This window comes from Pseudomonas japonica, assembly GCF_013522925.1.
Lineage (GTDB): Bacteria > Pseudomonadota > Gammaproteobacteria > Pseudomonadales > Pseudomonadaceae > Aquipseudomonas > Aquipseudomonas japonica_A.
The window spans coordinates 1-115,343 of the sequence record NZ_JAAMQU010000010.1; the positions used below are offsets into that span (position 1 = coordinate 1).

Consider the following 115,343-nt stretch of genomic DNA (forward strand, 5'->3'; position numbering starts at 1 on the left):
CCCGCCCACCCCGGGAAGCAGCCGCCGACATGCTGCGGGTACTGGAGGGTTTGGGCGCGAACGACAGCGGCGGGTTTTTCAGCTACAGCGGGGAACGGTTGCCGTGGTAGCTCACAGTTCTACCTGAGTAACTGGCCTCTGATGACATCGTCAGCGTAAGCCTGCATGAACCACTCGGGCATATCTTCCTGATGGAAGACCAAGTGTGTACCACTGGTAACTTCCGCCAGGAGTACCGCTTCCTCCCCACTGTTATCAAAGATATAGGCTCTATCCGATGCTTCAATTGCTGCGGGTAGAAGCGCCAGTGAGCGACTGTATCGGCTGATGACCTTTTCACGGGGCACCCCGTGCCCACCATCAACGACCCGGTTTGCCACGCGGCTGGTCTTCGCTTCGAGTAACTTGCGACGGATAAAGTCGGCAACGACGGATGCATGGTATGAATTGATATCCGCCCCGTGTATACGCAACCACTTGCCATTTACTGAAATTGACGCGATATCCGATTGCATATCACCTTTCTGTAAAAGTGGATGCTGTAGAAAGAACGCGGCGACTTCGCTGGTAGTAGCGGCCGTATCAAACAGAGAAAGGTCTAACATGCCGGACGTTTTCAGGGCCTGTTCGATTTCGTCAGCATTGACGTAAGTGCTGATAAGGCTGGCAGGCAGCACGTCCTTTACTGTGCTCTTGCCGGAGCCATTCGGCCCAGCGAACATCCGCAGCCTAGCGACCGGCATGCGGGCTATGCGTCTCGAATACCTGACCTACGGTTACCTTCCGGCGGGGCTTGGCTTGGGACAGGACCTGCCTGCTTCCGTCTGGCCCGGATGAAACGATGAAAGCACCTTCAAGCTTGACCAATGTGCGCCCCAAAGCGACGGCGCGATTGTATGCCGCGCGAGTAGCAGTGGCCGCAATAAGGGGGACCTGAGCCTCCAGCTTCTCTATGAGGTCATCGGATAGTGCATCAGTTTTCGTCGCCACAACGGTCTCCTCTCATCAAGCCATTCGAGCGTTAGGCTGATAGCAAACCCGGCAATCGTCAAGCACTGACAAACACCATGTTGTACGGTCTGCATGATTAAGGCTACAAGCGCTTTTCAGGCTCACGCCCACCCAAAATGCTAACCTGCCCCCGCCTCACTCACTTGACTGGATGGAGCCTTCCCGCATGCGTTTTACTTTCGCCCTTTCCCTGTTGGCCGCCGGCGTGTTGGCCGCAGCCCCTCTGGCACAGGCGTCTACGCTGATCTACTGCTCCGAAGCGAGCCCGGCGGGCTTCGATCCGGCGCAGTACACTTCCGGCACCGAATTCGATGCGGCGGCCGAAACCGTGTTCAACCGGCTGGTGCAATTCAAGCGCGGCGGCACGGAGCTGGAGCCGGGCCTGGCGACAGGTTGGGATGTGAGTGCCGACGGCAAGACCTACACCTTCCATCTGCGCCAGGGCGTGAAGTTCCACACCACCGCGTACTTCACCCCAACACGGGACTTCACTGCCGACGACGTGCTGTTCACCTTCCAGCGCATGCTCGACAAGGAGCAGCCATTCCGTAAGGCCTACCCCAGCGAGTTCCCCTACTTCACCGACATGGAGCTTGACCAGAACATCGCCGAGGTTAAAAAGGTCGATGACCATACGGTGGTGTTCGTGCTGAAGAACACCGACGCCGCGTTCGCCGCCGACCTGGCCATGAGTTTCGCTTCTATCCAGTCCGCCGAATACGCCGCCCAGTTGCTCAAGGCTGGCCACCCCGAGCAACTCAATCAGCAGCCGGTGGGCACCGGGCCGTTCGTGTTCAACCGCTACCAGAAAGACGCCGTTATCCGTTACAAGGGCAACACCGCCTACTGGAAGCCCGAAGACGTGAAACTGGACGAGCTGATCTTCGCCATCACCCCGGATGCCGCAACGCGACTGCAGAAACTCAAGGCTGGCGAGTGCCAGGTGAGTGGCTACGCTCGGCCCGCCGACCTGGCTGAAATCAAGAAAGACCCCAAGCTCAAGGTGCTGGAACAACCCGGCTTCAACGTGGGATTCCTGGCCTACAACACCCAGCACCCGCCGCTGGACAAGCCTGAAGTGCGCCAGGCGCTGGACATGGCAATCAACAAGCAGGCCATCGTCGATACCGTGTTCCAGGGCGCGGGCCAGGTGGCGCAGAACGTGATGCCGCCCACCCAATGGTCCTACGACTCAAGCATCAAGGGCGCCGCCTACAACCCTGACAAGGCCCGGGAACTGCTGGCCGCGGCCGGGGTGAAGCCCGGCACCCAGATCAACCTGTGGGCCATGACCGTGCAGCGGGCATCGAACCCCAACGCCCGGCAGTCGGCGCAGATGATCCAGCAGGACTGGGCCAAGGTGGGCATCAAGGCCAACATCGTGAGCTATGAATGGGGCGAGTACATCAAGCGCGCCAAGGCAGGCGAGCACGACGTGATGACCTACGGCTGGACCGGCGACAACGGGGACCCGGACAACTGGCTGGGCGTGCTGTACGGCTGCAGCGCCATTGGCGGCAGCAACTATGCCCGCTGGTGCAACAAGGACGTGGATGGGCTGTTGCAGAAAGCTCGCGCCCTCACCGACCGCAACGAGCGCAGCCAGCTGTACGTTCAGGCCCAGCAGATCATTCGTCGCGAGATGCCGGTTTCCCCCATGGCGCATTCGGTGGTGTCGCAGCCCATGAGCACGCGTGTGCAGGGCTTCAAGATCAACCCGTTCGGGGTCACCGGGTTCTACGGCGTCAGCCTGCAGTAACGGGCCTTACCCCGTGGCCATGCACACGCGGTTACGGCCGTTGTGCTTGGCCTCGTACAGCGCCGCATCAGCCTTGGCCAGCAGTACCTCGGCCGCCGTATCCGGCGCACCGCAGGCAGCGCCAAGGCTGGCATACACGTCAAGCACGCCGGCCTGGGTAGTGAACGGCTTGCCGGCGATGTTCGAGCGCACCCGTTCGGCAATGGTGTGCAACTGCTCTACCGCAGTTACCCGCGACACCACCGCGAACTCCTCGCCCCCCAGCCGCAGCAGCAGGTCATGAGGGCGCAGGCTGGCGGCGATACGCCGGGCAGCTTCGATAAGCACTTCGTCCCCGATGGCATGCCCATGCTGGTCGTTGACCTGCTTGAAATGGTCCAGGTCCACGTACAGCACGCCCAGCAGTTCGTTGCCATGGCGAGCGATGTCCTGCTCCCCGGGGTAGAAATGCGCCAGTGCCGAACGGTTCCAGATCTGGGTCAGCGGGTCGAGCAACGCCCGGCGTTTTTCACGGCTCACCGCAGCGCGCAGTTGGCGAGTGTGCTCGCTCAACCCCTTGAGCTGAAGATAACCCTCCACCAGTTGCGCCAGGTCCCGCAGCCGCGCCTCCTCGTCAGGGGCCAGTGTGCGGGACGATGAACTGAGCAGGCACAGGGTACCTACGGGCAGGCCGGATCGTGCGATCAAGGGATGGCCTGCATAAAAGCGAATATTAGGCGCCCCGGTGACCAACGGATTGTCGGCGAAGCGCTCGTCATCACGGGCATCGGGCACCACGAGCGTTTTGGCGGGCTCGAGAATGGCGTGGGCGCAGAAGGAGACGTCCCGCGACGTGCTGCAGGCTTCCAGCCCCACCCGGGCCTTGAACCACTGACGGTCCTTGTCCACCAGGCTGATCAGCACCTGCTCCACCTTGAACAGGTCCTGGGTAAGGCGCACCAGCGAGTCCATGTAGGGATCGGCGGGCGTATCGAGCACGTGGAGATCGTCCAGCGAATCCTGGCGTTCGGCTTCCCGAGGGTGCAACGGAGCGACGAGCATGTGAAATGTCCGGCTGGGCGCGCATCCTGTGCATGGAACAACGGAATACCGAAAGCACGGTGGGTAGGCACCGTTTCGCTCGGCCGGCAAAAGATAGCACATTGCTACGCACCCGTGCCTTGGTGAATGCGTGCTCGCAGCGCCTCGCTAGCCCTTCGTTTCCATCAGGCAATTGCCCCCATCCACTACCAGTACTTCCCCAATGATGTAGCTGGCCTCTGGCGAAGCAAGGAATGCCACCGCCGCCGCCACTTCGGCTGGCCGCCCTGCCCGGCCGATGGGCACATAGGTAGCGGCATGGGCTTCTTCCGGCGTGCTGGATGCCGTCGCGATCCATCCCGGGGCCACGCTGTTGACGGTGATGCCCTGCGCGGCCACTTCCAGGGCCAGTGCCATGTTCAGCCCGACCATCCCCGCCTTGGCCGCGCTGTAGGCCGCTTCCCCCGGGTTACTGCCACGCGTGCCAGTGGTGGAGCTTACGTGCACGATACGGCCGTACCGCCGCTGGAGCATGCCCGGGAGTACGGCCCGGGTGAGCAAAAAGGCGCTGGTGAGGTTGCGGTTCAGCGAGAGGTTCCAGCTGGCGAGGTCCATGGACGCCACTTCGGCATAAGGCTCGGGGCTGCCCTGCATGGTCATGCCAGCATTGTTCACCAGCACATCGACCTTCCCCCAGCATGCGTGGGCCCACACCGCGAACGCCTTGACCTGCGCCTCGTCGGTAAGGTCGGCCGGTTGGCCCTGGACGGTAAAGCCCTCCTCACGAAGTTCGGCGACGCGCTGGGCGATCCGCGCGCTGCTGGCGGTGATGATCAGCCTGGCGCCTTCCTTTCCTAATCGGCGGGCAATGGCCATCCCTATACCTTCGGCACTCCCGGCTCCGCTGATCAGGGCAACCTGCCCGTCCCATGTGCGCTCGCTCATTGCATTGCTCCTTGAATCGAATGTTCGCAGGCTTGCGCCTGCTCCTACTTCCCCGAAAGGTTCGCGACTAACGGCAGGTAGCGCACTGGAGGAGCGCTAAACCACGCCAGAAGCCTGCCGATATATAGGGCATTCGGCCCCTGCCTGCCTGTTTATTCAAGAGCCCTGTTTGATGCTGCTGTTTCCCAACCTTGCCCACTCTCACGTTCAGATTGCCCGCCGCGCCATGGTGGTGGTGTCGGCATTGATCGGTGCGCTGTTTTCGCTGGCGGTGATCACGCTGTTCGTGATTGCCGGCCAGGAAAATCGGCACCAGATGGAACACAGTGAATCCGATGCTCGCCGGGCGCTGGACGCCAACCTCGACCTGTTGGCCAGGGCTGTCAAGGATTACGCCTTCTGGAACGACGCTTACACTCACGTGGGCCACCCTCGTATCGACCTCGCCTGGGCCTATGACGGAGACAACATCGGGCCATCCCTGTACCTCAATTATTCCCTGGAAGGCGTATTCATCGTCGCGCCGGACACCGCCACGCGCTACGCCATCGTGGGCGGGCATTTGAGCGAAGTGCAAGCCCGCGATTTCCTGGGTGGCGAACTGGCCCCGCTGCTTGCCCTGGCGCGCCAGCAAAGCGCCAATGAACTGCCCGGCTACGGCTTTTACACCGTGAACGGGCAGCCAGCCATCGTTTACGCTGCGGTGATCAAGCCCACCGAGCTGCCGGGCAAGGTCAAGCCCGAGTCGCTGCCTTACCTGGTGTTTGTGGACGTACTGGACACGGTCAAGCTCAACCACTGGGAGCAGAACTACGGCTTGCAGAACCTGAAGGTCGATCTCTCCGGCGCCACGGACAGCCGGCCCAGCCTTGTGGTGCAGGGCGCCACGGGGGGCGCGTTGCGGTTGCGCTGGGCTGCCGAAAACCCTGGCGACAAGTTTCTCCATTCCGTGCTGCCGGTGCTGGCTGTCACCGCCCTTGCCTTCGCCATACTCATGGCCTGGATCTACCGCTCCGGGCTTGCGGCCGCTGGCATGATCGACGACAGCAAAGCCCGCCTGGCCTTGAGCGAGGAACGCTTTCGCGCCGTGGCGGAGGCCTGCTCGGACTGGATATGGGAAACCGACCGCGACGGTCGGCTGGTCTACCTCTCCGAACGCTTCGACGTGATCACCGGCTTTGCCCGGGAAGACTGGCTTGGGCGCACGCTGTGCGAGCTACTCACATTTGACTGGAAGGCGTTCAACCGCATGGCGCTGGAGCCCGGCGCCGCCGGCAGCCGCAAGCTGGAAAGCAGCCATCTGGACAGCCTGGGGCGGCAACGCTGGTGCAGCCTGTCGGCGCGCGTGGTGCGCAGTGGCGATCGCATCAGCGGTTACCGCGGCACGGTCTCGGACGTTACCGCCGAGACCGAAGCACGGGCACACATCAAGCACCTTTCCCAACACGACGCCCTGACCGGCCTGGCGAACCGAAGCTACCTGCATGGCTATTTGCAGAAACACCTGCAGGCGGGCTCGCGCTCTGACAACCCCTTGCTGCTGCTGAGCCTGGACCTGGACCGCTTCAAGCCGATCAACGACACCTTGGGCCACGCCGCAGGCGACCAGGTGCTGTGTGAAGTGGCGAGGCGCTTGCGCAGCGCGGTACGCGACAGCGACCTGGTGGCTCGGCTGGGCGGCGATGAATTCGTGATCGTGGGCACCGACCTGCCGCTCGGTTTCGACGTGGAGCGGTTCTGTTCCCGCCTGTGCGAAGCGGTGGCGCAGCCGTTGCTGGTCGAAGGCCACGAGGTATCGGTAGGTGTAAGCATCGGCGTGGTGCTGTCGCCCCATGACGGCGCCCAGGCCAGCGACCTGCTGCGCTATGCCGACATCGCATTGTATGAAGCCAAGGGCGCGGGGCGTAACAACTGGCAGTTCTATGCTGCCGAGATGAACCAGCGCGTGCTGGAGCGGCGCCGCGTGGAAACCGACCTGCGTCAGGCCCTGCGTGGCGATCAGCTGTTCCTGGAATATCAGCCTCGTTTCGATCTGCAAGGCAACCAGCTCGCGGCCGCCGAGGCGCTGGTGCGTTGGCGGCATCCGGAACGCGGCCTGTTGCCGCCCGGGCAGTTTATTGCAGTGGCAGAGGAGTCCGGGCTGATCGTCGCGGTCAGTGACTGGGTGCTCAACACGGCGTGTAGGGAAGCCATGAGCTGGCGGGAGCCGCTCATGGTGTCGGTCAACCTCTCATCCGTAGAATTTCAGCGCGGCGATCTGGTGGCGCGCGTAGAGGCCGCACTCCAGGCCTCTGGCTTGCCCCCGGGCAGGCTGGAGCTGGAGATCACCGAAAGCGTATTGCTCAACGATGCCAACCAGGCCTTGCTGACGATGCAGCGGCTCAAGGCAGTTGGCGTGCGGTTGGCCATGGACGATTTCGGCACTGGCTACTCCTCGCTCAGCTACCTGCGCGCCTATCCTTTCGACGCGTTGAAAATCGACCGCAGCTTCATTTCAGACCTCGGCGGCTCGGCATCCAGCCACGCAATCATCCAGGCCATCATCGACCTGGGCAAGGCGTTGACGCTTACCGTAACGGCCGAAGGGATCGAAACGGATGCGCAACGCGAGGCGCTCGTCATGATCGGCTGCGAGCAGGGGCAAGGGTATCTGCTGGGGCGGCCGATGCCTGCCGAGCGCTTCAGGGCGCTGTTCGAAGGCGCGGGCTGCATGGTTTGAAATCTCTGCTACGTTGTACGATGTCCGCCAAGTGGCGGCATCACCACAACGTTATAAGAACAAGGGAAGCAAGGGATGAAAGCATCGAAGGTATTGGTTGGCCTGGCGTGCCTGTACGCCGGCATGGTTGCAGCGGCCACTCCGGAGCAGGACGTGGAGCAAGCGGTGGATCAGCTCACTCAGGCGATGTGGCACAAGGATATTCCTGCGCTGAAGGCGCTCACTGCCGATAACCTCAGCTACGGGCACTCCAGCGGCAACGTTCAGGACAAGCAGGCCTTTATCGCCGACATCGAAACCGGCCGCAGCGGCTTCAACAGCCTGAAAATGCTTAACCAGAAAATCATTCTCAGCGGCGATACCGCGCTGGTGCGCAACCACTTTTCCGCCGAGGCGGTGAACAGCGGCAAGGTGGTGCCCACCGAGATCGAGAACTTCCAGGTGTGGCAGAAGCAGCACGGCAAGTGGCTTCTGATCGGCAGGCAAGCCTTCCGCTTCTAGGCGCTTGGCGCGCCGCTACGCTGAACTCCTAACACTGGGCAACGGTCATCATATCGACACGTGAAGCCTGCACTATCGCGACGAGGGCTTATCTGATCGGCCCTCCGAGCGATTGACAGGTTCAGGCCCAGACCGGAGAGGTACTTCATGCGCGCCAGCGAAGCGACCGACGCCAGCACAAAAGCTATCAAACGCCGGGCTACTGTGATCTACCGCCGTGATGAGCAAATCCTTTTCGTGCGCAAGCGAAACGCCAAATGGAACCTGCCCGGGGGCCGGGTGGAAGCGAACGAAACCCCTCTTCAAGCGGCCCTGCGGGAGATGAGCGAGGAAACCGGGCTGGAATTCGACGAGTTGGCCTTCGTGTCGGAATTTACCGAAGACAAGGTCATCCACTTTTTGTTCGAAGCACCACAGCCCCTCTCCAAGAAGCCACGGCCTTGCAACGAGATCGACGACTGCCGCTGGTTCAGTGCCAAGGACGTGACCAAGCGCAAGGTGCGCGGGCAGATTCGATCACTGCTCAAGCAACGCGAGGCACACAAGCCTGAGCTGTCATACAACTGACATATTTGTGAAGCAATATCGCAATCCTTCACGATGACGATCAGGACCGGGTTTGGCGACCCCCATGGAGGAAATTGATGGCCCTCTCACATGAGACCTTGCGCAGTCAGATCCAGAATGCGGCCCCTGTGCTGCAGCGCCTGGACGAAGAAATGGAACGTATCGAATTCGATCCCTTGCGCCCTGCCAGCGTGGCCTCGGCGCGTGTGAAGGTCGAACAGCTGATCGATACCCTGCTTGCAGACTTCAAGGGCAAGCCGATCCTGGGCCCCCTCGCCGTGGCCCTCAAGGCTCAATACCTGGACGCGATCCAGTCCCGCGTAGCAGACGCGCGGCACGCGGCCTGAGCGGTCGCGTGGCACGGCTTACCCTGAGTGGGAAGCAGAACCACAGCGCAAGCGAACGATTCACCCGCCTCGGCGCTCTGAGCAACAACGCGGCACCGCCGCCTGCTTGAGCGCCTGCCAATGACCACCGCTACTGCTTCTCCCGCGCACGCCCTGCGGCGTGTCATCACTACTCCCCTGCTGTTGCTGTTCATCCTGGGCGACGTGCTCGGCGCCGGGGTATATGCCTTGGCTGGCACCATCGCCGCCCGGGTGGGCGGGGCCATCTGGGTGCCGTTGCTGATCGCGCTGTTCTTTGCCCTGCTCACTGCAGCCTCTTACGCCGAGCTGGTGACCAAATACCCCCGCGCTGGCGGCGCGGCCGTGTTCGCCGAGCGGGCCTTCGGCAAGCCGCTGCTGTCCTTTCTGGTGGGCTTTTCCATGCTGGCCGCTGGGGTTACCAGCGCTGCGGGGTTGGCCAAAGCATTTGCCGGGGACTACCTGGCCGCCTTCGTGCACTGGCCTGCCGGCTGGGTCGCGGCGGGCTTTTTGGTCGCCGTGGGGCTGCTGAATGCCCGCGGTATCAAGGAATCCCTGAGCGCGAACCTGGTAATGACGCTGGTGGAGCTCAGCGGGCTGGTGTTGGTGGTCATCGCCGCCGCCTGGTACACAGCCAGCGGCAATGCGGAGCCGGCACGCCTGCTGGAGGTGGACGCCAACGCGCCGGCCACGGCGATACTGGGCGCCTCCTTGCTGGCGTTCTACTCCTTCGTCGGCTTCGAAACCTCGGCGAACCTGGCTGAAGAAGTTCGGGACGTGAGCCGTGTCTATCCCCGCGCACTGTTCAGCGCCCTGCTGATTGCCGGTGCCATGTACCTGCTGGTGGGTGCCGGGGCGGCGCTGGTGTTGCCGGTGGACGCGCTCAAGGCGTCCAGCGCCCCGTTAATGGAAGTGATTGCGGCCTCCGGGCTGGGCATACCGTCTCGCTGGTTCGCGGTGATCGCCTTGATTGCCGTGGCCAACGGTGCGCTGCTCACGATGATCATGGCCAGCCGGCTGGCGTACGGCATGGCGCGTGAAGGGCTGCTCCCGACTGTGCTAGGCCGGGTGCTGGCGCAACGGCGCACACCTGGCTGGGCCATTCTGGCCACAACCGTGCTGGCCATCGCGCTTACCTTCACCAGCACGCTGGAAACCCTGGCCGAAACGGTCGTGCTGCTGTTGCTGTTCGTGTTCCTCAGCACCAACGTGGCTGTGCTGGTCCTCAAGCGCGACAAGGTAGCCACGGAGCACTTCTCGGTGCACTGGATAGTCCCTGCGTTGGCAGTGTTGTCCTGCCTGCTGCTGCTTGCCCAACAAGGGCCGGCCACCTGGCTGCGCGCGGGGCTGATGCTGGTGTTGGGGTTGATGCTGTATGGCGCGACACGCTGGGGCCGTACCCGGGCCTCACACTAGCGGCGCTCAGTAGTCTACCTTCCCCCGCCCCGCCTTGATGGTGCCGCGCTTGCCCTTGGCATCGAGGCGGCGCACTTTCGAACCGCGGGTCGGTTTGGTAGGTCAGCGGGCTTTCTCTACATGGATCGCACCCAGAATCAACTCACGCAGCCGGGCCAGAGCGTCGGCCCGGTTCTGTTCCTGGGTGCGGTACTGCTGCGCCTTGATTACCACCACGCCCTCGCTGGTGATTCGGCTGTCACGCAGCGCCAGCAGGCGCTCCTTATGAAACGCCGGTAGGGAAGATGCCTTGATGTCAAAGCGCAGGTGTACTGCGCTGGACACCTTATTCACATTCTGCCCCCCGGCACCCTGAGCACGGATGGCGCTGAGCTCTATCTCGTGGGCCGGCAGGTGAACGGTATTGGAAATTTCAAGCATCTGGGGGTTCCGGTCTGCGAAGGCGCTACGTTGACCCACACCGCAGTTTTCAGCAAGCAGGGATCCCGACAGGCCCCTCAGGCTAAGAAGCCCGCCGCATAAACGGAACAGGTCGCGATAGGATCCGACAAACGGTTATACCGCTTATCGTCTAAATCTACGGATCTGTACTGCATCGCACCGCTGTGGAAATGCCGCGGATTCCTTGACAGCCAGTAGTTGCGGGTCGCTTGAACCGTAATAGCCTTATAGTTGACGCCATTATTTTGTCTTTTCAAACGTTAGCATGCAAAGCAACGAGGCGGCATTCTGCTATACAAGTTATGGATCCACCCCCGGAGCCGGTGGATTTTTACGCGACCTGTGGCCTTCCGTAAGCGAAGCCACAGGTCCCGCTTACGCACAGGATCAAGGCAGGGCTGTTCATGGACAACATCGTAGTCGCCGATAAAACCACCTCCGAAATTTCCAGCCGCGCCTGGGGGGACCTCCAGCTTGGCCAGCCAGGGGTGGTGCAGATCCCCGTCCCGCCTGAGCAAGTCGCTGCGGTGGCTCGAAATGGCCAGGACGCCATTGTCACCCTCAAGACTGGCGAAAGGGTCACGGTCGGCAACTTCTTCAACGCGACCGCCGAGGGCGTGCGCAGCGACATGGTGTTCCAGGGCCAGGACGGCGTGCTCTGGCAGGCGCAATACAGCGCCGAAGCGTTCAACGGCTTCACATTTACTGAGCTGCCCTCGATCGATACGTTGCTGGCCGGTGCCGGGGTGGTGGGCAGTGCTACACCGGAATGGGCAATCGCCGGGCTGGGTGCATTGGGCGCAGGCGGCGCCACGGCGGCGGCTACCGGTGGGTTGGCCAATAGCGGTGGTGGTGGAGGTGGCGGCGCAGCGCCGGCCGATACCACAGCGCCCGACGCGCCGGGGTCCCTGGGACTGAGCAGTGACGGCCTGACCTTGAGCGGGCTGGGCGAAGCCGGCGCCACGGTCACGGTCAACGATGCCTTCGGCAACCGGCTGGGCAGCGGTGTCGCAGGTGCGGACGGCCGTTTCGCGGTTGTACTCACCTCCCCCCAATTGAATGGCGAAACGGTCACGGTGGTACAGGTCGATGCGGCGGGGAATGCTTCCCCACCTGCCAACCTGGTGGCCAGCGACGTCACTGCGCCGAGCGTGCCGGTGAATCTGGTGCTGGACGCTACGTTGAGCGTGCTCACCGGAACTACTGAAGCCGGTGCGACGGTGACCGTGCGCGACGCCAACGGCACCGTGCTTGGGACGGGCGTGGCCGCGGCGGACGGCACTTTCAGCCTGGCCCTGGCGCCCGCACCGGGTGCCGGAGCGGCGCTAAGCGTCAACGCTACGGACCCGGCGGGCAATACCTCCGCCGATGCCAGCCTTAATGCGCCCGCCGCACCGCCACCGCCAGATACCACCGCGCCCCTCGCGGCGACCGATGTGGCCATCAGCGGGGACGGCACCCTGCTCAGCGGCCGAGGCGAGCCCGGCGCCGTGGTTACGGTATTCGACCCGGTCGGCAATGTGCTGGCCACTGGTACCGTGGCGGCCGACGGCACCTTCGACCTTCCGGTGGTGCCGGGCATCATCAGTGGCCAGGTGCTGCAGCTCACCCTCACCGACGCCGCGGGCAATGTCTCCCCCAATTTGCCGATCCAGGCGCCGGACCTGTCCCAGCCGGCACCGCCCAGCAACCTGGTGATCAGCGCCGACGGCCTCAGCCTGACCGGTACGGCCCGGCCGGGCGCGCGGGTGCTGGTGCGCAACACCAGCGGCCAGGTGGTGGGTTCCGGGCGCAGCGCCCTGGATGGCAGCTTCACCATCGCGCTCGATGCGGCATACACAAACGGCCAGGTATTCGACGTCACCGCCGCCGATGGCAACGGCAACAGTTCGGCGCAGGCCGTGGTCACGGCGCCCGATTCAACCGTGCCGGGCGCTGTGACCGACCTGGCGGTGAGCAGTGACGGGCTGGCGCTTTCCGGGCAGGGTGAGGCCGGGGCCACGGTCACCGTCACCAACGCCTCAGGTACTGTGCTTTCCACCGGAACCGTGGCCGCCAACGGTACTTTCGTATTGGCGCTGAGCCCCGCCGCTGCCGTGGCCGCCACGCTTACCGTGCGCCAGGCCGACCCCGCAGGCAACCTGTCGCCCGACGCCACAACCAGCGTGCCGGCAGCCGCCCCGGTGACTCCGGCCGCGCTGGTGGTGACTACCGATGGCCTGACCGTGGCCGGCACCGCCACCCCCGGCGCCACGGTGGAAGTGCGTGCCGCCGACGGGACGTTGCTGGGGAGTGCCGTGGTTGCCCCGGACGGCACCTTCAGCGTGACGCTGGGCAGTGCTCAGTTGGACGGCCAGTTGCTGGACGTCGCACTGCTCGATAGCAACGCCACCCCTTCAGTCACCGCGATCCTTGCGGCGCCGGACACCACGGCGCCAGCCGCCGCTACCGACCTTGCAATCAACCCCAACGGGGCCTTGCTCAGTGGCCGCGGCGAAGTCGGCGCCCTGGTGACCGTCCGTGATGCGAACGGCACCGTGGTAGGCACGGCTACGGTGAACACCGTGGGCAGCTTCGCCGTGGCGCTGAACCCCGTTCAGATCGACGGTCAGGCATTGCAGGTAACCCTCGACGACGCGGCGGGTAACGGCTCGGCGGCCAACGGCATCACCGCGCCGGACGTCAACGGCCCCCTGCTACCCGAAGCGCTGGCGCTCGACGTGACGGGAACGCTGTTGAGCGGGCAAGGCGAGGCCGGCTCGACGGTCAGCGTCCGCGACGCCAATGGCACAGTGCTGGGCAGCGCGGTGGCCGACGCCGATGGCCGCTTCGAAGTGACCCTGGCAAGCGCCCAGATCAACGGCCAGGCCTTGCAGGTAAGCGCCGTGAATGCTGCGGGGCTCGCCTCCGGGGCCGCACCGTTCACCGCGCCGGACATTGCCCCACCTGCGGCGGTCACAAACCTTCAGGTCAATGCCCAGGGCCTGGTACTCACCGGCAGCGGCGAAGCAGGCGCTACTGTGACGGTGCTGGATGCCAGCGGCAACCCGCTGGGCACCGCACTGGTGGCTCCCGACGGCAGCTTCAGCGTTACGCTGAGCAGCCCGCAAGTGGCGGCTGAAAACCTGACGGTATGGGCTACCGATGCCGCCGGCAACATCGGCAGCGGAGTGCCTTTGACCGCGCCGGACGCTACCCCGCCGGCCGCCCTCAGCAACCTGGCGATTTCGGCCAACGGCAGCCTGGTCAGCGGTAACGGCGAAGTTGGCGCAACGGTCACTGTGAGCGATACCGGCGGCAATGCCCTGGGCACCGCTGTGGTCGGCGCCAATGGCCGCTTCGAAGTGACGCTGGGCACAGCCCAGGTGAACGGCGAGACGCTCAATGTGAGCCAGGCCGATGCGGCCGGCAATGCCACTGCGCCAGCGCCCTTGACCGCGCCGGACATCGTGGCACCTGCAGCGCCGACTACGCTCACGTTCGCCAGCGACGGTAGTAGCCTCAGCGGCCAGGGCGAAGCGTTCGCAACCGTTCGGGTACGCAGCCTGGGCGGTACGTTGCTGGGCTTTACTACCGTCAACGCTGACGGCAGCTTCAGCGTCACGCTCACCCCCGCCCAACTCAATGGGCAGGCCGTGCAGGTGGAACAGCAAGACGTCGCCGGCAACCTTTCTACCCTCATCAGCACCACCGCGCCGGACACTTCTCCTCCCGACGACGTCGATAACCTGCTACTTAGCGGCAATGGCGCCACCCTGACGGGCACCGGCGAAGCAGGCGCCCGCGTAACCGTGAGCAATGCCACGGGCACAGCCCTGGGCACTGGCACCGTAGATGTGAATGGCAACTTCAGCGTTATCCTGACCCCGGCCCAGTTGAACGGCCAGGTGCTGACCGTGACCCAGGCCGATGCCATAGGCAATACGTCGGGGCCGGTCACGGTTACCGCGAGCGATATCACCGCGCCGGCCGCCCCGACCGGGCTGGGTGTGGATGCTACCGGGCTGGTGCTCAACGGCACGGCTGAACCCAACGCCGACATCGAAGTACGCGATGCCGACGGCGCCCTGTTGGGCAGCGGCAGCGCCGACAATAACGGCGCATTCTCGATCACGTTGAACACCGCCCAGCTGAACGCTGAGGCGCTGCAGGTGACCGCCGCCGATGCCGACGGCAACGTTTCACAATCGGCTGGCATCAGCGCGCCCGACACCACCGCGCCGATAGACGTGAGAAACCTGGCGATCAGCCCGGATGGCACTACCCTCTCCGGGGTTGGCGAAGCCGGTGCCATCGTACGCGTGACCAACGCCGCCAACGTGCTGTTGGGCACCACAACTGTGGGCCCTGACGGGGTATTCACCCTTACCCTCACCCCCGCAGCCACGGCCGCGGACGTACTCACCGTAAGTGAAGCCGACCTGACCGGGAACGCCTCCGGTGCCGTTACGCTGGCCGGCCCCAACGGCACGCAGGTCACCACCCCTGCCAACCTGGCGCTGTCCAGCGATGGCTACACCCTTACCGGCACGGGCCTGGCGGGCACCACGGTAAACGTGACCGATGCCAGCGGCAGCAGCTTGGGCACCGCGCTGGTGGGCAGCGCGGGCACCTTCCGCTTGCTGATGCGCAGCGCTCAACTTAACGGCCAGCTGCTCCACGTTACCGCCAGCGACGCCAATGGCACCACCTCGGTGGCCACCTCTCTTGTCGCCGCCGACGCGACTGCCCCGGATGCACCGTTGAGCCTGGCCAGCGCCAGCGGCGGCAGCGTAATTACCGGGCGCGGCGAAGCGGGCGCTACCGTTACCGTGAGCGATGCCAGCGCAACCGTGCTCGGCACCGGCGTGGTTGCCGGTAACGGCGCCTTTACCGTGGCGATCAACCCGGCGCAGCTCAACGGCCAGGTGCTGACCGTGGTGCAGACCGACGCCGCCGGCAATGTCTCGCAAACCAACACGCTCGTAACCGCAGACCTGCAAGGGCCGGCAGCCGCCACAGGTCTGGCGGTGAACACCTACGGCACCGTGGTCAGCGGGCTGGGCGAAGCCGGGTCCACCGCTACCGTGCGTGACGCCGCCGGCACGGTGCTGGCCACCGGCACGGTCAACCAGAGCGGTGTGTTTCAGGTCACCCTGCCGATTGCCCAGAACACCGGCGAGGCGCTCACGGTTCAGCTCACCGATGCCGCAGGCAACGTGTCCCCGGCGGCTACGGTTGGCACGCCCGACAACACCGCCCCCGGCACGGTCACGGGGCTGTTGATCAGTGCCGACGGCAGCAGCCTTTCCGGGGTGGGAGAGCCTGGCGCCACCGTTGCCGTACAAACCGCCAACGGTACCGTGCTGGGGACCGGGCCGGTGGACCCCAACGGGGTCTTCACGGTCACGCTCAACCCTGCCCCGCTCAATGGCGAAACCCTGGACATCACCCAGACCGACGCCAGTGGCAACCCCTCGGTTGCGGCCAACCTCCTCGCCCCGGACATCAGCCCGCCTGCCGCGCTCAGCGGTGTGACCATCAACGCGGACGGCGTAACGGTCACCGGCCATGGCGAGCCCGGCGCCACGGTGTACGTGCGTGCCGTGGATGGCACCGTGCTGGGCACAGGCCTTGTAGCCAGCAACGGCGCCTTCAACGTGACCTTGGGTACCGCGCAACTGAATGCCCAGGTGTTGACCGTGAACCAGGAAGACCCGCCCGGCAACGAAGGGCCGGCGGCGAACCTGACAGCCCCAGACACCACAGCGCCGGCCAGCCCCAGTGACCTGGCGCTCAATGGCAGCGGCTTGCAAGTGAGCGGCCGTGCGGAAGCCGGCTCGGTGGTCACCCTGCGCGATGCCCAAGGGAACGTACTGGGCAGCGCTGCTACTGCTGCCAATGGGCTGTTCGTCGCTACCCTGAATGCGCCGCAGCTCAATGGCCAGGCATTGACAGTGACGGCCAGCGATGCCGCCGGCAACCTGTCAGCACCGGCGCCATTGGTAGCCGCAGACATCACAGCCCCCGCAGCGGTAAGCGGCCTGGCCGTTTCCACCGATGGCGCCACGCTGACCGGGCTGGGCGAAGCCGGATCGACCGTCACGGCCACCGCCACCGACGGTACCGTGCTGGGCAGCACCACGGTGGGCAGCGATGGCCGCTTCACCCTGGGTATAACGCCCGCCGCCACGATCGGGGACACTGTGGCAGTCACCGCCTCGGATGCCGCCGGCAACGCTGCCATCAGCATCCCGGTGATCGCGCCTGGGCCGCTGGCCCCCAACGTGGCCAGCAACCTGACGCTGAGCAGCGACGGCCTCACCGTGCAAGGCAGTGCCGACCCTGGGAGCCTGGTGCGGGTATACAGCGCCAGCGGGCAATTGCTCGGCACCGGGCTTGCAGGCAGCGATGGCGCCTTCACCGCGCCGTTGACAGCCGGGCAGCTCAACGGCGAAGCCCTGACGGTAATTGCCACGTCCACGGACGGCATCAATGCCGCACCGGCCGACCTGCTGGCGGCCGATGTGACAGCACCTGCCGCTGTCACCACCTTCAACCTCGCCCAGGACGGCGCTTCGTTGACCGGTTTCGCCGAAGCCGGGGCCAGGTTGCGAGTACTGGCCCAGGGTGGGCTGATTCTTGGCACCACCACCGTGGGCGCCGACGGCACCTTCGCGGTTACGCTGGTGCCGGCGCAGCTGGCTGGGCAATTGCTCACCCTCAGCCAGCTGGACGTGGCCGGCAATGAATCGCTGACCACCACCTTCCTCGCCCCTGACCTGGTGGCGCCCACCGTAGCGACCGGTCTGGCGTTGAGCCCGGACGGCGCCCTGCTGACCGGTACGGGGGAAGCCGGCGCCACGGTCAACGTGCTGGATGCCAGCGGCACCGTTCTGGGCACGGGCACTGTGCGCCTGGACGGCACCTTCCAGCTGGCCCTGATACCGGCCCAGGCCAACGGCCAGGTATTGTCAGTAACCTTGACCGACGCAGCGGGCAACGCCTCCCTGCCCGCCACGCTTACCGCGGTCGACTCTACCGCTCCAGGGGCGGTATCAGCGTTGGCGATAGGCGCCGATGGCGCGAGCATCAGCGGGCGCGGCGAAGCGGGCTCCATCGTCACGGTCGCGGATGCCGACGGCAATGTGCTGGGCACCGCCACGGTGGGCAGCACGGGCGCCTTCAGCCTGGTGCTGGGCACGCCGCTGCTCAATGCTCAGGTACTGACCGTCACCCAGGCCGATGCGGCGGGCAATGTGTCCCCGATCGCCAACCTGACCACGGTGGACCTCACCGCCCCCGATGTACTGACCAACGTGGCGATCAACGCCGCGGGTGCGGTGGTGAGCGGCAGGGGCGAAGCCGGTGCGACTGTGACCGTTCGCGACGCCGCCGGCACGCTGCTGGGCAGCACGGTGGTGTTTGCCAACGGCAGCTTCGTAGTGGCGCTAACCCCGCCGCAGATCGACAACCAGGCGCTTACCGTGCAGCAGGCGGACCCGCCCGGGAACATCAGCCAGCCGGTACAGATCGCGGCACCGGACCTTACCCCGCCCAACCTGGCCACCAACCTTGCCCTCAACAGCACCGGCGACCAGCTCAGCGGCACTGGCGAGCCGTTAGCCAGCGTGCGCATCACCCTGGCCGATGGCAGCGTGGTAGGCACCGGCAACGTGGACGCCACCGGCAATTTTCTCATCACCCTCACCAACCCGGCGGTCAACGGCGAAGCCCTGCTGGTGCGGCTGGGCGACGCGGCGGGCAATCTTTCGCCCATTGCCACCCTGAGCGCGCCGGACATCACCCCACCGGCCGCCGTCGCCAACCTGCTGATCGACGCCGCGGGCGCCGTGCTTACCGGCACTGGCGAGCCCGGCGCTACCTTGGTGGTAAGCAACGCCAACGGCGATACCCTGGCATTGGGCACGGTTGCCGCCGACGGCACCTTTGCCGTGGCCTTGACCACGCCGCAGCTCAATGGCCAGCAGCTGAGCGTGGTCCAACAGGATGCCACCGGTAACCCGTCTACCTCAGCCGGGTTGAACGCGCCCGACCTCACCCCGCCGGCTGCGCCGACGGTCGCCACCCTGACGCCGGACGGCCTGACCCTCAGCGGTAACGGGGAAGCCCGCGCCGTGATTCAGGTGAGTGCCGCCGACGGCACCGCCCTGGGCACAACCACGGTCAACGCCGCCGGCACCTGGAGCCTTACCCTGGGCAGCGCCCAGCGCAATGGCGAGCTGCTGACGGTGACCCAGACCGACACTGCCAACAACACCTCGCCCGCCCTGCCCTATCAAGCCGCAGACAGCACAGCGGCGGGAGCGGTCAGCAACCTGGCGATCAACGCCGATGGCCTGCTGCTGACCGGCCTCGCCGAGGCCGGCGCGGTGGTGAGTGTGAGCAGTGCCAACGGTACCCTGCTGGGCACCGCCACCGCAGGGATCGATGGCCGTTTTGCCTTTACCCTGCCAGCCGCGCAGTTGAACGGCGAAACACTCAGCGTGGTGCAGACCGATGCCGCGCTCAACACCTCGACAGCGGCCAGCGTAACAGCGCCGGACATTACCGGTCCGGCAGCCCCGACCATCACCAGCCTTACCGGCAACGGCACCGTTTTGGCGGGTACCGCGGAAGCGCTGAGCACGGTCACGGTGCTGGCCGCCGATGGCAGCACGCTGGGCAGCACCACCGCAGATGCCAATGGCCTCTACAGCATTACTTTGAACCCAGCCCAGGCCAACGGCGAAACCATCAGCGTGGTCGCCACAGACGTGATCGGCAACGCATCCCTGCCGTTGCCGTATGTAGTGGCGGACATCACCGCCCCAGCGGCGGTCAGCGACCTGGCGGTCAGCAACGACTACACCACCCTGGCGGGCCGCGGCGAGCCGAACGCGGTAGTGACCGTGACCCTCGGTGGCGCCTCGCTGGGCACGGCCACCGTCGACGCCAACGGTGCCTTCGTGATCACCCTTACCGGCCCGATCGCCGCGGCGGATGTATTGAGCGTGGTGCAGCGGGACGTGGCCGGCAACCCGGCAACCGCCGCCACCCTCACCGTTGCAGCCGTGCCGCCACCCCCGGCCCCCACTGCGCTGGTACTGGCCGGCGATGGCGCCTCCCTGGCCGGTACTGCCACGGCGGGCAGCCTGGTGAAGGTCTATGGCGCCACCGGCACCTTGCTGGGCAGCGCCACCGCGGCAGGCGATGGCAGTTTCAACGTGTCGCTCTCCTCGCCACAAACCAACGGGCAGGTGCTTGGCGTCACCGCCAGCACCCAGGCCGGCGGCGAGTCCATACCGGCAGCGGTGACGGCAGCCGACACCACGGCCCCAGTCGCCCTCACTGATGTAGCCATCAATGGCACCGGCGCGGTGGTAACCGCCCGCGGCGAAGTGGGCGCTACCGTGACCGTACGCGCGGCGGACGGTACGGCGCTGGGCTCCGGCATCGTGGGGGCTACAGGCACCGTGACCGTGGCGCTCGTTCCATTCCAGGCCAACGGGCAGGCGCTCAGCGCCACCCAGACCGACCTGGCCGGGAACACCTCGACGGCGGTGGCAATCACCGCCCCGGACATTACCCCACCCAGCGTCCCTGCCTCGTTGGTGCTCACCCCCAATGGGCTGACGCTCACTGGCACAGGCGAGGCCGGCGCCATCGCCCGTGTGCGCGATGCCGGCGGTACCTTACTGGGCACCGCCACCGTGGCCGCCAATGGCACCTTCTCGGTCACCCTCGGTAGCGCCCAGCTCAACGGCCAGGCCTTGAGCGTGACCCTGACGGACGCTGCCGGCAATGTGTCGATTGCCGCGCCCTTGGTGGCCGCAGACATCACCGCGCCGGGCGCCTTCACAAACCTGCAGCTAAGTACCAATGGCTTGCAGTTGAGCGGAAATGGCGAAGCGGGCGCCACGGTAAGCGTGACCAACAGCGCCGGTACCGTGCTCGGCACCGCACTGGTGGGGTTGACCGGCAGCTTCACCGTGCAGCTCAGCGCCGCCCAGCTTAATGGCCAGGTACTGACCGTGCGCCAGGCAGACCTGGCGGGTAACGCCAGCACAGGTAGCGTAACCGCCAGCGACGTCACCGCCCCCACCGCACCTGCCAGCGTGGCGGTGGCCGCCGATGGCAGCGCGGTCACCGGCACTGGTGAAGCGGGTGCCACGGCGAGCGTGTACAGCGCAAATGGCACGTTGCTCAACAGCGCCACCGTGGGCAGCAACGGGCTGTTCTCGGTAACCCTGAGCCCCGCGCAGGCGGACGGCCAGGCCCTCACCGTGCGGCTCACCGACGCCGCTGGCAACGCCTCCTCCCAGGCGAGCGTGACCGCGCCGGACATTACCCCACCCGCAGCCCCCACCACGGCGGTTGTCGGGGCAGGCGGTACGGTGGTCACGGGTACTGGCCTTGCCGGCGCGCGTATCTTCGTGCGCAACGCGTTCGGTGTACTGCTGGGCAGCGCGACAGTTGCCGCCAACGGCACCTACTCGGTAGCCTTGAGCCCGGCGCAGATCAACAGCCAGGCCCTGAGCATCACCCAGGTGGATGCGGCAGGTAACGTGTCCACCGCCGTGAGCGCCACGGCACCGGACCTCACGCCGCCCACCGCAGCCACGGTACTGGTGGTGGCCGGGGACGGCAACAGCCTCAGCGGTAGCGGCGAGGCCGGCAGTACCGTCACGGTGCGCAGCGCTACCGGCGTGACCCTGGGTACAGCGACAGTAGCCGCCAATGGCACTTTCAGCGTGGCGTTGGGCAGTGCGCAAATCAACGGCGAGGTACTCACCGTTACCCTGCGCGACAGCCATGGCAACCTGTCCACTACCAGCAGCGTGACCGCCCCGGACGTAGACGTGAACCGCCCGGTGGTGGCCAGCGACAACCTCACCACGGCAACCGTGAACCTTGCGCCGGTAATGACCACTCGCAACTACGCGGACAGCTTCACCACGGTGCTCAACGGGTTCAACAAGGTGTTCAACTTCACGGTGGCCAGCGGCACCAGCGTTGATCCCACCCTTACGCTTTCCACCACGAGCGCCCTGGCGCTCTATAACGGCGCCACGTACACCCTTCAGGTGCAGGACGCCAGTGGCAACTGGGTTACCTTGGGTAATGCCTCTGGCGGGGCACTGCTGAACGTGTTGTTGCTCGCCGGCCAGGGCGTAGTGGTGGACATCGGCACGCTGCTGGGGGGCAACTATCGCCTGGTGGTGGCCAGCAATGGCATCGGCGTGCTCACAACGGTCACCAGCAACCTTCAGCTGGATATCACCGGCCTGAACCAGTTCAACGGCACGGCCGGGGCGGTGCTCAACGGTAACGTGGTGACGGACATCGGCACCGACGGCACCGCCGACGTGACCGGGCCGGATAACGGCGCAGTGGTGCAAGTGCTGCGCAACGGCAGTTTCGTCAGCACTGCCGGCGGTACGACGGTGCAAGGCCTGTACGGCACGCTCACTATCGATGCCCAAGGCAACTACACCTACACGGCCAACGGCAGCGTAAACAGTGTGGGCAAGGTAGACGTGTTCACCTATCAACTGGTGCACCCCAACGGCCTTACCGACACCGCCAACCTGTATGTACGTATCGACAGCCCACAGGCGGCCGAAGTGTGGAACAGCGGCAACCTGGCCGCGCCAGCCACGGTGGTGGATGCCACCTTCGACGTGGCCAGTACCTCACTGACCCTGGCCAACAAGGTGACGACCAGCACCAGCGCGCTTGGCAGCCTGGCGATCCTGCTGGGCGGCGGGTCTGGTAGCTACTCGTTCAGCGTGGCCGCCGACACCGTGAGCGACCTCACCATCACGCTGGCCTCGACCAGCCTGTTGTCCTTGCTGGGCTCTGTGGTGCTGGGCCTGTACAAGCTCAACCCTGCCACCGGGCAGTACGTGCTGGTGCAAGCCTGGGGTGGCGCCGGGCTTATCGGCCTGGGTGGCGGCCTGTATGGCGTGACTATGGACGACCAGACTGCTGGCACCTATCAGGTGCGCCTGTCCACAGGCGGTATTGGCCTGCTGGCCACGGTGAACGTGGGCCTGATCAACGTCGCCACCTACAACAACCAGTTCACGGTAGGCGGCTATACCCCTGTCACCGGCAACCTGCTCACCGATACCGCTGGCGGCGGCGCGGACGTGTTGGGCTCGGCCTATACCTTCCTCAGTGTGCTCGCGGCTGGCAGCTACGTAACGCCAGGCTACAACGGCACGGCCATTGCCGGCACCTACGGCACGCTGCTGGTGAAAGCCGATGGCAGCTACACCTACACCCTCAACGCCGGGCTGACCGGGGACGCGGTGGGGCATCAGGACGTGTTCACCTACGCCCTCACCCACCCCAACGGTACCGTGGACACCGCGACCCTTACCGTGAGCCTGAACCAGGCCGGCGCTGCCGTCGCCGCCAGCACTTTCAGCACACTCAACGTGGCAAGCGATGCAGGCGCCCACACCGCGGTAGTCGCCAGCAGCACGGGCGAGACCTTGCAGGGCACCAGTGGCAACGACACGCTGGATGGCTCCCACGGTGGCGCCCTCACGCTAGTCGGGGGCGCCGGCAACGACACGCTGATCATCGTCGACCAGCAGTTTGCGTCGGTGGACGGTGGCACCGGCACCGACACCCTGGTGTGGGGAGGCGGCGCAGCCAATATCAACCTGGCCAACCTGGCGGCACGGATACATAACATCGAGGTGATCGACCTCAATACCACGGCCCCGGTAAACCTCACCCTGAGCCTCTCGGACCTGGTCAGCGTGTTGTCCAGCGACAACGACACGCTGATGATCAAGGGCAACGCCCAGGACACGGTGCACATCACCGGGCAGTGGGACGCCGGTGGCCTGCATCAGGCAGGCGGCGTGGATTACGTGCAATACAGCCCTCAGGAGGACCCCAGCCATCACCTCTGGGTACAGAGCGGTATCCAGATGGTTTGATACGAAAAGGACGGCGCCGCCCCGGCCCGGCAACCCGCCGGGGCGGCCATCACAGTAAGGGACAGCGGTGATACCAGGCTTGAACACGGTTACGCGCACACGGGCGATGCTGGCCTTCGCCGTGCTCGCTTTGAACGCTCCGGCGCACGGCGCGCCGGAACACATTGACCCCGCGCTGCTGCGAGTGAGCCCTCACCCCAGCGGCGAGGACACCACCCAGCGGCGGCCCACCCCCGCCTTGCGTAGCGCCATATCCGCGAGCGGCTTCGGCCTGAACGAGGCCGTACGGCTGGCGGTGGAATGGCACCCCAGCATCGCCCAGGCGGTGAGCGTGCTCTATCAGCAGGGCGAAGGCATCAATACCGCCGAAGCCGGCTATTACCCGCAGCTGTCGGGGGGTATCAAGGGCGGGCTGGACAGCGGCTATGACGGCGAACGGGGCAGCCAGTCCCTGAGCCTCTCGCTCAAGCAGATGCTGTACGACTTCGGCAAAGTGGACAGCGCGGTCAATGCTGCCCGCGCCAAGGCGGCCCAGGCCCAGGCGCAGCTGTTGCTGACCATCGACCAGGTGGCCCGGGACACGGCCTATGCCTACATCGAGAGCCAGCGCTACCGGGAATTGCAGGCCACGGCCGAAGCCCAGCTGCAAGGGCTGCAGAAGATCGTGGAACTGGCGCGGCAACGCAGCGACATGGGCGCCAGCACCCGGTCGGACGTAGTGCAGGCCGAGTCTCGCGTGGACGGCGGGCGCGCTACGCTGCAGGAATACCGCGCGGCCTATGCCCGCTGGCAGGCCACCCTGGCCAACCTCCTGGGCCGCGCCACCACGCCGGATGGCGATGACACCCAGCCCCCCGGCCTTGCCCAGGCCTGCGAAGCGGCCGACCCGAACAACGGCACCGACGCCTTGCCGGCCGTGCTGGCGGCCTTTGCCCAACGCGACCAGGCCCAGGCCGAGCTTGCCCAGGCGCGCGCCCAGGCCTACCCCACGGTGTCGCTGGAGCCTTCGATCAACCATTACCTAGACAACAACTACAACAAGGACAACCCCTACCTGGACCGCACCCAGGCCGGGATCTACATCAATGTTGAGGTACCGATCTACCAGGGCGGCGCCACCAGCGCGCGCACCCGTGCCGCCGGTTACGCCCTGGGTGCCGCCGATGCTGCTGAGGACGCGGCGCGCTTGCAGGCCCGTCAAGGGCTGGCCGAAGCGCGGGTGCAAACCCTCAGCCTGAGCAATCGCCTGGAAGCGCTGCGCCGTCGGCAAGGCAATATCACCGAGGCCCGAGAGCTGTATGGCCGGCAATACTTGGAGCTGGGCACGCGGCCGCTGCTGGACCTGCTCAATGCCGAGCAGGAAATTCATCAGGCCCGCTTCGACCTCACCAACACCCAGGAAGACCTGCAACGGTTGCAGGTCGACTGCCTGTACAACAGCGGTGGCATGCGCCGCGTATTCGCCCTTGAAGGGCGCAACCTTCAAGGCGTGGAGGTATTGCCATGATCGAAGCCAGCCAAGTGCCTGCCACCACCGCACCGCCGCCGGACTTCCAGCCGTGGATGGACGCGATCCTGCTGGTAGCCCGGCATTACCGCCTGGACGTTTCCCCTGAAAGCGTTCGCCTGGCTTCGCTGCACCGCGACGAGCCTTTGGAGCAGGTGGTGCGCCAGATGGCGCGTCAGGCCGGGCTTACCGCCAAGTTCAGCGGCGCGGACGCCCGGGTATTGAGCCGCTGGCGTATGCCATTGGTGCTAGAGCTGAGCGATGGCCAGGTGGGCGTAGCCCAGGGCCTGGGCGCGGACGGCGAGCTGGGCGTGGTGTTCAGCGGCGATCAGGGCCTGCAAAGCCGCCTCACCCTGGCTGAGCTGAGCGGCCAACTGCGGCGGATTTTGGTGCTACGGCCCAGCCGGCCGTTGGCCGACGCCCGCACCGACGACTACGTGGCGCCTTATGACGAACACTGGTTCCGCCGTATCGTGCTCAAGGACCTGCGGCCTTACGGGCATGTGATGCTGGCATCGCTGGTGGCCAACCTGTTGGGCATGGCCGGTGTGCTGTTCTCCATGCAGGTGTACGACCGGGTGGTACCGGCCGAATCCCTTCCCACCCTTTACGTGTTGTTCGGCGGGGTGATGCTGGCGGTGACGTTCGATTTCGTGATGCGCCTGATGCGCCTGCGGATCACCGACCTGCTGGGCAAGCGCGCCGACCTGCGTGTGTCGGATGTTGTGTACGGCCACGCGCTGCGCCTGCGCAACTCGGTGCGTCCGCGCTCCACCGGGTCATTCATCGCGCAGCTGCGCGAGTTGGAGCAGATACGCGACCTGATCACCTCCAGCACCGCAACCGCCTTGGCGGACGTGCCGTTCTTTTTCCTGTTCGCCGTGGTGTTCTACCTGATTGGCGGCCCGCTGGTGGGCATCCCGTTGGTAGCGCTGCTGGCCATGCTTATCCCCGGTGTGCTCTGCCAGCGCCGCTTGGCCCGGCTGGCCAACGCCAACCTGCGCGAGTCCGCCTTGCGCAACGCCATGCTGGTGGAAAGCATCCAGGGGCTGGACGACCTCAAGGGCCTGCAGGCCGAGCAGCGCTTCCAGCAACAGTGGAACCGCTACAACGCCGCCTCCGCGCAGAGCAGCCTGGAGCTGCGTACCCTCACCAATACCTTGGTGACCTGGACCCAGAACGTGCAGAACGCGGTGTTCGCCGTGGTGATCGTGATCGGCGCACCCATGGTGATCGGCGGCGACCTCACCACCGGTAGCCTGGTGGCGCTGTCCATGCTGGCCTCACGCATGATGGCGCCCATGGCGCAGCTCACCAGCGTGCTCACCCGCTGGCAACAGGCGAAGGTGGCGCTGCAGGGGCTGGACCGGCTGATGCGCCTGCCCGTGGACCATCCCGAGGGCAGCAGCCGCGTGCACCTGCCGGCGATCCGCGGCGACTATGCGCTGGAACAGTCCAGCTTCCGCTATAACCCCGAAGCCCCCCCCGCTCTCACGGTGGCCAGCCTGCGCATCCGCCCCGGCGAGCGCATCGCTATCCTGGGCCGCAACGGCGCGGGCAAGTCCACCTTGCTGCAGGCACTGGCTGGCAGCATGGACCTGGCCACCGGGCAGGTGACCCTGGACGGCATTGCCATCAACCACATCGACCCAGCCGACCTGCGCCGGGACGTGGGCCTGCTGCTGCTGCAAGCGCGGTTGTTCCACGGCACCCTGCGGGAGAACCTCACGCTCGGCGCGGGGCTGGCCAGCGATCAGGAACTGGTTGCCGCATTGGCCGCCACCGGCGCGTTGGACTTCGTGCGGCAGTTACCCAAGGGCCTTGACCACTTGCTGCATGAGGGTGGACTGGGGCTGTCCGGGGGGCAGCGGCAAAGCTTGCTGCTGGCCCGGCTGCTGGTGCGCCAGCCCCAAGTGCTGCTGCTGGATGAGCCGACCGCCGCGCTGGATGACGTGACCGAACGCACCTTGCTTGAAGACCTGGGCAAATGGAGCCGCGGCCGTACCCTGATCGTGGCCACCCACCGGGTAAGCGTGCTGCAACTGGTGGAGCGGATCATTGTGGTAGATAACGGACGTATCGTGATCGACGACATGCGGGACGCCGCCCTTGCACGCTTGCGCCAACCCGGAGGGCCCCAGGCATGAAACAGTTGATACCGGTTACCCCCGCGGCAAAACCCGCCGATAGCCCCTCCTACCTGGACGGCAGCGACGACACCGCAGTGGTACGCGCCAGCCGGGTAGTGTGGGTCACCGCCCTGGCGCTAGGGGCGTTCCTGCTGTGGGCCGCCAATTTCGAAGTGGTGGAGGTTTCCAACGGCACCGGCAAGGTAGTCCCCAGCTCCCGGGAACAGGTGATTCAGTCCCTTGAAGGCGGGATCGTCGCGGCGCTGAACGTGAACGAAGGCGATGTGGTGCAGCGCGGTGACGTGCTGGCCCAGCTGGACCCCACCAAGAACGAATCCAACGTGGGTGAAAGCGAAGCCAGGTACCGCGCCGCCTTGGCCAGCGTGGCGCGGCTGCAGGCCGAGGCCAGCGACCGGCCGCTGAGTTTCCCGGCGTCGTTGCAGACCTCGCCCGATCTGGTCCAGAGCGAAACCCAGCTGTACAACAGCCGCAAGCGCGGCTTGGAGGCCACCCTCAAAGGGATCAACCAGTCCCTGGCGCTGGTGCGCAGCGAACTGGAAATCACCGAAAACCTGGCCAAGATAGGCGCTTCCAGCCGGGTAGAGGTGATCCGCCTTAACCGCCAGCGCTCGGAACTGGAGCTCAAGGCCAGCGAAGCGCGTTCCGAATACGTGGTGCGCGCCCGTGAGGAACTGGCGAAGGCCAGCGCCGAGGCTGACAGCCTGGCCCAGGTGGTTCGGGGCCGTGCCGACTCGCTGTCGCGGCTTACGTTGCGCTCGCCCGTGCGTGGTGTGGTGAAGGACATCGAGGTGACCACGCTAGGGGGCGTGGTACCGCCCAACGGGCAATTGATGCAGATCGTGCCCATGGACGACCGCCTGCTGATCGAAACCCGCATCGCCCCCCGGGACATCGCCTTTATCCACCCGGGGCAGTCGGCCAAGGTGAAGATCACCGCCTACGACTATTCCATCTACGGCAGCCTGGACGGCACAGTGGTGAACATCTCGCCTGATACCTTGCAGGATGAGGCCAAGCCGGAGGTCTTCTATTACCGGGCGTACATCCGCACCGCCGATGACGTACTGCGCAACAAGGCCGGCACTACCTTCCCGATCGTGCCGGGGATGATCGCCAGCGTGGACATCCGCACGGGCGCCAAGACGGTGCTGGCCTACTTGCTCAAGCCGCTGAACAAAGCCAAGGAGGCGTTGCGCGAGCGGTGATCAGTTACCGGCCAGCCGCGCACCGCGGCCTTCGATCAGTTCCTGGGTTTCGAAGCGTTTCCATTCCCGCGCGATTTCGTTGTAGGGCATGAAAATACTTACCCGGGGCTGGTCGGCCAGGTCTGGCCGGTGCAGTGCTTGCAGGTCGCCCTTGGTAAGGTAGGCCACGTTGATACCGACCGCCTCGCCGTCCGCGGCGAACACTGGCCCGCCGGACATGCCCTTGGCGGTGGGCCCGTTGTGGGTGCCATACATCACGTTATCAGTGGCGCTCAACCGCACCATGGCCGGCAAGGCCTTGCCCGCGCCGGTGATCGGTACATACAGCGAGTTGTAGCCCACCGCCGTCAGCGTTTCGCCCGGCACATATTGGCGCCACTGCGGCGCATGGTCGGCCTTGTGGCGGAAGAACTGCACGTCCCCTTTCCCTTGGTGAACCGAACCTGACAGATAAGGCACATGCTTGACGGTGACTGCGTAGTCGTCGTTCCACTGTACGGCGCTGCCCATCAACATCAGGGGCAGCGGCCCGCCGGAATGAACCACGAAGGCTTGGTCGTAAACAGGGTCCTTGAGATAAGCGGTTGGCACTCCGTTGCACCCGCTGAGCAGCACGCAGGCTGCCAGAAGTGACTTGAAGGGAAACATGGTGATGGCTACTGGCTAGGTTGTTGTTGAAGTAGCGCGAATATGTCAGTGAGCCATCACTGGTGCCAGCACCTCTTGTCTGGATCCATGTGAACAAAATGTTCGGATCCACGATATTTAGCGGGATGTATATTTAGTGCGCTTTACAACATCTTTAAACCACCGTAGTAGAGCGGCTCAAGCGGCAAAGCGAAACATTCTTAACGGATCCAAAATGGCTGGATCCCAGATTTGTCAAGCGGGATCCAGCCGAACGGTCATTGGTTTTTTCAGGTCTCGTACCTTCTTCAACAGAATCTCTCGCTAGCTGACAAACCTGACAGTTAGCCGTCATGCTGGCGTACCGTTGAACCCGCTATAAAGCGGGTGACCCCTTCCCTCTTTTTTATAAGCTGCCCCATGCAAAAGCCCCTTCGCCTGTCGATCGCCTGTGCTGCCGTGGTCCTTCTCGTGTGCGCCGCCTGGTGGCTGAGCCGCCCCGCCAGGGCACCAGCCGCACCGGCGAAGGCCGCCGCCGTACCGGTAAAGGTGATCCAGGTGGCGTCGGCGGATGTGCCGCAACTGGTGTCGGCCATCGGCACGGTTACGCCGCTGCAAAGCGTGACCGTGCGGGCCCAGGTGGATGGCATCCTCACCCGCTTGTGGGTGAAGGAAGGTCAATTCGTTGAAAAGGGCCAATTGCTGGCTAGCATCGACGACCGCGCACTGCGTGCCAGCCTGGATCAGGCCATGGCACAGGCGGCGCAAACGCGGGCGCAATTGAAAGTGGCTGAAGTGGACCTCAAGCGTTACACCGAACTGGCCCAGGACCGCAGCATCCCGCGCCAGCAGCTGGACCAGCAGCAAGCGCTGCACGACCAACTCCAGGCAACCCTGCAAGGCAACGAGGCCGCAGCGGCAGCGGCGCGGGTGCAGCTGTCCTATACGCAGATCCGCTCGCCGCTCGCCGGCCGGGTGGGTATTCGCGCAGTGGACGAAGGTAATTTGCTACGGGTGAGCGATGCCCAAGGCCTGTTCAGCGTGACCCAGCTCGACCCTATCTCGGTGCAGTTCGCCCTTCCCCAGGCTCAGCTGCCCACGCTTCAGGCCCTGCTCAGGGCACCGGAGCAAGCGGCCGTGACCGCCTACGCCGGTGGCGACATCAATGGCGGCGAGCCACTCGCCCAGGGGCGCCTCAGCCTCATTGACAATCAAGTGTCCAGCACCACGGGCACGGTAAAAGCCAAGGCGCAGTTCGCCAACGGCGGGCAAACCCTGTGGCCGGGCCAGCTGGTGAATGTACGGCTGCAAACCCTGCTGCGCCGTAACGCTCTGGTGGTGCCCAATGCCGTGGTGCAGCGCGGCGTGAACGGCACCTATGTGTACCGCCTGCAGGGTGAGAACGTGGAAAGCGTGCCGGTGAAGGTCGTCGACCAGGCCGGCGAACGCACAGTGATCGACGGCGTAGCAGCGGGCGATAAGCTGGTAAGCGACGGCCAGTCCCGGCTCAAGCCGGGCATGCGGGTAGATGTACTACGTGACCCGCCGCCCGCGAACGCCACGACCGCCGAGGCACAGCCATGAGCGGGGTGCGCTCGCCGTCGGCCTGGTGCATCGACCACCCGATAGCCACCCTGTTGTTGATGTTTGCCCTGGTGTTGCTGGGCGGCATCGCCTTCCCCCGGCTGCCGGTGGCACCGTTGCCCGAAGCCGAATTCCCGACCATTCAGGTAATGGCACAACTGCCCGGCGCCAGCCCGGAAACCATGGCCTCCTCGGTGGCCACGCCGCTGGAGGTGCAGTTCAGCGCCATCCCCGGCGTAAGCCAGATGACCTCTACCAGCGCGTTGGGCTCCACCACCCTCACGCTGATGTTCACCCTGGACAAGAACATCGACTCTGCCGCCCAGGAGGTGCAAGCGGCGATCAACACCGCGGCGGGGCGCTTGCCTCAGGATTTGCCCAACCTGCCCACGTGGAAAAAAGTGAACCCCGGCGACAGCCCTGTACTCATCCTCGGCATCAGCTCGGCCCAGCTCACCGGGCCTGACCTCAGCGACCAGGTGGAAACGTTGCTCGCCCGGCAGATCAGCCAGATCGACGGGGTGGGCCAGGTGAACATCACCGGCCAGCAACGCCCGGCCATTCGCGTGCAAGCCCAGGCGGACAAGCTTGCCGCCGTAGGCATCACCCTGGCTGACCTGCGCGCCGCCATCCAGGCCGGCAGCCTTAACCTGGCCAAAGGCGCGCTCTACGGTGACACGCGCATATCCACCCTCGCCGCCAACGACCAACTGTTCAAGCCGGCCGACTATGCCGATCTGATCGTGGCCTACCGTGACGGCGCCCCGGTGCGCATGCGGGACGTGGCCAAGGTGGTGGCGGGGGCTGAAAACGACTACGTACAGGCATGGTCGGAGAACCAGCCCGGGGTGAACCTGGTGATCTCCCGCCAGCCCGGCGCGAATATCGTCGACACTGTGGACCGCATCCAGGCCGCATTACCGGGGCTGCAGGCGATGCTCCCGGCTTCGGTGGACATCAACGTGCTCACCGACCGCACGCAAACCATCCGCGCCTCCCTGCACGAAGTCGAGCTCACGCTGCTGATCGCCATCCTGCTGGTAGTCGCAGTGATGGCGCTGTTCCTGCGCCAGCTGTCCGCTACGTTGATCGTGTGCGCGGTGCTGGGGGTATCGCTGGTGGCCAGCTTTGCCTGGATGTACGTGCTGGGCTTCAGCCTCAACAACCTTACGCTCGTGGCCATCGTGATCGCGGTGGGGTTTGTGGTGGACGACGCCATCGTGGTGGTGGAAAACATCCACCGCTACCTGGAGCAAGGGCTGAGCCGGCGCGAAGCGGCCATTCGCGGCAGCAGCGAGATCAGCTTCACCGTGGTGTCGATCAGCTTTTCGCTGATCGCGGCCTTTATTCCGCTGCTGTTCATGGGCGGCGTGGTGGGCCGGCTGTTCAAAGAGTTCGCCCTTACCGCCACCTCTACCATCCTGCTATCGGTGCTGGTGTCGCTTACCCTGGCGCCGACACTGGCGGCGCTGTACATGAACGCGCCCAAACACCGTGCCCATTCGCGGCAGACCTTCTCCGAACGCCTGCTAGCCGGTTACGAACGGCTGCTGGGCAAGGCCCTGGACCATCAGCGCTTGATGTTGGCCATATTCGCCGTGTCGCTGGGGCTGGCCGTGGCCGGCTATGTCTACATCCCGAAGGGGTTCTTCCCCGTCCAGGACACAGGCTTTGTGCTGGGCACCAGCGAAGCGGCGGCGGACACCTCCTACGGCGACATGGTGGCGCGCCACCTGGCGTTGGCGAAAATCGTGGCGGCAGACCCCGCCGTTCGTACGTTCTCGCACTCGGTGGGTGTAACCGGCAGCAACCAGACCGTGGCCAACGGGCGCTTCTGGATTTCCCTCAAGCCTCGCGAAGACCGCAACGTGAGCGCCAGCGAATTCATCGACCGCATTCGCCCGCAGCTCGCGTCGGTGCCGGGGATTGTGCTGTACCTGCGCGCCGGGCAGGACATCAACCTCAGTTCGGGCCCCAGCCGCAGCCAGTACCAGTACGTGCTCAAAAGCAACGATGGGGATGCCTTGAACCTGTGGGCACAACGGCTGACCGAAGCCCTGCGGGAAAATTCCGCCTTCCGCGACCTGTCCAACGACCTGCAGCTGGGCGGCAGCACCACGCCTATCGAGATCGACCGTGCCGCCGCCGCGCGGTTTGGCCTGAGCGCCAGCGACGTGGACCAGGCCCTGTACGATGCCTTCGGCCAGCGCCAGGTGAGCGAATTCCAGACCCAGACCAATCAATACAAAGTGGTGCTAGAGCTGGACACCGCGCAGCGAGGGCAGGCCGAAAGCTTGAATTACTTCTACCTACGCTCGCCGCTCACCGGCGAGATGATCCCATTGGCCGCGCTGGCGCATGTGGGCACGCCGCGCAGCGGGCCGCTGTCCATCGCCCACGACGGCATGTTCCCGGCGGCCAACCTCTCCTTCAACCTCGCGCCGGGGGTGGCCTTGGGCGATGCGGTCAGCCTGCTGGAAACCACCCAGCGCGAACTGGGCATGCCGGCGAGTATCAGCGGCACCTTCCAGGGCGCGGCCCAGGCGTTTCGCAGCTCACTGGCGAGCCAGCCGTGGCTGATCCTGGCGGCGCTGGTGGCGGTGTACATCATTCTGGGCGTGCTGTACGAGAGCCTGGTGCACCCGCTCACCATCATCTCTACCCTGCCCTCTGCCGGCCTGGGCGCGTTGGCGTTGTTGTGGGCAGCCGGCCAGAGCTTCTCGATCATGGCGCTGATCGGGCTGGTGCTGTTGATCGGCATCGTGAAAAAGAACGGCATTCTGCTCATCGACTTCGCCCTGAATGCCCAGCGCAACGATGGCCTGGCGCCGCGCGAAGCCATCCGCCAGGCCTGCCTCACGCGTTTGCGGCCTATCGTGATGACCACCCTGGCGGCACTGCTGGGCGCGGTACCACTGATGCTGGGCTACGGCGCCGGCGCGGAGCTGCGCCAGCCGCTGGGCATTGCCGTGGTCGGCGGGTTGCTGGTGAGCCAGGCGCTGACGCTGTTCACCACGCCGATCATATACTTGCAGCTCGAACGCCTGTTCCACCGCCGCGCCGCCGTCGCGCCCGGCCCAGCCCCGGAGGGCCACCATGCGCATCCTGATCATCGAGGATGAAGAAAAGACCGCGGACTACCTGCACCGTGGCCTCACGGAACAGGGCTACACCGTGGACGTGGCCCATGACGGCGTGAACGGCCTGCACCTGGCGCTGGAGCTGGATTACGCGGTGATCGTGCTGGACGTGATGCTGCCCGGCCTGGACGGCTTCGGCGTGTTGCGCGCCTTGCGCGGGCGCAAGCAAACGCCGGTGATCATGCTTACCGCGCGGGAGCGCGTGGAAGATCGCATCCATGGCCTGCGTGAAGGTGCCGATGACTACCTGGGCAAACCCTTCTCGTTTCTGGAGCTTGTCGCCCGGTTGCAAGCGCTTACCCGCCGCAGCGGCGGGCATGAACCGGTGCAGATCAGCGTGGGCGACCTGTGGATTGACCTGATCAGCCGCAAGGCCCTGCGCGCCGGCCAACGGCTGGACCTCACCGCCAAGGAGTTTTCCCTGCTCACGGTACTGGCGCGGCGCCAAGGGCAGATCCTCTCGAAAACCGCCATTGCCGAGATGGTGTGGGATGTGAACTTCGACAGTGACGCCAACGTGGTGGAAGTGGCGATCAAGCGGCTGCGGGCCAAGCTCGACAACCCCTTCGAGGAAAAGCTGCTGCACACCATTCGCGGCATGGGCTATGTGCTGGAGCGCCGGCATGCGCACTGACTCCATCGCCTTTCGCCTGGGTGGGTTGTTTGCCCTGGTTGCGCTCGGGGTGTTCGTGGTCATCGGTGGCGCGCTGTACCGCCAGGTAGACAAGAGCCTCGACATATTGCCCAACGCCGAACTGGAGGCCCGCTACAGCGTACTGGAGTCGGCGATCACCCGCTTCGGCGACCCGGAGCACTGGGCCCGCTTGCACAACAAGCTGAACCTGCTCAGCGAGGAAGACAAACGCCTGCACTTCTGGGTGGTGAGTGGCGACCCCGCGTATGAATATGGGCAGCCCGATGCCGCCACCCGAGGGCTGGCCAACGGGCCGCTGGGCATTCACGACTGGCAGCGCCCCGACGGCACACCGCTCAAGGTGCTGGTGAGTACCCTGCCCGGCCATGATCAGCGGCCAGCGTTACGCTTCCTCATCGGCATTGACGTGGACAACGTGCGGCAAACCCACCACGACCTGGCCATGGCTTTGATCGGCTGCGCCGCGCTCGGGGTGTTGCTGGCCAGCGCGCTCGGCTATTGGGTGGCGCGGATCGGCCTGCGCCCGCTGCGCCGGGTGTCGCGCCAGGCGCAGCAGCTGGCGCCGCCAAAGCTTTCGGGCCGGCTGCGCCCCAGCCACCTGCCGCCCGAGCTGGAGCAATTGGTGGACGCGTTCAATGCCGCGCTGGAGCGGGTGGAAGGTGCCTATCAGCGGCTGGAATCGTTCAATGCCGATGTGGCCCACGAGTTACGCTCGCCGCTGACCAACCTGATCGGGCAAACCCAGGTAGCACTCACTCGCGGCCGCAGCGCCGAGCATTACTTCGAAGTGCTGCAATCCAACCTCGAAGACCTCGAACGCCTGCGCAACATCATCAACGACATGCTATTCCTGGCCCGCGCCGATCAAGGCGACCGCGCCCGCAATCTTGTGCCTAGCAGCCTGGCCGAGGAAGTGGCCGCATCCCTGGACTACCTGGATTTCATTCTCGAAGACGCCGGCGTGACCGTACACGTAAGTGGCGACGCTCAGGTGCGGGTGGAACGCAGCCATTTGCGCCGGGCGCTGACCAACCTGATTCACAACGCCGCCCAGCACAGCCAGCCGGGCCAGGTGATCGACGTCACCGTATTGGCCGAAGGCGAATACGTAAGTGTCGCCGTGAGCAACCCCGGCCCGCCCATCGCCGACGAACAACTACCGTTGCTGTTCGAACGCTTCTACCGCGCCGACGCCGCCCGCTACAACGAAGGCGGCAACCACGGCCTGGGCCTGGCCATCGTCAAGGCCGTGGCCTCGCTGCACGGCGGCAGCGTGTTCGCGCGCAGTGGCGGTGGGGAGAATACTTTTGGCTTGAGTTTGCCGGTGACTGGCCATGTGGCTTGAAAACTGTGAAACCGCACCGCCCCTTGTGGGAGCTGGGGGGCCGGCCATCCGGCGCAGCGGCAGGCGTAGCTCGCGAATGAGGTTAGAAAACTATTCGCGAGCTTCCCACGGCCATGCGCCAATATAGATTAGGGGTAGAGCTCCTATCCGGTGGGAAGCGGGCGCAGCTCGCGAACGGTAGCCCTACAACCTCACCTGCCCATCGATGCAGGTGCTCACATGCCCACCCAGCCAGATGTCCTTGCCGCTGCGCTCCACGTATACCCGCCCGGCACGGCCGAGCACGGTGCCCTGGCTGACCACGAAACGATCCGGCGCCAGGCCTTCGCGGTACAGCCACTGAGCGATGCCCGCATTCAAGCTGCCGGTCACCGGGTCCTCTGGCATGCCGTCATCAGCGATAAACGCGCGCACTTCGAATTGCGCCTCGCCACCGTCCAGCGCTTCATTCCACGGCGCGAACACACCGACTGCCAAGCCCTTTAGCGCGGCGTAATCGGGCTCCAGGCCCAGCACGGTGTTGCGATTCCGCAGGCGCAGCGCCAGCCAGCCGGCGCCGTTGTCCACCCATTCGGCGGATACAACCTCGGCCGGGTCCAGCCGCAAGCCGCGGCAGGCCCGCTCCAGTTCCTTGCGGGTTGGGGAGCCCGAGCGCAACAATGGCGGGCACACGAACGCCAGCTGGCCCGCTTGCTGACGCACCCGTACAAGGCCTACGCCGCATTCCTGAATGATTTCCTAACCCTTTGGTTTGCCCCCGGCTTCAAGCCACGCATGGCAGGTACCCAGCGTAGGGTGGCCGGCAAACGGCAGCTCGCGAACGGCGGTAAAGATCTGCACCCGGTAATCCGCCCCTGCTGTTGTGGGGGGCAGCACGAAGGTGGTCTCGCTGAGGTTGGTCCAGCGGGCAAACGCCTGCATCTGCTCATCGCTCAGGCCCTCGGCGTCCAGCACCACGGCAAGGGGGTTGCCCAGCAACGGCGTGGCGGTGAAGACATCGACTTGCTTGAAGCTGCGGGGGCGGGTTGGCATTGATTCGGCCTGTGTGACATCGAAAGCCTGTGATGGTAGCGCACAGTTTGTGGCCTGTTGACCCAGGCCTGCGAAAAGAGCCTACCCTGGGCCGAGCCGAGCCAGCATGTCTTTCATTACGCCGTGAATGATCTGCCGCACCAGCCGGGCTTCGCCAGCCGATAGCTGCTGCATATACGTCGTGTACCAGTGTGCTGCCCCGGCTGGCACCGTTGCGCAAAGCTTGTCCAACTCCCGGGTTGCCAGGCTTGTTGGTACGCCCAGAGCAGCAGCCATTTCCAGCACACTGGCGCGGGTTACATCGGCGTGGCAGCGCATCCCGCCTAACTTCCAGACCAGATCCGAGCCAAGCCAATCGTTGGCCGACGAATAGACAGCAGTGCATAGAAGATCGTAGTGAGGGGCCAGCTCAACGCCGTCGGGTTTTACGAAGAACGATAGGTTTTTCAGATGTGCATCGTTGTTGCCTATCAACAGGTTGAACACGAGCCACCGGAAAAGCGCTATCCGTGTTGCAGCCTTGAAGCGGCAAAGGTCGAGGATCTGGGCGAGGGTTTCGAGCGTGGCTTTCTGGTACTTCCAGATGGCCCCGATCCCCAGGAGCTGACACGCGTCAAGCACGTACAACCGTTTTGCAGGTTCCTCACCGAACGTACGATCAAAGCGCTGAATCAGGTAAACCGGTTCAGGTACGCGGCGTATCTCCACTTCAGGCACGGCGAGCCCCGCGTGCCTGGCAACCGACATTGCGAACCACTCGTTCACTACGCTGTGCGGGTAGCCCTCCGTATCGGGATGGTCCGGTTTGAGAATGTAGGTAGATGGAAAGCTGCCAACAGGCTCGAAAAGCAGTCCTTCCCGGATAGAAACGGCAAGTTTGTGCTGCGCGCCGGCGAGTGACATCCGCTTCGGAGCATTCCCGGTTAGCGATATTCGCGGCAGGGCACGAATTCTCTCGCTCAGGTGGTGATCCGTCAGAGCCTGCAAGCCACCCGTTTCCAACTGGCCATCCGGTGGAAGCAGCGTGAGCGCGCCTGCGGATTCTGCTCCATAACACGCCAGCAACCCGAAGGCGTCCGCCTGTTCGACACCAGCGTCCCTGGCCAGCAGCAGCCGGGCGCCCTCCTCAGGTAGCAGGTTATCGAAGAACCATTGAACAGGCCTCACGCTGCCGCCATCAATGACGGTACCTGCCGCCCGCGCAATGGCGGGCGAGAGATCAAAAGCCGAGGAAGAAGCCCGCCAGCTGTCCGCATAGCTGAAACGCCACAGGCCTTCATGTTCCTGCAGCTCGCCTACTTCAGCCTCGTCCAGGAACACCTGAAGCAGCCTCATGAAGGCACGTCCAGATACACCCGCACGCCAAGTTCATCCAGCAGTTGCAGCACGGTGCCAATCGCCACGCTCGCTTTGCCTTTCTCGACATCCCGCAAGGTAACGTGGCTACGCCCCACAATGGCCGCCATATCGTCCTGGCGAATACCTATGCGTTTACGCAGCTGTTGAATGATTGCCCCCACTTCCTCGGGGCTTTGCACCTGCTTATAGGACATGAGCTTCTCCAGAATCGAAGCTATAGTTTCGTTTTCGTATCCGCGACCGCAGGAGTACTACATTTCGAAACTATACCTTCGTTTTTATGAAACCAAAGCGTTTTTGCTTAAAAACGAAACCAAACCTTAGAAATATCACTTCAGATCAATCGTCTAGACTGCCTTCATCCCCCTCCGATGGACGCAGCGCATGTGCCAACACCACCCACGCAACCCCATCCTCTGCCTTATTCCTCCTTACCTGCTTGACCAGATCGCCCGCCATGGCAACAAGGCGCAGCGTGATGCCGCGTTGAGCACCCGCGCCAAGGACAGCACGTTCCGCTCGCTGCGCATGGCGGCGCAGCCCACCCGTGCCAGGGCGCAGGCAGCTACGGCGTTCGTGGGCAAGCGGCGGTCAATTTATACGGCAGACGGAACCGAAACCCTGCCTGGCACCCTGGTGCGCGGCGAGGGGCAGCCGGCAAGTGGTGACCCGGCCGTGGACGAAGCCTATGACGGGCTGGGCGCAACCTTCGATTTCTTCGCCGAGGTGTTCGACCGCAACTCCATAGACGATGCGGGCCTGGCGCTGGATGCCACCGTGCATTTCGGCAAGGGCTACAACAACGCGTTCTGGAATTCGGCGCAGATGGTGTTCGGCGACGGCGACGGGCAGTTGTTCAATCGCTTCACCGTAGCGCTCGACGTCATCGGCCATGAGCTGGCTCATGGCGTGACGGAGGATGAAGCCAAGCTGATGTATTTCAACCAGTCCGGCGCGTTGAACGAGTCCATGTCGGATGTGTTCGGCTCGCTCATCAAGCAATACGCGCTCAAGCAGACCGCGGAGACCGCCGATTGGCTGATCGGCGAGGGCCTGTTCACCAAGAAGATCAACGGCGTGGCGCTGCGTTCGATGAAGGCGCCTGGTACAGCTTTCGATGACAAGCTGCTGGGCAAGGACCCGCAGCCCGGCCATATGGACGACTTCGTGCATACCTTCGACGACAACGGCGGCGTGCACATCAATTCCGGCATTCCCAATCATGCGTTCTACCAGGTAGCCACGCGCATCGGCGGGCCGGCGTGGGAGAAAGCCGGGCGGATCTGGTACGACACCCTGCGCGACCCACGGCTGCGGCCTAACACGGGCTTTTTGCGGTTCGCCCGCATCAGCTTCGACGTGGCCGGCCGCTTGTATGGCGTGGGCGAAGGCCCGCAGCAAGCGGTGAAGGAAGGCTGGGCGGCCGTCGGGATCGCGCTATGATGATCGCCTTGAGCTGAACCACCCGGGAGCCATGCACCATGCGTATTTCGTTCTGCGAAACCGGCGGGGTAGCGGTTTTCCCCGGCCTGAGCAAGCCCCGCACCCTGGAAGTGGACACCCTCCCCCCGCCCGATCAACAGGAGCTGCGCGGGCTGGTGGAGGCTTCGCGGTTTTTTGCCTTGCCACAGGGGGAACAACCCACGCGGGCCCCAAGGGGCGCCCAGCATTACACCCTTACCGTGAGCGAAGGTGAACGCGAGCACACGGTATGCGTGCTGGCCCCAGTGGAAGCCGGGCCGTTGCAGGGGCTGGTGCAGTGTGTGCGGCGGCATATCAATGATTGAGCGTGCCGCCGCCCGCTAAAACGGCAGGTTCACCCGCAACGTAGCCGCTTGGGCACTGTAGTCACTGCGAGTCTGCACATCGTAACTCAGCGACAGTTCCGCCCCACGTGGCAACGGCGTGGCGAAGCTCAGGCCGCCGCGCATCAGCCAGGGGCTGGCCTCGCTGCCGGCGGTGGTAAAACGCTGCCCCGGCGCACCGGCGAAACTGGCGGTAGCGCTATTGTCGGCGTTGATCAGGTCGTACCCTACTCCCACGTTCAGGCTCAGCCGCGCGCCGTTCGGGCTGAAGGCATGCTCCAGCCGGCTGTCTAACCCGGCGATCAGCTGGTCCGTCTGGCGCGCATCCACCTTGAGCAGCAAGGGCGCCAGCGCGCTCACGCCGCGCTCCTGATAGCTGTCATCGCGAATATGGCTGTAGTCCAGCCGCAAGGCCGGCACCAGGCGGGTGGCTTCACTCAACTGATAGGCATGGCCGAGGCTACTGCCTACGGTAGCGATCAGGCTGGTGTATTGAGCTTTGGCATCCCCGTTCAGCCCGGCGATATCCAGGTTGCGCTGGCCATTGATGGTGTTACGGCCAGCACCGGCGTACAGCATCAGCTCGGTGTCGGGCGCCAGGGTATAGGCGTTGTAGCCGCTGAATTGCCACAGGTCCAGGCGGCTGCTTTGGGGGGATTCGAGCCCGCCCCCCACGGCATCGCCCCTGGCATAGGCGAATGCCAGGCCCACACGCTGGCTGGGTGATACGCGCGTATCGATGCCGATCACGGTGCCAGTGTTACCGCTGCGGGCATCCCGGCCTTGGCCAGCGAGGGTATTGAACGATCTGGACCAGAATTGCGCCGGTTGCCCCGGGTTGAACCCCGCACTCGTCGAGGTGGGTAGCAGGCGGGTTTGCAGGGCGTCGCTCATCTCCATCAAGGCGGCCTGACTGGCACGCAAACCAGCGCTGCCGAGCGGCACCGTCTGGCCGAGGCTGCGCGCCACTTCTGCGGTGCTGCCGGCGCTTACAAAATAAGGCACGAGCGCACTCGCGCTACCTTGGCGGATCTGTGCATCCACCACTGCGGCCACGCTGGCCAGTTCACTCCGGCCAGCGGCGGCCACTGCGGCGCGTACACCGTTGTCGGCACGGGGTGCAAGCGTGAGGTCAACCGTGTTGCCATCCTTCACCGCGCCAAAATCGAACAGCGCCGAATTACTGGTTACGCTGTAGGTGCCGTCGGATTTCAGGGTGCCAGCGCTGAGCACATTCTGCAGTTGCGCCACCCGGAACGGCTGGCTGGCGCTGGCCACGTCCACGTCAATGCGCGCCGCGCTGGGCAAGGTTGCCGTGCCGGTGACCACCAGCTTGCCGTAGTGGGTGGCGTCGTTCACCTCGGTGCGTAATACCCCGCTGCTGCGCTGGGTGTAGTCCCCAGTAATGGTTGCCGGCGTGGCAGCGCGGCTGGCAGGCGCCTGCAACACCAGCGTGCCGCGGTTCACCAGGCTGCCCACGGTCCAGCGGTCTTCTGCCTCAAGGGTGTAGCGGGCTGTGCTGTACACCGTAGCCGTAGTGGCCGGCGCATACAGCTCCCCTTCGAAGCGCGCATGGTCACCGGCGAGGTAGAGCGCATCCAGCCGGCTGTCGCTGTCCACGTACAGAGAATATCCACCTTCCCGGGCAGCGATAGAGCCTGAGTTCACCAGCCCACCGTCCACCTGCGTGTTCAACAGACGCAACGCATTGCGCCCCGCCGCCAGGAAGCCAGTGTTCACCACTTGCCCTTCGATATGCGCGCCCACGAGCACGATCGCATCGTCGCGCCCCTGCACCGCGCCACGGTTGCGGAGGTTACCGCCGATACGGCCGTTGACCATCATCAGCCCATCGCCCACGGTTTGCCCAGTGGCCAAGCCGCCTAACAACCGCCCGGTATTAGTGAAGTTGCCGCCAATTTCGGTGTCGTTCAGGCGTATGCCCTGGTAGCCGATGGCATAGCCACTGTTGAGCACATCGCCGTCGATTTCGGTGCCGAGCGAGGTGATGAACCCGTATCCGCGCGGGCCACCATTGAGCGTGCCTGAGTTGACGAGGTTGCCGGTCACGGTGCCGGCAATCATTTCCAGCCCCGCGTGGCCGGTATTGGAGGTTAAAAGACTACCGCGATTGCTCAAGTTGCCCCGGATGAAGGTGTTGTCCAGCAACAGCGCGGTGATATAGCTGCGTATCGTGCCACTGTTTTCCAGGCCGCCCAGGGTGCTGTAGCGAATGGTGTTCTGGCTGTAGCCGATGATTTCACCGGCGTTGCTCAGCCCGCCCCGCAAGGTAGAGCCGTTGATAAACAGGCCTTGGGTGGTGCCGTTGATTTCGCCGGTGTTGCTCACCCTGCCCTGCACGGTGGTGGACAGGATGCTCACACCCTCCAGCCCGCCCATCACACCTGAATTGAGCACGTCCTTCTTGATCAGCGCGTTGGCCAGCGCCAGCCCGGTGTTGCCGGCGGCCATGTTGCCAGCGTTGCGTATCGAGCCATCCAGGGTAGTGCCGTTGAGGTACAACTCCATCGTCCCGGCTTTCGTGTTGCTGATGTCCCCGGTCACGCGGCTTTCGAACACCCCTATGCCGCCTTGCACTGTGCCGCTGTTGCTTAGCGAGCCCTTCAAGGTGCTTTGCAACACCTCTACACCGTAACCGTTTTGCGGTGCTGATATCTGCCCAGCGTTGGCGAAGTTGCCTGTAAAGGTGCTGCCGCTGATCCGCACTGCCGAACCCGTGAGGCTTTCCATCACACCAGTGGCCGTATTTTGCAGGGTTCCTGTGGCTGTGGTGCCGTTGAGTACAAGGGCCTGATCACCGCTGAGGGTGCCGCTGTTATAAAGGCTATTCCCCCCGGCGGTGGCGTGTTCAAGGGTAACTGCCGCGCCGCTGCCCACAATGATCGAACCCTGCTCGGTAACCATCAGGTTCTTGTTGCGGCCAAGTACGCACGGCTCGGCCACCTGCGTATTGATCGTGCCACTGGCACAGCTGGCGTAGGCAGGCTCGGCAGTGATCAGCGCGGCCACCAGGGCAATACCGAGGCCGGTAGCCATGAATGGAGGACGAGAAACAGGTGCGCAGGCCAACTGCCGAGGCTGACCAGGGTTGACGTTGTCCATGACACGACCCTGCCTGCTAGAGGTGAAACCAAGGTATAGGCAGGTGCCGGGGATGTGTCAAAAGCAATACAAAGCCTTCCGCTGGCCGGTGTGGCCGATGACAATTGTAAAAATCAGTTGATAAGCATTATCATTTGACACCTATTTGCGAACCGTGCCATTCATGACCCGCAGCGCAGCACTCGCGGGCGCCCCTCTGGCGGCGCTCTACCAAAACCACCACAGCTGGCTGCAGGCTTGGCTGCGCAAGCGCACTGGGTGCCATCATGATGCCGCCGACCTCGCCCAGGACACTTTTGTCCGCCTGCTCGCCAGGGAGCAGGAGCTGTCGTTGCTGCGCGAACCCAGGGCCTACCTGGCGACCGTGGCGCATTCGCTGCTGGTGAACCGGTGGCGGCGGCAAGCCATCGAGCGCGCCTACCTTGAAGCGCTGGCGCAACAGCCGATCGCCGTGGCGCCCTCGCCGGAAGCTCGCGAACTGGTCATCGCTACCTTGCTGGAGGTCGACGCTCTGCTCCGGGCTTTACCGGCCAAGGTGCGCACCGCCTTCCTGCTGTCGCAGCTCGACGGCCTGGGGTACCGGGAGATCGGCGAGCGGCTGGGAGTGTCCGAACGCATGGTGAAGAAGTACATGGCGCAAGCGATGCTGCACTGCCTCACCGCGGTACAGGACTGACCCATGGCCACCTCCCATGAACCATTGGCCCATGAGGTATTGCAGCAGGCGGCTCAGTGGTTTGCGACGCTCCAAGGTGAGCATGGCACGGGCGAACGCGCCGCTTGGCAGGCGTGGATGAATACACGCCCCGAGCACCGTCAGGCATGGAACCGCGTGGAGGCCATCAGCGGCCAGTTCGCGCGTATTCCACAGCCGGTAGCGGCGCACCAAGCCTTACGCACAGACGTGAGCCGGCGTCGGTTACTCAGCATCGGAGCGGTGCTCAGTGGCGGCTGCCTTCTGGCGATGGGCGAACGTTCCGGGGCCTGGCAGGCGATGCGGGCCGACCGCAGCACCGGGCTCGGTGAGATCCGCCAGGTGCCTATGCCCGGTGGCGCGCGCCTTTGGCTCAACACCCAAAGCGCGGCGGATCTGGGGCCTGACAGCATCACCCTTTACCGCGGCGAACTGCTGCTCGAAGGTGCCATGGGGATGCGCCTGGGCACTCCCGACGGCAACCTGCGCCTGGATGGCCAGCGGGCCGGCCTGCGTGAATACCCGGGGCATACCGAGGTCATCGCCTATCAGGGCACTGTTACAGCAGAGGCTGGAGGCACCCTCCTGACGGGCCAGCGCGGCCGGTTGCGCCGTGACGGGTTGAGCCCGCTGGGCGCGCTGAACCCGGGGGCGCAAGCCTGGACCCATGGTGTCCTCCAGGCCGATAACATGCCGCTTGGGGCGTTCATTCAGGAGCTCGGCCGCTACCGACACGGCTATCTGGGGTGCGACCCCCGGGTTGCCGAGCTGCGCTTGGTGGGCGCGTTCCCCCTGGCCGAGCCCGAACGGATCTTCGCCGCGCTGGAGCGAGCCTTGCCAGTGACCGTGCGGCGGCCGTTGCCGTGGTGGCTCATAGTGCAGCCGCGCCAGCCCCTGGCGTAAAAAAAGTCAGCCGGGCGGTTCCCTTTTCCGGCGCTCGCGTGGCTTACAGGCAAAGGGCCCTCTTGTAGGCCCGCAACGCTGATAAAGGATGTGACGCATGCCCCCTCTGCCCCTTCGCCGGTTGCCCGCGCGGTCGTTGCCCCTCGCGCTGCGCGCCGCCCTCCTTGCTACCCCTGTGTTGGCTATTCAACCCGTGCAGGCGCAAACGTTGCCGAGCGCCCAGCGTGCCGCCAGCCAGCCGTACGCCATTCCCGCTGGCCCGCTGTCGTCTGCCCTGAGCCGCTTCGCCAGTGAGGCTGGAATCCTGCTGGCGGCGGACGCTCAGCTGACCCAAGGCAAGCAAAGCCCGGGCGTGCAAGGCACGTTGACCGTGGACGACGGGCTGGCTCGCCTGCTGCAAGGCAGCGGTTTGCAAGCCGTGCGCGACAGCAGTGGCAACTACAGCCTGATGAACCTTCCTGACGGGGACGGCGTTACCCTCGGGACCACCACCGTGCAAGGCTTCGCGCTGGGCAATGCGTTGGGCAGCATGGAGGGCTATAACGCGACCCACAGCAGCGTGGCGACCAAGACCAGCCTGCCGCTGGCCGAAACCTCACAGACCGTTTCGGTGGTCACCCGCCAGCAGATGGACGATCAGGGCTCGCGCACGGTTGCCCAGGCGGTTCGCTACACCCCAGGCGTGATGAGCAGCCCCTACGGCGCCACCACCCGCTACGATTACGTGGCCATGCGCGGCATCAATGACGGCTCGGTGGACAATATCTTCCTCGACGGGCAAAAGTTGCTCGGCGACAGCGGCACCTACAGCAGCCTGCAGGTAGACCCGTTCTTCATCGAGCGGATCGACATCCTCAAAGGGCCGTCTTCGGTGCTGTACGGCCGTAGCCTGCCCGGCGGCCTCGTGGCGCTGACCAGCAAGAAGCCGGAATACCAAAGCCATCGCCATCTGGAGCTGTCCTACGGCAGCCAGGACGAACGCCAGGCCGCGCTGGACCTCACCGGCCCGCTGACGGACCAGGTGGCGTATCGCCTGGCCGGCGTGGCGCGCAACGCCGGAAACCAGGTCGATGGCGTGGACGAAGAGCGCTACGCGCTGATGCCCTCCCTGAGCATCGACCTGGCCGAAGAAACCCGCCTCACCCTGCTGGCCATGCTCCAGCATGATCCCTCCAGCGGCTACCACGGCGGCCTGCCTGCCAGCGGTACGGTGACCTCGTTCAACGGCCAGCGGATATCGCGCTCGTTCTTCGAAGGTGACGACAACCTGGAGCGGTTCAAGCGCGACCAGCAGATGCTCGGCTATCAACTGGAGCACCGCTTCAACGATGTGGTTTCGGCGCGGCAAAACCTGATGTACGTGGACTCGCGGGTGGATTCGCGGCAGGTGTATCAGTATGGATATACCACCAGCGCCGGGGACCTGTACCGGGCGTACACCGGGGCCAACGAGGTGTTGCACGCCTGGAGCCTGGATAACCAGTTGCAGTTCGAATTCAACACCGGCTGGCTGAGCCACACTCTGGTCACAGGCCTGGATTACCAACGCCGCTGGGCTAAAGTGGACTATGACAGCGCCGCCGGCGCGCTCACGTCGAGCAACCCCTATACCGACTACACCCCGCCCGCCGGCCTGACCACGGCGCACCAGTACGATGAAAGCCGCCAGCTGAAACAAACCGGCCTTTACGTGCAGGACCTCATCAGCCTGGACCGCTGGCGGTTCTCCTTGGGGGCACGCCAGGATTGGGTAGACGTGGCATTCCAGCACACCGAGGACGCCTATTACGGCGACCAGTCCGATCATGACAAGGACAGCCAGTTCACTGGCCGCGTAGGCGTGCTGTATGCCTTCGACAACGGCGTTTCGCCGTATGTGAGCTATTCCGAATCGTTCAACCCGAACACCACCAGCGCGTACAACCAGACCACCACGGGCTGGGACCTGGCCCTACTCAAGCCTACCAAAGGCAAACAATACGAAGCCGGGGTCAAATACCAGCCGCCTGGCACCGATAACCTGTTCACCGCGTCGGTGTTCGAACTCACCGAATCCAACCTGGCCAGCAAGGATTCCAACGAAAGCTTCTACCGCGCGGTCGGCGAGATCGAATCCCGCGGGGTGGAACTTGAAGCGCGGGCCAAGCCGGTGAAGGATCTGGACGTGATCGCCAGCTACACCTACCTGGACGTGGAATACACCAAGGACTTCGTCGGCACCGCCGGGGTCAACAACAAGGGCAACACTCCTACCGCCGTTGCGCGCAACATGGCCTCGCTATGGGCGAGCTACCACTTCAGCGAAGATGCACTGGCGGGCCTGCAACTCGGCGCCGGCGTGCGTTACTTCGGGCGAAGCTGGGCCGACCCCGAAAACACCCTGCGCATCCCCGCCTATACCCTCTACGACGCACTGGTGGGCTACGACCTGGGCCAGGTGGGCCTCAAGGGCGTGGGCGTGCGGGTGAACCTCAACAACCTCACCGATGAAAAATACGTGGCGGCGTGCAACAGCCTGTACCAGTGCTACTACGGCGAAGGCCGCAATGTGATGGCGACGGTGAGTTACGACTTCTGAGGCAACCCCCTGAATATGGCTGACCCTACTGAACCTCCTCCGGCTTGACCACCACCCAGTTCTTGTCAGCCGTCACCGGCAGGCCCTGGGCCTTTTGAGCCTCGGCGTTCTGCTTGATCATGCCGTTGAGCTGGTCCATGTATTTGGCCTTGCGGTTGATCCATAAATGGATGCCGCCTTTGCCCACGTCCACGCTGTGGAACAGCATGTAGCCGTCGCTGGTGGGGGTGTCGCCGGCGACCAGCACAGGTTTTTTCCATTGGTCGATGTAAGTGAGGATCGCCGCCTGCTTGCCGGCCATCCAGGTGGCGGGCGTCCAGAGGTAGGGGGTGAGTTCCAGGGCAAGGTTAGCCTCGGGCTTGTAAGTGCCGGCGCTGATCTGCTTGCGCGCCGTGGTGAGCTCGCCGGTGTCACGGTTCTTCAGCAGGGTGGTTACGCCGATCACGTTCTGGGGCTTCACGTTGTAGCCGTATTTCGGGTCTGCGGCGACCATCCGCACGAGTTCTTCCGAGGCTGCGGTCATCACATACACCTCGATGCCGTTTTCCATCAGCTTGTTGTAGAGCTCGGTCTGCCCGGTGAACACCTTGGGCGGCTGCACCTCCATCGCGGTCACTTTGTCGCCGTCGAAGTAGGTGGTGGGGATGGGCTTGCCATAGGCCATCAACTCGTCCACATACCCTTTCAGTTCGTTGAGCGTAAAGCCGGAAAACACCTGAGCCACCCAGGGGTAGCAGACCATGTCGTCCACTTCGCACAGGCGATAGTAGTAACTGAACAGGCTTTCCTTGTGGTCGGCGGTGTCCTTGAACGGCACCAGCTTGAGCGAAGGGTCCAGTTTTTCCCGTGTCAGCACGCCCTTCATTTCCAGAAATGGCAGCAGCGACTCTTCCAGGTCATAGCGGTAGCTGGTGTTGTCCATGTCGAACACCGCGTAATTGCCCTTGTTGGCGTTGGCGGCGATCATGGCGTCCAGCTGTTTTGCCGCCTCGGGCGGCCAGTGCTTGAGCTCGGTAGCGGCAAGGGCAGGCCCTGCGAGGGCCAGGCAAATCGCAGCGGCAATCAGCTTCATCGGTGTGCTCCCCGGGAGATTTCAGCACCCTAACAGAGCCTTGTTGCAGCTAATGGCTAGCTACGACAACCGCCGTTCCGTTTACGCCACCGGCTTCTACAACCCGTGATCAGCTGGCAGCCGCAGCCGGCCCGGCTTCCTCCTGCGCTGCGGTGTAATGCTGCAAATGCGGCAATGCCGCGCCGTCCTCGGTGAACAAGTGGCAGCGGCCGCCGGTCACGCCGATAGCCAACGCCTGGCCGGCCGTGACCGCCAGGTGGCCCTCCCCCTTCACCGTGAACTCCTGGCCGTCGACAGCGACCGCGTGGGTAAAGGTTTCCCCGCCCAGGTGCTCTACCACAATTGCCTGTGCGGCGATGCGGGCATCGCCCTGGCCGTTGGCATACAAGTGCTCCGGCCGCAGGCCCAGGGTAAGGCTAGCCCCGGGTTGAACGCCGCCGGCCTGCACCGGCACCAACAGCCGTTCCCCTCCCGGCAAGCTCACATGCACGCCCTCGGGCCCGACCGCCAGCACCGGCACCTGCAAAAACCGCATCTGGGGCGAACCGATGAACCCCGCCACGAACCGGTTGCGCGGGTGGTGATACAGCTCCAGCGGGGAGCCCACCTGCTCGATGCCACCCTTGTTCAGCACTACGATCTTGTCAGCCAGGGTCATGGCTTCGACCTGGTCGTGGGTCACGTAGATCATGGTGGCTTGCAGCTGGGCATGCAGCTTGGCGATTTCGATGCGCATCTGCACCCGCAGCGACGCGTCGAGGTTGGACAGCGGCTCGTCGAGCAGGAACACCTGCGGCTCATGCACGATCGCCCTGCCGATGGCCACCCTCTGCCGTTGCCCACCCGACAGCGCCTTGGGCTTGCGCTGCAGCAGCGGCTCAAGCTGGAGGATGCGAGCGGCGTTATGCACTTTTTCCTCGATACGAGCCTTGTCCACTTTCTGCATTTTCAGGCCGAAGGCGATGTTGTCGTACACGCTCATGTGCGGGTACAGCGCGTAAGACTGGAACACCATCGCCACCCCGCGGTCCGCGGGCTCCAGCGCGGTCACGTCGCGAGTGCCGATGTGAATGCTGCCCGCGGTGATGTTCTCAAGGCCCGCGATGCTGCGCAGCAAGGTGGACTTGCCACAGCCGGACGGCCCCACGAATACCACGAACTCGCGGCTGGCAATGCTCAGCTCGATGTCATGCAGCACCTTGATGTCGCCGTAGGCTTTTTCCACGCCATGCAGGCTGAGCTCGGTCACAGTCGTTACCCCTGTTTCTTGTTCTGGATGGGCAGTGCCCGCGTGTTGCTGCGGGTGTGTAACGAAGCCGCGATCGGCGGCTTGACAGGCAAGCAATTCACTCTACGATCATTTGTAATTCCAAAAATACAAATGTCAAGGAGCAGCCATGCGCGCAGCCTACATCCACGGGGTGCGAGACGTTCGAATCGCCGAACGGCCCCAGCCAGTCCCGGGCCCGGGCGAGATACTGCTCAAGGTGAGCGCGGTGGGCATTTGTGGCAGCGACCTGCACTACTACAAGGAAGCCGCCATCGGCCACGCCCGTATCACCCAGCCGTTCATCTGCGGCCACGAGTTCGCCGGCTATGTGGTAGGCGACCACCCACAGCATGATCTTGCCGACGGGCAACTTGTAGCCGTTGACCCTGCCAAGCCCTGCGGCCATTGCGAATGGTGCCACCGCGGGCATGTCAACCTGTGCCCGCACGTACAGTTTCTGGGCTCGCCGCCCAACCTGCACGGCGCCATGACTGAGTACATCGTAGTCTCGCCAAGCCAGATCTACCCGGTGCCGCCCAACTTCACCAGTGTGCAGGCGGCGATGCTCGAACCGCTGGGCGTGGCGATCCATGCCATAGACCTGGCCAAGACCAAACGCGTGCTGGAAACGGTCGCAATCATCGGCTGCGGGCCAATCGGCCTGTGCCTGTTGCAGCTGGCGCGCATGAGCTGCAAGGACGCGATCTACGCCATCGACCCCATCGACTATCGCACCGACAAGGCTGCGCAACTGGGGGCCACCAAGGTAGCGGCGCACCATAGCGCCATCGCCGAGTGGACCGACGGCCGCGGCGTTGACCTGGTGCTGGAGGCGACCAACTCGCCGGAAGGCTTCCAGATTGCCGCCGACACCGCGCGCATCGGCGGCCGGGTGGTGCTGGTGGGCATTCCCGACGGCGACCAATACACGCCGCTGAGTGCGTCGGTGTTGCGGCGCAAAGGGCTGGACGTACGCATGTCCCGGCGCATGGGGCATGTGTACGACCGCGCGATCAAGCTGGTGGCCGATGGCCGGGTTGATGTGGATTGCCTGGTCACCCACCGCTTCGAGCTGGGCCGCGCCGCAGATGCCTTCCAGTACCCGGCGGAGTTCATCGACGGAGCGTTGAAAACGGTCATTTTGCCTAACCCGGGTTAGTGCCACCCCCCTCACGTGACGTTCACCCACAACAATAAAAGAGAGGTTGCGTACATGAACAAGCCTGTTTGCCGGGCCCTGGCCCTCGGCCTTGCCCTGGGCAGCGTCGGCGCCCACGCCTGGACCCTCGAAGAAGCCGCCAAGCCGTACAAGGGCACTACCATCAAGGCGATTTTCCTCGACCGCCCCGGTTACGCCGCCGCCATCAAGCTGTTGCCACAGTTCGAAAAGGCCACCGGCATCAAGGTCAGCTACGAAACCGTGCCTTACGAAAACAGCCGCGAACGCGAGGTGCTCAGCTTCACCTCCGGCGACGAACTGGACGTGGTGCTCACGGACGTGGTGTGGATCGGTGAATTCGCCGGCAACGGCTGGCTGGAGCCGGTCAAGACCTTCACCGGCAACAAGGCGCTGGCCGACCCGGACCTGAAGCTGGACGGCTTTTTCCCGATCCTGCTCAAATCCTTCGGCGGCTGGGGCGATGAACTGTACGGCCTGCCTTTCGATAACTATTCCGGGCTGCTGTTCTACAACAAGTGCCTGCTCAAGGACGCCGGCTTCGACAAGCCACCGGCCACCTGGGATGAACTGCTGCACACCTACGCGCCCAAGCTCACCGACGCCGGCAAGGGGCAGTACGCCTACGCGCTGCAATCACGACGGGGCGAAACCCAGTCGGCAGACAGCTTCATGCGCATGCTCTGGCCGTTTGGCGGCTCGCTGCTTGACGCCAACTTCAAATCCAACCTCAATTCGAAGGAATCCCAGGCCGGGCTTCAGTTCCGCCAGGACCTGATGAAGTTCATGCCCCCGGGCATCGTCGATTATGACCACAACGAGGCGGTGAACGCGCTGGCCCAGGGCAAGGTGGCAATGATCACCGAGTGGTCGGCGTTCTACAGCACCTTGGCCGACCCGAACAAATCCAAGATCACCAGCTGCCTGGCCGTGGCCACCGAGCCCAAAGGCCCCGCCGGGCTGAAGCCCGCACTGGGCGGTTTCTCCCTGGGCGTGAACGCCAACAGTTCGGAAGAGAAAAAAGCCGCGGCCTGGCTGTTCATTCAGTGGGTAACCTCTGAAGCCATGGCCAAGCCCTACCTGGAAGCCGGTGGCGTGAGCGGGCGCACCAGCGTGTACAAAGACGCTGACGTGCAAAAACGCTACCCATTCGTGCAGCCCATGGTGACCTCATGGGAAGGCGGCGTGCCCGACTACCGGCCACGCTTCCCCGAGTGGCCGGAAGTGTCTGAAGTGATCGGCGAGCACGGCACTGCCATGATGTTGGGCAAGGCCAGCGTAAGCGACGGCGCCAAGACCATTGGCGCCCGCGTGGAAGACATCCTGGGCAAGGCCGGTTACTACAAAGGCGACAAGCCCCTGCGTAAATGACCGGAACCGGCGCCTTGGCTTCCCAGCCTTGGCGCCATGGGTGCACACACTTGCGGAGGAACGCCGGCATGCCGGGCAAACCTGTACGCGAACTGGGCCCAGCCCTGTGGAACAACACCCGCGCGGCGCTGGCGTTTCTGGCGCCAGCGACCGTGGCGCTGGCATTGATCGGGATATTCCCCACCGTGTTCGCGCTGGTGAACTCGTTCCGCCAATACAACCTGGCCCGGCCGAAAGACCCTACCCCATTCATTGGCGTGGACAATTACCTGAGCGTGCTGCAAGACCCATCCTTCTGGGCGGCGCTGGGCCGCACGTTCAGCTTCTTGCTTACCGTGTTGCCCGTTCAACTGGCACTGGGCTTGATCATCGCGCTGTTGCTGCACAAGCCTGGCTTGAGCGGCTTCAAGTTGCTGGCGCGGATGAGCCTGGTGGTGCCGCTGGCCACCGCGCCGGCCGTGGCGGGCTTGATCGGGCGGCTGATTTTCAACCGGGACTTCGGTGTGGCCAATGCCCTGCTGGGCATGGCCGGGACAGGCCCGGTGGAATGGCTGGGCGACCCGCTCAATGCCTTCTTCGCCGTGGCGCTGATGGACATCTGGCAGTGGACACCCTTCTGCGCGCTGGTGCTGCTGGCGGGCCTGACCATGGTACCCACCGAAGTGGAAGAAGCCGCGCGGCTGGAAACCCGCAGCCGCTGGCAGGTGCTGCGCTATGTACAACTGCCCTTTTTGCTGCCTAGCGTGACGGTGATCCTGATCCTGCGCACCGCCGACGTACTGAAGATGTTCGATACCGTGTTCACCATGACCCGGGGCGGGCCGGGTGCGGCCACGGAACTGGTGAGCGTGTACATCCAGCGCGTGGGCTTTCGTGTGTTCGATCAGGGCGTGGCCTCGGCTCAGGCGATTCTGCTGTTGATCGTCACCATCGTGTTGGCGCGGCTGTATATCCGATTCGTTTACCGGGAGGTTTGACATGAGCACCTTGGCTACGCCCGCCGGCGCGGCGCACAGCATTGCACGCCCCCGCATCCGGATTCATGCCTGGCACTTGGTCGGGCTGCTGGCCATCGTGCTGTTCGCGGTGTTCCCGTTCTACTGGATGGTCGCCACCAGCATGAAGACCCAGGCCGAAGCCCTGGCCTCGCCGCCGGTATGGCTGTTCACGCCGCGGCTGGATAACTACACCCAGGTGCTGTTCCAGCGCGACGTGCTGAGCAGCCTGGGCAACTCCCTGATTGTGGCGTTGAGCACCACGGCGCTGGCGGTGGGGCTGGGCACCCCGGCGGCGTATGCGCTGGCGCGCTTCGAATTCCGCGGCAAGCAGGATCTGTGGTTCTGGTTCATCACTAACCGCATGCTTAGCCCGATTGTGGTGGCGCTGCCGGTGTACCTGATGGCACGTACCCTCAATTTGATCGACACCCATCTGGTGCTGATCCTGGTGTACCTGACCTTCAACCTGCCGATCGTGGTATGGATCTGCACCGACCAGTTTCGCGGCGTGCCCAAGGACCTGGACGAAGCTGCACGGCTTTCGGGCGCGTCGCGCTGGGCGATCTTCTGGCGCATCGCGCTGCCCCTGGCCATGCCGGGCGTGGCGGTATCAGCGATCTTCTCGTTCATTTTCTCCTGGAACGAACTGTTGTATGCCCTGGTGCTTACCCGCAACAACGCCCGTACCGCGCCGGTGAGCGCTACCAGCTTCATGAGCGGCTACGACCTGCCGTGGGGCGAAATCACCGCGACCGGCACGCTGATCGTGTTCCCGGTGGTGATTTTCGCGTTGATGGTTTCGCGGCATCTGGTACAAGGGCTGACCATGGGCGCGGTGAAATAGCGCGCACGCATTACGGGCCAAGGGAACACACCGTGCACATTCGTCCACCTGATTTTGCAGACGCCGACACGGTCAATGCCGACGACCAGCTGAACATCCGCATCGCCTGGTATTACTACGTTACCGACATGACCCAGCAGCAGATTGCCGACCGCTTCGGCATTACCCGCGCGCGGGTCAACAAGGCCCTGGCCGCCAGCCGGGAAAACGGCGTAGTGCAGATCCGTATCAATTCCCCGCTGGCCAGTTGCGTGGCGCTGGAGCACCAACTTCAGGATCGCTATGGCCTGCAACGGGCTGTGGTGGTGCCCACGCCCGACGACCCGAGGATGATTTTCCGCGTACTGGGCGTAGGCGTAGCGCCGCGGGTTCAGGATCATGTAGGCGAAGGCAGCATCGTGGCCGTGGGCTGGGGGCGTACGCTGCGCGAAGCTGTTCGCGAGCTGCAAGGCCGCGCATTGCCAGGGGTTACCGTGCTGTCGTTGCTGGGCGGGCTTCACTACGGCTCGGCGAACAATACCGTAGAGATTGCCTCCAGCCTGGCCGGGCTGTTCGGCGGCGAGTACTACTACCTCGCGGCGCCGGTGTTCGCCCCTTCCGAGCATTACCGCGACATGATCCTGGCTGAGGCCTCGGTGCAGGCCGTGCTGGGCAAGGCGAAGCAGGCCGACCTCGCGCTGCTCACCGTGGGCGACCTGACCGAGCGCTCGTTGATGCTGGAGCTGGGGCTGGTGAATCCCGAAGACGGCGACAGCCTCAAAGCTGCCGGGGCCGTGGGCGACCTGCTTGGCCGCTGGCTGAACGCCGACGGCGAGGAAGTGGATCACCCCCTCAACCGCCGCGCCGTGTCCATCGAGCTGGAAGACCTGCGCCGGATCAAGCACGTGGTGCTGGTGTCCGGCGGGCCGTACAAGGCTGAGATCATCCGCGCCGTGCTCAAGCGCGGCTTCGTGCATGAACTGGTGATCGACGAAGCGGCGGCGCAGGAGTTGTTGTAGCCGCTGTCGCTACCTCCTGAGCCCCGCCAGCCGCGGATACAGCGGCCGCAGGGCGGGATAAAGGTCGCTGTACACCGCCAGCAGTTCAGCATGGAAGCCCCGCTCGGCCAAGGTGGGCATGAGGGTTTCGCCGCCCTGGGTCATGGCCGCCGCAGCGGAGGCGAAGTCCTCGTACCAGCCCGCACCCACGGCGGCGGCGATACCGGCGCCCAGGCTGGAGGCTTCCTGTGTGGTGGCCCGCACCACGGGCCGGTCGCAGATGTCAGCCACGATCTGACACCACACACGGCTGGCCGCGCCACCGCCAATGGCCACGAACTGTTCCACCGTACCGCCAGTGGCCTGAAGCACAGCCCGGGTGGCCACCGCCTGCTCCAGGGCGATGCCTTCAAGCAGTGCGCGGTAAATCTCGCCACGGCCATGTTCCGGCCCCAGGCCCAGCAGGCAGCCCCGCGCCTGGGCATCCCACCACGGGTTCATCACCCCATTCCAGTAGGGCAACAACAGCAACCCACCACTGCCTGGCGGGGCCTTCGCAGCTTCGGCTTCCAGCATCGGCAGGCAACTGGCTGGGTCCAGCCCGAAGAATTGCCGCACCAAGGTGTTTACCAACAACGTACCTGCACGCAGCGAAGTCTCCAGCACATAGCCCTGACGGTCGATCGCGCACATCGTTCGAAACGCTGGGTCGACCGCTGGCGTTTCGCAGTACAGCCCCGACACCACGGCGGTACCAAGGTTGAGATAAGCGACGCCGGGGCGCACCATGCCAACCCCCAGGCCACCCGCCTGGCCATCGCCACCGCCCGCCACCACCGGTGTACCGGCTGGCACGCCGGTGGTGGCCGCTGCAACCGTACTCACTTCACCCAGCACCTTGCCCGGCGCCATGGCTTGAGCAAACACCTGCGCGGCCACCTTGCCAGGGAGGGCATCGAGCACTTCCTGCGCCCAGCAGTGCCCGGCAATGTCGAAGGCCCCGAAGGGGTCGGCGCTAGCCCAGCTGGTGGCGAATTCACCAGTGAGCTGGCGCACCAGCCAGGCGTGAGGGTCATACACGTGAGCAACCTGAGCGAACAGCTCCGGCTCGGCGCTGGCCATCCACGCCAGGCTGTAGATCGCCGGCGACCAGTCATAGGGTTTGCCGGTGAGCGCATGCAAGCGCTCACGCCCTACCCGCTCGGCCACACCAGCCACTTGATGCTGGCGGCGCTCGTCCAGCCACAACAGCGCCGGGCGCAGCAGGCGGTCATGGGCGTCTGTCACTGCCAGGGTTTCACGCTGGTTGACCACCGCCAGTGCCGCCACAGTGTGCCCGTTCAGTTGCGCCATCACGGCTTGAAGCGCCGCCTGGGCCGCCGCCCACCATTCATGCGGGCTTTGCTCATAGGCGCCCGGCATGGGCTGCTGCAGCGTGAGCGGTGCCCGTGCCTGGGCAACCAGGTTGCCCGTAGCGTCCCAGGCGATGGCCTTGCAGGTGGTTGTACTCAGATCGATGCCGATAACGACGTTGGCCATGGGCCGCCCCTGCGCTGGTTGTTATTTTTTGATAGCAACAGCCTAGCGCAACGCCGGGTACACCACCGCGCCCGGCATCAGCTTTCGGCTGGCCACCGTTCGAGTACCTGCACGAACCGCTTGAGCCAGGCGTTGGCCTGGCTGCCATCCAGCACGCGATGGTCGATGGTGAGGGTGACATAGGCGCGCGGCCGCACTTGCAGGGTGTCGATACCGTCCACCTCCTTGACCACCACCCGCTTCTCCAGCGCGCCAATCCCCAAAATCGCCGATTGCGGCTGGTTGATGATGATGGGCGTGGCCAGCAGTGTGCCGGCCACCCCATGGTTGGACAGCGTGAAGGTGCCTCCCTGAAGATCAGCGGCCCGCAGGCGACCTGCGCGCGCGGCCTCGGTCTGCTCCTGCAACCGCCGGGCGATACCCAGCAGCGAAAGCTCCTGCACCCGATGAACCACCGGCACCACCAGGCCTTCATCACCCAGGGCAGTACCTACGCCGATGTTGATGTCTTCGAACAACTCCAGCTCATCGTCATGCCAACGACTGTTCACGGCCGGCGCGGCGGCCATGGCCTGGGCGGCAGCGGCGAGGAAATAGGCGGTGAAGGTGAGCGCACCGCGCTGCTCGGCGAACCGTGCCTTGTGCGCGTTGCGGTGGGCGATGATGGCGCTGAAATCGGCTTCCACCATGGCTGTCACATGCGGAGCGGTGCTCACCGAGCGCTGCATGTGCTCGGCGATGGCCCTGCGCATGGGGCTGTGGGGTATGCGTGCTGCCACGCGGGGGCCCGAGCCTTCCATGGGCACAGGCGCCGGTGTCGTGGCACGCTGTTCCAGTACCGCCACCACATCAGCCCGGGTCAGCCGCCCGCCGCGCCCGGTGCCTCGGCCCTTGAGCTGTTCGGCGCTCAGGCCGTTGTCCGCCAGCAAACGGCGCACGGAAGGTGACAGCCGGGTCTCGACCGGGTCGGCGAGCGGTTCCGGGGCAGGCTGGGGTAACGTTGCCTGCAGCGGCCCCACGCTCACCCTGCCTAGCACGGCGCCGGGTTCGGCTGCCCCGCCTTCCTCCAGCACCACCTGCAAATGCCCGGCGCATGGCGCGCACACTTCCACCACCACCTTGTCGGTTTCCAGCTCCGCAACCGGCTCGTCCTGGCTCACCTCGGCGCCAGCGCCCTTGAGCCAGGTGCGCAGCACAGCGCGGGTACCTTCCTGCTGCAGGGGGGCAAGGATGTTCTGATGGTCCAGTGTCATGTCGTTCATCTCAAAACCCCAGCAGTTCATCGAGCTTTGCCTGGATGCCCGCCACCGACGGCAGCACCGCTTCGAGTAGCGTGGGGTGATGAGGGCTAGGGATGTCGGGCATGGTCAACCGGGACACCGGCGCGTCGAGGTCCAGGAAGGCCTCGTCTGCCACCACCGCCGCCACTTCCGCGCCGAAGCCTGCGGTACCCAGGTCTTCATGCACGATGAGGCAGCGGTGGGTCTTGCGCACCGAGGCCAGTACCGCTTCCCGGTCCCAGGGCATCAGCGTGCGCAGGTCCAGCAGGTCCACGGGCCGGCCTTGCGCGGCCGCTTCGCAGCGTTCCACCATTGCGCCCCAAGCCACCACGGTAATGCCATCGCTGCTGAGCACCTGACGGGCCTTGCCGAACGGCAGCGTGAAGTTGTCGCCAGGGTAGCAGCGGCGCGCCGAAGCCGCATCGAGCATGGCGCGGTGCTCAAAAAAGATCACCGGGTCGTTTCCGCGCAGCGCTGTGCGCAGCAGCCCTACGGCGTCCTCGGCGTTGGAGGGCACGGCCACCTTCCAGCCGGGGGAATGCACGAACTGCACTTCGTTGGTCTGGCTGTGCCAAGGGTCGCCGCATTTGAAGAAGCCACCAGCGATACGCACCACCATAGGCGCGGCGAAACGGTTATGGGTGCGCCAGCGCAAGGTGCCACAGTCGTTGAGCTGCTCCACGGCGGGGTCGGCGTACTTGCGAAACTGTATCTCGGGCACCGGTACCAGCCCCCCCAGCGCCATGCCCACGGCACGCCCGATGATGCCCTCCTCCGACAAGCTGGTGTCGAACACACGCTGCGCGCCGTGCTTTTCCTGCAGGCCCAGGGTTACCGCGTGCACGCCGCCCTTGGGGCCGATGTCTTCGCCGAACAGCACCACCCGCGGGTTCACGGTCAGCTCGTGGTCCAGCGTGCGCCGGATCGCGGCCACCATGTTCAGGCGCTGCCCTTCGGGCTTGGGCGTGAGGCTGGTGGGCGGAGGTTGGTATCCCTCTGGCCATTGGCCGCCGCGCTGCTGCAAGGTGCCGTCGAAAAACACATGATCGGTCACCCGCGCGGGGTCGCTCAGGGGGCGAGCTTGCGCCTCTTCGCAGGCCTGCCGCACGGCTTGCGCGGCCTGCGCCTCCAGCTGGTCCCAGGCCGTGGCGCTGAGTTGGCTGGGTATCAGCAGCTCGCGCAGCCGGGGCAAGGGGTCGCGGGACCATTCGCGCTTGATCGTGGCCGCTGGCTTGTAGGCTTGGGTGTCCTGGAAGCTGTGGCCCTCCAGCCGGGGCACCGTCAGCCGCAGCAGGCAAGGGCCGCGACGGGAGCGCACATGCTCCACCGCCTCGGCGATCAACCGGGCGCACGGCTCCGGCTGGCTGCCGTCGCCTGATAGCACGTGCAGGCCTTGGAAGCTGGCGAGGTTGCGGGCGATGTCGCCACCCGGCGTTTGAAAGGTCGAAGGTACGGAAATACCGAAGCCGTTGTCCTCGATGTAAAACAGCATCGGCAGTTGCTGGGTGGTAGCGATGGTGAGCGCGGACCAGAAACCATTGGTGGCCACCGAGCCATCGCCACCCAGCACCACGCTGATCGCACGTTCGTGACCGGGCTGCTTGAGCACTTTGGTGCGGTATTCCAGCGCCTGCGCCCAGCCAGCGGTAGGCGTGTACTGGGCGCCTACTCCGCCGCACATGGGCAATGCCGTCACACCGCCGGGGTTGGGGTAGTTGAACACCACGCCGATGTCGCGCCCGTCCGAGTAGCCCCCGGCCCGCGCCATGGACGAGCCCAGCGCGTCGGCAAGTTCCACGCCCAGCGCCAGCAACAAAGGCCGCGAGCGGTAGTAACCACACGCGGCGTCGTGAGGGTCGGTGAGTTGCAGGCCCAGGAGGATCTGCGCCAGGTCATGGCCCCGCGCCGAAAACTGGTACAGCACCTTTTTCTCCGGCACCAGGTTTTTTTCTTCCAGCTCATCCAGCCCGCGTGACACCTTCAACAGGTACGCCACACGGGCCCAGTCCGGGGTGGCAATAGCCAGGGGGGTGGCCAGCGCTTCGCTCTGTAATACCGTCATCTTGTTATTGTCCCTAGCGGTAAAGGCGTAAGCACATGCTAGGGACAGCCGCGGAGAATAGGCTTTTTATTTTTCGCCGTTTAGGGCAGATTCGAGCATGAACCTGTTCGCTGAGCCCTATATGAATAACAAACATCAGCCAGATCCGCATTCCATGAAAATCCTTGCCGCGCTGCAGGAAGATGGCCGCCTCTCGGTGCAAGACCTGGCCAACCGCATTGGGCTATCCACTACGCCTACATGGAAGCGGTTGAAGGCGCTGGAGCTGAGCGGGGCGATCCAGCGTTACACCGCAGTGATCGACCGGGCCCAGGTCGGCTTGGCCACTTGCGTGCTGGCGGAGATCAACCTGGCGCGCCACGTGGAAAACGTGGTGGAAGCCTTCGAGCAAGCCGTGCGCGAGTGCCCGGCTATCGTGGAGTGCTACAGCACCACCGGCCAGGCGGACTACGTGCTCAAGGTGGTCACGCCCGACATCGCCCGCTACGACGCCTTTTTGCACGAAGTGATCTTCAAGCTGCCCGGGGTGAATGACATCCGCTCGGCCGTGGTGCTGCGCGAGGTCAAAAGCCACGGTGCCCTGCCGGTATAACGAGGCCCGAAGATGACCACCTACCCTTCCACGCCAGACGGCCGTTACTTCGTGGTCAAGGGCCGCCTGTGGCGGTGCAGCAACCCGGCATTGCCCAAAGCGACCCGAGCCGAGTATGTGAAGGCACTGATGAATGCGCGCCGGGCGGTAAAAACCGCCAAAGCCGCCGAGGATTGCGCCGCGCTGAAGCAAGCCCGCGAGCAGGTGAATGCGGCCAAGCTGGCCCTGGGCGAACGCGGCCCGGTGTGGTGGGACGACGGCGCCCCGGACTTCAACCGTTATCTGGTGAAGAACAGCCCCTATGCGCTGTGGTATGAGGCCGACTTCGGCCTGTAGCTGCATCGGCGGAGGGCGGAAACGTGGGTGTGAGAGCTCGGTTCGCCTTCCTACCTTCCCCAGCGCACATTCCCTGGCTACGCCAGGTCCCACAGGGGTATTGCTCCAGCCCGCGCCAACCCTGAGTAGGCGAAGCCTGCGAACAAAATAGATCATTCGACTCCCAGGCAAGGCCTATTCCCCAATCACCACCCGCTCGAACCGCCCCGCCAAGAGGGTATACGCCGCGATGCCGAACAGGCCGTGGGCCGCGACAAACCAGAGGGCAGTGTTGAACGAGCCGGTGGAGGCCACGAAGAAGCCGATCACCACCGGGGTGACGATCCCGGCGATGTTGCCGATGCCGTTGAACACGCCCCCGCTCAGGCCCACCATGCCTTTGGGCGCGGTGTCGGACAGCACGGCCCAGCCTACAGCCGCCAGGCCTTTGCCGAAGAACGCCAGCGCCATGAGGGCGATCACCATCCAGTTGGCGTCCACGAAGTTGGCCGAGACCAGGCTGGAAGCCAGCGCCATGCCCATCACGAACGGCGTTTTGCGTGCCCGGGAAGGATGCACACCCTTGCGGATCAGGTAGTCCGATACCACCCCACCCAGCACCCCACCGGAGAAGCCGCAGATGGCCGGCAGCGCAGCCACCCAACCGGCTTCCATGATGGTCATGCCGCGGCCCTTGATCAGGTAGATCGGGAACCAGGTGATAAAGAAGTAGGTGAGCGCGGTGATGCAGTATTGGCCCAGGTAGATGGCCCACAAGGTGCGACTGGTGAACAGCTGCTTCACCTCTTGCCACTTGAGTTTGGGCTTTTGCTCGCGGCGGGTGGTTTCCAGGTCCACCAGGGCGCCGCCGTCACGCATGTAGCTCAGTTCAGCCTCGCTCAGGCGCGAATCGCTGAAGGGCTCGCGATACAGGGCGAACCAGAACACCGTGGCCACCAGCCCCAGGGCGCCCATCCACAGGAACACGTGCTCCCAGCCCCACGCGTGGGTGAGCCAGGCCATCAGCGGGGCGAACACGACCACCGCCATGTATTGGGCGGAGTTGAACAGCGCCGAGGCGGTACCGCGCTCGCTGGTAGGAAACCAGCATGACACGATGCGGTTGTTGGCCGGGAACGCAGGAGATTCCACCAGGCCGAGCATGAAGCGCATGCCGAACAGCGTCAGCGCCGCCATCGAACCTACCAGGCCGATCCAGCCCACCGTCCCTTGCAACATGGTGAACAATGACCATAAGAACAGGCTGCACCCGTACACCCGCCGCGCGCCGAACTTGTCCAGCAGCCAGCCGCCCGGAATCTGCCCCAGCGCGTAGGCCCAGGCGAAGGCGGAGAAGATCATCCCAAGCATGATCGGGTCCAGGCCCAGGTCTTTCACCACACCGGTACCGGCGATGGACATGGTGGCGCGGTCGGCGTAATTGAGCACGGTGACGAGGAAGATCAGCGCGAGGATCACGAAGCGGCGGCGGCCGACCCGTGCCTGGGCAATGGGTGCGGCCATTGAGGCGGTTCTGGCGGTCATGGCGGTCTCCGGCCTCCTTCAAAGGAGGTTTATTGTTGGAATCGGTGTAGCCCTGCAAGCCCAGCGTAGGAAACCCAGCCATGCGCGTCTAACATAGATACTGAATGGATCAATACAAGAATTGAATCGTGGAACTGCACCAGCTTCGTTGTTTCGTTACCGTGGCCGAAGAGCTGCACTTCGGCCGCGCCGCCAAACGGCTGTTCATGACCCAGCCGCCCCTCAGCCGGCAAATCCAGTTGCTGGAGCGTTCGCTCGGGGTCACGCTGCTGGAGCGCAGCAACCGCCAGGTCAAGCTCACCGTCGCCGGCCGCCACTTTCTACGGGACGCCCGGCATGTGCTGAGCTACTCCGAACAGGCCGGTAACTCCGCCCGCCGCCTGGCCCACGGCGAGGCCGGGCGGCTGATGCTGGGCTTCACAGCCGTATCCGGTTACGCGCTGATCCCGGGCATGCTTGGCCACGCCCGTACCGTGCTGCCCGACGTGGAAGTGGAGTTGCAGGAGATGGTATCCGGTGCTCAGGCAGAAGCGCTGGCGGCGCAAATGATCGACATCGGCTTCGTACGGCGCGCGGCGGCGCAGGATGAAATGGACTATCAGCTGATCTGCCGCGAACCGCTACTGGTCACCCTGCCCAGCGGGCACCCTTTGGCGGCCCATGAGCGCATTGGGTTACCTGCCCTGGCCGAACACCCCTTCGTGATGTACGCACCTGATGAAGGCCGCTATTTCTATGACTGCATCGCCGGCCTGTTCGCAGCCGCCGGTGTCACCCCGCGCTACTTGTATCACCTGGGGCAAACCCATTCGATCCTGGGCCTGGTACGCGCCGGGCTGGGCGTGGCGATCGTGCCCGCGGCGGCCCAGGACCTCTACCCTGGCCAGCTGGAATTTCGCCCGCTGCTGGGCGCCGAAGCGTTCGCCGAAGTACACATGGCCTCGCGCAAGGATAACGATAACCCGGCACTGGGACCGTTCCTGCGAATGGCGCAGGCGTACTTCGCCAACCTTGGCCGCCCAGCCTAGTGGCGCAGCATTCCCGTGCACAGCAGCTCGAACACGCTGCGCATATGCCGCGCGTGGCCGGCCCGGTCCGGCTCGGCCTCGGTGGCCAGCCGCATGAACGCCACGTTGGCGTACTGGTTGAACACGGTGGCGGCCACGTCCACATCGGTGGCGTCGCTGATCAGGCCCTCTGCCTTGAAATGCTCCAGCACGGCACGGGCTTGCTCCACCACGGCGGCGTTCCAGGGTTGGAATATTTCCGCCATTTCGCCCGTGAACAGGTAAGGCGCCAGCTCTCGCCAGAGCGAGGCCGGTAAGGCGCTCAACTGGTTGCGGGTCATCAGTTGCTCAAGGTCACACAGCGCTTCCAGCGGATGCCGGTACGCTGGCAAGCGATGGCGAAATTCACGCATCGCTTGCTGGTCTGGCTCGCTGAGCAGCGCCAGCAGTATCTGTTGCTTGCCGCCGAAGTAGTTCACCACCGTGGGCGCGGACACACCCGCACGGCTGGCGATCTGATCAAGCGTGGTGGCGGCGAAACCATTGGCGACAAATGCCTCCAACGCGGCGGCAGCAATCTGCTGGCGGCGCTGCTGTTTCTGGCGGGCCCTCAGGCCAAGGGTTTCCGGGTCATTCATGGGCACGATTCGCGAGTGCTGGAGAAGTAGACGCTACCGGAAACGCTTTCCCATTAAAAATATTTTGTTTACAAAAATATTTTTGCATGCGAAGAATTGTTCCCCACTTCTTCCAGAGGACATGACCGTGGCCCAGCCTTCTGTAAAACGCAGCACCGAGGACTACCAGGCGCTGGATGCCGCGCACCATATCCATGCCTTCGTCGATCAAAAGGCGCTGAACGCCAGCAAGCCCCGGGTAATGGTCAAAGGCGACGGGCTCACGTTGTGGGACAACGATGGCACGCGCTACCTTGATGGCATGTCGGGGCTGTGGTGCACCAACCTTGGCTATGGCCGCAAGGACCTGGCGGCCGCCGCCACTGCTCAGCTGGCCGAGCTGCCGTACTACAACATGTTCTTTCACACCACCCACCCTGCCGTGGTGGAGCTGTCCGAACTGCTGTTCAGCCTGCTACCCGGCCACTACAGCCATGCGATCTACACCAACTCCGGCTCCGAAGCGAACGAGGTGCTGATTCGTACCGTGCGGCGGTACTGGCAGGTCATGGGGCAACCCCAGAAGAAAATCATGATCGGTCGCTGGAATGGCTACCACGGCTCTACCTTGGCGGCGACGGCGCTGGGCGGCATGAAATTCATGCACGACATGGGCGGGATGATCCCGGACGTCGCCCATATCGACGAGCCGTACTGGTATGCCCATGGCGGTGACCTCACCCCGGAGGCATTTGGCTTGCAGGCCGCGCGTCAGCTGGAAGAAAAAATCCTCGAACTTGGCGCCGAAAACGTGGCGGCGTTCGTGGCTGAACCCTTCCAGGGCGCAGGCGGCATGATCATTCCGCCGGCCACTTACTGGCCGGAGATCCAGCGCATCTGCCGCCAATATGATGTGCTGCTCTGCGCGGACGAAGTGATCGGCGGCTTCGGCCGCACCGGCGAATGGTTCGCCCACCAGGCGTTCGGCTTCGAGCCCGATACCCTGTCCATCGCCAAGGGGCTCACCTCCGGCTACATCCCCATGGGCGGGCTGATCCTGTCGCGGCGCATGGCCGAGGCGCTGGTGGAGAAAGGCGGCGTGTTCGCCCACGGCCTTACGTATTCAGGGCACCCGGTAGCCGCTGCCGTGGCCATCGCCAACCTCAAGGCGCTGCGAGACGAAGGCATCGTGGAGCGGGTGAAAAGCGATACCGGGCCTTACTTGCAACAGCGGTTGCGCGAAGCATTCGAGCATCACCCCTTGATAGGCGAGATTCAGGGCCTGGGCATGGTCGCCGCGCTACAGTTCGCTGAACACCGCGCCACCCGCAAACGCTTCGACAACGAGAACGACATCGCCTGGCGTTGCCGCACCATTGGCTTCGAGGAAGGCATCATCATTCGCTCCACACTGGGCCGAATGATCCTTGCGCCCGCGCTGATCGCCACCCACGCGGACATCGACGAGCTGGTGAACAAGACCCGCCTGGCCGTGGACCGCACTGCTCAGGAACTTGGCCGCGGATGACCCAGCTGGGCCGCGCCGCGTCTGCGTTCAGGCGGTTCGGTCCCAGGCATTGGCCTCTTCGATGAAGTGCAGCACCGCGCTGGAGCGTTCATCGATACGGGAAATGAGCGATAGCTCGCTGACCATTTCCGGCTGCGCCAGCGGCACGATGTGCACGCCGGGCATGGTCAGCCGCGCTACGGGCTCAGGCACGATGCTGACGCCGATACCGGCCGCCACCAGCCCCGGGATACTCATCAGCGAGGGCACGTAGCGGATGTTGCCCGGGTGCAGCTGGTTCTGCCGGCACGCCTGCAAGGTATGCGAGGTGAGGCCGATGCCGGCCGGGTCCTGCAGGAAAATGAATTGTTCATGCCGGAGGGCCGCCAGCTCTCCGGAAAAGCTGTGCGCCAGCTCGTGGTTATCCGGGATCAGCAGCACCAGCCTGGCGTGGCTGAACGGGTGCGTGCGCAGGCGCTCAGGCAGGTGGTCCTTGAACACCCGTGCAAACGCCAGGTCGATGGTGTGGTCCAGCAGCCCCTCGAACTGGCCGCGAATGCCGGCGTCCACCAGCGCCACGGTCACCTGCGGGAACGCGCTGAAGTAGTAGCGCAGCAGCTGGGGCAGGTTCGGCTCGAGCAGCGCCGAATGGAAACCAATGTTGATCTCACCCACTTCACCACGCCGCGCCCGCCGTGCCGCCGCAACCGCACGCTCACCCTCTTCGATCGACTGCCGTGCATGGGGGAGAAAGGCGTGCCCTGCTGGCGTGAGCGCTACGCCCCGCCCTTCTCGCCGGAACAGCGACAGCCCGAGCTCTTTCTCAAGCGTGCGGATCAACTGGCTGAGCGCCGGCTGCGCGATACCCAGGTGTTCAGCGGCCTGGCTGAAATGCTGGAGGTCAGCGGCAACCACGAAGGCTTTCAGGTGACGGAGTTCCATGGCGCGCACTCATAAGGCGGCCTTATGGATTTGCTCGGCCAATGCCAGTTATTTTGCTGGTGCGTTGGAGTACCGTCCAGTCACGTCTTCCCCTGTGCATGCTTCGGCGCCAGGAGCGGGCCCATAACCATAAAAACAATGGCAGGCTTCTTATGAACGCAACCACCGGTTCTCCCCACGCTTCGCACATGCCACGCCGGGCTGTTACCGCCGCGACCATCGGCACGGCGCTGGAATGGTTCGATTTCACCCTGTACGGTGCGGTGTCGGCCACCGTCTTGCCCAAGCTGTTCTTCCCGGCGATGGAGCCCACCGCCGGGCTGCTCGCCTCGCTGGCGACCTTCGGTGTAGGCCTCGCCGCGCGGCCACTGGGTGCGATCACCTGCGGCTACCTGGGCGACAAGCTGGGCCGCCGCAACCTGATGCTCGCCACCGTCACCATGATGGGCCTGGCCTCGGTACTGATGGGGCTGTTACCTACCTACAACCAAGTGGGCGTATGGGCCCCGGTGTTGCTGGTGATGCTGCGCATCATCCAGGGCTTCGCGCTTGGGGGGGAGTCGACCGGTGCGCAGCTTATGGCACTGGAGCATGCCGCCCCTGACAGGCGCGGGCGCTATTCCGGCCTGCTGGGCTTATGTTCGCCGTTGAGCCAGATACTGGCCAACGCAGTGCTGATGGCCCTCGCGGCGACGTTAAGCGCGGAACAGTTCGACAGCTACGGCTGGCGAATCCCGTTCCTGATGAGCTTCGTGTTGGTGGTGGTGGCTATTTTCATCCGCCTGAAGGTGGACGAAACCCCGGCCTTCGTCGCGCTGAAATCCGCCCCCGTCAAGCAAGTGCGCAGCCCGCTGAAATCTGCCTTGAGCGGCCACGGCAAAACCATCACGCGGCTGATGCTGTTCTTCTGCTCGCCAGCGGCGCTGTTCTACCTGATCGTGATCTTCTCCCTCAGCTACCTTACCAAGCACCTTGGCTTGAGCCAGTCCACGGGGTTCATGTCGCTGATGGTCGCCAACGTGTGTGCAATCGTTGGTGCGTTGGCCGGCGGTTACCTCTCTGACCGGTGGGGCCGCAAGAAGGCATTGGCCTTTGGCTCCTGCATGACCCTGCTGATCCTGATGGTGTACTTCCCGATCCTGGATACCCGCAACCTGGGCGCAATCATGGCGATCATGGGGCTGTTCCTGGGCTTTACCCAATTCCAGAGCGGCATTCAGCCCGTGGCCTTCGCCGAGGCATTCCCCACCCAGGTGCGCTACTCCGGCTCGGCGCTCGCCTACACCGGTGCCAACCTGCTGGTAGGCGGCCCCATGCCGATGATCGCGGTATGGCTGATGAGCCAGTCCGGTAACTCCCCTTGGCCGCTGGTGTCGCTGTGCGCGGCGATCAACCTGGTGTCTCTGGCGATGATCTGCATCGGTCCGGAAACCCGGGGCATCGACCTCAACCACGTGGTGCCCGAACAGCCACACGGTGAGCAGCCGAACGCGCTCCTCGCCAAACAATTTTCCAAATGACCCGGCAGACCTCCATGAACCGTACCGTCTTTGTACTCAATGGCCCAAACCTGAACCTGCTGGGGCGCCGCGAGCCTCATATCTACGGCCATACCACGCTCGCCGACATTCAGCGGCTTACCGAAGCCACCGCTGCACAGCTTGACCTGCGCTGTGACTTTCGCCAGACCAACCATGAGGGGGTGATGGTGGACTGGCTGCAGGAAGCGTTCGAGCAGGGCGCGGCGGTAGTGATCAACCCGGCGGGCCTGTCCTTCCATTCCATTCCCGTGCTTGATGCGCTGAAGCTGATCGAAGCGCCGCTGATCGAGCTGCACCTGTCCAACATCCATGCCCGGGACGAACTGCACCGCCACTCCATCATGTCCACGGTGGCCAACGCGGTGATCTGCGGGCTGGGCGCGCAGGGGTACCCGTTGGCGATCAGAGCGGTGGCCGGGTTGCTAGAGGTACGGGCGGCAAGGGAGTAAAAGCCTGCGAGGTCGCGTTTCGTTTATTGCGATTTTCGATTATTTCGATTAAAAGGGAGACACTGGATCGGCGCATATTGCCTACCGCTACTGCCTGGATACCGAAATGACCGACGCTGACTCGAACCTGACCCTTCTTCCTAATGAGAAAGAAATTGCCGCTGCGGTTGAATCCCGGCGGCAGCTCGCTGAGTTTCTATCCACGAAATTGGAGACCCAGCGAATCGAAATCCTTGATGAACATTCCCGTCCCCACACCGTTCAGCTTCCCGCCCATGCATTACACCTTCTGGACCAGATACTCGGTGAGTTGGCAATGGGGAACGCCGTCAAAATCGTTCCTGTTCACGCCGAGCTCACCTCGCAGGAAGCGGCTGACCTGCTGAACGTCTCCCGCCCTCATTTGGTGAAGCTGCTGGACGAGGGCGTGATACCTCACACAAAAACCGGCCGTCATCGTCGAGTGAAGTTCGCCGATCTGATGAGCTACAAGCAGCGGCGGATCGAGGAAAGCCGTGCGGCGATGGACGAATTGGTAGCCCAGGCCCAAGCGCTGAGGATGGGCTACGAATGAGGCATTCGCCCTTTACAGCGGTCTATGATGCGAACGTGCTTTATCCGGCACCGTTAAGGGATTTTCTGATGCACCTGGCCCTTACAGGCATCTACCGCGCCCGCTGGACCGCGCAGATTCACCACGAATGGAAGCGAAACCTGTTACTCAATCGCCCAGATCTTAGTCAGGAGCAACTCGATCGCACGTCCTCGACCATGGACAAAGCTGTCCCCGACGCACTTGTCACGGGTCACGAATGTCTCTTCCCATCACTTGACCTACCTGACCCGGATGACCGTCACGTTTTAGCTGCGGCTATCAAATGCAACGCTTCCGTCATCGTGACGTTCAACCTGAAGGACTTTCCTTCACACGCCCTTTCCGGCTTTGATATCGAAGCGGTACACCCAGACGACTTCATTGCTGACCTTTTCGATCTGGATCCTGCTGCAGTACTTCAGGCCGCACACGCTCAAAGAGCTTCGCTAAAAAACCCTTCACATACCGCGCGAGAATTCCTCAGCCGCTTGTCGCGTCAGGGCCTGACACAAAGCGTAAAGTTGCTTGCTGAGTATGAACGGCTGATTTGATTACACCGGTTCGCTGTCGCCGCCTGAACAGCTTTGTTCAAGGCGAGTGGGCACCCGCCCCTCGCCGTTAGCTTTTTCCTCGTCCCAAACCACATATTTAATAATTTTCCTTCCCCGCCCAATCGGCCACCATCGCTGTGCCCCACCGATCAAGGCTCGTCAGAAGCCGTACCTTCCTTCGCTTTTCGCTTCCTGCCCAGACAACTCGAACAACCCTTCTCTGTCGATCTCGGGAGTGATTCATGGTCCATTCTTTCGTTTCGCGTTGCGCCACGCTGCTGGCATCCGGTGCCCTGTTGGCTGGCGCCGCTACTGCGGCACAGGCTGGCACGCTGTCCATCGGGCATACCACTTGGGTGGGCTACGGCACGCTGTACCTGGCCCAGGACCTGGGCTACTTCAAGGAGCAAGGCCTTACGGTCGAATTGCCTACCATCGAAGAAGCTTCCATGTACATGGCCGCGCAGGCGTCGGGCAAGTTGTCCGGCTCGGCTTCTACCCTGGATGAAATCCTCAAGTACCGCCCACAGTTCTGCTTCAAGGCGGTGGCCGCGCTGGATGAAAGCTATGGCGGCGACGGCGTGGTGGTCGGCAAGGATGTGAACAGCCTCAGCGACCTCAAAGGCAAGGCCATTGCGGTGAACGAAGGCTCGGTGTCGCAGTTCTGGCTCAGCTACCTGCTCAAGCAGGCGGGCATGCAGATGAGCGACCTGAAGATTCAGAACATGACCGCAGACGATGCCGCCACGGCCTTTATCGCCGGCCGCGTGCCTGCCGCCGTGACCTGGGAGCCGCACTTGTCCATGGTGCGCAACAAGCAGCAGGGCAAGGTGCTGGTGGACAGCAGTAGCACCCCCGGGGTGATCGTTGACGTGGTGGCGCTGAGCTGTGACGTGATCGAGAAGCAGCCCGCCGACGTGAAGGCGCTGGTAAGTGGCCTCTACAAGGCAGTGCAATACACCAAGGACCATCCTGAGCAGGCCTATGCCGCGATGGCCAAGGGTGTGGGCGGTTACCTGGCAGACCCGAAAGAACTCGCCGCCGCCGCCAAGGGCGTGCGCTTCTACGACCAGGCCATGAGCGAGAAGCTGCTGGGCAGCAACGGCAAGCCGGGCGACGCCGCCGCGGTATTGAAGCTGGCCAACGAAGCCGCCAGCGCCTTGCAAGGCAAGCCTTACAACGTGACCTACGACGAACTGGTCGATAACCGCTTCGTGACGCCCAAGTAAGGAGCCTTCCATGTTCAAGCGCAGCTCATGGCTGAACCGGTGCATCACACCGAAAACCTCGTTGCCCATGCCCGTGGTATGGAGCGCCAGCGCCCTGGCCTGGGCCTTGATGATCGGCCTGTGGGCGGGTTTGTCGTACGGCGGCATAGTGCCGGCAATGTTCCTGCCTACACCCGGTGCGGTCGTGGATGCCGCGCTGCGACTGTCGCGGGACGGCGCGCTGAGCGAACACGTATGGGCCAGCCTGGAAGTGGTGATGGTGGGCTTTATTGTGTCCTCCGTTGTGGCCGTACCCCTGGGGCTGCTGATGGGCAGCTTCCGGGTGGTGCAGGCGTTCCTCGAGCCAGTGGTGAATTTCATTCGCTACCTGCCGGTCACCTCGTTCGTGCCGCTGTTCATCCTCTGGATCGGCATCGGCATCGAACAGCGGGTGTCGGTAATCATCTTCGGCGTGTTCTTTCAGCAACTGGTGATGATCGCCGACGTGTCCCGCGGGATTTCCCGGGACCTGGTCGACGCCTCCTACACTCTGGGTTCGAACCGCCGCGATGCCTTGGTGCATGTGATTGCCCCGGCCTCGGTGCCCGGCATTCTCGACACCTTGCGGGTGACAATGGGCTGGGCCTGGACTTACCTCGTGGTCGCCGAACTGGTAGCTGCCTCCAGTGGCCTGGGCTACCTGAGCCTCAAGGCCATGCGCGGCTTCCAGGTGGATGTGATCTTCCTGGCCATTGCGGTGATCGGCCTGTTGGGCCTGATCACTGACCAACTTTTCCGTCTGATCCGTTTGAAGGTGGCAGCATGGGCACAATAACCGCAGCGTCCAACCGTTTCGGCGGCGTGGCTGCCGGCCAGGCCGGCGCGCCTGCCGCCGCGACCAGCTTGAAGATCGACAGCGTGAGCCTGCGCTATCCCACCCCGGATGGCGGCGTATTCACCGCGCTGGAAAACGTGTCGCTGGAGGTAAAAGACCAGCAGTTCGCGGTGCTGGTAGGGCCTTCGGGCTGCGGCAAGTCCAGCCTGCTGTACCTCACTGCCGGCCTGGCTGAGCCCAGCGGCGGCGACATTTTCGTGAACGGCAAGGCGGTGGACGGACCCGGCGCGGACCGCGGCATGGTGTTCCAGGCCTACACCCTGTTCCCGTGGCTTACCGTGCGGCAGAACATCGAGTTCGGGCTCAAACGCCGCAAGGTCGGCGCCGCCGAACGCAAGGACATCGTCGAGCATTACCTCAACGAGGTGGGCCTCACCCGGTTTGCCGACAATTACTCCAAGCAGCTGTCCGGCGGCATGAAGCAACGGGTGGCGATCGCCCGGGCGCTTGCCAACGATCCGCAAATCCTGTTGATGGACGAGCCCTTCGGCGCCCTGGACAGCCAGACCCGCCTGCAAATGCAGCAACTGCTGTTGAAGGTCTGGGAGCACAGCAAGAAGACGGTGTTGTTCGTGACCCATGACATTGACGAGGCCATTCTGCTGGGCGACCAGATCTTCGCCATGGGCGCCCGCCCGGGGCGTATCAAGAAAGTGCTGGACGTGCCCATAGAACGGCCGCGTCACCTGGACATGGTGATGGACCCAGGGTTTATATCGATGAAAAAAGAAATCTTCCACTTGTTACACGAAGGCGAAGAACATTGACAGCGCCGGTAGTTAACGCGGGCATTCCAAAGTTACCTACTCGCTACAGCAGCACTTCGTTCAAATATATTCAGTGCCCAACTTAATACTATTTTACCGGTGCCCTGCCCCGCTCTAGCCTGATGTAACACGGTCTTCTTCAAGGAAACACCGATGACACTGAACAATACTTTCATTGACACACTGGTGGTTGGCGCAGGGCAAGCCGGCGTGGCCATGAGTGAACACCTGGGCGCGCTGGGCGTGCCCCACCTGGTACTTGAACGTAACCGTATCGCCGAAGCCTGGCGCACTGGCCGCTGGGATTCACTGGTCGCCAACGGCCCAGCGTGGCACGACCGCTTTCCCGGGCTGGAATTTGCCAGCGTTCACCCGGACGGCTTTGCCGGCAAGGACGACGTGGCCTCCTACTTCGAAACCTACGCACGGCAGATCAACGCCCCGATCCGTACCGGCGTGGAGGTCAAACGAGTGACCCGCAACGTCGGCCGCCCAGGGTTCACCGTGGACACGTCCGAAGGCACCCTCGAGGCCCGCCGCGTGGTGGCCGCTACCGGGCCCTTCCAGCGGCCAGTGATCCCGGCCATTGCGCCGGCCATCGAAGGTTTGCTGCAGCTGCACTCGGCCGAGTACCGCAACCCACGGCAGTTGCCCGAAGGGGCGGTGCTGGTAGTGGGTGCGGGCTCGTCCGGCGTACAGATTGCCGACGAACTGCGCGACGCCGGGCGGCAGGTCTACCTCTCCGTCGGCGCCCATGATCGGCCGCCGCGCGCCTACCGTGGCCGGGACTTTTGCTGGTGGCTGGGCGTGCTCGGCGAATGGGACGCCGAAGTGCGCAAGCCGGGCCGTGAGCATGTGACCATCGCGGTGAGCGGCGCCCATGGCGGACGCACCGTGGACTTCCGCGCGCTGGCCCACCAAGGCATCACCCTCGTTGGCCTTACCCGCGCCTTCGATAACGGCGTGGTGAGCTTCGCGCCAGACCTGGCCGACAACCTCGCCCGTGGCGACGAAAACTACCAGGCGCTGCTGGACGCGGCGGACGCTTACATCGCCCGTAACGGCCTGGACCTTCCCGAAGAGCCCGAGGCACGGCGGGTGTACTCCAACCCCGACTGTGTGACCCAGCCGCTGTTGTCGCTGGACCTGGCCGCCGCGGGTATCACCTCGATCATCTGGGCCACCGGCTACGCGGTGGACTTCAGCTGGCTGGAAGGCAACGCCCTGGATAGCGCCGGCAAGCCCCAGCACCAGCGCGGCGTCGGCAGCGAGCCGGGCATCTATTTCCTGGGCCTGCCGTGGCTCACCCGCCGTGGCTCGGCATTTATCTGGGGCGTGTGGCACGACGCCCGCCACATCGCTGGCCACATCGCCAAGCAACGCACTTACGAGGCGTATGAAAGCGGCCCGCTGCCTGCCTCCTCCCACCCAGCCAGCCCTATGCCGAAGCGTTCGGCCGTCGCAGGAGTTTGACCATGGCCCAGCCAACCCATACCCGCATTCGCATGTTCAATACCCGCGACACCTACCCCAACCAAACCCTGGACAACGACCTGTGCCAGGCGGTACGCGCCGGCAATACGGTGTATGTGCGCGGCCAGGTGGGCACCGATTTCGACGGCCAACTGGTGGGCCTGGGTGACCCCCGCGCCCAGGCGGAACAGGCCATGCGCAACGTGAAGCAGTTGCTTGAAGAAGCCGGCAGCGACCTTAGCCACATCGTGAAAACCACCACCTACCTCACCGACCCTCGCTACCGCGAGCCGGTGTACCAGGAAGTGGGCAAATGGCTGAAGGGCGTATTCCCGATCTCGACCGGCCTGGTGGTTTCCGCGTTGGGCCAGCCCCAATGGCTGATGGAAATCGACGTGATCGCAGTCATTCCGGAATGACAGGAGCCAGGCCATGACGTTTTCCATCGTTGGGCGGTGCGCCGAAACAGGGCAGCTGGGCATTGCCATCAGTTCTTCCAGCATCGCCGTCGGTGCGCGCTGCCCGTGGCTGCGCCCGGGCGTGGGCGCGGTCGCCAGCCAGAACATCACCCTTCCCGCACTAGGCCCGGAAGTACTCGATGCGCTGGAATCAGGCCTGGCGCCTACTGAGGCCGTGGACCAGGTGCTCACCCGCAACGGCTATAGCCAATACCGCCAGCTTACCGCCATCGATCACTTGGGCCGCACCGCGCACTTCAGCGGCGGTGAAACCCTGGGCACACACAATGCGTTAGCCGGCGAGCAATGCGTGGCAGCCGGCAACATGCTGGCCGATGCGGCAGTGATCGCGGCGATGGTAGAGGCGTTCGAAACCGCCGAGGGGCAACTGGCGGACCGTTTGCTCGCGGCCCTCGCCGCGGGCCAGGTCGCTGGCGGCGAGGCGGGCCCGGTGCACTCGGCGGCGCTGGTTGTGGTAGGCGAACTCACCTGGCCAATCGTCAACCTGCGGGTGGACTGGGCCGACGCCGACCCCATCGCCGAACTGGGCGAACTCTGGCAGGCCTACCGGCCCCAGCTGCAGGACTACATCGACCGCGCGCTGGACCCGATGAAAGCCCCCGGTTATGGCGTGCCGGGTGACGACCGATGAGCCATAGCCAGGCCCTGTTGCGCGAGCTGGTGGCGTTCGACACCACCAGCCGAGAGTCGAACCTGGCCTTGATCGACTTCGTGGAGCGCTACCTGGCCCAGCACGGCGTGGTCGCGCAGCGGGTGTACAACACCGAGCGCAGCAAGGCCAACCTTTTCGCCACGATCGGGCCGGAGGACTGCCCTGGCATCGTGCTGTCCGGCCACACCGACGTGGTGCCCGTGGATGGCCAGGCCTGGACGTTTCCACCCTTCGCGCTGACTGAGCACAACGGCCGGCTGTATGGCCGCGGCACGGCCGACATGAAAGGCTATATCGCCTGTGTGCTGGCGCTGGTGCCCGCCCTGCTCGAAGCACCGCTGCGCCTGCCGGTGCACATCGCGCTGTCCTACGACGAAGAGGTCGGCTGCCTCGGTGTGCGTACGTTGCTCACGGCGCTGCAAGCACGGCCGATCAAACCGAGGCTGTGCATCATTGGCGAGCCCACCGAGTTACGGCCCGTGCTAGGCCACAAGGGCAAACTGGCCATGCGCTGCGACGTGCGCGGCCATGCCTGCCATTCGGCGTATGCCCCACAAGGGGTGAACGCTATCGAATACGCCGCCGCACTGATCAATGAACTGGGCCGGATCGGCGACGGTTTGAAAAGCCCGGACCAGCACGATCCACGCTTCGATCCGCCCTTCACCACCGTACAAACGGGGATGATCAGCGGTGGCCAGGCGCTGAACATCGTGCCGCAGGAGTGCCGGTTCGATTTCGAGATCCGCGCGCTGCCGGCGCATGACCCGCACGCCGTCGCTCAAACGTTGCAACGCTATGCGCAGGAGCACGTATTGCCCCGTATGCAGGCGGTGAGTGCCCAGAGTGGTATCCGCTTTACCGAGCTCTCAGCCTACCCCGGCCTGGCCACCAGCCCGCAAAGCCAGGCGGCCGAACTGATCGCCACGTTTTGTGGCTCCGCAGCGTTTGACACCGTGGCCTTCGGCACCGAAGGCGGGCTGTTCGACGCCGCAGGCATCCCCACTGTGGTGTGCGGCCCCGGCAGCATGGACCAAGGCCACAAGCCAGATGAGTTCGTGTCGATGGAACAGCTGGCCGCCTGCGACCGGATGTTGCAAAAAATCCTCACCTTCGCCAGTAGGAGCGGGTAAAACCCACGAATGAACCCGATGTATATTTTTATCGGGCCAATCAACCGCCCCGCCCCTTCCCCAACTCCTCCTGGCAATAATCCACGAACAGCTGCGCCGGCTTGGTCAACTGACCTCGGCGCAGCCAGGCGGCGGACAACCCAGAGCCGGTGACGGTTTCAGCCAGGGGCACGCACACGATTTTCTGTCCGTCGTAGGCGTAGTCCGAGAAAGGCTTGGTCACCAGGATGGAAAACCCGAAGCCCCGGGCAACCATGCCGCGCACCATCTCGATCGACGGCGAGCTGAACACGATGTGGGGGTTAAGGCCCAGTTCTTCGAAGATGCTCACGAAATAGTTACGGCTGGGCAGCACGTCCAGCAGGATCATCGGCTCAAGCACCAAGTCATTCAGCGACACCTTGGCCTGTTGGGCAAATCGGTGGCCTTCGGGGAGCAGCGCATGGGGCTGCTGCGGGGGCATCAGCGCAACGGTTTCGATGGTGCTGTCCAGCTCGTGCTCGTACAGGATGGCCAGGTCGATGCTGCCCCCGGTAAGGGCTTGCACCAGCTCTTGCTGCTCGCCGTCGCGAATGCGAATTTCCACCCCCGGCCAGCGGTCCCGAAAGCCTGCGATCAGCCGCGGCAGGTACAACGGCGCCACGGTTTCGAAGCAACCGATGTCGATCTGCCCGGCCACCACATCGTTATCGGCCAGGGCGTTCTGCTCGAACTCGTGGGCTACCCGCAGCAGCTCCAGCGCCTTGCGGTAGAACCGCGAACCGCTGGGCGTAAGCGACATACCCTGGGCGTGATGACGGATGAACAGCTGCACGTTAAAGCTTTCTTCCAGCTGCTTGATCGCGGTAGACACCGACGGCTGGGCGATATACAGCTTGCGCGAAGCTTCAGCGACGCTGCCGCACTCTACCGTGGCAATGAAGTATTTAAGCTGGCGCAAGTTATAAGCGGCCATTGCAACCTCCAACGTGTCATTGGCCCGAATCCTACCAACTTTATTGGATGAAAGCGCAGCGCAATAATGTTTCTTCGATGGGTGTTTCGCTTTATTGGTCCGTAACTGTGCACTCGCGCCAAGCGCGCACCAGTAACGTGCCTGTTGGCAATGTTTCGGATAACGCTAAAACATATTTTTAATAATTTATCGCCGCTTCGTGCAGGGCCACTATCACGGTAATTGCTGCACCCCACAAATTGACGTCGAGGGTATTACTGGATGGATTTCAACAGCTGGCAACGCCTCGCCGAACAGCAAACCTTCATCGACCGCGCATTGATCAACGGCCGGCCACACTCCGCCCAAAGCGGCGAGACGTTCGCGGTCATCAACCCGGCCACCAATGGCCTGCTCGCCCACGTGGCCGCCTGCGGCGAAGCGGACGTGGATGCCGCGGTACGGGCAGCCCGCCACGCCTACGATCAGGGCCCCTGGGCAAGGATGGCACCGCGTGAGCGCAAGGCCGTTTTGCTGCGGCTGTCGGAGTTGCTGTTGGCTGACCGGGAAGAACTGGCCCTGCTCGATTCGCTGAGCATGGGCAAGCCGGTGATGGATGCCTACACCATCGACGTGCCCGGCGCGGCGGGCGTATTCGCCTGGTACGGCGAAGCGCTGGACAAGCTGTACGACGAAGTCGCGCCCACCGGCCGCGATGCCTTGGCGACCATTACACGTGTGCCGTTGGGTGTGGTCGCGGCCGTGGTGCCGTGGAATTTCCCGTTGGACATGGCGGCCTGGAAGTTGGCCCCGGCCTTGGCGGCGGGTAACAGCATTGTCCTCAAGCCCGCCGAGCAATCGCCCTTCTCTGCCTTGCGCCTGGCCGAACTGGCGATGGAGGCTGGCTTGCCGGAAGGCGTGTTGAACGTGGTCACCGGCCTGGGCGAGCACGCGGGCCGCGCCCTTGGGCTGCACCCGGATGTGGACGCCTTGGCCTTCACCGGCTCCACCGCGGTGGGCAAGTTGTTCATGCAGTACTCGGCACATTCCAACCTCAAGCAGGTATGGCTGGAATGCGGCGGTAAAAGCCCGAACCTGGTGTTCGCCGACTGCAAGGACCTGGACCTGGCGGCAGAAAAAGCAGCCTTCGGGATTTTCTTCAACCAGGGAGAAGTGTGCTCGGCCAATTCGCGGTTGCTGGTTGAACGCGCCATTCACGATGAGTTCGTCGAGCGCCTGGCCGAAAAGGCCAAGGCGTGGCAACCGGGTGACCCCTTGAACCCTACCAGCCGCATGGGCGCGATCGTCAATGCGCGGCAAACCGAGCGGATCGTTCAATACATCGCCGGTGCCGAGGCCAGCTCCGCGACCTGCGTCACCGGCGGCCAGCAGCTGACGATCAATGGCTCGAGCAACTTCATCCAGCCCACCATCTTTACGGGCGTAACTGCGGCCCAGCCGCTGGCGCGCGAGGAAGTGTTCGGCCCGGTGTTGGCGGTAACTGCCTTCGACAGCGAGGACGAGGCTGTGGCCTTGGCCAATGACCACATCTACGGCCTGGCGGCCTCGGTGTGGAGCGACGACCTCAACCGCGCCCACCGCGTGGCCGGGCGCCTCAACGCCGGCACTGTGTCGGTGAACACCGTGGATGCGCTGGACGTGACCGTGCCCTTCGGCGGCGGCAAGCAGTCGGGCTTCGGGCGCGACCTGTCACTGCATTCGTTCGACAAATACACCCAATTGAAGACCACCTGGTTCCAGTTCCGCTGAAGCCTTCAAGGAGCACCCATGAGCGGGGATTTCGATTACATCATCGTTGGCGCGGGCTCGGCAGGCTGCGTACTGGCCAACCGCTTGAGCGCGAACCCGGCCAACCGCGTGTGCCTGATCGAGGCCGGCCGCCACGACAACAACGTGCGCATCCACACTCCCGCCGGCACCATCACGCTGTACAAGAGCAAAACCTACAGCTGGAATTTCCTCTCAGCGCCGCAAAAAGCCTTGAACAACCGCCGCCTGCACACCCCGCGCGGCAAGATGCTCGGCGGCTCGAGCTCGATGAACAGCATGATCTATATCCGCGGCCACGCGTCGGATTACGACCGCTGGGCGGCCGCCGGTTGCCCCGGCTGGGACTGGCAGAGCGTGCTGCCCTACTTCAAGAAATCCGAGGGTAACCTGCTCGGCCAGAGCATCGCGTACCACGGTAGCGAGGGTGAACTGTGTGTCGACCAGCCTCGCGACCCTAACCCGGTATCCCGGTTGTTCGTGAAGGCCGCCGAGCGGGTAGGCTTGCGCCGCAATGACGACTTCAATGGCGCTGAACTTGAAGGCTGTGGCGTCTATAACGTGACCCAGAAGGACGGCAAACGGCTGTCCAGCTACCGTGCCTTCGTGCAGCCGGTACTCAACCGGCCCAATCTCACCGTGATGACAGACTGCGCGGTCACCTCGCTTGCACTGGACGGCAAGCGCGTCACCGGCGTGAACATCATTCGGGCCGGCGTGGCTCAGCAGTTGCTCGCACGGCGCGAAGTAATCCTCAGCGCGGGCAGCCTGGGCAGCCCTCAGTTGCTGTTGGCGTCTGGCATCGGCCCGGAAGACGAACTGAAACAGGCTGGGGTGCGGGTTCTGCATCATTTGCCCGGTGTGGGCAAGAACCTGCAGGACCACCTCGACGGGCTGATTACCATCCGCTCCAAAAGCGCTTCCACCCTCGGCTTTTCATTGGGTGCGCTACCCAGCCTGCTGACCGCGCCGTGGCGTTACCTGCGTGGGCGCAAGGGCTGGCTTACCACCAACTATGTGGAAGCCGGTGGCTTTGCGCGTACGCCCCTGGCCGATACGTTGCCCGATGTTCAATTCCACTTTGTGCCGGGTTACCGCAGCCACCGTGGGCGGCTGTTCGAGTGGGGCCACGGCTACGCCGTGCATACCTGCGTGCTACGCCCCAAAAGCATCGGCGAGCTGCGATTGCAGGCCAACGGCGAACTGGCCATCGACTTCAACTTCCTCGCCGAACCCGAGGACGCCAAGGTGCTGGTAGAAGGCCTGAAACTTGCCCGCAAAGTGCTGGCCGACCCGCTGTTCGCGCCTATCCGAGGTACCGAAATGCTGCCCGGCAAGCAGGTGCAAACCGATGAGCAACTGCTGGCCTACATCCGGGAGAACGCCGCCACCGTGTTCCATCCCGTGGGCACCTGCAAAATGGGGCAGGACCCGCTCAGCGTGGTCGGCCCGGACCTTCGCGTCCACGGCCTGGAAGGGCTGCGCGTAGCTGATGCCTCGATCATGCCCACGTTGGTCAGCGGCAACACCAACGCCCCGTGCATCATGATTGGTGAGAAAGCGGCCGACTTCATTCTCGGTGTTACCGCGTTCAAGGAGATGAAACGCGCCTGAATGGTATGTTATGTTGTAACGCCACCGTTCGAGTTGACGTATGTTGCTTTCAGTGCGGGCCGTTCCCCTCTCGGCCCCTTCTTCGATTACCGCTACCGCCCGCCTGAGCGCCATCGACGCCCTGCGCGGGCTGGTGATGCTGTTCATGCTGGTGGACCACGCCCGCGAAACCTTCTGGCTGCACAAACAGGTCGGCGACCCCATTGATGCGCTGACGGTGGACCCCGGCCTGTTCTTCACCCGGCTGCTCAGCGCCCTCTGCGCTCCCGTGTTCATTTTGCTTACCGGGCTATCCGCCTGGCTCTACAGCCAGAAGCACAGCGCCCGGGACACGTCGGTATTTTTGCTCAAGCGGGGCCTGTTTCTGATCGTGCTTGAACTCACCCTGGTGAACCTTGCCTGGAACGGCACGCTGCTGCCCGAAACCCTCTGGCTGCAGGTGATCTGGTGCATTGGCGTGTGCATGGTGGTATTGGCCGGCGCACTGCATTTCAGCCGCCCTGTGCTGCTTGCGCTCGCGGCGGCGATCATCGGCGGGCATAACCTGCTGGACTCGGTGGTGTTGACCAGCGATTCACCGCTGTTCGTGCCCTGGTCGATATTGCACCAGCGATCGTTTATCGAACTGGCGGAGGGTATCCGTGCCCGCACCACCTACCCCGTGCTGCCGTGGATCGGGGTGATTCTGTTGGGGTGGGCCATGGGGCCGTGGTTCAGCCAAGGGGTTTTGCCGGCGCGACGGCGCCAGCGCTTGCTCAACACCGGCGTGGGGCTGCTGGTCGCTTTCGTGGCGATTCGCTGGGCGAATGTGTACGGCGACCAGCCTTGGGTGCACACCGGGGATACGCTTCGAACCGTCATGAGCTTTCTGACGGCACGGAAATACCCGCCTTCATTGATGTTCCTGCTGCCAACCTTGGGGCTGGGCCTTCTGCTGCTGGCGGCGCTCGAACGCGTTCAACACTGGCGCGGTACTGCGGTGCTCGCCCTGTACGGCGGCGCGCCGATGTTCTTCTACCTGCTGCATTTGTATGTGTTGAAGGCTATGTATGTCGTCGCGGTCAGTGTGTGGGGCACGAATCAGGGGGCTCATTACGGGTTCGAGAACCTGTCCGCAATCTGGCTGTGCAGTGCGGTAATGGCCGTGTCGCTGTTCTACCCCACACGGTGGTTCGCCGCCCTCAAGCAGCGGCGGCGGGATGTGGCGTGGTTGAAATATTTTTAAGCCTGCCCGCCCCGTAGCAGCACAGCTTGCTGGCGACCGGGGCTGGCATCCGGGCAAAGCCGGACGCGGGCAAGCATCGCGGCTACCCCACCCTGCCACCCAACCGCCGGGCTACCCAATCGGCGATCCAGGCGCCGGCGTTGGCAGTGTTGTCCAGGCTGCTGTGGTGAATGCCGCCTTCACGGGGCGTGAACACCTTGAGTTCCCGGTCCGGGCTGGCGGTGAGCTGCTCGTACGACCGGTGCGCATACTCCAGTGGGATCTGCCGGTCGGCCTCACCATGGGTCACCAGGAATGGCACTTTGATCTTTTCCATCACGCCGTCGAGGTGTACCTGCTCGGCAATGGCCATGAATTCGCTCATGTCACTGGCGCCCCACACCCAGCGCACATGTTCCCAATAATGCGGGACCGGCCGTTCGCCTTCGCGGACCAGCCGACGCTTCTGCACCTCGCCCCAATCATGGTTGGCGCCCCACACCACGCCCAAGGCAAACCGCGGCTCGAACGCCACCGCCCGCGGGCAGTAATAACCGCCCAGGGAGACGCCCAACAGGCCGATCCGCTCGGGGTCGATCTCGGGGCGCGCTTGCAGATGGTCCATCACGGGGGCGGCCCATTGCTCGGTATCCACCACGGCAGTCAGCCCATGCAGGCGCAGGGCTTCGCCACTTCCGGGCTGGTCGAGAAACAGGCTGGCGATGCCCCGGCGAGCAAGCAATTCCGGAAACAGGCCGGCGCGGTAAACCATCTCCTTGGTGCTGTCCAGGCCGTTGATGACTACCAGGCAAGGGGCTGGGCCGTTCACGCCCTTGGCGGGGGTGAACAGGCCCGCCAGGTGCGCACCCTTGTAGGGAATTTCAAACCGCTGAGTGTTCGAGCGCGACAGGGCCAAACCTTCGCTGAACGTGCGCAGAAACTTCGCATACAGCGCCTTGCGCGGCGCATAGCCTTGGGCCTGCATGCGCTCGGCGGTGATGAAATACACTGCGGCCCGGTCAAGCTTGTCAGCTGCACTCAACAGATTACCGGCAGCCTTGTCTTCCTCGGCGAGCGACACCAGGTTGTCGCCGCCCGCCTCCCAGGCTGTGAGGAACGCCTGAGTGCCTTCGTCATCACCCTGCCGGGCGATGGCCTTGAGCGGTGCGCACATGGCTTCGATCTCGCCGAGCTTCCCGCCCATTTCAATAGCCGCAGCCACCGCCAGGCTCCACACGTAATTGGTTTCAAAATACTGGAACATGCTCATGGTCGGTCCTTGTTCAGCGGCGGGTTGCCGGGGCATCGCCCTGGTAGAACGTCACATCCCAGGGGATGTCGTCTTGCATGAAGGCCGGCGGGTTGCTCATCCACTGGGCCGTGCCGAAGCGAAATTCCCATTCACGTGGCACCCAGTTGTCGTCCAGGTAATCGGTGTCTGCGCCGTATTCGGCCTCGCCGCCGGTAGGTGAGTTGAAGTAGCAGAATATCGCCGAGGCAATCCGGTGCCGCCCGGTGCCGAGAAAGCCGTGCTGCCAGCCCCGGCGGGTCATATGGTTGGAACCCACCATCACCTCATCGAAGTCCTCCACGCCGAAACAGGTGTGATGGAAGCGCGGCACGCCACCGGCCCCTGGGGCCTTGTTGTTGAGCAGGAAGGTGTTGTGGTGCTCGTTGGCGCCATCGGCGCGCAGGTAGGTACCGATGCCTTTCTGATGATCTGAAAGGCGGAAATTGAGGCGGTCCCGGAAGAACGCGAAGGTGGCCCAGTAATCGTCCACCGCGAACACCACATGGTTGATGGTTTTCGGCCGCGCCCGGGTGCGCCATTTGCGGTGCTGATTCAACCGGTTCACATTACCCGCCGCATTGACAGGGTCCGGCGCGTAGGTAACTTTCTTTCGTTGGAACACCCGTAATGCCAGGGCCTGGCCGCAATCGCTGAGAAAATGCCAGGCACCATCATCGCCCAGCCGCACCTCGCGATCGCGCCGCAGGTCGTCCAGCAGCCGTTGCAGGCTGGCGTCGTTGTCCACGCCCCATACGGTTTCCTTCACCCCGTAGCCTTCATAGCGCGACGCGGGGATGGACGGGTGCGTCAGCTCACGCACGATCACCGTAGAGCCTTCGTCCAGCCGGTACACTGTTTCCTCGGCTGAAGCGCTGAGCCGGTCCAGGCCAAAATCGTCGAAGAAACGCGTGGCAGTGGCCAGGTCTTCAACGCCGTACAGCAGAGTATCGATGCCGACAATGGCCATCTTCAAGCCTCCTTTTCAATGAGTAACCGCAGCGATTTCAGAACAGAAAACCGCCGTCCACGTTGAACACCTGGCCGGTCATGTACGCCGAGGCGTCGGACACCAGAAACGCCAGCACCCCACACAGGTCCTCGGGCTCGCCGGTGCGCTTGATCATCTGGCTGTTGCGTACCTGCTCGAACAGCCCTGCAGGCAGGGCGGCGCTGCTGCCGGGGTGGCGAATCAAGCCTGGCGAAAGTGCGTTCGCGGTGATGCCGTCTTCGCCCAATTCCACCGCCAGCGCGCGAGTGAGGCCAATCACTCCCATCTTGGCGGCGATGTAGGCCATAAAGCCCTTTTGTGGCCGGCCGGTGTTGCTGGACGCCAGGTTGACAATCCTCCCCCAGCCACGCTCGCGCATGCCCGGGACGAAAGCCTGGCTAAGCAGGAACGGGGCATCCAGGGTCACCGCGTGACAGTCGCTCCAGTCCAGCAGCGTGGTCGCTTCAAGGCTTTTCAGCGGGATATAGGCCGCGTTGTTCACCAGCACGTCGCAGCGGCCGAAGCGCTCCATTACCTGGCCGTACAGGTAGGCGATCTGTTCCGGCTGGCGCAGGTCGCAGGCAAAGCTCTCGGCCTGCCCGCCCCGCTCGCGAACCGCGTTGGCGACGTCTGCGGTGTCAACACAATCCACCAGGGCGATGCGCAGCCCTTCTTCGGCCAGGCGCAGCGCGAATGCCCGCCCTAGCCCGCCTGCTGCGCCGGTGATCAAGGCCACCCGAGTGTCGTTGTGGTTCATGCCATAGCTCCTTCAGTGGCGGCTGTTGAGGCCGAGCAGTTCATCGAACTGGACGTGGAACAACAGCCCGGCGGCATAGCCATCGCGGGGGTTGATTCCGGTGTAGGGGTTGAGCCAGCTGCTGGTGCCCCAGGTGCGCAACACGAAGGGGCTGACCACGATGCTGTCGGTGAGGATGAAGTTCGCATCCAGCGACACCCCGAATTCGTCCCGCCCGGGCCGGTAGTCGCCGCCGCCGGCTGCGGCGTGCGCCTCCTCGAGAAACGCCTGTTCACGGGATGTGAGACGGGCCCAGTTGAAATTCAGCGAATAGCTGTCAAACGGCCTGCTACGAAAGGGTGCGGAAAGGATCAGCCCGGCGTTGGCCTGAGTGGCCACGCCATTGCTGGTGTCCTCGTCGAAGGTGTGGGTAACGCTGGCGAAGGCCGCCACGGCGGTGGGGGCCGGGTCCTGCCCCTTGCCACCGTCCTGGCGCCAGAGGGTTTTCTTGCCACCCAGGTACAACCCGCTCACGCCCTTGCTGGTGGCGGACGCTGTGGCGCCATCGGCCACCCGCGAGGTGCCGTTGACAGTGAAGTATGGGTCGGTCTGGCGGCCGTTGTTATGGAACGCCAGCACCTCCCAGGTTTGCGGATACGCCTCCATGCGGTAGTCGCTGCGATACGCCAGGTTGGCCAGGTATAAAGTGCTCAGCGTGCCGCCGCTGTCGCCTTCGTCGCGCTCCCATCCATTGGTGAAAGGGTAGGCATTGTTGCTGCGCCACGCACCGACCTGGGCGCGCAACGCGGGAGTGAAGTCATACCCGATGCGGGCGTTCCAGTTGGCGTAGGGCGGCGGGTTGATGCCAGCGGTGTCCTGCAGAATGGCGTTCACGCAACCCAGCGGCACGTTGCACAACGGCAGCGCGAAATAGTTGCCGGCGTTGCTCTTGCCCACTTCGATGGCGAGCTTGTCGTCCAGCAGCTTTTGCTCGTAGGTGAACAACGTGAGGTGGCTTACCCGGGGAATGTACGGCCCGGGCTTACCCGCCAGCACATCGCCGACCTGGCCGCCGTAGGTCAGGTTGCTGGTCCAGGGCACATACAGCTGTTCAAAATGCAAGTTGCCGCCAGGCAGCCCCACCAGCCGGTCGAGGTCAAAATCCGCCCCTACGGCGAAAATGGTCAGCGACTCGTGGTTACCCGTGCTCAGGCCCACGCTGGGGTTGCGCAGGTAAATTTCCGTCATCGACAGGTGGGGGCTGATGCCATGGGCTTTCAGCCAGCGCCCCTGCTCGGCCAAAGGCTTGTCACTGGCAAGGGGTGCTGCGGGTTCCACGTTCAATACCCGAGGGCCAACTTTCTGGTTGGGGTATTCGGTGGCCATGGTGTCGGCCACGGTTTTCGGCTGCTCGGCCCATGCCGGGCACGCCACCGCTATCATCAAGGCACAGCCAACCGCCGCTCGCTCGTTCATGTCGGGTCTCTGTTGTTGTTTTTTTCAGGCTGAGAGAGGCCACCCGGCGCCAGTCGCGCCGGTTGGGTTACCACTTAAAAGGGGTGTGTCACGGGGTAAGCGGCAGGCCCTGAGGCTGACGCCGGACCAGGCTGGCCATCAGCGCCAGCACGGCCACACCCATGCACAGCCAGCCGGCCCAGCCCACGGTGGTCGCCAGGTGCCCACTGGCCTTGCCTACGGCCACTACCAGCAACGGGCTGCAGAACATGCCCAGGCAATAGCTGCCGTACCACATGCCGGTGCCAAGCCCCCGACGTTGCCAAGGCAGCTCGCGCATGTTCCAGATGGCCAGGGTAGGCAACATCAGCCCGCAGCCCAGGCCGTTGACCAGCGCCACCGCCATGATGCCTTGCCAGCTGTGCATCGCCGGTATCACCACGAAACTGGTGGCGATCAGGCCGAACGCCAGCGCCAGGCAGTGAGACGTGCGCAGCCCCATGCGGCCCAGCGGGTGCACCGCCAGCGTACCGAGCACGATCATCACGCTGCAGGCCGAGGCCACCAGGCCGGCGGTCTGGGGCGATGGCTCGCCGATGTCGCCAAGCAGGTAAGCCATCTGGATCTGCAGCACCATGAACATCACCGCGCCGATAAAGGTCACCACGCAAATGCCCAGCAGCACCGAGGGCCGAAAGCGTGGGCCGTTGCCGTTGTGCTGTTCATCCGCGGCCATGCTGGCGGCGGCTGGTTCCCACAGCATCGCCTTGCTCACCAGCGCCAGCAGCAGCGGCACCGCATACACCACGTAAGGCATGCGCCAGCTGATCTCGCCCAGGGCGCCACCTACCATGAAGAACACAATGGCCGAGCTGGAGGCGAAGGTGGTTTGCAGTGCCAGGTACTTCTGCCGCTGTGCGCCGCTGTAATAGTCGCCGATCAGCATGGTGCTGATCGTGACTACCACCGCTTCCACACAGCCCAAGGCCACCCGGCTGACAATGATTGCGTACAGCGAATCGAGGAACATCGGCAGCACGCCGAACACGCCATAGCCGAAGATGGAACCCACCAGCAATGCCTTGCGTCCGTAGCGATCGGCGAGCAGCCCCACCACCGGGCTGAGCAACGCCACCAGCAGGCCTGGCACGGTAAGCGCCACGGGGATCAGAAACTCGACGTTGGGCACCTGGGCAAAGTGCGCCTGCATCTGCGGCAGGCTGGGCGCGATCACGATCGCCGCCATGGGCGACAGGCAGTTGATCAGCAGCAAAAGGTAGGTGGCCAGGGTGGCCTTTGACTGGGTAATGCTCAGCGGAGCGTTCATGGTGTCTCCCGTTATTGTTATTAGGTGCACGGAGTGTTCTACAGCGGGTTCAACGTCCTCTCGATCAACTGCGTCAGGCTGCCGTCATGGCACAGCCCCAGTTGCTCGGCCGCTTCGCTGCGCAGTGGCGGATAGTGCCCGAATGCCGCTTCCAGCGCCTCATTGGGCACGAAGCTCACCGTCGACTGGCCGAAGCGCTGCTGCAGGCCTTCGATCAACGCGCCCATGCTCAGGTGCAGCACCGGCAAGGCGAACACCCGACGCGCCCGGAGCGCCTCGGCCGGCAAGGTCGCCGCATGCAGCAGGTTGTCCACGCAACGCACTGCAGACATCCACCACGCCGTGGCCCGCGCCGACACTGGGCATTCGAACGGCTCGCCGGCTTTGATTTTCCAGAACACGTCACTCATGAAGGCTGACAGCAAGCCGGAGGGCTGCGGCGGGCGCGCTACGATACCGGGCAAGCGCAGGCTGATGCCATCAAGGGTGCCGCGCCGGCTGAAATCGTCGATCAACAGCTCGCCAATCAGCTTCTGCGTGGCGTAGCTCAGGTGCGGGCGCAACGGGGTGAAGTCGTCTACCACCTCGGGCAATGGCGAGCCATACACGGCGATGGTGCTGGCAAACACTACGCGCGCGGGGGTTGCCTGGCGCTGCAACCCTTCAAGCAAGGCCAGGGTGGCGTCCAGGTTGGCCTGCCGGCCCAGGGCATAGTCGCGCTCGGCCAGCCCGCCCGGCACGCTGGCAAGGTGAAACACCACGTCGGCCGGCGTTTCCAGTGCCGTGGCCAGCAGCGCCGGGTCATCCAGGCTACCACCCAGTTGCTGTACACGCGGATCATCGGTGGGTGTAGTGAAGCCCAGGTCTACCAGGGTGAGGCGATCCCAGCCCGGCAAGGCGGCAGGGTCGGTGAGCAGCCGGCGAACCAGCGACGCGCCGACGAAGCCGTTGGCCCCGGTGATCAGAATGTGCATGTCAGGCCTCCTGCGCGGGCACGAAGCGGTGGTCGATGGCGCCGAACACGCTCTGGCCGTCGAGCCCGACTATCTCGAACCGCAAGCGGTCGCCGAAGCGCAGGAACGGCGTTTTTGCTTCGCCGTGCTCGAGCACTTCCACCGCGCGGCGTTCAGCCAGGCAGGCCGAACCGGTGCGTGGATAGTCACGGTTGGAAAAGGTACCCGAGCCCAGCACCGTACCCGCGCGCAGGTTACGTGTGCGTGCCAGGTGCATCACCAGCTCGGGGAAGCTGAAATCCATTTCCTCGCCGTTGGGCTCGCCAAAGCGCTCACCATTGCACTGCACCTGCAGCGGCAGCTTCACCCGCCCGTCTGCCCAGGCGTCGCCCAACTCGTCGGGCGTGACCGCCACCGGCGCGAAGACGGTGCTGGGCTTGGCCCGCAGCGGGCCGAAGCCGATGCTCACTTCCTTGAACAGATGCGCGCGCAGGCTCACGTCATTGAGCAACATCAGCAACTTGATGTGCCCGGCGGCCGCGTGGGGCTCGATGCCCATGGGCACGTCGTCGAGCACCACCGCCACCTCCCCCTCGAAGTCGATCTGATGGTCCTCGCCTGGCACGAGGTAGTCGTCGCAGGCGCCGAGAAAATCATCGCCCGCACCCTGGTAGATGATGGGTACGCCAGCGTCTTTCTTGATGTCCAGTTTGTACGCGCGCTCCATCAGGCTGCCGTGGTTAAGGAACGCCGAGGCGTCGGCCCACTGATACGCGCGAGGCAGCGGTGCCATGGCTTCGCGCGGTTCGAAGGCAAAGGCTTGTGGGGCAAGGCCTGCGTTGAGCGAGTCATACACCTGCTGCAACAGCGGCTCGCAACGGGCCCAGTCTTCGATGGCCGCTTGCAGGGTGCCGGCGATACCATTGGCGAGCACAGCACGGCTCAGGTCGCGGGATACCACCACCAGGCGGCCATCACGGCTGCCGTCTTTCAAGGTTGCCAGCTTCACAAGAGTGCTCCTTGTTCGGCCCACAGGGCCGGGTATTGAATGAGTTCCAGCAAGTTGCCGCTGTTGTCGCGCAAAAAGCCCATGGGCGTACCGCCAATCACGTGCTCGAAAACGATGTCGGCGCCCTTGCTTCGCAGCTGGGCGAAGGCGGCTGACGCGTTCTGCACGGCAAAGCACAGGTGCTTGTGGCCATGAGTGAGCAGGTCCAGATGCGGCTCGCGGCGCTCGGCAGGCAAGGCCATGGCGCCTTCGAGTTGGAACAGCTCGATGCGGTAGTCGCCTTGGCGAATGAACGCCACCTCGGCCGGGATCTGCTCGATAAAGGCACGGCTTTCCAGCTCGAAACCGAGCATCAGGCGGTACCAGTCGATAGCCTCGTCCAGGTCCGGCACGCTGATGCCGCCGTGGTGGGGTTTGAGTGCGAATACGTCGCTCATGGCGCCCTCAGCTCAATGCTCTGCCGCCATCCACTGGGATGACAACGCCGGTGGTAAAGGTGAGGTGGGTGGCTACTGCCACCACGGCCTGAGCCACTTCCTGTGGCAGGGCCAGGCGGCCAAGGGGCGTGCGTTGCGCCTGCTGGTCACGCCAGTCGCTGGCCAACCCTTGCACGAACTCGGTGTCCGCCAGGCCCGGCGCGACCGACACCACTCGCACGGCGGGCGCCAAGGCTCGCGCCAGGGACGCGGTCAAGTTGTCCAGCGCGGCCTTGGACGCGCAATACGCGATGTTGCTGCCCATGGCCGTACGCGCAGCGATCGAGCTGATATTCACCACCAGCCCATTGCCGCTGGCCTGCAGCAGCGGCTGGAACGCCCGAACACAGGCGATGGCGCCGCGCACATTGGTGGCGAAAATGCGGTCGATCAGTTCATCGTCCAGCCCGAGCAAGTCCCCGTGTGGCACGAAGCGAGTGACGCCGGCGCAGTTCACCAGAAGGTCGCAATGGCCATGGCGTGCATCTACCAATGCCGCCAGTTCGTTGAGTGCGTTGCTGTCGGTGACCGGTGCCGAGGCGGCCCAATGGCCTCCTCCCACGCGTGGCAAGTTCTCGGTCAAGGCCTGCGCGGCTGCCGCTGAATGGTGATAACCCGCCACCACACACGCGCCCTCCTCGGCCAACGCCTGGCATATGACCTGGCCCAGCCCGCCAGTGGCCCCGGTGACTACCGCCACCTTGCCTGTAAGCCGGCTCATCCGCGGGCCGCCTGGAACCGCCGCACGCGGATGTCGGCTTGTTCCTTGTGGCCAGAGAAGTGCTCCAGCGCGCACAGCCGTGAACACACCTCGCCAATGGCCACGCTGGCTTCGTCGGTGAGCACGCGCTGGTAGGTGTGGGTCTTGATGAACTTGCCCACCCACAACCCGCCGGTGTAGCGGCCGGCGCCCATGGTGGGCAGGGTGTGGTTGGTACCGATCACCTTGTCACCGTAGGCCACGTTGGTGCGGTGGCCGAGGAACAAGCCGCCATAGCAGGTCATGCGTTCGAAGAACCACTCCGGGTCCCGGGTCATCACTTGCACATGCTCGGAACACAGCCGCTCGGATTCGGCGAGCATTTCCTCGTCGCTGTCGCACAGGATGATTTCGCCGTAGTCTCGCCACGCCACGCTGGCCACCGGCGCAGTATCCAGCCGTGCCAGCACCTGCTCGATGGCGGCGGGCAGTTCTTCGGCCAGCCGGCTGCTGGTGGTCACGCACACCGCCGGCGACGTGGGGCCGTGTTCTGCCTGGCCCAACAGGTCCACGGCCACCAGTTCGGCATCCACGCTGTCGTCGCAGATCACCAGGGTTTCGGTGGGCCCTGCGAACAGGTCGATACCCACGCGTCCATAGAGTTGGCGCTTGGCCTCGGCCACGTAGGCATTGCCCGGGCCGACGATCATGTCCACGGGCGCAATGTGCTCGGTGCCCAGGGCCATGGCCGCCACGCCTTGAACGCCGCCCATCACATAGATTTCATCGGCGCCAGCCAGGGCCATGGCGGCGACAATCTCCGCCGAGGGCTTGCCGTCGAATGGCGGCGCACAGGCGACCACCCGCTTCACACCTGCCACCTTGGCGGTGAGCACGCTCATGTGCGCCGAGGCGAGCAGCGGGTATTTGCCACCGGGGATGTAGCAACCTACGGCGTTGACCGGGATGTTCTTGTGGCCCAGCACCACGCCGGGCAAGGTTTCAACCTCCACGTCGCGCAGCGACAGCAGCTGCACCTGGGCGAAGCGGCGAATCTGCGCCTGGGCGAATTTGATGTCCTCGATGGCCTGTGCCGGCAGGCTGTCGATGCAGGCCTGGATCTGTGCCTGGCTCAGGCGCAGGTCGGTGGGGTTCCAGCCATCGAACTTCTCGGAATACTCCCGCACCGCCGCCTCGCCCCGCTGCTCCACGGCGCTGATGATCTGCTCCACGGTGTCGCGCACCTGGGCGCTCAATTCGGCTTTGTGCGCGGCGGGCTTGCCCTTTTTCAAATGACGAATCATGGCCTGTGTTCCTTGTTGTAATGAGTGTCAGCGCCAGTGCACCAGCGGCTGGCCCGCCACGGGCGAGCGGAAGTACGGGATACGGGTGCCCTGCAAGCTCCCCAGGTACACGGTTTTCAAATCGGCCCCACCAAAGGTGATACTGGCCATCCAGGGCGCGAGCGTGCCGCGGGTGGCCTGCATGATCTGGGGGGTAAGGGTTCGAGCGTGGTAATGCGCGTTAAGCACGGCGGTAGCGTCGGGGTTGCTGTCGTCCAGCAGGGTCAGCACTTCACCGTCCGGGGTGAGCGCGATCAGCTTGTCGCTCATCACCAGGGTTACCCAGAGGTTGCCGAAGCAGTCGAAGGCGAAACCGTCCGGGAAGCCTTCCAGTTCAGCAGGGCCGAACACTTCCCGGTCACCCAGCGAGCCGTCGGAGCGCAGGCGAAGGCGCGAGATACGGCGCACGTTGCTTTCCACCACGTACAGCCACTCTTGGCGGTCGTCGAAGCGGATTTCGTTGGTGCCGCCGAAGCCCTCCGCGACTACACGAATGCCGTGTTCGTCGATCACGCCGATGTAACCGTCCAGCACGCCGGAATTGATCGAGTCGGTCCAGGGCTGCATCGTGGTGGTAACCGTGAACCAGATCCGCCCCTGACGATCCCGCAGCGGGAAGTTGGTCTTGCCCAGGGGCTTGCCGTCCAGTTGGTCGAACATCACCTGCAGGTTGCCTTGGCGATCGAGCTTTTCGATACGGTCCAGGCCCCAGTTGCAAATGATGAAATCACCGTTTTCGGTCAGCGCCAGGCCGTTGGGCAACGAAGCACCCTGTGATTGCACGTAGCGGGCTTCGAAGCTGGCGTCACTGCCGGGCGCCTGGGCCGGGGTCAGCAGGGTTTGCTCGCCGTGGGCAGTGATGTGCATCACGCCACCGCGGGCATCGGCGGCCCACAGGCTGCCGTCGGGCTGGGCAATGATGCATTCGGGACGTTGCAGGTCGTAGCCGATGAATCCAATGGCGTCGCGATCAACCTGCCAGCCTTTGAGTGGGTTGCGGTTCATGGAGCGTCCTTGTTCAGCGCGTCAGATAGGTTCGGAAACCACGCGGATCATCTTGGCCATCAGCCCGGCAAAATCGGCTTCAGGCGTGGGCCGTTGCTCCCACTCACCGATCTGCACCGAGCCTTCGTTGATGAACTTGCAGCGCTCGTAGCGGCGGGCCATGAAGCCGTCCAGCACCGCTTGCGTCTCCAGCCCGGCGCCGCACAGTTCACCCAGCACCACGGCGTCTTCCACCGCTTGCGCAGCGCCCTGGCCCATGTGTGGGGTAGTGGCGTGTGCCGCGTCGCCGATCAGCAGCACCCGGCCGCGGTACCAGGGCGCGGGCATGAGCAGGGCTTCCAGCGGGCGGTACACCACCTGGCTGTTGTCGGTGATCTGCGCGCTCAGCTCCGGCACCAGCCCGCCATAACCTTCGAGCCGCTTGCGAAATTCCGCTGCGAGAGTTTCGGGGTCGAAAAACGGGTTACCGGGTTCTTCGAACACCGAGAGGATGTAGAGGCTGTCTTCGGTGAGCGGGGTATAACCGGCCTTGCCGCCCGGCTTGCCCTCGAACATGTGGGACCAGAGCAGATCCTTGGGCCGGGGCAAGTTGTAGCGCCATACGCCTTGGCCGGTGAAGCGCGGCCGGTATTGCTCACCGAACACGGTGGCGCGCACTTTGGAATACACACCGTCGGCGCCAACCACCAGGTCGTAGTCGCCGCTGCTGCCATCGGTGAAGCGCACTGACACCTTGTGTTCGCTTTGTTCGATGTCGCTGAAGGTCACGCCCAGCCGCAGGGTGGCGCCGTTCTGCGCCACCGCATCGAGCAATACCTTGTGCAAGGCGGGCCGGGTAAGGCCCAGGTTGGCGGGGTAGTCGTCACCGGCCAGGCGGGCGCCGCTGAGTTCGGCCTTCACCTGACCCTGCTGGTTGCAGATTCGCAGGCCGTTGTAGGGGAAGCCCGCCGCCACTGCCGCGTCGGCGATGCCCAGTTGCGCCATGGCCCGGATGCAGTTCGCCTGCACCACAATGCCCACGTGGTACACCTTGGCCTGGGAGGTGATCTCCACGATCTCCACCGCCACCCCAGCCCTGCGCAGGGCGATCGCGGCGCTCAGCCCGCCGATCCCCGCGCCCACTATCAGCACGTTCCTGATCTCGCTCATCCAGCGTGTCTCCGGTTTTATTGTTGTGCCCCGCCAGGCGCTGGCGGCGAGGTATGGGCCTCACACTACGCAGCGGCGGGGTATGCCGGAAATTGTTTGTTCGGATAGCTGTCATCCATGGCATGGATGGCTGGTCATGGTCAATGTACCGGGGTATAAACACCGCAAATGCTGGCGACCATAACCATAAGAAGACCCCCACATGCGCTTTCATGGCCTGGACCTGAACCTGCTGGTAGTGCTCGACGTGTTGCTCGCTGAACAGAACATCACCCGTGCCGGCGAGCGGCTGTTTCTCAGCCAGCCGGCCACCAGCGCGGCATTGGCCCGCCTGCGAATCTATTTCGAAGACGATTTACTGGTGCAAATCGGCCGGCGGATGGTGCGCACCCCCATGGGTGAAACCCTGGCGCAACCGGTGCGCGACTTGCTCATCCAGATGCGCGCCACGCTGGAGAACCGCAGCCAGTTCCAGCCGGAACAGGCCAGCCGCACCTTCACCTTGATGGCCTCCGATTACGTGGGCATGGTGCTGATGCCCGACGTGAGTCTTCGCTTGAGTGAATTGGCGCCCAAGTGCTCGCTTGAGCTGTTCTCGCCCAACGATGATGCCATTCATGAGATCGAGCGAGGGCACCTGGATTTTCTGCTGCTGCCCGATACGCAACTGATGGAGGGCCACCCCTCCAGCCCATTGTTCGACGACATTTTCGTGTGCGTGGTGTGCCGGGAGCACGGGCCGGCAACGCTCTCGTTCGATGACTACAAGCAGCTTGGCCACGTGCTGGTGCGCTGGGGCAACGAACACCGCACCCCTACCGTGGATGAGTGGTTTCTACGCCGTTTCGACTTCGAGCGCCGGGTGGAGGTGACCACCCACACCTTCAACAGCGTGCCGCCCTATGTGATCGGCACCCGCCGCATCGCTACCATGCACCGCCGCCTCGCCGAGCGCTGGGTGGAATACCTGCCGCTACGCATCCTGCCCGCCCCCTGGGCGGCGCCGGACCTCACCATCGCGCTGCAATGGAACAAATACCGCCAGCACGACCCGGGGCTGGCGTGGTTGCGCAACCTGATCATCGAGACGGCGGCCGGGTTGGGTTAGGTGTGGTCCCACGCCGCCCGAGCGGCGAGGATTTCCGGCGCCTGGCCTTCCAGCCACTCCAGTAACCCTTCCAGCCGCTGCGCCAGCGCAACACCCAATGGCGTAAGCCGGTATTCCACCTGAGGCGGAATGGTCGGGATTACCGTGCGGGACACCATGCCGTCGCGCTCGAAGGCACGCAACTTGAGGGTGAGAATGCGCTGGGACAGCTCAGCATCGGCCATGGCGTTCACCTGCCGTTGCAGCTCGGTGAAGCGCAGCATCCCGGTTTTCAGGATCAACAGCAGCAGCGGGCTCCAGCGGTCGCCAAGCCGGCCGAGGGTTTCCCGGATAGGGCCGTGTGGGTCATTGCCGTTGTGTAGCACCCGCGCGCGCAAGCGCACCAGGGCCTGCTGCTGAGTTGCTTGCGGGGCTTGAGTGTCGGGGTTTTCCACGCGGTGATGTTCCTGCGGTTGGTGGGGGCACGCACATTGAGGTAACCGACCCACATTAAAGTGCGATCTTCCGGGCATGCAAAGCCTACTCCTAGAATCGCCCCACAGCCCAGCCACTGGCACGGCTGCGAACAACAATAAAACCCTGTGGGAAGGTGCAGATGAACCATTACGACGTAGTCGCAATCGGCGGAGGGCACAACGGCCTGGTCGCCGCGGCCTACCTGGCCAAGGCCGGAAAAAAGGTGCTGGTGCTGGAGCGCAAGGATTACGTGGGCGGTGGCGTGTCTACCCGCCAGCTCAACACACCGGGTTTCTGGCACGACGAGCACTCCAGCGTGCACATCATGATCCAGGGCAACCCGATGATCACCCAGGACGAACTGGGCCTGTTCAGCCGGTTCGGGCTCAAATACAACTATTCGGACATCCCCCACGCCACGGTCTTCGAGGACGGCACTTCACTGATTACTTACCGCGACCTGGACAAAGCCTGCGCATCCATCGCGACGGTATCCGAACGTGACGCCGACACCTACCGCAAGCTGGCGTTGAAGGCCGGTGGCCTGCTGCCGTTGTTCCTTTCCGGGTTTTATTCGCCGCCCCTGCCGATGGGCGCCATGGTGGCGATGCTCGACCAAAGCCTGGAAGGCCGCGAGCTTTTCGATGCCATGCAGCGCAGCACGCTGGACATCATCGATAACCTGTTCGAACACGACAAGGTGAAGATCCACTTGCTGCGGGTGATCGCCGAGAACCTGCAGATGCCCGACGAACTGGGCACAGGGATGGGCGTGTATGCCTTTGTCGGTATCATGCACACCCATGGCGTGTCGCAACCGGTGGGCGGCAGTGGCAAGCTGTCGGAGGCTCTCGCCCGCTGTATCGAGCACCACGGTGGCGAAATCCGGTGCAACGCCGAAGTGCGCAAGGTGGTGGTCTCCGATGGCCGCGCGGCGGGCGTAGAGCTGGCTGACGGTGAACGTATCCTTGCCAGGGATGCGGTGATCGGCGCGCTTCACCCCCATGTGATCAAGCGCTTTGTGGACGGGCTGGACCCGGGTGTAATCGCCCGCGCCGAACGCGCCACCCTCGCCCCCTTCAGCCTGTTTGTGAGCCACTACGACTTGCATCGCCAGGCTGAATTTCACGCAGGCCCCGACGTGGGACGTGCCACCATGCTGACCATGATGAGCAGCGATCGCCTGAGCGACATGCTGGATGATTTCGATGCCTTGCGGCGCGGCCGCGTGTCCACGCGGCGGCTGGTGGCGGGCGGTGATGAAAGCATCAACGACCCTACCCGCGTGCCGGCTGGCAAGGGGATGTTCCATGGTATGACCTTCGCGCCCTACAACCTGGCCGAAGGCGGCGCCGCGCGCTGGGACGAGTACAAGGAGGAATTCGGCGACCTGAGCCTGCATGCCTACCGCAAGTTCGTGAAAAACCTGACGCCGGACAACATCATCGCCCGCACCCTGTGCTCGCCACTGGACCTGGAGCGCAGCTCGCCCAACTCCATGGTCAAGGGGGACGTGCACGGGGTGGCGCCGTACTTCTACCAGAACTTCGCCCACCGCCCCACGCCCGACCTGGGTCGCCTCTCTGTACCAGGGCTGGACAACCTCTACCTGGTAGGGCCGTTCATGCACCCCGGCGGCGGCGTATTCGGCGCCGGCCGCGCAACGGCCATAAAGGTGTTCGACGATTTGGGGATGGATTTTGACCGCGTGACGAGGAACTGACCATGAAGATATTCGGGAGCGACAACAGTGAGCTGATGGCGGTGAGCACCATCGAACGCAACGGCAACGAACTGCTGATCAAGGGCAAGATCTTCGGCGCCATGCCCATGGTCGCCCGGCTGCGCCCGGAGGAGGCGCGGGCGGCATTGAAGATGCTGGACCTCAAAACCGTGCTGTTCCTGCTCAGCCTGGTATTCCGCGCCCGGGTGGGTAAAGTGAAGCCCAAGGCGAGCGCCGTGTAGGGGCTGTACGCCATTACTCGCCCATCCAACGGCGCCTGGGTTCCGGAAACATCCTTGAACGCTCTGTCCTGAACGCCTCCCGGGCACCGTCTTTGTTGCGACCTCTGCGTAACAATCTGAAACATCTAGACCTGCGCAGAGGTCAATGGCACATCGCCCTCAGAACGTACCCCATGAAAGCAGTAGCCCCCGCAGAACGCCTCGAACCCCTCACTCAACTTCGTAACCTGAAAATGGCCCGGTCCGCCCACGCTTATGTGCGTGGCAGTACCGTCCAGTTCTATGAATGGCTGCATAGCCAGCCTGGGCGCCGGCTGCCCGGTGGGCCACCGGTTTGGATTTGCGGGGATTGCCACGCGGGCAACCTTGGCCCGACCGGCAGCCTCAAGGGCAAGATCGACATTCATATCCGCGACCTGGACCAGACGGTGATCGGCAACCCGGCCCACGACCTGGTGCGCCTGGGGCTGTCTTTGGCCACGGCCGCGCGCGGCTCCGACCTGCCCGGCGTGGCCACTGCGCGCATGCTCGAGGAAATGATGCGGGGGTACGAGCTGGCGTTCGACCCCGGCAACGACGAAGAGCCCGAGCGCCCGCCGCAGGTGAAGGGCAGCATGCGCAGCGCCGTGCAGCGCACCTGGAAGCACTTGGCCAAGGAGCGTATCGAACACCTGCACCCTACCATTCCACTGGGCAAGCATTTCTGGCCGCTGTCCAAGGAAGAGCGCAAAGCGATCAAGGCCTTGTGCGAAGGGCCAGACATTCACGGTTTGGTGACGTCACTCAAAGGCCGCTCACAACAGGACCCGGTAACCCTGCTGGACGCGGCCTATTGGGTGAAGGGCTGCAGCTCGCTGGGCTTGTGTCGCTATGCGGTATTGCTCGGCGTGGGCCCTGAAGAAGAGCGGGACTATTGCCTGATCGATATCAAGGAAGCAGTCGGTGCCGCGGCGCCCCGCGCGGCCCGGGCCCCAATGCCGCGGGACAATGCACAACGGGTGGTCGCTGGCGCGCGGCAGCTCTCACCTGCCTTGGGCAACCGCATGATCGCCACACGCATGCTGGGCCGGGGCTTCTTCATCCGTGAACTGCTGCCCCAGGACATGAAGCTGGAGCTCGACGAGCTTACCCAGGCCGAAGCCATGACCGTGGCGACTTACCTCGCCCGCGTGGTCGGCAAGGCGCACGCCCAGCAAATGGACATGACCACCCGGCAAGAATGGGTGAACGACTTGCAACGCAACCGCTCCCGGGCGCTGGATGCCCCGTCCTGGCTGTGGTCCAGTGTGGTGCAATTGGTAGGCAGCCATGAAAAAGGCTACCTGGAACACTGCCGCCGCTATGCGCTCGAACAAAGCCGCAAGGAATAACCCTTCGCGAAACGGCAAAACCCTATTCGCGAGCTCTGCCGGCTTCCAACACAGGTCTGATCCTGGCCGGGCATTGCCGGAGCTCGCGAATGGCGCCACGCTTACGCGAGCGTCTGCACAACCACCTCGGCCATGGCGTTCAGCCTGCCGCTCACATCGTCCGCTATTGGTAACAGCATGAAATCGACCTCCGGTAGCGGCGGCAACACACCCTCGGGCAGGGCAATCATGCCGTGCTCGACGATCGACGAAGCATTGAGGCACGCAATGCCCAAGCCCGCTGCAACCGCGGCCTGCAACCCGGCCACACCGGAGGCCACGTGGGCGAGTTCATGGGGAATGCCGTGCGCGTTCAACGCCTGACAGGCCACCCTGTGCAGCGTGCAGGTTTCGGGCAGCAGCGCCAGTTCCACTGCACGCCCCGGCTTGAGCACCGTGCCACGCGCCGCCACCCATTGCAGCGGTTCGCTGCGCAACACGTGGGTGCCTGCGGGCAATGCAGGCCGCGCCGACGCCACCTGCATCACCACCGCCAAATCAAGCTCGCCACTGCGATGGGCCGCGTTGATCTCAGCGCTTTTGCCAATCCGTGTTCTTATCCGCAACCCGGGATAATGGTGGGCCAGGCGCCCCAACAGCCTCGTCACCTCGCCAGGGCGCAAGTAATCCGAGATGCCCAGATGCACTTCCCCAATCAGGGGCACGGCATGCATGTCCCGCCACGCCGCGTCCGCCAGGGCCAGAATGCCACGCGCATGGGCCAATAGCCGCTCCCCCGCTGCCGTTGGCTTCACCCCAGACTTGCCACGCACCAGCAACTGCGCGCCGGCAGCGTCTTCAAGCTTGCGCAGTTGTTCGCTCAGCGAAGATTGTGAAAGGCAGCGCAAGGGCGCGGCTGCAGAAAAGCTGCCGGTATCCACGGCCGCAATTAGTGTCTTGAGCTGTTCCAGATCGAAGCCGCGCATTGCTCATCCACCCGTTTTCCGATGGATGCCATCGTACCTTCCCGCTGTACCGATGGATACAAGCTTTGCACAATGGGCCTCTCCCCTCCCGACTGGAGTCACCCATGCCACATATCGATCTCAAGCTTTCCGGTACCCGCGATGCCGAACTCGGCCAGCAAGCCGTGGCCATCGTTCATCGCCTTACCGCCGAAGTGCTGGGCAAGGCGCCCGAACTGATGGCGACCACGGTTCAATACATCGGCGACCATGACTGGTTTATCGCAGGTAAACCACTGGCACAAACAGGCGGCACTGCTTTCCACCTGGATATCAGCATCACCGACGAGACCAACACCAAGCAGGAAAAGGCGCGGTTCATTCAAGAGGTGTATGCCGCCCTCTCCCAACTGCGGCCCAACCCGGCCTTGTGCTCGTACGTGCACCTGATCGACGCCCGCGCGGCGGCGTACGGCTATGGTGGGCGTACCCAGGAATGGCGCCATCAGCACGGCTGAACACCGTGCCTGCTACGCTCAAGGGCTACCGAACTCAGCGATGAACCGGAGGCCCCCATGGACACCATTCGTGGCAGCTGCCTGTGTGGCGACGTGCGACTCGAGGCTTCAGGCCGCCCTTATCGGGTAGGCCTGTGCCATTGCCTGGATTGCCGCAAGCACCACGGTGCGCTGTTTTATGCCTTTGCCATATTCCCGGAAAACACCGTGAAGGTTGAGGGCCAGACCCAGGCCTACGCTGGGCGACATTTCTGCCCACGCTGCGGGTCATCGCTGTTCGCCCACGACGGGGGCGACGAGATCGAGGTGAACGTAGGGGCACTGGACAGCCCCAACTCGTTAATACCTACCTACGAATGCTGGACGATCCGACGCGAAGCCTGGCTGCCCCCCTACCCGCACGCCAAACAGTACGAAAAGGACCGGGACAAGGCGCGCCGTACCGAGCCCTAAGGCGGGCGGGCGCGCCAGGTCCCTTGCCGTAGCGCGCCGATCACCAGCGGCCCCGGCCCTGTGAGCGCCAACCCGCCGAACAGGATCGCCAGCAGCCAGGCGAACTGCCCCTCTTCGATCGTCCACTCCAGGTGCACCACCCCGAGTGCAACCGCCAGCACGCCGAGCACCGGCAGGCAGGCCAGCCGCGCGTAAATGCCCAGTATCAGCAGCACCGGGCAGAACACCTCGGCGAACACCGCGAAGGCAAGGCTGAAGGTAGGGCCCAGGCCAAAGGGGTCTTCGATCTTCAGCACCTCGGTGGACCAATGCAGCAACTTGGGCAAACCGTGCACGTGCATAAGCAGCGCGGCGGCAGCCACGCGCATGAACAGCAAGCCGTAGGCGAGTGAAGGGGGATAAGCGGAGCGTAGGGGTGCCATGAGTCATCTCCAGTCGACGGACCTGCCACTGTTACCCACGGCCAGTGCTCTGGATTGGCCGCTTGTGCTTATTTACCTAGCAGAAAGCGCCGGCGGGATTGTCCCCGGAATGGAACCAGTTATGTTCAATTATGCTGGATTGTCGCCACCGCCGCGCTTCGCCAAAATGGCAACCACACCGCAGCAACGCCCAACGGCAAGCGCGGAACCCCTTTCAACTCAACGCACTCCCCACTTTCAAAAGGAAATGACCATGTCGAAGCGCGAACTCCTGAACCCTGCCAACTCTGCCCTGATCCTGATCGACCACCAGCCGCAGATGGCTTTCGGTGTTCAGTCCATCGACCGCCAGACGCTGAAGAACAACACGGTGGGGCTGGCAAAGGCCGCTAAGATCTTCAACGTGCCAACCATTTACACCTCGGTGGAAACCGAAAGCTTCAGCGGCTACATCTGGCCCGAACTGCTGGCGGTGAATCCCGGCGCCAAGCCGATCGAGCGCACCTCGATGAACAGCTGGGAAGATGCCAAGCTGGTGGACGCGGTAAAAAGCACCGGGCGCAAGAAGCTGATCATCGCCGCGCTGTGGACCGAGGTCTGCCTTACCTTCCCCGCCCTCGAAGCGATGGAAGAAGGTTTTGAGGTGTACATCGTGACCGACGCTTCGGGTGGCACTACCCAGGAAGCCCATGACATGAGCATTCAGCGGATGATTCAGGCCGGCGCGATCCCGGTCACCTGGCAGCAAGTGCTGCTCGAATACCAGCGCGACTGGGCGCACAAAGAAACCTACAACGCCGTGATGGACCTGGTGCGCGAGCACAGCGGCGCCTATGGCATGGGCGTGGATTACGCCTACACCATGGTGCACAAGGCACCGCAGCGCACCCTCGGGTAACCCAGCGCGAACCTAACGCCCGCCACGGCTTGCCCTGACGGGCGTTGTGCTGTTTACACTCGCCCCAATGCCGGTTCGAACGGGCCGTCCGGCGCTTCGCCGTGCAGCGAAATACGGTACGTCTCCGGCAGCGCCAGCCCACCCGCCAGCGCCAGCAGGGCGATCACCACCAGGTAGAACGCCGGCGCCAGGTTGCTCCCGGTAATGCCGATCAGCCAGGTGGCCATCAACGGCGCCGTGCCGCCGAACACGGTATAGGCCACGTTATAGGTGATGGCCGAGGCGGTGTAACGGGTGCGAGTGGGGAAGGTTTCGGCCAGCAGCGCTGCCGTCACGACACCACACAGCAAGGCGCCCACGGCCAGCAACAGCACACCGGCGATGGCCGGGCCTACCGAGCCGGACCCCGCCAGCCAGTAGGCCGGGAACACCGTGACCATCACCCACAGGCAGGTGAAGCCGATGGTCTTGCGGCGCCCTACCCTGTCCGAAAACGCCCCCGCCGCCGGGCATGCGCCCGCCGCGAACAGCAGCGCCACGGTGGTGACCAGCAACGCCTGGGCGCGGGTCAGGTGGCCCGCCACCTGCAAATAGGTGGCGAAATAGGTGGTGAACATATAGAACGACAGCGCGGTAAGCGAAATGAACGCACCCAGGCAGGCAATCGAGCCGGCGTGGTTGCGCAAGGTTTCCTTGAGCGGCGAGTGGCTGTGCGCTTTGCCTTCGGCCTGCACAGCCTGGAACGCCGGCGTTTCCTCCATGCGCCAGCGCAGGATCAGCCCCACCACCCCCAGCGGCGCCGCCACCAGGAACGGCACCCGCCAGCCCCAACTGGCCATGGCTTCGGGCGCCAGGCTGGCATCCAGCACATACGCCAGCACCGCCGCCACGGCAAAGGCCGAGAAGGTAGACACAGGCACGAAGCTGCCATACCACGCCCGCTTGTGCCGTGGCGCGTGCTCCATCAGGTACGACACGGCGCCTGCGTATTCACCGCCTGCGGAAAAGCCTTGAACGCACCGCGCCACGGTGAGCAGTATCGGCGCGAGGATACCGATGCTCGCATAGGTGGGCAGCAGGCCGATCACCGTGGTGGCGCCTGCCATCATCAGAATGGTGACCGAGAGAATCCGCTTGCGCCCCAGCCGGTCGCCCAGTGCGCCGAACACAATCCCGCCGAGCGGCCGAAGGGCGAACGCCACCGCAAATACCGCAAAGGTTTTGAGCAGTGCCACGCTGGGGCTGGTACTGGCGAAAAACTGGTTGGCGATGATGGTCGCCAGAAAGCCATACACCGCGAAGTCGAACCATTCCACGAAGTTGCCGATGGCCGCCGCGGCGATCACCTTGCGTAAGGTGGCCGGTGGAACCTGATCCAAGGTATGCGTCGCCATGCGCGAACTCCCAAGTGGTGATACTGAGGATTATCGGCAGTCGCCCAAACGGGCCTGTTCAGGAAGCGCCTCCGGCATAGTCAGAAACGCGATCAACCGCACCCGCTCTATGGCAAGGGTTCGCGAAAGGGGCGTGGAGCGAGCGGTGCGCCCGGGCTGAAGCAGACGTTGCAGCGGGGCCCGTTATCATCGCAACATGGCGCATCACCCCCACCGAGACGCTTTCATGATCCATGCCACCACCGGCCTGGTTGCCATCCTGGGAACCCCTATCGCGCAAGTGCAATCACCCACCAATTTCAACCGCTGGTTCCAGGCGCAGGGTCTGGACCTGGCCATGCTGCCTGTCGATCTCGCGCCCGAAGCGCTGGCCGGCTTCATCGCCAGCCTGCGCGGCTGGAACAACTTGCGTGGGTGCGTGATCACCGTGCCTTACAAGCAAACGGTAGTACCGCTGCTGGATGAGCTGAGCAGCCGGGCCCGGCTGCTGGGCTCGGTCAACGTGATCCGCCGCGAAACAAACGGCAGGCTGATAGGCGATAACGTAGACGGTGAAGGGTTTATCAAGGCCGCAGCCGCCCATGGTTTCGATGCCAAGGGCAAGCACGCGCTGGTGTTGGGCGCGGGTGGCGCGGGCGCGGCGATTGCCTATAGCCTGGCCGAAGCCGGCATTGCCGCGCTCGACCTTGCCGACCCTACCCCCGGCCGCGCCGAAGCGCTGGCACGGGTACTGCGAACGGCCTTCCCTGCGTTGACTGTCCGTGAGCAGGTCGCCCCGCTGGCGGGCTACGACCTGTTGGTAAACGCCTCGCCTATCGGCATGGGCGAGGCTGGCCAACTCCCCCTCCCTGATGACCAATTGGCGCAGCTGTTGTCTCATACCCATGTGGCTGATGTAGTTACCAAGCCGGTGCAAACGCCGTTGCTCACGCTCGCTCAAGCGCGGGGTTGTAGCGTTCAGACCGGCCCGCAAATGTCGCTGGCGCAAATGCCTGCCCTCGGCTTTTTCATGGGCGTGATGCCTGAAAGCCTCTGAGCCGCGCCTACGGTTTACCTGATAGCCAACTCGGACGATTCGCAGCCATGAGCAGCTCACTGAAGTCTGTACTGCTAGCCACCGTTCTAACGCTGTGCCTCCCGGCAGCGGCGCGGGCGGCGGGCGAGATCGAAGTGGTCACCGAAGAAATGCCGCCCTACAACATGACCGAGAACGGCAAGGTCACCGGCTTCAGCACCGACATCGTGCAGGCGGTGATGAAAGAAGCCGGGATCGACGCGCCGATCCAGGTGATGCCATGGGCCAGGGCCTACGACCGGGCGCTGAGCGTGCCCAACGTGCTCATCTATTCCATCGCCCGCACCCCCGAGCGCGAGGCGCTGTTCCAATGGGTAGGGCCCATCGCGCCAACCAACTGGTACCTCTACAGCCTCGCCGAACGCCCGGTCACCCTGCATTCGCTGGACGATGCCCGAGGGCAGAAGATCGCCACGGTGAACATGGATGTGGGCCAGCAGTTCCTGCTCAGCCGTGGGTTCAAGATGGGCACCGAGCTGCAATCAACCAGCCGCTACGAGAACAACTACCGCATGCTCAAGATCGAGCACGTGGGCCTGTGGATTTCGAACGAACTGAATGCCATTTACCTGATGCGCCAGAACGGCGACGACCCCGAGAGGGCGTTGGTACGCTCGCTCCCACTACCCGAACTGAGCAGCCCCGAAGGGTTGAGCCTGGCGTTCAGCAAAGGGACCTCCCCGGCCATTGTGGAGCGCTTCAAAAAGGCGCTGAACACTGTTCGCCAGAACGGTACGTATGAGGCGTTGATGCATAAGTGGCTTTCCAGCGCTGATCACTAGCGCTTACTCCAGCCGCTTTTCTTTGGAGGGCGGGTGCCCGAAGTACGCCGTGTAGCACTTGCTGAAATGGCTGGGGGATACAAAGCCGCACGCCACGGCCACTTGCACCACGGTGAGGTTGGAGTGCTGAAGCAAACGACGGCCCTCGGTGACCCGAAGCTCCAGGTAATAGCGCAACGGCGTGGTGTTGAGTTGTTGCTGGAACAGGCGCTCGATCTGGCGGCGGGAGCGGTTCACGTATTCGGAAATCTGCGTAAGGTCCAGCGGTTCGTCCAGGTTGGCTTCCATCAGCTTCACCACTTCGCGCAGCGGCGCGGTGAGCTTGAGTTGCAGCTTGGGGTTCACCCGTTTGTAGCGCGACGCCTCGAAGGCAAGGATATCGACAATCCCGTCTACCAGCGCCGCGCCATGGCTCTGGCCGATCCACTCCAGCACCATGTTGAACGCCCCATTGGGGCTGGCGGCGGTGTAGCGGTTGCGGTCCACCATATAGCTCTCGCTGGTGACCTCGCTGTGCTGGGCAATTTCCGCCAGCGCAGGCCGGTGCTCCGGGTGAATCGCGCAGCGGTAGCCGTCCAGCAGGCCGGCCTGGCCGAGGAACCACGCCCCGTTCCACAAGCCCGCCAGCGCAACGCCCTTCTCCGCCGCGCGCTTGAGCACCGCGCGCAGTTCGGGCTGGCCACGTAGGGGGGTGCGTAACCCGCCACACACCACAAGCAGCTTCAACTGCTCCAGCTTGCAATCGCCCAGGCTGCCGTCGGCGCGAATCACCAGCCCCAGGTCGCTGATCACATCCTGGCCATCAAGCGTGAGCGTACACGTGGTGAACAACTCGGCCTGCAGCAGGTTGGCGGTAATCAGGGTATCCAGCGCCTGGGTGAATGCAGGCAGCGAAAAATGCTCCAGCAAAACGAAACCAACCCGCGATTGCGGGATGGCCGTGGCGCTTTTGTTTTGTAGGTAGCGCAGGTTCTTGCCCTGCATGCCGCCACTGAACAGACGTCTGTCGATCTTTCAATACTCGGTCGGGTGATCTGAAAGCCGCAGGCGTTGGAGCCCTCACTACCACGATGCGAGAATGCAGCCGTAAGCGAAGTTAGCGAAATGGGAGCGGTTACGCTAGCCGAAATACCGAACGCGGAACGCGTCTATCGCTACAGCGATGAAAATCATTACCCCACCGATCATGCCGACGTAGAACGAAGGTACATTCACGATTGCCAGGCCTACCTGGATCACGGTCAGCAACAGCACGCCCCCCAATACGCCCTTAACGTTGCCCCGGCCACCGAATACGCTCACCCCGCCAATGATGGGCGCCGCGATGGCGTAGAGGAGGTAACTCGAGCCCTGGTTCGAGGTGATCGCCATCTGCCAGGACGCCAGCAGGAAGCCCGCCAGTGCCGCCAGGAAGCCGGAGATCGTGTAGGTGATGATCTTGATACGGTTAACCCGGATACCCGCCGAGTTGGAAGCCACGGCATTGCCGCCCACGGCGTATACGGACCGGCCCAGCACCGTGCGGGTGAGTACGATCCCCATCACCACCAGTGCCACGACGAACACCACCGGCATCAAGGGCCAGCCGCCCAGGGTTGCCTGGCCGATCCATACATAGCCATCGGACAGGTTGGTCAGGGTGGTGCCCTGAGTGAGTGCCAGCAGCGCGCCCTGAAGGATGATCATCATCGCCAGGGTTTCGATCAGCGACACCATCTTCAAGCGCGTGATGCACAGCCCGTTGAAGAAGCCGATAAGGGTGCCTACCAACAAACCGATCACCATGGCAACCGCCCACGGCAGCCCCCACTCGGAGTACGCCAGGGCGCCCACCGCCGCAGAAAACCCCGCGTTCGCGGGGATCGACAGGTCGATTTCAGCCACCAGCAGCGGCAAGGCCACCGCAAGCCCCAGGGTGCCCAGCACCGTGGCCTGCACCATTACGTTCTGCAGGTTGAAGAGGGTGAAGAAGAACTCGTTGAAGGCGCCGAAAAAGGCTACGAGCGCGATCAGCCAGATCCACACCACGTTGTGCAGCACCCAACCGAGCACAGCCTGCCTGTTGACCTTGGTCGTGGCAGGCGACAACCCGCTGCCGGCACTCGATACATTGCTCATTTGCAGGTCTCCCATCTTGTAATTATTCACGCGGTGCTTGCCCCTGTACTGATGCACGCAGACGCTCGACAGTGATGTCCGCGCCGGTGAGCGTTTCCTTGATGCTGCCCTGATCGAAGATGCAAACGCGGTCCACGGCCCGTACCAGTTCGTCGGTATCGGTGGACACGATAATCACCGCAACGCCCGCCTCGCTCAGTTGGTCGATGATCCGCAACACGTCCTGCTTCACGCCCATATCGATGCCGCGGGTAGGTTCGTCGACCATCAGCAGCCGGGGCTTGGTAGCCAGTACACGGCCCAGGCAAACCTTTTGTTGATTGCCGCCACTGAGCGTATTCACGGTGTAATCGGGGTTAGGGGCCTTTACGCCCATCGCCTTGAAGTAATGCGTGACCACATCGCTTTCGGCGTCGCGGTCGATGAACCCGCCTTTGGTGCGCGCGCCGAGGGAAGACAACGCGATATTGGTGCCGATGGACATCGGCCCTACAGCACCATCGCGGCGGCGGTCGTCGGACAGATAAGCGATCCCGGCATCAAAGGCCGCCCGCGGTGAACGAGGCAGCGGGCGCTGCGCCTCGCCGTTGATCGAAAGCGTACCCACGGCCGGGTGCAGCCCGAAGATCGCGCGCGCGGTTTCCTTCGCGCCCGCGCCTGGCAGGCCGGTGAACCCCACCACCTCCCCTGCCGCGATATCCAGGCTCTCCAGTGACAGGTACTTGCCCCGCACCCCACGCAGCGCCACCGCCGGCGGTTTACCCGACGGGTCACGGCGCTTGCGCTGGAACAACTCCACACCCCGCCCAATCACCAACTCGGTGAGCTGCTCCGAAGACAGCCCGCTCACGTCACTGGAACGCCCCGCCAGGCTGCCATCGCGCAGTACCGTGACCGCGTCGCAGATTTCCAGGATTTCGTCGTTGTAATGAGAGATGAAGATAAAGGTTACCCCGCCCTGCTTGAGGCGCAGCATGAAGTCGAACAACTGGCGGCGGTCCGTCACAGTCAACGACGCCGTGGGCTCGTCCAGAATGATCACCTTGCCGCCCGAAAACATTGCCCGCAGGATATTCAGCTTGCGCCGGGCAACCGCATCCAGGTTGCCGGCCAGCGCATCGGGATCGATACCCGAGCCCTCGAGCATTCGCGCCGCGTCTGCCCGCAGCGCTTTCCAGTCCACAAAGCCATGACGGGTGGGCCAGATCCCAAGCATAAGGTTTTCGGACGCGGTCATGTTGCCGATGATCATCGGCTCCTGGGTGACCAGAAACACGCCTGCCTGCTCCATGGCCTTTACGTCCACATGTTCAAGCAGCTGGCCATTCATGAAGATCTGGCCGGAGGTGGGCACCACCTGCCCGGAAATGATGCCCACCAAGGTGGATTTGCCCGCACCGTTCTCGCCCAGCAATCCGTGGATCGAACCGCGCTCGATCTGCGTAGTGACCCCGCGCAGCGCATGGACGGGGCCATAGCTTTTGGTCACATTCTCGATCCGCAGAATCGCACTGTCTGCCGTCAACTCATCCCGCATGTCAGGTAAGGCCATGATTGTTATCTCGCTCAACGAATAACCACCGGAGCAGGCAAGCGTCGCTCCAACGCAACAAGGCAATGCCGTGGATCAGGCCTTCACGCCCCAATCGTTTTCCGCGACAGAGCCCCAGTGGCGTTTATCCTTTGCGTTCTCGGGGGTGATCACGAACGCGGGGATGATCAGCGTGGGCCCGGTCTTGCCCTGGACGATTTCGCCTTTCTCCCAGAAGTACTTCTTGTTCTCGTAAGTACCCAAGGGCACCGGCTGGCCGTTGAGCGAGTGCTTGGTGATCATTTCCACGGCGATTTCGCCATATGCCACCGGGTCCTGGGAGATGCAGGCGTCCATGTAGCCGTCCTGAATCCACTTGAGGGCAACCGGCTCACCGTCGATATTGACGAAAATGACATGCCCCTCCTCCCCTATCTTTTTCCACCGGTTCTTCTGCTGAAGCGCGGTCACGATGCCGCGCGATGGCGAATCGGATGGCGCGTGAACCGCGTCCAGGCTGGGGAACTCAGAGAGCGTCGAGAGCGTGACGGCAAGCATTTTGTCCAACTGGCCGTCAGTGGGCCGGGCAAGGTACTTGATGTCCGGGTACTTGGCGAACACCGAGTCCATGCCTTCCTTGCGTAGCCGCCAGGCCACTGAGGCAAGGGCACCGTAACAATTGAGCACAGTGCCTTTGGGGCTGCCGTACTTCTGAACCAGGCGCTTCACGATCTCCTCGGCCGCCATCACCCCGCCCTGGTGATTGTCGAAACTCACCGTGATCGCCACATCGCCGCCATCGGCGGGTGTGTCGATGATCCCAACCGGAATTTTCTGCCGGTTGTAGCGGCGGATCGCCGAGACGATGGCCTGGCTGTCGATAGGGTCGGAAATGATCGCCGAGGGCTGAGACAACATCAGGCTCTGCCATTGCTCGAGCTGGCGGGTATTGTCGAAGCTGGCATTGGTGGCCTGGAACGTACCGGAACGCGCTTGCACCGCGCGCTTGACCGCCTCCTCCTGGATCACAAAAAAATAATAATCCAGGCTTTTGTTCGCGTAGGGGATCGATAACGCGTTCTGGGCAAACGCGCCGCGGCCGAGCATTGCGCCCAGCCCCAGCACTACGCCGCCAGCCAACACATTGCGACGGCTCACTTGAGACAGGTTCGTCTTTTTCATGGGAGTGTTCTCCGTTTTATTCTTGTAGGGTTACAGCGTTGTCTCGCTTGCCTCACTGATGCTTTCGAACGGCTGCGGGCCGGGGGTTATCGCCGGGTCACATAGGAAGACCCGTCGAAGCAGCCAACCACCATGCCAACGGCTTCGCGGGTGAACAGCCCGTTCTCCACCACGCCAGGGATACGGTTGAGTTCGGTTTCCAAGGGCGCGGGCTGCGCGATGACCGGGCCGCAATGGCAATCGAGAATGAAGTTGCCGCTGTCGGTCACCACCGCCTGGCCGTCTCGCATACGACGAACAATGCGCGCTCCGGCGATGCCGTGATCGGCCAATACTCGATCTACCCGACGTTCGGTCTGTTGCCAGGCGAACTGCACCACTTCCACGGGAAGGGGGAACGCGCCCAGGCAGTCCACGATCTTGGTTTCATCGCACACGCAGATCATTTGCCTGGAGGCATGGGCAATGATCTTTTCCCACAGCAGGCACGCCCCGCCGCCCTTGATCATGTTGAACTGGCGGTCGATTTCGTCCGGGCCGTCCACGGTCAGGTCCAGTTCGCCGATTTCGTTTGGGTCGAGAATTTCGATGCCCACTTCCCGTGCCACGTCGCTGGTAGAGCGAGAGGTTGTAGTACAGGTCAGCTGCAGCCCTTGCGCCACCAGCTTGCCCAGCTCCCGGACAAAAAAGTGCGAGGTGGTACCCGAGCCGAGGCCCAGCTTCATGCCGTCGTGAATGAAGTCTTCGATCACTCGACGCGCCGCGACCTTCTTGGCTTCATTTTGTTGGCTGTTCATCTGTTGCTCCTGTGTGCCCGTTCAGATCTTGTCGGTGCGCCATGAATCGAGCGCGGTGAGCTGGTCGGGGAACTCGCTGCCGCTGGCAATCGCGATCGCGGCAACCAACATGTTGGTGACCAGGTGATGGTTCAGCCGCGAGGCCAATGGGGTCATCAATTCGGTATGTTCGTAAGGCTTGACGGCGATCAGCACGTCCGAAACCAGCGCCAGAGGGCTGTCATCGGCGGCGATCGACACAACCTTGGCGCCCGATTTGCGCGCGGCCCTGGCCACCTCCACCATCTGGCGGGTGTGGCCCGATTGCGAATAGATCAACGCCACTTCCCCTTCCCGGGCGCTGTGCACATGCATGTCCTGGCGTTTGGCGCCCAACAGCGCCTGGCAGCGCAGGCCGAGCCGCTGGAACTTGTGCTCGGCATCCAGAGCGTTCACTTCGGAGATACCGGTGGCGTAGATGCCGGTCCAGGTGGCGCTTTGCAGGTAGCGGGCGGCTTCAGCCACGCGGTCGGGCGCCAGGTCCTCGGCAAGCCGTTGAATGGCATTCAGCGAGTTGCGGCAGGTTTTGCGCACAATGTTTTCGACGCTGTCATCAGGCGTGATCTGCTCGTAGGCGAACGGCGCCAAGGGCACAAGGTTCTGCACCAGGTGCAGCTTGAATTCCTGATAGCTTTCAAAGCCGAAGCGGCGGCAGAACCGCATCACCGTGGGATCGCTCACGGAGCAGGTTTCCGACAGCTTGGCCATGCTCATTTGCAGCACCTTGGATGGCGAGCTGGCGACAAAATCGGCCACCCGCCGCTCTGCCCGGTGCATGCCTTGGCTTTCCTGCTCAATCCGTTGCAGCAAACCTAGGGTCATGGGCGTGCCTCGACCGGTGCCGGGCTGCACTGCAGCAAGTCGGCCAGGCGGCCGAGGCGCTGGCCCTGGGAAGTGACCACCTTGGCTCCTCCGCCCCAAGGCACCACAAAGAACGGAACCCCTGCCCCTGCCGCGGCCTTCTGGTCAACGGTTGTGTCACCAACGTACGCCCAGGCGCCTTCGCTGACGCTCATGGCCGTGGCGACAGCCAGCAAATGCGCCGGGTCGGGTTTACAGGCCGGGACGGCATCGGCCCCCAGCGCCACCTCGAACAGCGAGGACAACCCCAATTGCGCCAGCACTTTGCCGGTCACCGCATGATTTTTATTCGTGCAGATGCCCAGGCGAATGCCCGCATCCCGAAGTGCCTGCAGGTCCTCTCGCACATAAGGGAAGAAACGGGTCAGCCCTGCCGGGTCTTCAAGATAGGCACGCAGGTAACCATCAAAGGCCCGTTGCACTGCTGCCTCGTCATAGGCAATACCAAGGTCTTCAAGGATATCGATGATCAAGCGGCGCGGGCCGTTGCCAATGAACTGCTCCACATGGTCGGGATGGAGTTCGGGCCAGCCATTCGATGCAAAGCCCACATTCAGGGCCTTTGCGATGTCAGGCGCGCTGTCGATGAGCGTTCCGTCAAGATCGAAAATAAGCGCGGAATAGGCGGACATGGAACACACTCCAAACAAATTACTAATCAAAAATAGGATCGCCGAGCGCTGCGAAGGTCTGCCGCAGGGCCGGGTACAAATGGCAATAGATGCCATGGGCGCGGGCCAATACCTCAGTGCTGGTGCCATCGGGCGACTGGCAGGTAATGCCCCGGCAACTCGCCGCGGCGCTCGCGGCGTCTCGCCACACACCTATACCCAGCCCTGCCACGAGCGCGGCGCCAAACGCAGCCCCTTCGGCCGCGCCCTCGGTGGTTACCACGTCGCAGCCGAAGATATCCGCTTGCAGCTGGCGCCACAGCGGCGAACGCGCGCCGCCGCCCGATGCCTTGATCACGTGCCCGGCAATGCCCAGCGGGGTCATCAATGCATGCATGTCCGCCAAGGCGTGTACCACACCTTCCATCACGGCCCGGGCCATGTCTTCGCGCCGATGACAGGCCCGCAGGCCTACAAAAGCGCCGCGAGCGACCGGGTCCGGGTGCGGGCAGCGCTCACCGTTCAGGTATGGCAGGAACAGCAGGCCGCGAGCGCCAGCGGGGCTCAGGCTGGCCTCGGCCGCCAGTTGCTCGAATGACGGCACGTTGCCGCTGACGCCCGGGCCCAGCACATCGCGGAACCAACTCATGGCACAGCCGGCGTTCAGCGATACCCCCATGCAATGCCACTTGTCCGGGGCCACGTTACAGAACACCTGCAAACGCCCCTCCGGGTTGGCCTGGGGTGCATCCAGCGCGGCCGCGAGGATACCTGCCGTGCCGATGGTTGTCTGTATATCGCCCGGGGCGATCACCCCAGAGCCGAGCGTCTGGATAACCGAGTCACCTCCACCGCCTACCACGGGAATGCCCACCGGCAGGCCCAGCAGCGCGGCCCCGGCGGCCGAAACCCGGCCACTGATGACCTGGGATTCGAACACGGGGGGCAGCAATGCGGGGTCGATACCCACGCGCTCCGTCAACCCGATTGCCCACTGCCGCTCGCGCACGTTGAACAGGCCGGTGCCAGACGCATCCGACACTTCCGTGGCCACCTCGCCGGTGAGTTGCAAGCGCAGGTAATCCTTGGGGTTGAGCACAGTGGTCATGCGTTTGAACAATTCCGGCTCATGCCGACGCATCCAGAGGATCTTGCCGCCGGTATAGCCCACTAACATACGGTTGTTGGTGGCCGCCAGCAGGCCCTCCAGCCCACCGGCCGCTTCGGTGATCTGATCGCATTCGGCGCTATTGCGCTGGTCGTTCCAAAGGATTGCCGGCCTTAGGACACGGTGGGAGGCATCCAGCGGGACCAGCCCATGCATCTGCCCCGAAAGGCCAATGCAAAGCACCTCTACGCCGGGCGCCTGTTGCAGCACACCGGCAACGGCCTGGCGCGCGCCGTCGATCCACAGCTGCGGGTCTTGCTCGGTCCAGCCCGGCCGGGGTTGAGATAATGGGTAGGTGGCGGTGTGCGAGGCAATCACCGCGCCTTTAGTGTCGAGCAGCAACGCTTTGCAACCCGATGTACCGATGTCGATTCCAAGCAGCGCCTCCATGGCTCAGCTCCCCACACCGTGATGAAGCCTTACATGCTTGAAATGGAAATACTCGAGCAGGCCTTCACGGCCGTGCTCGTAGCCCACCCCGCTTTGTTTGCGGCCGCCATAGGGCGCGTTCATGATCCCGGCATCGACGTTATTGATGGCGACGTTGCCGTAATCCAACCCGGCGGACAGGGTATGGATATCCACCAGGTCGCGGGCGTACACATACGACGCCAGGCCATAAGGCGTGTCGTTGGCCAGGGCCACGGCCTCGGCAAGGTCGTCAAAGGGGGCAACGCCCACCAATGGCCCGAAGGTTTCCTCGGTCATTACCAACATGTGATGGGTGCAATCGGCAACCACCGTAGGCCGGAAGAAGTGCCCTGCCCCGTATTCCTCGCCCTCTGGTGCCATGCCACCGGCGACCAGCCGCCCACCTTTGGCAAGCGCGTCCTGCAGGTGCGCGCGGGTTTTGGCCAGGGGCTCGGCCGAGGCCATGGCACCGAGGTCGGCTGCGGGGTTTTCCAACCCGTTATGTACGCTCAAGGCGTCGGCCGCCGCACCCAGCTTGCTTACAAACTCGGCGTACACCGACCGATGAACATAGATGCGGTTGATCGCGATGCAGATCTGCCCGCAATTGCGGAAGCTGCGGCGCGTTGCGCCTTTCACGGCGGCGTCTACATCGGCGCTGGCAGTGACCACGAGCGGGCAGTTGCCGCCCAGCTCGAGAGACATGCGCTTGACCTGCGGGCAGCTCTGCTGAATGTGCAAGCCCACCGCGCTGGACCCTGTAAAGGCGATTTTGTCGACGCCCGGATGGTCCACCAAGGCTTGTCCAACCTGTGAGCCTTTGCCGGTCAGCACGTTCACCACGCCATCCGGGATGCCCGCCTCCGCGCATTTGCGCGCGATGGCCAAGGCCGTGTAGGGCGTGAGCTCCGCCGGTTTCACAATAATCGTGCAACCGGCGGCCAGGCTCGCGCACAGCTTCCAGCCCACTAGCTCCGCCGGGTAGTTCCACGGGGTGATGGCGCCAACCACGCCTATGGGT

The 115,343-nt window shown here is 64.0% G+C and carries 92 protein-coding genes and 2 pseudogenes (1 of these 94 running past the window's edge); 51 read left to right on the plus strand and 43 right to left on the minus strand.

Annotation, left to right across the window (positions count from 1 at the left end; translation table 11 throughout):
• Positions 1–119 precede the first annotated feature (119 nt).
• The gene (locus G7016_RS16415) at positions 120–677 is read right to left on the minus strand and encodes a hypothetical protein (protein WP_308812178.1); all 558 of its coding nucleotides are present in this window, start codon (positions 675–677) and stop codon (positions 120–122) included.
• Positions 678–1,177: 500 nt separating this feature from the next.
• Here G7016_RS16415 and G7016_RS16420 point away from each other — a divergent pair, with 500 nt between their 5' ends.
• Positions 1,178–2,770 (plus strand): ABC transporter substrate-binding protein, encoded by a 1,593-nt coding sequence (locus G7016_RS16420; protein WP_181116413.1) that lies wholly within the window; start codon positions 1,178–1,180, stop codon positions 2,768–2,770.
• A 6-nt stretch (positions 2,771–2,776) separates the two neighbouring features.
• Here the strand turns inward: G7016_RS16420 and G7016_RS16425 are convergent, their stop codons facing one another.
• Together G7016_RS16425 and G7016_RS16430 are read right to left on the minus strand one after the other, a co-directional pair.
• Positions 2,777–3,811: a sensor domain-containing diguanylate cyclase gene (locus G7016_RS16425; RefSeq protein ID WP_181116417.1), complete on the minus strand. Its 1,035-nt coding sequence runs from the start codon at positions 3,809–3,811 to the stop codon at positions 2,777–2,779.
• Positions 3,812–3,958: 147 nt separating this feature from the next.
• A complete protein-coding gene (locus G7016_RS16430) occupies positions 3,959–4,735 on the minus strand; it encodes an SDR family NAD(P)-dependent oxidoreductase (protein ID WP_181116420.1) in 777 nt (258 codons plus the stop codon).
• 172 nt (positions 4,736–4,907) lie between these two features.
• Here G7016_RS16430 and G7016_RS16435 point away from each other — a divergent pair, with 172 nt between their 5' ends.
• The 5 genes from G7016_RS16435 to G7016_RS16455 all read left to right on the plus strand — a co-directional run bounded on the left by G7016_RS16435 (position 4,908) and on the right by G7016_RS16455 (position 10,303).
• The gene (locus G7016_RS16435) at positions 4,908–7,454 is read left to right on the plus strand and encodes a bifunctional diguanylate cyclase/phosphodiesterase (RefSeq protein ID WP_181116423.1); all 2,547 of its coding nucleotides are present in this window, start codon (positions 4,908–4,910) and stop codon (positions 7,452–7,454) included.
• 75 nt (positions 7,455–7,529) lie between these two features.
• Positions 7,530–7,955: a nuclear transport factor 2 family protein gene (locus tag G7016_RS16440; protein ID WP_181116426.1), complete on the plus strand. Its 426-nt coding sequence runs from the start codon at positions 7,530–7,532 to the stop codon at positions 7,953–7,955.
• A gap of 147 nt (positions 7,956–8,102) precedes the next feature.
• Positions 8,103–8,522, plus strand: coding sequence for an NUDIX hydrolase (locus G7016_RS16445; protein WP_181116429.1), 420 nt, complete (start codon positions 8,103–8,105; stop codon positions 8,520–8,522).
• Positions 8,523–8,599: 77 nt separating this feature from the next.
• A complete protein-coding gene (locus G7016_RS16450) occupies positions 8,600–8,869 on the plus strand; it encodes a hypothetical protein (protein WP_181116432.1) in 270 nt (89 codons plus the stop codon).
• Between the two features lie 120 nt (positions 8,870–8,989).
• Complete coding sequence (locus tag G7016_RS16455) at positions 8,990–10,303, plus strand: APC family permease (RefSeq protein WP_181116435.1); 1,314 nt, start codon at positions 8,990–8,992, stop codon at positions 10,301–10,303.
• Positions 10,304–10,309: 6 nt separating this feature from the next.
• Here the strand turns inward: G7016_RS16455 and arfB are convergent.
• Positions 10,310–10,723 (minus strand): annotated as a pseudogene (gene arfB / locus G7016_RS16460) (alternative ribosome rescue aminoacyl-tRNA hydrolase ArfB).
• Positions 10,724–11,148: 425 nt separating this feature from the next.
• Here arfB and G7016_RS16465 point away from each other — a divergent pair.
• The 4 genes from G7016_RS16465 (at position 11,149) to G7016_RS16480 (ending at position 28,544) form a co-directional block, all read left to right on the plus strand.
• Complete coding sequence (locus G7016_RS16465) at positions 11,149–23,682, plus strand: BapA/Bap/LapF family large adhesin (RefSeq protein ID WP_181116439.1); 12,534 nt, start codon at positions 11,149–11,151, stop codon at positions 23,680–23,682.
• A gap of 106 nt (positions 23,683–23,788) precedes the next feature.
• Positions 23,789–25,189: a TolC family outer membrane protein gene (locus tag G7016_RS16470; RefSeq protein WP_181116938.1), complete on the plus strand. Its 1,401-nt coding sequence runs from the start codon at positions 23,789–23,791 to the stop codon at positions 25,187–25,189.
• Positions 25,186–27,336 (plus strand): type I secretion system permease/ATPase, encoded by a 2,151-nt coding sequence (locus G7016_RS16475; protein ID WP_181116442.1) that lies wholly within the window; start codon positions 25,186–25,188, stop codon positions 27,334–27,336. Before G7016_RS16470 ends, G7016_RS16475 begins: the two co-directional genes overlap by 4 nt.
• Positions 27,333–28,544, plus strand: a complete 1,212-nt coding sequence (locus tag G7016_RS16480) for an HlyD family type I secretion periplasmic adaptor subunit (protein WP_181116445.1) — start codon at positions 27,333–27,335, stop codon at positions 28,542–28,544. The genes G7016_RS16475 and G7016_RS16480 overlap by 4 nt, the downstream gene beginning before the upstream one ends.
• Here the strand turns inward: G7016_RS16480 and G7016_RS16485 are convergent, their stop codons facing one another.
• Complete coding sequence (locus G7016_RS16485) at positions 28,545–29,192, minus strand: serine protease (protein ID WP_258195222.1); 648 nt, start codon at positions 29,190–29,192, stop codon at positions 28,545–28,547. It abuts the gene before it with no gap.
• Positions 29,193–29,591: 399 nt separating this feature from the next.
• Here G7016_RS16485 and G7016_RS16490 point away from each other — a divergent pair, with 399 nt between their 5' ends.
• The 4 genes from G7016_RS16490 to G7016_RS16505 are packed head-to-tail and all read left to right on the plus strand — an operon-like array spanning position 29,592 to position 35,895.
• Complete coding sequence (locus G7016_RS16490; protein ID WP_181116448.1) at positions 29,592–30,755, plus strand: efflux RND transporter periplasmic adaptor subunit; 1,164 nt, start codon at positions 29,592–29,594, stop codon at positions 30,753–30,755.
• Positions 30,752–33,877, plus strand: coding sequence for a multidrug efflux RND transporter permease subunit (locus G7016_RS16495; RefSeq protein ID WP_181116452.1), 3,126 nt, complete (start codon positions 30,752–30,754; stop codon positions 33,875–33,877). Before G7016_RS16490 ends, G7016_RS16495 begins: the two co-directional genes overlap by 4 nt.
• Positions 33,852–34,529, plus strand: coding sequence for a heavy metal response regulator transcription factor (locus G7016_RS16500; RefSeq protein ID WP_181116455.1), 678 nt, complete (start codon positions 33,852–33,854; stop codon positions 34,527–34,529). Before G7016_RS16495 ends, G7016_RS16500 begins: the two co-directional genes overlap by 26 nt.
• On the plus strand, positions 34,519–35,895 hold the full coding sequence (locus G7016_RS16505) for a heavy metal sensor histidine kinase (RefSeq protein ID WP_181116457.1): 1,377 nt from the start codon (positions 34,519–34,521) through the stop codon (positions 35,893–35,895). Before G7016_RS16500 ends, G7016_RS16505 begins: the two co-directional genes overlap by 11 nt.
• A 183-nt stretch (positions 35,896–36,078) precedes the next feature.
• Here the strand turns inward: G7016_RS16505 and G7016_RS16510 are convergent.
• From G7016_RS16510 to G7016_RS16520, 3 genes and pseudogenes are all read right to left on the minus strand, one after another.
• A pseudogene (locus G7016_RS16510) lies at positions 36,079–36,927 on the minus strand (PhzF family phenazine biosynthesis protein).
• Positions 36,928–37,008: 81 nt separating this feature from the next.
• Positions 37,009–38,262 carry a HipA domain-containing protein gene (locus G7016_RS16515; protein ID WP_181116460.1) on the minus strand — a complete coding sequence of 418 codons (1,254 nt, stop codon included), beginning with the start codon at positions 38,260–38,262 and terminating at the stop codon, positions 37,009–37,011.
• Complete coding sequence (locus tag G7016_RS16520) at positions 38,259–38,480, minus strand: helix-turn-helix domain-containing protein (protein WP_181116463.1); 222 nt, start codon at positions 38,478–38,480, stop codon at positions 38,259–38,261. Before G7016_RS16520 ends, G7016_RS16515 begins: the two co-directional genes overlap by 4 nt.
• 190 nt (positions 38,481–38,670) lie before the next feature.
• On the opposite strand from G7016_RS16520, the gene G7016_RS16525 reads away from it, so the two are divergent.
• Together G7016_RS16525 and G7016_RS16530 are read left to right on the plus strand one after the other, a co-directional pair.
• Positions 38,671–39,729, plus strand: coding sequence for a M4 family metallopeptidase (locus G7016_RS16525; protein ID WP_181116466.1), 1,059 nt, complete (start codon positions 38,671–38,673; stop codon positions 39,727–39,729).
• A 38-nt stretch (positions 39,730–39,767) separates the two neighbouring features.
• The gene (locus G7016_RS16530) at positions 39,768–40,073 is read left to right on the plus strand and encodes a protealysin inhibitor emfourin (RefSeq protein ID WP_181116469.1); all 306 of its coding nucleotides are present in this window, start codon (positions 39,768–39,770) and stop codon (positions 40,071–40,073) included.
• 15 nt (positions 40,074–40,088) lie between these two features.
• Here G7016_RS16530 and G7016_RS16535 read toward each other — a convergent pair whose 3' ends face one another.
• Complete coding sequence (locus tag G7016_RS16535) at positions 40,089–43,214, minus strand: autotransporter family protein (RefSeq protein ID WP_181116473.1); 3,126 nt, start codon at positions 43,212–43,214, stop codon at positions 40,089–40,091.
• A gap of 163 nt (positions 43,215–43,377) precedes the next feature.
• Here G7016_RS16535 and G7016_RS16540 point away from each other — a divergent pair, with 163 nt between their 5' ends.
• From G7016_RS16540 to G7016_RS16550, 3 genes are all read left to right on the plus strand, one after another.
• Positions 43,378–43,890, plus strand: a complete 513-nt coding sequence (locus tag G7016_RS16540; protein WP_181116476.1) for a sigma-70 family RNA polymerase sigma factor — start codon at positions 43,378–43,380, stop codon at positions 43,888–43,890.
• 3 nt (positions 43,891–43,893) lie between these two features.
• On the plus strand, positions 43,894–44,811 hold the full coding sequence (locus G7016_RS16545; protein ID WP_181116479.1) for a DUF4880 domain-containing protein: 918 nt from the start codon (positions 43,894–43,896) through the stop codon (positions 44,809–44,811).
• 97 nt (positions 44,812–44,908) lie between these two features.
• Entirely contained in the window at positions 44,909–47,389 is a 2,481-nt protein-coding gene (locus tag G7016_RS16550) for a TonB-dependent siderophore receptor (protein WP_181116482.1), read from the plus strand.
• 25 nt (positions 47,390–47,414) lie between these two features.
• Here the strand turns inward: G7016_RS16550 and G7016_RS16555 are convergent, their stop codons facing one another.
• Positions 47,415–48,461: a haloacid dehalogenase-like hydrolase gene (locus G7016_RS16555; RefSeq protein ID WP_181116485.1), complete on the minus strand. Its 1,047-nt coding sequence runs from the start codon at positions 48,459–48,461 to the stop codon at positions 47,415–47,417.
• Between the two features lie 109 nt (positions 48,462–48,570).
• Positions 48,571–49,710 (minus strand): ABC transporter ATP-binding protein, encoded by a 1,140-nt coding sequence (locus G7016_RS16560; RefSeq protein ID WP_181116488.1) that lies wholly within the window; start codon positions 49,708–49,710, stop codon positions 48,571–48,573.
• A 148-nt stretch (positions 49,711–49,858) separates the two neighbouring features.
• Between G7016_RS16560 and G7016_RS16565 the strand changes: the two genes are divergently transcribed.
• The 5 genes from G7016_RS16565 (at position 49,859) to G7016_RS16585 (ending at position 55,119) form a co-directional block, all read left to right on the plus strand.
• On the plus strand, positions 49,859–50,890 hold the full coding sequence (locus tag G7016_RS16565; protein ID WP_181116491.1) for a zinc-dependent alcohol dehydrogenase: 1,032 nt from the start codon (positions 49,859–49,861) through the stop codon (positions 50,888–50,890).
• A gap of 54 nt (positions 50,891–50,944) precedes the next feature.
• Positions 50,945–52,279 (plus strand): ABC transporter substrate-binding protein, encoded by a 1,335-nt coding sequence (locus G7016_RS16570; RefSeq protein WP_181116494.1) that lies wholly within the window; start codon positions 50,945–50,947, stop codon positions 52,277–52,279.
• A 68-nt stretch (positions 52,280–52,347) separates the two neighbouring features.
• Complete coding sequence (locus G7016_RS16575) at positions 52,348–53,256, plus strand: carbohydrate ABC transporter permease (protein ID WP_181116498.1); 909 nt, start codon at positions 52,348–52,350, stop codon at positions 53,254–53,256.
• Between the two features lies 1 nt (position 53,257).
• The gene (locus G7016_RS16580; RefSeq protein WP_181116501.1) at positions 53,258–54,121 is read left to right on the plus strand and encodes a carbohydrate ABC transporter permease; all 864 of its coding nucleotides are present in this window, start codon (positions 53,258–53,260) and stop codon (positions 54,119–54,121) included.
• 32 nt (positions 54,122–54,153) lie between these two features.
• The gene (locus G7016_RS16585; protein WP_181116503.1) at positions 54,154–55,119 is read left to right on the plus strand and encodes a sugar-binding transcriptional regulator; all 966 of its coding nucleotides are present in this window, start codon (positions 54,154–54,156) and stop codon (positions 55,117–55,119) included.
• A gap of 9 nt (positions 55,120–55,128) precedes the next feature.
• Here G7016_RS16585 and G7016_RS16590 read toward each other — a convergent pair whose 3' ends face one another.
• From G7016_RS16590 to G7016_RS16600, 3 genes are all read right to left on the minus strand, one after another.
• Entirely contained in the window at positions 55,129–56,637 is a 1,509-nt protein-coding gene (locus G7016_RS16590; RefSeq protein WP_181116506.1) for a xylulokinase, read from the minus strand.
• Positions 56,638–56,714: 77 nt separating this feature from the next.
• Positions 56,715–57,899, minus strand: coding sequence for a 2-oxo acid dehydrogenase subunit E2 (locus tag G7016_RS16595; protein WP_219856308.1), 1,185 nt, complete (start codon positions 57,897–57,899; stop codon positions 56,715–56,717).
• 1 nt (position 57,900) lies between these two features.
• Positions 57,901–59,979 carry an alpha-ketoacid dehydrogenase subunit alpha/beta gene (locus tag G7016_RS16600; protein WP_181116509.1) on the minus strand — a complete coding sequence of 693 codons (2,079 nt, stop codon included), beginning with the start codon at positions 59,977–59,979 and terminating at the stop codon, positions 57,901–57,903.
• 121 nt (positions 59,980–60,100) lie between these two features.
• Here G7016_RS16600 and G7016_RS16605 point away from each other — a divergent pair, with 121 nt between their 5' ends.
• Positions 60,101–60,571 carry an Lrp/AsnC family transcriptional regulator gene (locus G7016_RS16605; protein WP_181116511.1) on the plus strand — a complete coding sequence of 157 codons (471 nt, stop codon included), beginning with the start codon at positions 60,101–60,103 and terminating at the stop codon, positions 60,569–60,571.
• Positions 60,572–60,583: 12 nt separating this feature from the next.
• Entirely contained in the window at positions 60,584–60,907 is a 324-nt protein-coding gene (locus G7016_RS16610) for a hypothetical protein (RefSeq protein ID WP_181116514.1), read from the plus strand.
• 174 nt (positions 60,908–61,081) lie between these two features.
• Here G7016_RS16610 and G7016_RS16615 read toward each other — a convergent pair whose 3' ends face one another.
• On the minus strand, positions 61,082–62,431 hold the full coding sequence (locus G7016_RS16615) for an MFS transporter (protein ID WP_181116517.1): 1,350 nt from the start codon (positions 62,429–62,431) through the stop codon (positions 61,082–61,084).
• A 128-nt stretch (positions 62,432–62,559) separates the two neighbouring features.
• On the opposite strand from G7016_RS16615, the gene G7016_RS16620 reads away from it, so the two are divergent.
• Positions 62,560–63,459 (plus strand): LysR family transcriptional regulator, encoded by a 900-nt coding sequence (locus tag G7016_RS16620; protein WP_225773758.1) that lies wholly within the window; start codon positions 62,560–62,562, stop codon positions 63,457–63,459.
• Here the strand turns inward: G7016_RS16620 and G7016_RS16625 are convergent.
• Entirely contained in the window at positions 63,456–64,076 is a 621-nt protein-coding gene (locus tag G7016_RS16625) for a TetR/AcrR family transcriptional regulator (RefSeq protein WP_181116519.1), read from the minus strand. The two genes, G7016_RS16620 and G7016_RS16625, sit on opposite strands and share 4 nt — an antisense overlap.
• Before the next feature lie 127 nt (positions 64,077–64,203).
• Here G7016_RS16625 and G7016_RS16630 point away from each other — a divergent pair, with 127 nt between their 5' ends.
• A complete protein-coding gene (locus G7016_RS16630) occupies positions 64,204–65,583 on the plus strand; it encodes an aspartate aminotransferase family protein (RefSeq protein ID WP_375139702.1) in 1,380 nt (459 codons plus the stop codon).
• 27 nt (positions 65,584–65,610) lie between these two features.
• Here the strand turns inward: G7016_RS16630 and G7016_RS16635 are convergent, their stop codons facing one another.
• Positions 65,611–66,504: a LysR family transcriptional regulator gene (locus G7016_RS16635; protein WP_181116524.1), complete on the minus strand. Its 894-nt coding sequence runs from the start codon at positions 66,502–66,504 to the stop codon at positions 65,611–65,613.
• A gap of 152 nt (positions 66,505–66,656) precedes the next feature.
• Here G7016_RS16635 and G7016_RS16640 point away from each other — a divergent pair, with 152 nt between their 5' ends.
• From G7016_RS16640 to argE, 11 genes are all read left to right on the plus strand, one after another.
• Positions 66,657–68,024, plus strand: a complete 1,368-nt coding sequence (locus G7016_RS16640; protein WP_181116527.1) for an MFS transporter — start codon at positions 66,657–66,659, stop codon at positions 68,022–68,024.
• A 14-nt stretch (positions 68,025–68,038) separates the two neighbouring features.
• Complete coding sequence (locus G7016_RS16645) at positions 68,039–68,494, plus strand: type II 3-dehydroquinate dehydratase (protein ID WP_181116529.1); 456 nt, start codon at positions 68,039–68,041, stop codon at positions 68,492–68,494.
• A 106-nt stretch (positions 68,495–68,600) separates the two neighbouring features.
• The gene (locus tag G7016_RS16650) at positions 68,601–69,068 is read left to right on the plus strand and encodes a helix-turn-helix domain-containing protein (RefSeq protein WP_181116532.1); all 468 of its coding nucleotides are present in this window, start codon (positions 68,601–68,603) and stop codon (positions 69,066–69,068) included.
• Entirely contained in the window at positions 69,065–69,640 is a 576-nt protein-coding gene (locus G7016_RS16655; RefSeq protein WP_181116535.1) for a PIN domain-containing protein, read from the plus strand. The genes G7016_RS16650 and G7016_RS16655 overlap by 4 nt, the downstream gene beginning before the upstream one ends.
• A 242-nt stretch (positions 69,641–69,882) precedes the next feature.
• The gene (locus G7016_RS16660) at positions 69,883–70,869 is read left to right on the plus strand and encodes an ABC transporter substrate-binding protein (RefSeq protein WP_181116538.1); all 987 of its coding nucleotides are present in this window, start codon (positions 69,883–69,885) and stop codon (positions 70,867–70,869) included.
• 10 nt (positions 70,870–70,879) lie between these two features.
• Positions 70,880–71,683 carry an ABC transporter permease gene (locus tag G7016_RS16665; protein ID WP_181116541.1) on the plus strand — a complete coding sequence of 268 codons (804 nt, stop codon included), beginning with the start codon at positions 70,880–70,882 and terminating at the stop codon, positions 71,681–71,683.
• Complete coding sequence (locus G7016_RS16670; protein WP_181116544.1) at positions 71,671–72,510, plus strand: ABC transporter ATP-binding protein; 840 nt, start codon at positions 71,671–71,673, stop codon at positions 72,508–72,510. Before G7016_RS16665 ends, G7016_RS16670 begins: the two co-directional genes overlap by 13 nt.
• 153 nt (positions 72,511–72,663) lie before the next feature.
• Positions 72,664–73,983 (plus strand): flavin-containing monooxygenase, encoded by a 1,320-nt coding sequence (locus tag G7016_RS16675; protein ID WP_181116547.1) that lies wholly within the window; start codon positions 72,664–72,666, stop codon positions 73,981–73,983.
• A gap of 2 nt (positions 73,984–73,985) precedes the next feature.
• A complete protein-coding gene (locus tag G7016_RS16680; protein WP_181116550.1) occupies positions 73,986–74,402 on the plus strand; it encodes a RidA family protein in 417 nt (138 codons plus the stop codon).
• Between the two features lie 13 nt (positions 74,403–74,415).
• A complete protein-coding gene (locus G7016_RS16685; RefSeq protein ID WP_181116553.1) occupies positions 74,416–75,093 on the plus strand; it encodes a DUF1028 domain-containing protein in 678 nt (225 codons plus the stop codon).
• On the plus strand, positions 75,090–76,247 hold the full coding sequence (gene argE, locus G7016_RS16690; protein ID WP_181116555.1) for an acetylornithine deacetylase: 1,158 nt from the start codon (positions 75,090–75,092) through the stop codon (positions 76,245–76,247). Before G7016_RS16685 ends, argE begins: the two co-directional genes overlap by 4 nt.
• 40 nt (positions 76,248–76,287) lie before the next feature.
• Here the strand turns inward: argE and G7016_RS16695 are convergent, their stop codons facing one another.
• The gene (locus G7016_RS16695; RefSeq protein ID WP_181116558.1) at positions 76,288–77,202 is read right to left on the minus strand and encodes a LysR family transcriptional regulator; all 915 of its coding nucleotides are present in this window, start codon (positions 77,200–77,202) and stop codon (positions 76,288–76,290) included.
• Positions 77,203–77,463: 261 nt separating this feature from the next.
• On the opposite strand from G7016_RS16695, the gene G7016_RS16700 reads away from it, so the two are divergent.
• Genes G7016_RS16700 through G7016_RS16710 form a run of 3 tightly spaced genes read left to right on the plus strand, consistent with a single transcriptional unit; the run spans position 77,464 to position 81,808 of the window.
• Positions 77,464–78,951: an aldehyde dehydrogenase gene (locus tag G7016_RS16700; RefSeq protein WP_181116561.1), complete on the plus strand. Its 1,488-nt coding sequence runs from the start codon at positions 77,464–77,466 to the stop codon at positions 78,949–78,951.
• An 18-nt stretch (positions 78,952–78,969) separates the two neighbouring features.
• A complete protein-coding gene (locus G7016_RS16705; protein ID WP_181116564.1) occupies positions 78,970–80,583 on the plus strand; it encodes a GMC family oxidoreductase in 1,614 nt (537 codons plus the stop codon).
• 40 nt (positions 80,584–80,623) lie between these two features.
• The gene (locus tag G7016_RS16710) at positions 80,624–81,808 is read left to right on the plus strand and encodes a DUF1624 domain-containing protein (RefSeq protein WP_181116566.1); all 1,185 of its coding nucleotides are present in this window, start codon (positions 80,624–80,626) and stop codon (positions 81,806–81,808) included.
• Positions 81,809–81,890: 82 nt separating this feature from the next.
• Here G7016_RS16710 and G7016_RS16715 read toward each other — a convergent pair whose 3' ends face one another.
• The 12 genes from G7016_RS16715 to G7016_RS16770 all read right to left on the minus strand — a co-directional run bounded on the left by G7016_RS16715 (position 81,891) and on the right by G7016_RS16770 (position 94,219).
• Positions 81,891–83,051, minus strand: coding sequence for an alpha/beta hydrolase family protein (locus G7016_RS16715; RefSeq protein WP_181116944.1), 1,161 nt, complete (start codon positions 83,049–83,051; stop codon positions 81,891–81,893).
• A 19-nt stretch (positions 83,052–83,070) separates the two neighbouring features.
• Positions 83,071–84,045, minus strand: a complete 975-nt coding sequence (locus tag G7016_RS16720) for a VOC family protein (RefSeq protein ID WP_181116570.1) — start codon at positions 84,043–84,045, stop codon at positions 83,071–83,073.
• Between the two features lie 37 nt (positions 84,046–84,082).
• Positions 84,083–84,823, minus strand: a complete 741-nt coding sequence (locus G7016_RS16725) for an SDR family NAD(P)-dependent oxidoreductase (RefSeq protein WP_181116573.1) — start codon at positions 84,821–84,823, stop codon at positions 84,083–84,085.
• A gap of 12 nt (positions 84,824–84,835) precedes the next feature.
• Entirely contained in the window at positions 84,836–86,278 is a 1,443-nt protein-coding gene (locus tag G7016_RS16730) for a carbohydrate porin (RefSeq protein ID WP_181116576.1), read from the minus strand.
• A gap of 88 nt (positions 86,279–86,366) precedes the next feature.
• On the minus strand, positions 86,367–87,584 hold the full coding sequence (locus G7016_RS16735; RefSeq protein ID WP_181116579.1) for an MFS transporter: 1,218 nt from the start codon (positions 87,582–87,584) through the stop codon (positions 86,367–86,369).
• Positions 87,585–87,622: 38 nt separating this feature from the next.
• Positions 87,623–88,558, minus strand: a complete 936-nt coding sequence (locus tag G7016_RS16740; RefSeq protein ID WP_181116584.1) for an NAD-dependent epimerase/dehydratase family protein — start codon at positions 88,556–88,558, stop codon at positions 87,623–87,625.
• A 1-nt stretch (position 88,559) separates the two neighbouring features.
• Entirely contained in the window at positions 88,560–89,546 is a 987-nt protein-coding gene (locus G7016_RS16745) for a fumarylacetoacetate hydrolase family protein (RefSeq protein ID WP_181116606.1), read from the minus strand.
• Positions 89,543–89,983, minus strand: coding sequence for a VOC family protein (locus G7016_RS16750; RefSeq protein ID WP_181116621.1), 441 nt, complete (start codon positions 89,981–89,983; stop codon positions 89,543–89,545). The genes G7016_RS16745 and G7016_RS16750 overlap by 4 nt, the downstream gene beginning before the upstream one ends.
• A gap of 7 nt (positions 89,984–89,990) precedes the next feature.
• Complete coding sequence (locus tag G7016_RS16755) at positions 89,991–90,743, minus strand: SDR family NAD(P)-dependent oxidoreductase (RefSeq protein WP_181116623.1); 753 nt, start codon at positions 90,741–90,743, stop codon at positions 89,991–89,993.
• Complete coding sequence (gene hisD, locus G7016_RS16760) at positions 90,740–92,026, minus strand: histidinol dehydrogenase (protein WP_181116626.1); 1,287 nt, start codon at positions 92,024–92,026, stop codon at positions 90,740–90,742. The genes G7016_RS16755 and hisD overlap by 4 nt, the downstream gene beginning before the upstream one ends.
• 27 nt (positions 92,027–92,053) lie before the next feature.
• The gene (locus tag G7016_RS16765) at positions 92,054–93,070 is read right to left on the minus strand and encodes an SMP-30/gluconolactonase/LRE family protein (protein WP_181116629.1); all 1,017 of its coding nucleotides are present in this window, start codon (positions 93,068–93,070) and stop codon (positions 92,054–92,056) included.
• Between the two features lie 21 nt (positions 93,071–93,091).
• A complete protein-coding gene (locus tag G7016_RS16770; protein ID WP_181116632.1) occupies positions 93,092–94,219 on the minus strand; it encodes an FAD-dependent oxidoreductase in 1,128 nt (375 codons plus the stop codon).
• 202 nt (positions 94,220–94,421) lie between these two features.
• On the opposite strand from G7016_RS16770, the gene G7016_RS16775 reads away from it, so the two are divergent.
• Complete coding sequence (locus G7016_RS16775; RefSeq protein WP_181116635.1) at positions 94,422–95,327, plus strand: LysR family transcriptional regulator; 906 nt, start codon at positions 94,422–94,424, stop codon at positions 95,325–95,327.
• On the opposite strand, the gene G7016_RS16780 is transcribed toward G7016_RS16775, so the two are convergent.
• Positions 95,324–95,761: a winged helix-turn-helix transcriptional regulator gene (locus G7016_RS16780; protein WP_308812179.1), complete on the minus strand. Its 438-nt coding sequence runs from the start codon at positions 95,759–95,761 to the stop codon at positions 95,324–95,326. The two genes, G7016_RS16775 and G7016_RS16780, sit on opposite strands and share 4 nt — an antisense overlap.
• A 161-nt stretch (positions 95,762–95,922) precedes the next feature.
• Between G7016_RS16780 and G7016_RS16785 the strand changes: the two genes are divergently transcribed.
• The 3 genes from G7016_RS16785 (at position 95,923) to G7016_RS16795 (ending at position 99,118) form a co-directional block, all read left to right on the plus strand.
• On the plus strand, positions 95,923–97,506 hold the full coding sequence (locus G7016_RS16785) for a phytoene desaturase family protein (protein ID WP_181116641.1): 1,584 nt from the start codon (positions 95,923–95,925) through the stop codon (positions 97,504–97,506).
• Positions 97,507–97,508: 2 nt separating this feature from the next.
• Positions 97,509–97,748 carry a hypothetical protein gene (locus G7016_RS16790; RefSeq protein ID WP_181116644.1) on the plus strand — a complete coding sequence of 80 codons (240 nt, stop codon included), beginning with the start codon at positions 97,509–97,511 and terminating at the stop codon, positions 97,746–97,748.
• Between the two features lie 173 nt (positions 97,749–97,921).
• A complete protein-coding gene (locus G7016_RS16795; protein ID WP_181116647.1) occupies positions 97,922–99,118 on the plus strand; it encodes a DUF2252 domain-containing protein in 1,197 nt (398 codons plus the stop codon).
• A 101-nt stretch (positions 99,119–99,219) separates the two neighbouring features.
• Here the strand turns inward: G7016_RS16795 and G7016_RS16800 are convergent, their stop codons facing one another.
• Complete coding sequence (locus G7016_RS16800) at positions 99,220–100,083, minus strand: LysR substrate-binding domain-containing protein (RefSeq protein ID WP_181116650.1); 864 nt, start codon at positions 100,081–100,083, stop codon at positions 99,220–99,222.
• Between the two features lie 104 nt (positions 100,084–100,187).
• On the opposite strand from G7016_RS16800, the gene G7016_RS16805 reads away from it, so the two are divergent.
• Both G7016_RS16805 and G7016_RS16810 read left to right on the plus strand, forming a co-directional pair.
• Positions 100,188–100,580: a tautomerase family protein gene (locus tag G7016_RS16805; RefSeq protein ID WP_181116653.1), complete on the plus strand. Its 393-nt coding sequence runs from the start codon at positions 100,188–100,190 to the stop codon at positions 100,578–100,580.
• 57 nt (positions 100,581–100,637) lie between these two features.
• Positions 100,638–101,033, plus strand: coding sequence for a GFA family protein (locus G7016_RS16810; RefSeq protein WP_181116655.1), 396 nt, complete (start codon positions 100,638–100,640; stop codon positions 101,031–101,033).
• Here G7016_RS16810 and G7016_RS16815 read toward each other — a convergent pair.
• The gene (locus G7016_RS16815; protein ID WP_181116658.1) at positions 101,030–101,455 is read right to left on the minus strand and encodes a DoxX family protein; all 426 of its coding nucleotides are present in this window, start codon (positions 101,453–101,455) and stop codon (positions 101,030–101,032) included. The two genes, G7016_RS16810 and G7016_RS16815, sit on opposite strands and share 4 nt — an antisense overlap.
• A 253-nt stretch (positions 101,456–101,708) precedes the next feature.
• Here G7016_RS16815 and G7016_RS16820 point away from each other — a divergent pair, with 253 nt between their 5' ends.
• Positions 101,709–102,353 (plus strand): hydrolase, encoded by a 645-nt coding sequence (locus G7016_RS16820; protein WP_181116661.1) that lies wholly within the window; start codon positions 101,709–101,711, stop codon positions 102,351–102,353.
• 53 nt (positions 102,354–102,406) lie between these two features.
• Here the strand turns inward: G7016_RS16820 and G7016_RS16825 are convergent, their stop codons facing one another.
• The gene (locus G7016_RS16825) at positions 102,407–103,747 is read right to left on the minus strand and encodes an MFS transporter (protein ID WP_181116664.1); all 1,341 of its coding nucleotides are present in this window, start codon (positions 103,745–103,747) and stop codon (positions 102,407–102,409) included.
• 226 nt (positions 103,748–103,973) lie between these two features.
• On the opposite strand from G7016_RS16825, the gene G7016_RS16830 reads away from it, so the two are divergent.
• Together G7016_RS16830 and G7016_RS16835 are read left to right on the plus strand one after the other, a co-directional pair.
• Positions 103,974–104,783 (plus strand): shikimate dehydrogenase family protein, encoded by an 810-nt coding sequence (locus tag G7016_RS16830; RefSeq protein WP_181116667.1) that lies wholly within the window; start codon positions 103,974–103,976, stop codon positions 104,781–104,783.
• A 47-nt stretch (positions 104,784–104,830) separates the two neighbouring features.
• Complete coding sequence (locus tag G7016_RS16835; RefSeq protein WP_181116670.1) at positions 104,831–105,604, plus strand: substrate-binding periplasmic protein; 774 nt, start codon at positions 104,831–104,833, stop codon at positions 105,602–105,604.
• Positions 105,605–105,607: 3 nt separating this feature from the next.
• On the opposite strand, the gene G7016_RS16840 is transcribed toward G7016_RS16835, so the two are convergent.
• The 9 genes from G7016_RS16840 to G7016_RS16880 all read right to left on the minus strand — a co-directional run.
• A complete protein-coding gene (locus G7016_RS16840) occupies positions 105,608–106,588 on the minus strand; it encodes a GlxA family transcriptional regulator (protein ID WP_181116673.1) in 981 nt (326 codons plus the stop codon).
• Positions 106,589–106,723: 135 nt separating this feature from the next.
• Positions 106,724–107,722, minus strand: a complete 999-nt coding sequence (locus tag G7016_RS16845; RefSeq protein WP_181116676.1) for an ABC transporter permease — start codon at positions 107,720–107,722, stop codon at positions 106,724–106,726.
• A 22-nt stretch (positions 107,723–107,744) separates the two neighbouring features.
• Positions 107,745–109,274, minus strand: coding sequence for a sugar ABC transporter ATP-binding protein (locus tag G7016_RS16850; protein ID WP_219854592.1), 1,530 nt, complete (start codon positions 109,272–109,274; stop codon positions 107,745–107,747).
• 75 nt (positions 109,275–109,349) lie between these two features.
• A complete protein-coding gene (locus G7016_RS16855) occupies positions 109,350–110,435 on the minus strand; it encodes a sugar ABC transporter substrate-binding protein (RefSeq protein ID WP_181116679.1) in 1,086 nt (361 codons plus the stop codon).
• An 86-nt stretch (positions 110,436–110,521) separates the two neighbouring features.
• Positions 110,522–111,232, minus strand: coding sequence for a ribose 5-phosphate isomerase A (rpiA, locus tag G7016_RS16860; protein WP_181116682.1), 711 nt, complete (start codon positions 111,230–111,232; stop codon positions 110,522–110,524).
• 21 nt (positions 111,233–111,253) lie between these two features.
• Positions 111,254–112,093 carry a MurR/RpiR family transcriptional regulator gene (locus G7016_RS16865; RefSeq protein WP_181116684.1) on the minus strand — a complete coding sequence of 280 codons (840 nt, stop codon included), beginning with the start codon at positions 112,091–112,093 and terminating at the stop codon, positions 111,254–111,256.
• Positions 112,090–112,764, minus strand: a complete 675-nt coding sequence (locus G7016_RS16870) for an HAD family hydrolase (RefSeq protein WP_181116687.1) — start codon at positions 112,762–112,764, stop codon at positions 112,090–112,092. Before G7016_RS16870 ends, G7016_RS16865 begins: the two co-directional genes overlap by 4 nt.
• A 22-nt stretch (positions 112,765–112,786) precedes the next feature.
• The gene (gene xylB / locus G7016_RS16875; protein WP_181116690.1) at positions 112,787–114,301 is read right to left on the minus strand and encodes a xylulokinase; all 1,515 of its coding nucleotides are present in this window, start codon (positions 114,299–114,301) and stop codon (positions 112,787–112,789) included.
• A 3-nt stretch (positions 114,302–114,304) separates the two neighbouring features.
• On the minus strand, positions 114,305–115,343 hold the 3' portion of the coding sequence (locus tag G7016_RS16880) for an aldehyde dehydrogenase family protein (protein ID WP_181116693.1). Its footprint extends 446 nt past the window's final position; 1,039 of the gene's 1,485 nt are visible here — the last part of the coding sequence; the start codon falls outside the window, past its right edge; its stop codon occupies positions 114,305–114,307.

Bases quoted from the DNA above. Each gene is read 5' to 3' on its own strand.
- G7016_RS16815 (WP_181116658.1), bottom strand. From the start codon at position 101,455: ATGGCACCCCTACGCTCCGCTTATCCCCCTTCACTCGCCTACGGCTTG.
- G7016_RS16580 (WP_181116501.1), top strand. From the start codon at position 53,258: ATGAGCACCTTGGCTACGCCCGCCGGCGCGGCGCACAGCATTGCACGC.
- G7016_RS16775 (WP_181116635.1), top strand. From the start codon at position 94,422: ATGCGCTTTCATGGCCTGGACCTGAACCTGCTGGTAGTGCTCGACGTG.
- G7016_RS16420 (WP_181116413.1), top strand. From the start codon at position 1,178: ATGCGTTTTACTTTCGCCCTTTCCCTGTTGGCCGCCGGCGTGTTGGCC.
- argE (WP_181116555.1), top strand. From the start codon at position 75,090: ATGAGCCATAGCCAGGCCCTGTTGCGCGAGCTGGTGGCGTTCGACACC.
- G7016_RS16665 (WP_181116541.1), top strand. From the start codon at position 70,880: ATGTTCAAGCGCAGCTCATGGCTGAACCGGTGCATCACACCGAAAACC.
- G7016_RS16705 (WP_181116564.1), top strand. From the start codon at position 78,970: ATGAGCGGGGATTTCGATTACATCATCGTTGGCGCGGGCTCGGCAGGC.
- rpiA (WP_181116682.1), bottom strand. From the start codon at position 111,232: ATGAACAGCCAACAAAATGAAGCCAAGAAGGTCGCGGCGCGTCGAGTG.
- G7016_RS16495 (WP_181116452.1), top strand. From the start codon at position 30,752: ATGAGCGGGGTGCGCTCGCCGTCGGCCTGGTGCATCGACCACCCGATA.
- G7016_RS16735 (WP_181116579.1), bottom strand. From the start codon at position 87,584: ATGAACGCTCCGCTGAGCATTACCCAGTCAAAGGCCACCCTGGCCACC.
- G7016_RS16475 (WP_181116442.1), top strand. From the start codon at position 25,186: ATGATCGAAGCCAGCCAAGTGCCTGCCACCACCGCACCGCCGCCGGAC.
- G7016_RS16845 (WP_181116676.1), bottom strand. From the start codon at position 107,722: ATGAGCAATGTATCGAGTGCCGGCAGCGGGTTGTCGCCTGCCACGACC.
- G7016_RS16595 (WP_219856308.1), bottom strand. From the start codon at position 57,899: ATGAACGACATGACACTGGACCATCAGAACATCCTTGCCCCCCTGCAG.
- G7016_RS16525 (WP_181116466.1), top strand. From the start codon at position 38,671: ATGTGCCAACACCACCCACGCAACCCCATCCTCTGCCTTATTCCTCCT.
- G7016_RS16535 (WP_181116473.1), bottom strand. From the start codon at position 43,214: ATGGACAACGTCAACCCTGGTCAGCCTCGGCAGTTGGCCTGCGCACCT.
- G7016_RS16485 (WP_258195222.1), bottom strand. From the start codon at position 29,192: ATGTTTCCCTTCAAGTCACTTCTGGCAGCCTGCGTGCTGCTCAGCGGG.
- G7016_RS16555 (WP_181116485.1), bottom strand. From the start codon at position 48,461: ATGAAGCTGATTGCCGCTGCGATTTGCCTGGCCCTCGCAGGGCCTGCC.
- hisD (WP_181116626.1), bottom strand. From the start codon at position 92,026: ATGATTCGTCATTTGAAAAAGGGCAAGCCCGCCGCGCACAAAGCCGAA.
- G7016_RS16835 (WP_181116670.1), top strand. From the start codon at position 104,831: ATGAGCAGCTCACTGAAGTCTGTACTGCTAGCCACCGTTCTAACGCTG.
- G7016_RS16840 (WP_181116673.1), bottom strand. From the start codon at position 106,588: ATGCAGGGCAAGAACCTGCGCTACCTACAAAACAAAAGCGCCACGGCC.
- G7016_RS16545 (WP_181116479.1), top strand. From the start codon at position 43,894: ATGGCCACCTCCCATGAACCATTGGCCCATGAGGTATTGCAGCAGGCG.
- G7016_RS16450 (WP_181116432.1), top strand. From the start codon at position 8,600: ATGGCCCTCTCACATGAGACCTTGCGCAGTCAGATCCAGAATGCGGCC.
- xylB (WP_181116690.1), bottom strand. From the start codon at position 114,301: ATGGAGGCGCTGCTTGGAATCGACATCGGTACATCGGGTTGCAAAGCG.
- G7016_RS16675 (WP_181116547.1), top strand. From the start codon at position 72,664: ATGACACTGAACAATACTTTCATTGACACACTGGTGGTTGGCGCAGGG.
- G7016_RS16870 (WP_181116687.1), bottom strand. From the start codon at position 112,764: ATGTCCGCCTATTCCGCGCTTATTTTCGATCTTGACGGAACGCTCATC.
- G7016_RS16805 (WP_181116653.1), top strand. From the start codon at position 100,188: ATGCCACATATCGATCTCAAGCTTTCCGGTACCCGCGATGCCGAACTC.
- G7016_RS16435 (WP_181116423.1), top strand. From the start codon at position 4,908: ATGCTGCTGTTTCCCAACCTTGCCCACTCTCACGTTCAGATTGCCCGC.
- G7016_RS16770 (WP_181116632.1), bottom strand. From the start codon at position 94,219: ATGAGCGAGATCAGGAACGTGCTGATAGTGGGCGCGGGGATCGGCGGG.
- G7016_RS16455 (WP_181116435.1), top strand. From the start codon at position 8,990: ATGACCACCGCTACTGCTTCTCCCGCGCACGCCCTGCGGCGTGTCATC.
- G7016_RS16605 (WP_181116511.1), top strand. From the start codon at position 60,101: ATGAATAACAAACATCAGCCAGATCCGCATTCCATGAAAATCCTTGCC.
- G7016_RS16865 (WP_181116684.1), bottom strand. From the start codon at position 112,093: ATGACCCTAGGTTTGCTGCAACGGATTGAGCAGGAAAGCCAAGGCATG.
- G7016_RS16550 (WP_181116482.1), top strand. From the start codon at position 44,909: ATGCCCCCTCTGCCCCTTCGCCGGTTGCCCGCGCGGTCGTTGCCCCTC.
- G7016_RS16765 (WP_181116629.1), bottom strand. From the start codon at position 93,070: ATGAACCGCAACCCACTCAAAGGCTGGCAGGTTGATCGCGACGCCATT.
- G7016_RS16830 (WP_181116667.1), top strand. From the start codon at position 103,974: ATGATCCATGCCACCACCGGCCTGGTTGCCATCCTGGGAACCCCTATC.
- G7016_RS16785 (WP_181116641.1), top strand. From the start codon at position 95,923: ATGAACCATTACGACGTAGTCGCAATCGGCGGAGGGCACAACGGCCTG.
- G7016_RS16520 (WP_181116463.1), bottom strand. From the start codon at position 38,480: ATGTCCTATAAGCAGGTGCAAAGCCCCGAGGAAGTGGGGGCAATCATT.
- G7016_RS16540 (WP_181116476.1), top strand. From the start codon at position 43,378: ATGACCCGCAGCGCAGCACTCGCGGGCGCCCCTCTGGCGGCGCTCTAC.
- G7016_RS16685 (WP_181116553.1), top strand. From the start codon at position 74,416: ATGACGTTTTCCATCGTTGGGCGGTGCGCCGAAACAGGGCAGCTGGGC.
- G7016_RS16795 (WP_181116647.1), top strand. From the start codon at position 97,922: ATGAAAGCAGTAGCCCCCGCAGAACGCCTCGAACCCCTCACTCAACTT.
- G7016_RS16615 (WP_181116517.1), bottom strand. From the start codon at position 62,431: ATGACCGCCAGAACCGCCTCAATGGCCGCACCCATTGCCCAGGCACGG.
- G7016_RS16700 (WP_181116561.1), top strand. From the start codon at position 77,464: ATGGATTTCAACAGCTGGCAACGCCTCGCCGAACAGCAAACCTTCATC.
- G7016_RS16505 (WP_181116457.1), top strand. From the start codon at position 34,519: ATGCGCACTGACTCCATCGCCTTTCGCCTGGGTGGGTTGTTTGCCCTG.
- G7016_RS16720 (WP_181116570.1), bottom strand. From the start codon at position 84,045: ATGGCCATTGTCGGCATCGATACTCTGCTGTACGGCGTTGAAGACCTG.
- G7016_RS16710 (WP_181116566.1), top strand. From the start codon at position 80,624: ATGTTGCTTTCAGTGCGGGCCGTTCCCCTCTCGGCCCCTTCTTCGATT.
- G7016_RS16655 (WP_181116535.1), top strand. From the start codon at position 69,065: ATGAGGCATTCGCCCTTTACAGCGGTCTATGATGCGAACGTGCTTTAT.
- G7016_RS16610 (WP_181116514.1), top strand. From the start codon at position 60,584: ATGACCACCTACCCTTCCACGCCAGACGGCCGTTACTTCGTGGTCAAG.
- G7016_RS16425 (WP_181116417.1), bottom strand. From the start codon at position 3,811: ATGCTCGTCGCTCCGTTGCACCCTCGGGAAGCCGAACGCCAGGATTCG.
- G7016_RS16440 (WP_181116426.1), top strand. From the start codon at position 7,530: ATGAAAGCATCGAAGGTATTGGTTGGCCTGGCGTGCCTGTACGCCGGC.
- G7016_RS16790 (WP_181116644.1), top strand. From the start codon at position 97,509: ATGAAGATATTCGGGAGCGACAACAGTGAGCTGATGGCGGTGAGCACC.
- G7016_RS16730 (WP_181116576.1), bottom strand. From the start codon at position 86,278: ATGAACGAGCGAGCGGCGGTTGGCTGTGCCTTGATGATAGCGGTGGCG.
- G7016_RS16725 (WP_181116573.1), bottom strand. From the start codon at position 84,823: ATGAACCACAACGACACTCGGGTGGCCTTGATCACCGGCGCAGCAGGC.
- G7016_RS16470 (WP_181116938.1), top strand. From the start codon at position 23,789: ATGCTGGCCTTCGCCGTGCTCGCTTTGAACGCTCCGGCGCACGGCGCG.
- G7016_RS16430 (WP_181116420.1), bottom strand. From the start codon at position 4,735: ATGAGCGAGCGCACATGGGACGGGCAGGTTGCCCTGATCAGCGGAGCC.
- G7016_RS16565 (WP_181116491.1), top strand. From the start codon at position 49,859: ATGCGCGCAGCCTACATCCACGGGGTGCGAGACGTTCGAATCGCCGAA.
- G7016_RS16750 (WP_181116621.1), bottom strand. From the start codon at position 89,983: ATGAGCGACGTATTCGCACTCAAACCCCACCACGGCGGCATCAGCGTG.
- G7016_RS16635 (WP_181116524.1), bottom strand. From the start codon at position 66,504: ATGGAACTCCGTCACCTGAAAGCCTTCGTGGTTGCCGCTGACCTCCAG.
- G7016_RS16645 (WP_181116529.1), top strand. From the start codon at position 68,039: ATGAACCGTACCGTCTTTGTACTCAATGGCCCAAACCTGAACCTGCTG.
- G7016_RS16575 (WP_181116498.1), top strand. From the start codon at position 52,348: ATGCCGGGCAAACCTGTACGCGAACTGGGCCCAGCCCTGTGGAACAAC.
- G7016_RS16820 (WP_181116661.1), top strand. From the start codon at position 101,709: ATGTCGAAGCGCGAACTCCTGAACCCTGCCAACTCTGCCCTGATCCTG.
- G7016_RS16570 (WP_181116494.1), top strand. From the start codon at position 50,945: ATGAACAAGCCTGTTTGCCGGGCCCTGGCCCTCGGCCTTGCCCTGGGC.
- G7016_RS16490 (WP_181116448.1), top strand. From the start codon at position 29,592: ATGCAAAAGCCCCTTCGCCTGTCGATCGCCTGTGCTGCCGTGGTCCTT.
- G7016_RS16740 (WP_181116584.1), bottom strand. From the start codon at position 88,558: ATGCACATTCTGATCACCGGGGCCAACGGCTTCGTCGGCGCGTCGCTG.
- G7016_RS16445 (WP_181116429.1), top strand. From the start codon at position 8,103: ATGCGCGCCAGCGAAGCGACCGACGCCAGCACAAAAGCTATCAAACGC.
- G7016_RS16855 (WP_181116679.1), bottom strand. From the start codon at position 110,435: ATGAAAAAGACGAACCTGTCTCAAGTGAGCCGTCGCAATGTGTTGGCT.
- G7016_RS16515 (WP_181116460.1), bottom strand. From the start codon at position 38,262: ATGAGGCTGCTTCAGGTGTTCCTGGACGAGGCTGAAGTAGGCGAGCTG.
- G7016_RS16640 (WP_181116527.1), top strand. From the start codon at position 66,657: ATGAACGCAACCACCGGTTCTCCCCACGCTTCGCACATGCCACGCCGG.
- G7016_RS16625 (WP_181116519.1), bottom strand. From the start codon at position 64,076: ATGAATGACCCGGAAACCCTTGGCCTGAGGGCCCGCCAGAAACAGCAG.
- G7016_RS16850 (WP_219854592.1), bottom strand. From the start codon at position 109,274: ATGGCCTTACCTGACATGCGGGATGAGTTGACGGCAGACAGTGCGATT.
- G7016_RS16670 (WP_181116544.1), top strand. From the start codon at position 71,671: ATGGGCACAATAACCGCAGCGTCCAACCGTTTCGGCGGCGTGGCTGCC.
- G7016_RS16600 (WP_181116509.1), bottom strand. From the start codon at position 59,979: ATGACGGTATTACAGAGCGAAGCGCTGGCCACCCCCCTGGCTATTGCC.
- G7016_RS16800 (WP_181116650.1), bottom strand. From the start codon at position 100,083: ATGCGCGGCTTCGATCTGGAACAGCTCAAGACACTAATTGCGGCCGTG.
- G7016_RS16825 (WP_181116664.1), bottom strand. From the start codon at position 103,747: ATGGCGACGCATACCTTGGATCAGGTTCCACCGGCCACCTTACGCAAG.
- G7016_RS16755 (WP_181116623.1), bottom strand. From the start codon at position 90,743: ATGAGCCGGCTTACAGGCAAGGTGGCGGTAGTCACCGGGGCCACTGGC.
- G7016_RS16715 (WP_181116944.1), bottom strand. From the start codon at position 83,051: ATGTTCCAGTATTTTGAAACCAATTACGTGTGGAGCCTGGCGGTGGCT.
- G7016_RS16590 (WP_181116506.1), bottom strand. From the start codon at position 56,637: ATGGCCAACGTCGTTATCGGCATCGATCTGAGTACAACCACCTGCAAG.
- G7016_RS16465 (WP_181116439.1), top strand. From the start codon at position 11,149: ATGGACAACATCGTAGTCGCCGATAAAACCACCTCCGAAATTTCCAGC.
- G7016_RS16695 (WP_181116558.1), bottom strand. From the start codon at position 77,202: ATGGCCGCTTATAACTTGCGCCAGCTTAAATACTTCATTGCCACGGTA.
- G7016_RS16810 (WP_181116655.1), top strand. From the start codon at position 100,638: ATGGACACCATTCGTGGCAGCTGCCTGTGTGGCGACGTGCGACTCGAG.
- G7016_RS16660 (WP_181116538.1), top strand. From the start codon at position 69,883: ATGGTCCATTCTTTCGTTTCGCGTTGCGCCACGCTGCTGGCATCCGGT.
- G7016_RS16500 (WP_181116455.1), top strand. From the start codon at position 33,852: ATGCGCATCCTGATCATCGAGGATGAAGAAAAGACCGCGGACTACCTG.
- G7016_RS16650 (WP_181116532.1), top strand. From the start codon at position 68,601: ATGACCGACGCTGACTCGAACCTGACCCTTCTTCCTAATGAGAAAGAA.
- G7016_RS16680 (WP_181116550.1), top strand. From the start codon at position 73,986: ATGGCCCAGCCAACCCATACCCGCATTCGCATGTTCAATACCCGCGAC.
- G7016_RS16480 (WP_181116445.1), top strand. From the start codon at position 27,333: ATGAAACAGTTGATACCGGTTACCCCCGCGGCAAAACCCGCCGATAGC.
- G7016_RS16530 (WP_181116469.1), top strand. From the start codon at position 39,768: ATGCGTATTTCGTTCTGCGAAACCGGCGGGGTAGCGGTTTTCCCCGGC.